General features: G+C 59.9%; 98 protein-coding genes (2 of these 98 only partly in view). 43 read left to right on the plus strand and 55 right to left on the minus strand.

Going from position 1 to position 115343, the window contains the following annotated elements; genetic code table 11:
• From ACA062_RS14515 to ACA062_RS14530, 4 genes are all read right to left on the minus strand, one after another.
• A protein-coding gene (locus tag ACA062_RS14515; protein WP_497457001.1) for a D-2-hydroxyacid dehydrogenase family protein crosses the window boundary here: on the minus strand, window positions 1-621 show its 5' portion. The gene continues 333 nt to the left of window position 1, outside the view; the window shows 621 of its 954 coding nt (coding positions 1-621); its start codon is at window positions 619-621; the stop codon falls past the left edge of the window.
• 13 nt (window positions 622-634) lie between these two features.
• Window positions 635-1660 (minus strand): alpha/beta fold hydrolase, encoded by a 1026-nt coding sequence (locus ACA062_RS14520; RefSeq protein WP_497457002.1) that lies wholly within the window; start codon window positions 1658-1660, stop codon window positions 635-637.
• Between the two features lie 85 nt (window positions 1661-1745).
• Window positions 1746-2180 carry a YqaA family protein gene (locus ACA062_RS14525; RefSeq protein ID WP_497457003.1) on the minus strand — a complete coding sequence of 145 codons (435 nt, stop codon included), beginning with the start codon at window positions 2178-2180 and terminating at the stop codon, window positions 1746-1748.
• A complete protein-coding gene (locus ACA062_RS14530; protein ID WP_497457004.1) occupies window positions 2180-2626 on the minus strand; it encodes a DUF411 domain-containing protein in 447 nt (148 codons plus the stop codon). The genes ACA062_RS14525 and ACA062_RS14530 overlap by 1 nt, the downstream gene beginning before the upstream one ends.
• Before the next feature lie 371 nt (window positions 2627-2997).
• On the opposite strand from ACA062_RS14530, the gene ACA062_RS14535 reads away from it, so the two are divergent.
• The 8 genes from ACA062_RS14535 to ACA062_RS14570 all read left to right on the plus strand — a co-directional run bounded on the left by ACA062_RS14535 (window position 2998) and on the right by ACA062_RS14570 (window position 14515).
• Window positions 2998-5397 (plus strand): type VI secretion system Vgr family protein, encoded by a 2400-nt coding sequence (locus tag ACA062_RS14535; protein ID WP_497457005.1) that lies wholly within the window; start codon window positions 2998-3000, stop codon window positions 5395-5397.
• The gene (gene tla1, locus ACA062_RS14540) at window positions 5394-6164 is read left to right on the plus strand and encodes a toxin Tle1 chaperone Tla1 (protein WP_497457006.1); all 771 of its coding nucleotides are present in this window, start codon (window positions 5394-5396) and stop codon (window positions 6162-6164) included. The genes ACA062_RS14535 and tla1 overlap by 4 nt, the downstream gene beginning before the upstream one ends.
• Before the next feature lie 26 nt (window positions 6165-6190).
• Window positions 6191-6718 carry a Tli1a family immunity protein gene (gene tli1a / locus ACA062_RS14545; protein ID WP_497457421.1) on the plus strand — a complete coding sequence of 176 codons (528 nt, stop codon included), beginning with the start codon at window positions 6191-6193 and terminating at the stop codon, window positions 6716-6718.
• On the plus strand, window positions 6706-9021 hold the full coding sequence (locus ACA062_RS14550; protein WP_497457007.1) for a T6SS phospholipase effector Tle1-like catalytic domain-containing protein: 2316 nt from the start codon (window positions 6706-6708) through the stop codon (window positions 9019-9021). Before tli1a (ACA062_RS14545) ends, ACA062_RS14550 begins: the two co-directional genes overlap by 13 nt.
• A 37-nt stretch (window positions 9022-9058) precedes the next feature.
• A complete protein-coding gene (tli1a, locus tag ACA062_RS14555; protein ID WP_497457008.1) occupies window positions 9059-9583 on the plus strand; it encodes a Tli1a family immunity protein in 525 nt (174 codons plus the stop codon).
• A 120-nt stretch (window positions 9584-9703) separates the two neighbouring features.
• Window positions 9704-10840 carry a KPHS_23130 family T6SS system protein gene (locus tag ACA062_RS14560; RefSeq protein ID WP_497457009.1) on the plus strand — a complete coding sequence of 379 codons (1137 nt, stop codon included), beginning with the start codon at window positions 9704-9706 and terminating at the stop codon, window positions 10838-10840.
• On the plus strand, window positions 10824-14162 hold the full coding sequence (locus ACA062_RS14565) for an ImcF-related family protein (RefSeq protein WP_497457010.1): 3339 nt from the start codon (window positions 10824-10826) through the stop codon (window positions 14160-14162). Before ACA062_RS14560 ends, ACA062_RS14565 begins: the two co-directional genes overlap by 17 nt.
• A 164-nt stretch (window positions 14163-14326) precedes the next feature.
• Complete coding sequence (locus ACA062_RS14570; RefSeq protein WP_064677543.1) at window positions 14327-14515, plus strand: hypothetical protein; 189 nt, start codon at window positions 14327-14329, stop codon at window positions 14513-14515.
• A 19-nt stretch (window positions 14516-14534) separates the two neighbouring features.
• Here the strand turns inward: ACA062_RS14570 and ACA062_RS14575 are convergent, their stop codons facing one another.
• Window positions 14535-14906, minus strand: coding sequence for a fe2+ zn2+ uptake regulation protein (locus ACA062_RS14575; protein ID WP_497457011.1), 372 nt, complete (start codon window positions 14904-14906; stop codon window positions 14535-14537).
• A 252-nt stretch (window positions 14907-15158) separates the two neighbouring features.
• Between ACA062_RS14575 and pvdQ the strand changes: the two genes are divergently transcribed.
• Entirely contained in the window at window positions 15159-17480 is a 2322-nt protein-coding gene (pvdQ, locus tag ACA062_RS14580; RefSeq protein WP_497457012.1) for a bifunctional acylase PvdQ, read from the plus strand.
• Between the two features lie 76 nt (window positions 17481-17556).
• On the opposite strand, the gene ACA062_RS14585 is transcribed toward pvdQ, so the two are convergent.
• Window positions 17557-18558 carry a FecR family protein gene (locus tag ACA062_RS14585; RefSeq protein WP_497457013.1) on the minus strand — a complete coding sequence of 334 codons (1002 nt, stop codon included), beginning with the start codon at window positions 18556-18558 and terminating at the stop codon, window positions 17557-17559.
• Window positions 18559-19211: 653 nt separating this feature from the next.
• On the opposite strand from ACA062_RS14585, the gene ACA062_RS14590 reads away from it, so the two are divergent.
• Window positions 19212-20252, plus strand: a complete 1041-nt coding sequence (locus ACA062_RS14590) for an Ldh family oxidoreductase (RefSeq protein WP_497457014.1) — start codon at window positions 19212-19214, stop codon at window positions 20250-20252.
• A gap of 147 nt (window positions 20253-20399) precedes the next feature.
• On the opposite strand, the gene ACA062_RS14595 is transcribed toward ACA062_RS14590, so the two are convergent.
• On the minus strand, window positions 20400-20717 hold the full coding sequence (locus ACA062_RS14595; RefSeq protein ID WP_064677549.1) for an ElaB/YgaM/YqjD family protein: 318 nt from the start codon (window positions 20715-20717) through the stop codon (window positions 20400-20402).
• Window positions 20718-20882: 165 nt separating this feature from the next.
• On the opposite strand from ACA062_RS14595, the gene ACA062_RS14600 reads away from it, so the two are divergent.
• Window positions 20883-21134, plus strand: coding sequence for a hypothetical protein (locus tag ACA062_RS14600; RefSeq protein ID WP_128869801.1), 252 nt, complete (start codon window positions 20883-20885; stop codon window positions 21132-21134).
• Window positions 21135-21313: 179 nt separating this feature from the next.
• On the opposite strand, the gene ACA062_RS14605 is transcribed toward ACA062_RS14600, so the two are convergent.
• The 4 genes from ACA062_RS14605 to ACA062_RS14620 form a co-directional block, all read right to left on the minus strand.
• On the minus strand, window positions 21314-21856 hold the full coding sequence (locus ACA062_RS14605; protein WP_497457015.1) for a GNAT family N-acetyltransferase: 543 nt from the start codon (window positions 21854-21856) through the stop codon (window positions 21314-21316).
• Between the two features lie 51 nt (window positions 21857-21907).
• Complete coding sequence (locus ACA062_RS14610; RefSeq protein WP_497457016.1) at window positions 21908-22381, minus strand: LEA/WHy family protein; 474 nt, start codon at window positions 22379-22381, stop codon at window positions 21908-21910.
• A 240-nt stretch (window positions 22382-22621) separates the two neighbouring features.
• A complete protein-coding gene (locus ACA062_RS14615) occupies window positions 22622-24070 on the minus strand; it encodes a nucleobase:cation symporter-2 family protein (protein ID WP_497457017.1) in 1449 nt (482 codons plus the stop codon).
• 209 nt (window positions 24071-24279) lie between these two features.
• Complete coding sequence (locus tag ACA062_RS14620) at window positions 24280-25173, minus strand: LysR family transcriptional regulator (protein ID WP_497457018.1); 894 nt, start codon at window positions 25171-25173, stop codon at window positions 24280-24282.
• Window positions 25174-25274: 101 nt separating this feature from the next.
• On the opposite strand from ACA062_RS14620, the gene ACA062_RS14625 reads away from it, so the two are divergent.
• Window positions 25275-26366, plus strand: a complete 1092-nt coding sequence (locus ACA062_RS14625) for a polyamine ABC transporter substrate-binding protein (RefSeq protein ID WP_497457019.1) — start codon at window positions 25275-25277, stop codon at window positions 26364-26366.
• A 13-nt stretch (window positions 26367-26379) separates the two neighbouring features.
• Complete coding sequence (speB, locus tag ACA062_RS14630; RefSeq protein WP_497457020.1) at window positions 26380-27339, plus strand: agmatinase; 960 nt, start codon at window positions 26380-26382, stop codon at window positions 27337-27339.
• Between the two features lie 183 nt (window positions 27340-27522).
• Here speB and ACA062_RS14635 read toward each other — a convergent pair whose 3' ends face one another.
• The gene (locus tag ACA062_RS14635) at window positions 27523-28575 is read right to left on the minus strand and encodes an aldo/keto reductase (RefSeq protein ID WP_497457021.1); all 1053 of its coding nucleotides are present in this window, start codon (window positions 28573-28575) and stop codon (window positions 27523-27525) included.
• 219 nt (window positions 28576-28794) lie between these two features.
• Here ACA062_RS14635 and zapE point away from each other — a divergent pair, with 219 nt between their 5' ends.
• Complete coding sequence (gene zapE / locus ACA062_RS14640) at window positions 28795-29913, plus strand: cell division protein ZapE (protein WP_497457022.1); 1119 nt, start codon at window positions 28795-28797, stop codon at window positions 29911-29913.
• Between the two features lie 16 nt (window positions 29914-29929).
• On the plus strand, window positions 29930-30511 hold the full coding sequence (locus ACA062_RS14645) for a DinB family protein (protein WP_497457023.1): 582 nt from the start codon (window positions 29930-29932) through the stop codon (window positions 30509-30511).
• Between the two features lie 310 nt (window positions 30512-30821).
• On the opposite strand, the gene ACA062_RS14650 is transcribed toward ACA062_RS14645, so the two are convergent.
• The 4 genes from ACA062_RS14650 to ACA062_RS14665 form a co-directional block, all read right to left on the minus strand.
• Window positions 30822-31025: a hypothetical protein gene (locus ACA062_RS14650; protein WP_497457024.1), complete on the minus strand. Its 204-nt coding sequence runs from the start codon at window positions 31023-31025 to the stop codon at window positions 30822-30824.
• 100 nt (window positions 31026-31125) lie between these two features.
• Window positions 31126-33363 carry a TonB-dependent siderophore receptor gene (locus ACA062_RS14655; RefSeq protein ID WP_497457025.1) on the minus strand — a complete coding sequence of 746 codons (2238 nt, stop codon included), beginning with the start codon at window positions 33361-33363 and terminating at the stop codon, window positions 31126-31128.
• 247 nt (window positions 33364-33610) lie between these two features.
• Window positions 33611-35356: a phosphoethanolamine transferase CptA gene (locus ACA062_RS14660; RefSeq protein ID WP_497457026.1), complete on the minus strand. Its 1746-nt coding sequence runs from the start codon at window positions 35354-35356 to the stop codon at window positions 33611-33613.
• A 203-nt stretch (window positions 35357-35559) separates the two neighbouring features.
• The gene (locus tag ACA062_RS14665; protein ID WP_128869788.1) at window positions 35560-35742 is read right to left on the minus strand and encodes a DUF6026 family protein; all 183 of its coding nucleotides are present in this window, start codon (window positions 35740-35742) and stop codon (window positions 35560-35562) included.
• 271 nt (window positions 35743-36013) lie between these two features.
• On the opposite strand from ACA062_RS14665, the gene gnd reads away from it, so the two are divergent.
• The 3 genes from gnd to ACA062_RS14680 are packed head-to-tail and all read left to right on the plus strand — an operon-like array spanning window position 36014 to window position 39332.
• Window positions 36014-36994: a phosphogluconate dehydrogenase (NAD(+)-dependent, decarboxylating) gene (gene gnd, locus ACA062_RS14670; RefSeq protein ID WP_497457027.1), complete on the plus strand. Its 981-nt coding sequence runs from the start codon at window positions 36014-36016 to the stop codon at window positions 36992-36994.
• Window positions 36991-38514 (plus strand): glucose-6-phosphate dehydrogenase, encoded by a 1524-nt coding sequence (gene zwf / locus ACA062_RS14675; protein WP_497457028.1) that lies wholly within the window; start codon window positions 36991-36993, stop codon window positions 38512-38514. Before gnd ends, zwf begins: the two co-directional genes overlap by 4 nt.
• Window positions 38511-39332, plus strand: coding sequence for an HAD family hydrolase (locus ACA062_RS14680; RefSeq protein WP_497457029.1), 822 nt, complete (start codon window positions 38511-38513; stop codon window positions 39330-39332). Before zwf ends, ACA062_RS14680 begins: the two co-directional genes overlap by 4 nt.
• A gap of 180 nt (window positions 39333-39512) precedes the next feature.
• Here the strand turns inward: ACA062_RS14680 and nhaB are convergent, their stop codons facing one another.
• The 3 genes from nhaB to ACA062_RS14695 all read right to left on the minus strand — a co-directional run bounded on the left by nhaB (window position 39513) and on the right by ACA062_RS14695 (window position 42927).
• On the minus strand, window positions 39513-41015 hold the full coding sequence (gene nhaB, locus ACA062_RS14685) for a sodium/proton antiporter NhaB (protein WP_497457030.1): 1503 nt from the start codon (window positions 41013-41015) through the stop codon (window positions 39513-39515).
• 78 nt (window positions 41016-41093) lie between these two features.
• Window positions 41094-42383, minus strand: coding sequence for an NHL repeat-containing protein (locus ACA062_RS14690; RefSeq protein WP_497457031.1), 1290 nt, complete (start codon window positions 42381-42383; stop codon window positions 41094-41096).
• Between the two features lie 277 nt (window positions 42384-42660).
• The gene (locus ACA062_RS14695; RefSeq protein WP_497457032.1) at window positions 42661-42927 is read right to left on the minus strand and encodes a hypothetical protein; all 267 of its coding nucleotides are present in this window, start codon (window positions 42925-42927) and stop codon (window positions 42661-42663) included.
• Window positions 42928-43268: 341 nt separating this feature from the next.
• Between ACA062_RS14695 and ACA062_RS14700 the strand changes: the two genes are divergently transcribed.
• Complete coding sequence (locus ACA062_RS14700) at window positions 43269-44594, plus strand: sigma-54 dependent transcriptional regulator (protein ID WP_497457033.1); 1326 nt, start codon at window positions 43269-43271, stop codon at window positions 44592-44594.
• 164 nt (window positions 44595-44758) lie between these two features.
• Here the strand turns inward: ACA062_RS14700 and fapF are convergent, their stop codons facing one another.
• From fapF to pnuC, 8 genes are all read right to left on the minus strand, one after another.
• Window positions 44759-46066 carry a fibril amyloid transporter FapF gene (fapF, locus tag ACA062_RS14705; RefSeq protein WP_497457034.1) on the minus strand — a complete coding sequence of 436 codons (1308 nt, stop codon included), beginning with the start codon at window positions 46064-46066 and terminating at the stop codon, window positions 44759-44761.
• Between the two features lie 45 nt (window positions 46067-46111).
• Window positions 46112-46855 (minus strand): fibril amyloid subunit FapE, encoded by a 744-nt coding sequence (gene fapE, locus ACA062_RS14710; protein ID WP_497457035.1) that lies wholly within the window; start codon window positions 46853-46855, stop codon window positions 46112-46114.
• 44 nt (window positions 46856-46899) lie between these two features.
• Window positions 46900-47580, minus strand: coding sequence for a fibril amyloid maturation endopeptidase FapD (gene fapD, locus ACA062_RS14715; protein WP_138966222.1), 681 nt, complete (start codon window positions 47578-47580; stop codon window positions 46900-46902).
• Window positions 47581-47643: 63 nt separating this feature from the next.
• Window positions 47644-48657 (minus strand): amyloid-like fimbrin subunit FapC, encoded by a 1014-nt coding sequence (gene fapC, locus ACA062_RS14720; protein WP_497457036.1) that lies wholly within the window; start codon window positions 48655-48657, stop codon window positions 47644-47646.
• A 61-nt stretch (window positions 48658-48718) separates the two neighbouring features.
• Window positions 48719-49297: a fibril amyloid subunit FapB gene (gene fapB, locus ACA062_RS14725; RefSeq protein ID WP_497457037.1), complete on the minus strand. Its 579-nt coding sequence runs from the start codon at window positions 49295-49297 to the stop codon at window positions 48719-48721.
• A gap of 1 nt (window position 49298) precedes the next feature.
• Window positions 49299-49745 (minus strand): functional amyloid chaperone FapA, encoded by a 447-nt coding sequence (gene fapA / locus ACA062_RS14730; RefSeq protein WP_497457038.1) that lies wholly within the window; start codon window positions 49743-49745, stop codon window positions 49299-49301.
• Between the two features lie 353 nt (window positions 49746-50098).
• Entirely contained in the window at window positions 50099-50623 is a 525-nt protein-coding gene (locus ACA062_RS14735) for an AAA family ATPase (protein ID WP_497457039.1), read from the minus strand.
• Entirely contained in the window at window positions 50620-51183 is a 564-nt protein-coding gene (gene pnuC, locus ACA062_RS14740; RefSeq protein ID WP_497457040.1) for a nicotinamide riboside transporter PnuC, read from the minus strand. The genes ACA062_RS14735 and pnuC overlap by 4 nt, the downstream gene beginning before the upstream one ends.
• A 1232-nt stretch (window positions 51184-52415) precedes the next feature.
• Here pnuC and ACA062_RS14745 point away from each other — a divergent pair.
• Window positions 52416-53246: an undecaprenyl-diphosphate phosphatase gene (locus tag ACA062_RS14745; RefSeq protein ID WP_497457041.1), complete on the plus strand. Its 831-nt coding sequence runs from the start codon at window positions 52416-52418 to the stop codon at window positions 53244-53246.
• Entirely contained in the window at window positions 53243-53671 is a 429-nt protein-coding gene (locus ACA062_RS14750) for a DUF1294 domain-containing protein (protein ID WP_497457042.1), read from the plus strand. Before ACA062_RS14745 ends, ACA062_RS14750 begins: the two co-directional genes overlap by 4 nt.
• Window positions 53672-53683: 12 nt before the next feature.
• Here ACA062_RS14750 and ACA062_RS14755 read toward each other — a convergent pair whose 3' ends face one another.
• Together ACA062_RS14755 and ACA062_RS14760 are read right to left on the minus strand one after the other, a co-directional pair.
• Entirely contained in the window at window positions 53684-54043 is a 360-nt protein-coding gene (locus tag ACA062_RS14755) for an MmcQ/YjbR family DNA-binding protein (protein WP_497457043.1), read from the minus strand.
• A complete protein-coding gene (locus tag ACA062_RS14760) occupies window positions 54040-54948 on the minus strand; it encodes a LysR substrate-binding domain-containing protein (RefSeq protein ID WP_128873519.1) in 909 nt (302 codons plus the stop codon). The genes ACA062_RS14755 and ACA062_RS14760 overlap by 4 nt, the downstream gene beginning before the upstream one ends.
• A 129-nt stretch (window positions 54949-55077) precedes the next feature.
• Between ACA062_RS14760 and ACA062_RS14765 the strand changes: the two genes are divergently transcribed.
• Together ACA062_RS14765 and ACA062_RS14770 are read left to right on the plus strand one after the other, a co-directional pair.
• On the plus strand, window positions 55078-55689 hold the full coding sequence (locus ACA062_RS14765) for an FMN-dependent NADH-azoreductase (RefSeq protein ID WP_497457044.1): 612 nt from the start codon (window positions 55078-55080) through the stop codon (window positions 55687-55689).
• A gap of 168 nt (window positions 55690-55857) precedes the next feature.
• Window positions 55858-56895, plus strand: a complete 1038-nt coding sequence (locus ACA062_RS14770; RefSeq protein ID WP_497457045.1) for an alpha/beta hydrolase family protein — start codon at window positions 55858-55860, stop codon at window positions 56893-56895.
• A 513-nt stretch (window positions 56896-57408) separates the two neighbouring features.
• Here ACA062_RS14770 and ACA062_RS14775 read toward each other — a convergent pair.
• Both ACA062_RS14775 and ACA062_RS14780 read right to left on the minus strand, forming a co-directional pair.
• Window positions 57409-58605: an MFS transporter gene (locus ACA062_RS14775; RefSeq protein WP_497457046.1), complete on the minus strand. Its 1197-nt coding sequence runs from the start codon at window positions 58603-58605 to the stop codon at window positions 57409-57411.
• A 294-nt stretch (window positions 58606-58899) separates the two neighbouring features.
• On the minus strand, window positions 58900-60489 hold the full coding sequence (locus tag ACA062_RS14780; RefSeq protein ID WP_497457047.1) for an ABC-F family ATPase: 1590 nt from the start codon (window positions 60487-60489) through the stop codon (window positions 58900-58902).
• Between the two features lie 481 nt (window positions 60490-60970).
• On the opposite strand from ACA062_RS14780, the gene lpxO reads away from it, so the two are divergent.
• Complete coding sequence (gene lpxO, locus ACA062_RS14785; RefSeq protein ID WP_497457048.1) at window positions 60971-61870, plus strand: lipid A hydroxylase LpxO; 900 nt, start codon at window positions 60971-60973, stop codon at window positions 61868-61870.
• A 160-nt stretch (window positions 61871-62030) separates the two neighbouring features.
• Here lpxO and ku read toward each other — a convergent pair whose 3' ends face one another.
• On the minus strand, window positions 62031-62903 hold the full coding sequence (ku, locus tag ACA062_RS14790; protein WP_497457049.1) for a non-homologous end joining protein Ku: 873 nt from the start codon (window positions 62901-62903) through the stop codon (window positions 62031-62033).
• A 203-nt stretch (window positions 62904-63106) separates the two neighbouring features.
• On the opposite strand from ku, the gene ACA062_RS14795 reads away from it, so the two are divergent.
• From ACA062_RS14795 to ACA062_RS14805, 3 genes are all read left to right on the plus strand, one after another.
• Window positions 63107-63460 carry a hypothetical protein gene (locus tag ACA062_RS14795; RefSeq protein ID WP_497457050.1) on the plus strand — a complete coding sequence of 118 codons (354 nt, stop codon included), beginning with the start codon at window positions 63107-63109 and terminating at the stop codon, window positions 63458-63460.
• Between the two features lie 50 nt (window positions 63461-63510).
• Window positions 63511-64662, plus strand: a complete 1152-nt coding sequence (locus ACA062_RS14800; RefSeq protein WP_497457051.1) for a PQQ-dependent sugar dehydrogenase — start codon at window positions 63511-63513, stop codon at window positions 64660-64662.
• A 419-nt stretch (window positions 64663-65081) separates the two neighbouring features.
• A complete protein-coding gene (locus ACA062_RS14805; protein ID WP_497457052.1) occupies window positions 65082-65351 on the plus strand; it encodes a DUF1652 domain-containing protein in 270 nt (89 codons plus the stop codon).
• A gap of 130 nt (window positions 65352-65481) precedes the next feature.
• Here the strand turns inward: ACA062_RS14805 and ACA062_RS14810 are convergent, their stop codons facing one another.
• The 11 genes from ACA062_RS14810 to ACA062_RS14860 all read right to left on the minus strand — a co-directional run bounded on the left by ACA062_RS14810 (window position 65482) and on the right by ACA062_RS14860 (window position 77991).
• Window positions 65482-65754 carry a DUF2790 domain-containing protein gene (locus ACA062_RS14810; RefSeq protein WP_497457053.1) on the minus strand — a complete coding sequence of 91 codons (273 nt, stop codon included), beginning with the start codon at window positions 65752-65754 and terminating at the stop codon, window positions 65482-65484.
• 258 nt (window positions 65755-66012) lie between these two features.
• Entirely contained in the window at window positions 66013-67509 is a 1497-nt protein-coding gene (xylB, locus tag ACA062_RS14815; RefSeq protein WP_497457054.1) for a xylulokinase, read from the minus strand.
• A 183-nt stretch (window positions 67510-67692) separates the two neighbouring features.
• A complete protein-coding gene (locus ACA062_RS14820; RefSeq protein ID WP_497457055.1) occupies window positions 67693-69165 on the minus strand; it encodes a mannitol dehydrogenase family protein in 1473 nt (490 codons plus the stop codon).
• A gap of 16 nt (window positions 69166-69181) precedes the next feature.
• Window positions 69182-70285, minus strand: a complete 1104-nt coding sequence (locus tag ACA062_RS14825; protein ID WP_497457056.1) for an ABC transporter ATP-binding protein — start codon at window positions 70283-70285, stop codon at window positions 69182-69184.
• 228 nt (window positions 70286-70513) lie between these two features.
• Window positions 70514-71344, minus strand: a complete 831-nt coding sequence (locus tag ACA062_RS14830; RefSeq protein ID WP_128873487.1) for a carbohydrate ABC transporter permease — start codon at window positions 71342-71344, stop codon at window positions 70514-70516.
• A gap of 10 nt (window positions 71345-71354) precedes the next feature.
• The gene (locus tag ACA062_RS14835; protein ID WP_497457422.1) at window positions 71355-72254 is read right to left on the minus strand and encodes a carbohydrate ABC transporter permease; all 900 of its coding nucleotides are present in this window, start codon (window positions 72252-72254) and stop codon (window positions 71355-71357) included.
• Window positions 72255-72508: 254 nt separating this feature from the next.
• Window positions 72509-73819: an ABC transporter substrate-binding protein gene (locus ACA062_RS14840; protein ID WP_497457057.1), complete on the minus strand. Its 1311-nt coding sequence runs from the start codon at window positions 73817-73819 to the stop codon at window positions 72509-72511.
• Window positions 73820-74139: 320 nt separating this feature from the next.
• The gene (locus ACA062_RS14845) at window positions 74140-75045 is read right to left on the minus strand and encodes a helix-turn-helix domain-containing protein (protein ID WP_497457058.1); all 906 of its coding nucleotides are present in this window, start codon (window positions 75043-75045) and stop codon (window positions 74140-74142) included.
• Window positions 75046-75110: 65 nt separating this feature from the next.
• On the minus strand, window positions 75111-76127 hold the full coding sequence (locus tag ACA062_RS14850; RefSeq protein WP_497457059.1) for a phosphatidylinositol-specific phospholipase C domain-containing protein: 1017 nt from the start codon (window positions 76125-76127) through the stop codon (window positions 75111-75113).
• Window positions 76128-76236: 109 nt separating this feature from the next.
• On the minus strand, window positions 76237-77532 hold the full coding sequence (locus ACA062_RS14855; protein WP_497457060.1) for a glycosyltransferase: 1296 nt from the start codon (window positions 77530-77532) through the stop codon (window positions 76237-76239).
• Window positions 77533-77625: 93 nt separating this feature from the next.
• Complete coding sequence (locus tag ACA062_RS14860) at window positions 77626-77991, minus strand: response regulator (RefSeq protein WP_497457061.1); 366 nt, start codon at window positions 77989-77991, stop codon at window positions 77626-77628.
• 260 nt (window positions 77992-78251) lie between these two features.
• Between ACA062_RS14860 and ACA062_RS14865 the strand changes: the two genes are divergently transcribed.
• The 5 genes from ACA062_RS14865 (at window position 78252) to ACA062_RS14885 (ending at window position 84796) form a co-directional block, all read left to right on the plus strand.
• A complete protein-coding gene (locus tag ACA062_RS14865; protein WP_497457062.1) occupies window positions 78252-81743 on the plus strand; it encodes a response regulator in 3492 nt (1163 codons plus the stop codon).
• A complete protein-coding gene (locus ACA062_RS14870; protein ID WP_497457063.1) occupies window positions 81743-82576 on the plus strand; it encodes a CheR family methyltransferase in 834 nt (277 codons plus the stop codon). The genes ACA062_RS14865 and ACA062_RS14870 overlap by 1 nt, the downstream gene beginning before the upstream one ends.
• Entirely contained in the window at window positions 82573-83166 is a 594-nt protein-coding gene (locus ACA062_RS14875) for a chemotaxis protein CheB (protein ID WP_497457064.1), read from the plus strand. Before ACA062_RS14870 ends, ACA062_RS14875 begins: the two co-directional genes overlap by 4 nt.
• Window positions 83160-84341 carry a hybrid sensor histidine kinase/response regulator gene (locus ACA062_RS14880; protein ID WP_497457065.1) on the plus strand — a complete coding sequence of 394 codons (1182 nt, stop codon included), beginning with the start codon at window positions 83160-83162 and terminating at the stop codon, window positions 84339-84341. Before ACA062_RS14875 ends, ACA062_RS14880 begins: the two co-directional genes overlap by 7 nt.
• A gap of 77 nt (window positions 84342-84418) precedes the next feature.
• Window positions 84419-84796 carry a response regulator gene (locus ACA062_RS14885; RefSeq protein WP_497457066.1) on the plus strand — a complete coding sequence of 126 codons (378 nt, stop codon included), beginning with the start codon at window positions 84419-84421 and terminating at the stop codon, window positions 84794-84796.
• Window positions 84797-84931: 135 nt separating this feature from the next.
• Here the strand turns inward: ACA062_RS14885 and ACA062_RS14890 are convergent, their stop codons facing one another.
• The 3 genes from ACA062_RS14890 to ACA062_RS14900 form a co-directional block, all read right to left on the minus strand.
• Window positions 84932-86602, minus strand: a complete 1671-nt coding sequence (locus ACA062_RS14890; RefSeq protein ID WP_497457067.1) for an ATP-binding protein — start codon at window positions 86600-86602, stop codon at window positions 84932-84934.
• Entirely contained in the window at window positions 86599-88101 is a 1503-nt protein-coding gene (locus ACA062_RS14895; protein WP_497457068.1) for an ATPase domain-containing protein, read from the minus strand. Before ACA062_RS14895 ends, ACA062_RS14890 begins: the two co-directional genes overlap by 4 nt.
• A gap of 328 nt (window positions 88102-88429) precedes the next feature.
• Window positions 88430-89485 carry a tetratricopeptide repeat protein gene (locus ACA062_RS14900; protein ID WP_497457069.1) on the minus strand — a complete coding sequence of 352 codons (1056 nt, stop codon included), beginning with the start codon at window positions 89483-89485 and terminating at the stop codon, window positions 88430-88432.
• Window positions 89486-89639: 154 nt separating this feature from the next.
• Here ACA062_RS14900 and ACA062_RS14905 point away from each other — a divergent pair, with 154 nt between their 5' ends.
• Genes ACA062_RS14905 through ACA062_RS14915 form a run of 3 tightly spaced genes read left to right on the plus strand, consistent with a single transcriptional unit; the run spans window position 89640 to window position 92920 of the window.
• Entirely contained in the window at window positions 89640-91775 is a 2136-nt protein-coding gene (locus ACA062_RS14905; protein WP_497457070.1) for an FUSC family protein, read from the plus strand.
• Window positions 91765-91965 (plus strand): DUF1656 domain-containing protein, encoded by a 201-nt coding sequence (locus ACA062_RS14910; protein WP_497457071.1) that lies wholly within the window; start codon window positions 91765-91767, stop codon window positions 91963-91965. Before ACA062_RS14905 ends, ACA062_RS14910 begins: the two co-directional genes overlap by 11 nt.
• 4 nt (window positions 91966-91969) lie before the next feature.
• Window positions 91970-92920 (plus strand): HlyD family secretion protein, encoded by a 951-nt coding sequence (locus ACA062_RS14915; protein WP_497457072.1) that lies wholly within the window; start codon window positions 91970-91972, stop codon window positions 92918-92920.
• Window positions 92921-93147: 227 nt separating this feature from the next.
• On the opposite strand, the gene ACA062_RS14920 is transcribed toward ACA062_RS14915, so the two are convergent.
• The 7 genes from ACA062_RS14920 to ACA062_RS14950 all read right to left on the minus strand — a co-directional run bounded on the left by ACA062_RS14920 (window position 93148) and on the right by ACA062_RS14950 (window position 101955).
• On the minus strand, window positions 93148-94569 hold the full coding sequence (locus ACA062_RS14920) for an efflux transporter outer membrane subunit (protein WP_497457073.1): 1422 nt from the start codon (window positions 94567-94569) through the stop codon (window positions 93148-93150).
• A complete protein-coding gene (locus ACA062_RS14925) occupies window positions 94566-97748 on the minus strand; it encodes an efflux RND transporter permease subunit (RefSeq protein ID WP_497457074.1) in 3183 nt (1060 codons plus the stop codon). Before ACA062_RS14925 ends, ACA062_RS14920 begins: the two co-directional genes overlap by 4 nt.
• A gap of 11 nt (window positions 97749-97759) precedes the next feature.
• Window positions 97760-99013: a multidrug efflux RND transporter periplasmic adaptor subunit MexE gene (gene mexE / locus ACA062_RS14930; protein ID WP_497457075.1), complete on the minus strand. Its 1254-nt coding sequence runs from the start codon at window positions 99011-99013 to the stop codon at window positions 97760-97762.
• A 532-nt stretch (window positions 99014-99545) separates the two neighbouring features.
• Window positions 99546-99989, minus strand: coding sequence for a type II toxin-antitoxin system YhaV family toxin (locus ACA062_RS14935; RefSeq protein ID WP_497457076.1), 444 nt, complete (start codon window positions 99987-99989; stop codon window positions 99546-99548).
• Window positions 99989-100306: a type II toxin-antitoxin system PrlF family antitoxin gene (locus tag ACA062_RS14940; RefSeq protein WP_497457077.1), complete on the minus strand. Its 318-nt coding sequence runs from the start codon at window positions 100304-100306 to the stop codon at window positions 99989-99991. Before ACA062_RS14940 ends, ACA062_RS14935 begins: the two co-directional genes overlap by 1 nt.
• 119 nt (window positions 100307-100425) lie before the next feature.
• A complete protein-coding gene (locus ACA062_RS14945) occupies window positions 100426-100638 on the minus strand; it encodes a DUF1059 domain-containing protein (protein ID WP_497457078.1) in 213 nt (70 codons plus the stop codon).
• Window positions 100639-101025: 387 nt separating this feature from the next.
• Window positions 101026-101955, minus strand: a complete 930-nt coding sequence (locus ACA062_RS14950; protein WP_497457079.1) for a LysR family transcriptional regulator — start codon at window positions 101953-101955, stop codon at window positions 101026-101028.
• A 255-nt stretch (window positions 101956-102210) separates the two neighbouring features.
• Between ACA062_RS14950 and ACA062_RS14955 the strand changes: the two genes are divergently transcribed.
• From ACA062_RS14955 to pgm, 4 genes are all read left to right on the plus strand, one after another.
• Window positions 102211-103233, plus strand: coding sequence for a zinc-dependent alcohol dehydrogenase family protein (locus ACA062_RS14955; RefSeq protein ID WP_497457080.1), 1023 nt, complete (start codon window positions 102211-102213; stop codon window positions 103231-103233).
• A gap of 568 nt (window positions 103234-103801) precedes the next feature.
• Window positions 103802-105256, plus strand: a complete 1455-nt coding sequence (locus tag ACA062_RS14960; protein ID WP_497457081.1) for a hypothetical protein — start codon at window positions 103802-103804, stop codon at window positions 105254-105256.
• Window positions 105253-106653: an aminotransferase-like domain-containing protein gene (locus tag ACA062_RS14965; protein ID WP_497457082.1), complete on the plus strand. Its 1401-nt coding sequence runs from the start codon at window positions 105253-105255 to the stop codon at window positions 106651-106653. Before ACA062_RS14960 ends, ACA062_RS14965 begins: the two co-directional genes overlap by 4 nt.
• Before the next feature lie 121 nt (window positions 106654-106774).
• The gene (gene pgm / locus ACA062_RS14970; protein ID WP_497457083.1) at window positions 106775-108421 is read left to right on the plus strand and encodes a phosphoglucomutase (alpha-D-glucose-1,6-bisphosphate-dependent); all 1647 of its coding nucleotides are present in this window, start codon (window positions 106775-106777) and stop codon (window positions 108419-108421) included.
• Between the two features lie 194 nt (window positions 108422-108615).
• On the opposite strand, the gene ACA062_RS14975 is transcribed toward pgm, so the two are convergent.
• The gene (locus tag ACA062_RS14975; RefSeq protein ID WP_497457084.1) at window positions 108616-109311 is read right to left on the minus strand and encodes a pirin family protein; all 696 of its coding nucleotides are present in this window, start codon (window positions 109309-109311) and stop codon (window positions 108616-108618) included.
• A 236-nt stretch (window positions 109312-109547) separates the two neighbouring features.
• Here ACA062_RS14975 and ACA062_RS14980 point away from each other — a divergent pair, with 236 nt between their 5' ends.
• The gene (locus ACA062_RS14980; protein WP_497457085.1) at window positions 109548-112022 is read left to right on the plus strand and encodes a UvrD-helicase domain-containing protein; all 2475 of its coding nucleotides are present in this window, start codon (window positions 109548-109550) and stop codon (window positions 112020-112022) included.
• A gap of 132 nt (window positions 112023-112154) precedes the next feature.
• Here the strand turns inward: ACA062_RS14980 and ACA062_RS14985 are convergent, their stop codons facing one another.
• Entirely contained in the window at window positions 112155-112430 is a 276-nt protein-coding gene (locus ACA062_RS14985; protein WP_497457086.1) for a DUF1652 domain-containing protein, read from the minus strand.
• A gap of 267 nt (window positions 112431-112697) precedes the next feature.
• Here ACA062_RS14985 and ACA062_RS14990 point away from each other — a divergent pair, with 267 nt between their 5' ends.
• The 3 genes in view from ACA062_RS14990 to ACA062_RS15000 are tightly spaced (at most 50 nt apart) and all read left to right on the plus strand, a layout consistent with a single transcriptional unit that may run on beyond the window.
• On the plus strand, window positions 112698-113513 hold the full coding sequence (locus ACA062_RS14990; RefSeq protein ID WP_497457087.1) for a helix-turn-helix domain-containing protein: 816 nt from the start codon (window positions 112698-112700) through the stop codon (window positions 113511-113513).
• Between the two features lie 50 nt (window positions 113514-113563).
• The gene (locus tag ACA062_RS14995) at window positions 113564-114970 is read left to right on the plus strand and encodes an NAD(P)/FAD-dependent oxidoreductase (RefSeq protein ID WP_497457088.1); all 1407 of its coding nucleotides are present in this window, start codon (window positions 113564-113566) and stop codon (window positions 114968-114970) included.
• 44 nt (window positions 114971-115014) lie between these two features.
• Window positions 115015-115343, plus strand: the 5' portion of a protein-coding gene (locus ACA062_RS15000; protein ID WP_497457089.1) for a cupin domain-containing protein. It continues 13 nt past the right edge of the window; 329 of the gene's 342 nt are visible here — the first part of the coding sequence; its start codon is at window positions 115015-115017; its stop codon lies beyond the right edge, outside the window.

Genomic DNA, 115343 nt, shown 5'->3' on the forward strand with positions numbered 1-115343 from the left:
CAGATGCACCGACAGTACATCGGCCTGTTCGAACAGTTCCTGTTTGCTGACATAGGTCACGCCGGCTTCGCCCGCGCGCTCGGCGGTCAGGTTTTCACTCCAGGCGATCACGCGCATGCCGAACACCTGGCCAAACTGGGCCACACGCTGGCCAATGCTGCCCAAGCCAAGAATCCCCAGGGTTTTGCCATGCAGATCGCCACCCAGACCTTGCTGCCATTTGCCTAAGCGCAGGGCATTGGCTTCAACCACCAGGTTACGGGTTGCGGCCATGATCAGCGCCCAGGTCAATTCCGGCGCGGCGTGTTTGTAGCTGTCGGTGCCGCAGACCTGAATACCCAGCGCGGCAGCGGCTTTAAGGTCCAGGGCGGCGTTGCGCATGCCGCCGGTGACCAGCAGTTTGAGTGTCGGCAACTGCCGCAACAGGCCTTCGTCGAACCGGGTGCGCTCGCGCATCACGCAGATCACTTCAAATTTACCCAGACGCTCTGCCAGGGTTGCGTTGTCGGCGGGGTAGTCATGGACAAAACTCACCTGGCCAAAGGCGTCCAGCGCCGACCAATCCACCACGTTACGGGCCACATCCTGCCAGTCATCGATTACCGCAATCTGTACCGCCATCAGCCTTACCTCATCAACGAACGGGGTTGGTTTTGTCCAGCCACGCCAGCAGCGCCTGGTGGAATTTCGCCGGTTCTTCCATCTGCGGCGCGTGGCCCATGCCTGGGAATTCGACCAGCGTCGACTGGGGAATCACTTTCGCCACCTGTTTGCCGAGTATTTCATAGTGACCGATTTTCGCCTTGACCTCGGGCGGCGCAAGGTCCTTGCCGATGGCCGTGGTGTCGGAAGTACCGATCAGCAGCAGCGTCGGCATCTTCAAGTCCTTGAACTCGTAGTACACCGGTTGGGTAAAGATCATGTCGTAGATCAACGCCGAATTCCATGCCACCTGAGTCTTGCCCGGCCCTTTGCTCAGGCCCGCGAGCATGTCCACCCAGCGATCGTACTCGGGCTTCCAGCGGCCGTCGTAATAGGTGCTGCGCTCGTAGTCGCGGATACCTTGGGCGGTGACCTTCAGTTCGCGCTCATACCATTGATCCACCGTGCGATAGGGCACACCAAGGGCTTTCCAGTCTTCCAGGCCGATGGGGTTGACCAGCGCCAGCTGTTCGACCTGATCGGGATACAGCAGTGCATAGCGGGTGGCGAGCATGCCGCCGGTGGAATGCCCGAGCAACGTGGCCTTCTGGATGCCGAGGGCCTTGAGCAGTTGCTGGGTGTTGGTGGCCAGTTGCTGGAAGCTGTATTGGTAGTTGTCCGGCTTGCTTGAAGTACAGAAACCGATCTGGTCCGGGGCGATGACCCGGTAGCCGGCGTCGCTCAGGGCCTTGATCGAGGTGTCCCAGGTCGCGCCGCAGAAATTCTTGCCGTGCAGCAACACGATGCTGCGCCCGTTGGCCTTGCCGTTGGCGGCGACGTCCATGTAACCCATTTGCAGGGATTTGCCCTGGGACTGAAAGTCGAAATGCTTGACGGTGTAGGGGTACTCGAAACCTTGCAGCTGCGGGCCATATTCCGGGCCTTCGGCGTGAGCGATGACCGGCAGTGCGGCGGTCAGCAGCAGGCTGGGCAGCCAGCGCGAACGAGTCTGGGACATGGGTGAACTCCATAGGAAATCCGCCGATGCTGGATCGGCTTGATTAGGGCGACATTAAGCACAGGCAATCGCGGCGAAAGATCGTTCAACCCATCCAGCCCAGAGTGGCGAGGGCCAGCACGCCATAGCGGGCGCCCTTGGCCAGGGTCACGATCAGCAGGAATCGTCCGAGCGGCTCGCGCATCACACCGGCCACCAGGGTCAGTGGATCACCGATGACCGGCACCCAACTTAGCAGCAAGGACCAGTGACCGTAGCGCTGATAATTGATTCGGGCTTTTTCCAGATGGCGAGGACTGACCGGAAACCAGCGCCGGTCGCGGAAGCGCTCGATGCCACGGCCCAGCCACCAGTTGACCAACGACCCCAGGACATTGCCCAGCGTGGCCACGGCCAGCAACAGCCACAGCCAATACCGGTCGCTCAGCAGCAACCCCACCAGCAGCGCTTCGGACTGCAGCGGCAGCAGGGTCGCGGCACCGAACGCGGCGAAAAACAGCCCGATATACGCACCGGACATCAATGGGCAGGGTAATCCGCCACCACCACGTCAGTGCCGTCCTTTTTCAGGCCGATCACCTGATAGGCATCGCTCATGCCGTCCATTTCCATGCCGGGCGAACCCATGGGCATGCCGGGGGCGGCGACACCCATCAGATCGTTGCGCTTGCTCAAGGCCAGTACCTGATCGGCGGGCACGTGGCCTTCGACGAATTTGCCGTTGATCAGGCCGGTGTGGCACGACGCCAGACGCGGCGGCACGCCATGCTGTTGCTTGAATTCGCTCATGTTGCTTTCGACGCGATCGTCGACCTTGAAGCCGTTGGCCTCCAGATGGCTGATCCACTTCTTGCAGCAGCCGCAGTTGGCGTCGCGGTGAACCTCGATCGGGATCAGGTCGGCGGCCTGGGCCAGGGAGGAAATGAACAGGGCGCTCAGGGCGGCCAGACGCAGATGGGTTCGCATGGGTAATCTCGTTTCAGGTAGCGGCCAGAAAAAATGCATTCTGACCGGTTTTCCCGCCAATTAGGTATGAGAGTGTTTCAAAAGATACCGCAGACGCTGTATTTCCTATTGGCGCTTTGAGTAAGAAGAAGTGGGGCGAGAGCTAGCTTCCTACTGATCGTTCACTGGCTTGCGTGTGGGAAGCGCACTCGAAAATGGAAGTGTTTCGTGTAGGAAAATTCGCTCCAGTTTAGATACCGACGTTTCCTACGAACTCGCCAGAAACGTCCTATTTCCAACTAATTCAACTTCACCAAAGCTTCCAACCCCCAGGACCAGGGTGGAAGCAAAGCCCTTCCTCTCGTCAACACTCAGACCAGGAAGGCCTGACCATGCCCAACCCCGTACGCATCTTCTTCGACCACAGCCGGCACAAGCTGCGCGTCCATAAATTCGACGCGAGCCTTGACGTCCTGGCCTTCCACGGCGAAGAACAGCTCAGCCAGCCATTCCACTACGTCGTCGAATTCACCTGCACCGAACAGGACATCGCCGCCGACCAACTGCTCAACCGCGAGGCCCAGTTCAGCCTGCACCCCGTGCCGCGCAAGCTCACCTTCCTGACCAAGGACCTCAAGGTCAAACCGCTGCGCACCTTCAACGGCGTGATCACCGCCTTCAAACGCCTGTCCGGCTCCGTCGACGAAGCCCGCTACGACATCACCCTGCAACCGCGCCTGGCATTGCTTGCCCGCGGCCAGCAGTTCCGCCTCTACCAACACCAGTCCGTACCGGAAATCGTCGAACAGATCCTGCGCAACCGCCACGACTTCCGCGGCGAGGACTTTTTCTTCAAGCTCACGCGCACCTACCCCAAACGCCTGCAAGTCATGCAATACGGCGAAAGCGACCTGGCCTTCATCGCCCGCCTGCTGGCCGAAGTTGGCATCTGGTACCGCTTCACCAGCGACGATCGCCTGAACATCGATGTCGTCGAATTCCATGACGACCAGCTGCATTACCAGTCCGGCATCGAGCTGCCGTACCACTCACCCGCCGGCCTGAGCAGCAGCGAGCAGGACGGCGTCTGGGCCTTGCAAACCCACCACCAGGTGGTGGAACGCCAGGTCAACATCCGCACCTACCAGCACCGTGACGCCCGCGCCCACCTGGACGGCGAGATCGACCACACCCGCGGCGCGACCACCACCTACGGCGAGGCCTACCACTACGCCGAACCCTACACCGCCCTCGGCGACCGCTATCAGTTCTACGAAGACCTGCCGCCGGAAACCGGCTACTTCTACGCCCGCCTGCAGCACGAACGCTACCTCAACGATCAGACCCGCCTCAGCGGCACCAGCAGCAGCGCCACCCTGGCCCCCGGCCAGAAGCTGATGATCTCCGGCGGCGCGCCCCAGGCCTTCGCCCCCGGTACGGTGATCACCCACCTGAGCACCCGCGCCGCCCGCGATGCCAGCTTCGAAGCCCAATTCCAGGCCATCCCCTATTCGGAAAGCGTGTGCTTCCGCCCGCCACTGCTGGTCAAACCACAGATCGCCGGCACCGTCCCGGCCCGGGTCAGCAGCCCGCAAAAACACGACCCCTACGCCGAAATCGACGTCGAAGGGCGCTACCGCGTGCAGTTCCTGTTCGACCGCGACACCTGGAAACCCGGCCAGGAAAGCATGTGGCTACGCCTGGCCCGGCCCTACGCCGGCGACACCCACGGCCTGCACCTGCCGCTGATTGCTGGCACCGAAGTGGCGGTGGCCTTCGAGCAGGGCGACCCGGACCGCCCCTACATCGCCCACGCATTGCACGACAGCCAGCACCCGGACCACGTGACCCTGCGTGCGCGTTATTACAAACGCAACGTGCTGCGTACGCCAGCCAATAACAAGTTGCGGATGGAGGACACAAGGGGCGAGGAGCACGTCAAGCTCAGTACCGAGCACAGTGGCAAGAGCCAGTTGAATCTGGGGCATTTGGTCGATGCCGAGCAGAAAAGACGTGGTGAAGGGTTTGAATTGCGCACCGATGGTTGGGGAGCGATTCGGGCAGGGAAGGGGTTGTTTATCAGTGCCAATGAACAAGCCAAGGCCTTGGGCGACGTGCTCGCCATGGACACAGCCACGGGCTTGGTCGAAGGTGCAAAACGGCAAATGGCCGACTGGCAAGAGATCGCCCAGGCCCATCACAGCCGTCAACCCGCCATCGAAGGTCTGCAGCAGTTTCACGCCGATGCGCAAGACCTCAAGGCTCCAGTCATTCTGCTCAGCGCCCCGAAAGGCATCGGAGCGGTGACACCGGCCAGCCTGTTGCTCAAAAGTGGCGACGCGCTCTACCTGCAAAGCAACGACGAAATCAACCTGGCCGCCGCCCAGCGCCTGTCTGCCCACGCCAATCAAGGTATCTCCCTGTTGGCGCAGCAGGAAGGCATGCGCCTGGTCTCCGGCAAGGGGCCACTGGACATCGAATCCCACGGCGATGTGCTGAACCTGATTGCCCAGCAGGACATCACCGTGCAGTCGGTGCAGGGCCATCTGCAACTGACCGCCAAGAACGGCATCACCCTGGGCTGTGGTGGGGCCTACATCCGTATCACCGCTCAAGGCGAGATACAGATCCATGGTCCGAACCTGGTCAGCATCAAGGGGCAGCACCGATTTAATCCACCTGCCGGTGAGGCGTTTCCTCTTCCCGAACTGCCCGGGTCAGTGTGCAAGGAATGCCTGAAAAAGGCTCAGGCCACCGCTCAGGGCTTCGTACTCAGGGAGGCACAACCATGACGGCTGTTCATCTCAATACCTGGCTCGACCTGCTGGAAACCTCGTGCGTTCAGGCTTCTACCACCTGCCTGGACATCATTGTTGATCAGGCAGGCAGCGACGCACCGTTGCTCTCCAGGGTCCTCAGTGTCGAGCCTGCGCTGCCCTGGTATTCGTTATTCACCGGACTGCCAGAGGCCGGTGCCGATGAACTGGCTCCGTTGCTGGTGCGTGTCGACCTGGCGCAGCCGCTGCAACGGCAATGGCTCATGGGCCTGATGCAGGCGCTCAGTGGTCGTTCGCAACTCCTGATGTTGACCTCCCTATGGCCTTTCCAGCATCTGGCCGAGCACCTGGGTCGGTGCCTGGAAGCGCGCAACGGTGGCTACCTGGGGCTGCTGCGTTACTACGATCCACGCGTGTTCCCGCTGTTGTTCAGTCATGTTCTAGAACCTGATCAACAGGAGATGTTGTTAGGCCCGGCCGTGTTCTGGAGTTGGCTTGATCGAGAGGGCGCGCCCAAGCGCATCTCGGGACGAGCCGAACGACCAGAGCGGTTCGACCGTTTCAGTCCTATCGAACTCAGCGATGCCCAACTGGACATCCTTTGCTGTGCCAGCGACGCCACTTCAGCCATGGAACATTTGAGCGAAGCATTCCCCTTGGAATGGGGTGTCGAACAACGTTTCCAGTTTTGCTACGCGGCCATGATCGACGCCACCGAAGCCGGGCTGTTGCTGGCACCTCAGCGTGAAGACTTCATCCACGACAGGTTGTGCAACCCATGAGTACGCAGACCTTGCCGGCATCGGAAATGAAGCTTGTGTCGAAAGCCTCAATCGTGAATGTTCCCATTGCCCTGTTCTTGGGGCTGGGGGTGTTGCTCAGTCAAAGCGTACAGGCCAGCACTATCGAAGGCATCAACCATACCCACTGGGCTATTAATCATTTCAGTGTTGATGGGCGTTCGGGTATCGACATCATCGGCCCGTATCAGGGCGGTGGTGGGGGTTGTTGCTATGTCGTGCCTTCGCGATGGCAATCGGGGATGACGGTGCGGGTCGATTGGGAGAGGGGAGCTGGGAGTTCAAAAGGTTATCCCGGGACGGGTGACTGGCCCAAATATTTAGCTTGGGAGAAAAAAATCGATGCACAAAAACGGCTACACAGCCGGGTAGTGCCAGTCCCCGACTACACCGGCGAGAAAGTCTGCGGCATCACCGTGCACTTCCTCCCCTGCGACGAGCTGAAGGTCAGCACCTCCTGCTACGCCTACGGCAGCCCCGAATACCCGATCAAAACCCCGCTGCAATTGCCGGAGCCCCAGTCATGTCCGAAGTAAAGCACGCCCCTGTTTGGTACCCACCGCAATTTCCGCTTCAGGGCCGCTTGCCCAACCGCGCCGCGCAGGTTCACCGGAACATCCAGCGCCAGTGCAATCAGGAGCGCGAATACCACGATGCCCTGTGCGTGACAGCGGGGCGCCGAGTGATACCGCCCTGCTGCAAGACCTTGCACATTAGCCTGTTTTTCGACGGCACCGGCAACAACCTCAATAACGACCTCTACCTGTCGAACCCCAGGCACCCGACCAATATCGCCCGATTGTTTCGCGCCAGCATTGGCGACGGCCATGCCGGCGGCACCGTTCACGGTACCAGTACAGCCCGGGGGCTGACCGATGCGGTGGGCACCGGAAACGGTCAGTACTTCAAGTACTACATGCCGGGTGTGGGTACCCCCTTTACCGAAGTGGGCGATCTGGATTACGGCGATGCTGGTTTGGCCTTCGCCCATTACGGCGAGGAGCGCATCAACTGGGGCCTGATGATGATCATCGACGCCCTGCGCCGTACCCTGAAGCTGCCACGGCTGGACAACTCAGCCTTACTGGCGGCGGTCAAGGCCATGGGCAGTTTGCCGGGGCTGGAGTGGGCGACGGCGTTCGCCAACCGCTACCGTGAATTTCACAAGCAGTTCGCCGACTTGGCCAAGCCCTTACGCATTGCCCTGACCCAGCCGCAGCCGGGCCAGGTCAAACTGCTGGGTATCAAGCTGTATGTGTATGGGTTCTCCCGGGGTGCAGCGGCGGCGCGGGCGTTTGTCAGCGCTTTGAACCAGCTGTTGACACGGTCGGAGTCGACGCCGAATCTGACGCTGCTCGACTTGAAGTTGCCCCTCAGCGTGGAATATCTGGGGCTGCTGGATACCGTGGCCTCGGTGGGCATTGCCGATATCATCCCGGGAGCGACCGGGCATATGAGCTGGGCCGATGGCAATCAGGAGTTGCCCGCTGGCAGTCTGGTCAAGCGGTGTTTGCATCTTGTGGCCAGTCACGAGCAGCGGCTGTGTTTTCCGTTGGATTCTATTCGTCGCGAGAAGGGCGGTTACCCGGCCAACAGTGTCGAAGTGATTTATCCGGGTGTGCATTCTGATCAGGGGGGTGGTTATCCGCCTGGGGATCAAGGGAAGGCGATCGGCGATAACGATCATTTGCTGCTGTCGCAGATCGCTCTAAATGATCTGTATGCAGATGCCTTCACTTATGGCGCACCGCTTAAGGTACCGGAGGATGCTTTACCAATAGAGTTGCGTCATGAACTATGGCGGGCGATGGCACCGGAAGTTGCTCGAGAGTTCACCACAGCGCCTACGCTGGTCAACCGCTTCAACGCCTGGCGGCAGGTGACCCTCGGCCTTGATCCAGCGCTCCGCCCGCTATCCATTGAGCAGGCCGAACTCTACCAACCACTACCCGCCACCGACAGCCTGGAACAAGCACTGCGCACACAGTTGGACTGGATCACCGCCTGGCGTATCGACCGTTATGGCTTTGCCAGCCTCATACAAAAGGAGTTCTACCTTCAGGCGAGTGATACTCAGGCTGACGAGTGCGAACGCAAGAAGGCCGAGGGCGTGCGCGACGCGGCGCAGAAAGCCGTCGAAGCACGGCGCAAAATGCAGCAGACCCGCGAAGGCTTCCTCCGTGAAGCAAAAACGCCGCTGGAACCCGGGATCAAAGACTTCGATGCGGATATGGCGCAAACCCAATTGCGCGAAGCCGCCGAGGAGTTCGCGGCAGCCTACCGTGGCCCAGGCCTACTGGACTCCATTGTGTTACGCGTGGCACTGCTGGCGCTCGTTCAGCACCCGTATCAAGCCACGGAAATGGCGCTCGCTGAGCGCCAACGCATGAAATCCGCGGGGCGAGCCAAGGTCAGCCAATTATTCCCGTTTCCGCGCGGCGTGTGGGGTAACCATCAGGACGAACACACCCGAGGGCCTGTGGATGAAAGCCTTAACGCCGCCAAGCCCGAAGGGCTGCTGCGTGATTTGTTCGACGACCAGGTACACGACTCCCGTGCCTGGTTTCTCTACAAATGGGGACGAGAGCCGGGCGGCAACTATTTCAGCGAACGTATGGTGTTCTTCGGTGACGCCGGCCGTAGGGATCTGGCGCTGTATGGGAAAGACGGTGCAGCCATGCTGGCGAGTACCACGACCCTGCCAGCGTCTGATCCTGCCCGTGCGTCGCAGCCGACGATCATGGGCGCCGAGCGACTGGCTGAAGCGCAACAAGCCATAGACGCGATCTGGGAAGCCTATGACGCCAAGGGTGGTGAGGTGAACGATGCGCTCGCCTGACTCTGCTCTTTGCCGCTCAACACCAACAACCGGCTCCATGTTCACGCTCCGCGCGCTGCTCGGCGTCCTCTGTGGACTCGCCACAATTTTACTCATGCACAACGCGCAGGCCAGTACGATAGAAGGCATCAATCACACCCACCGGGCCATCAACCATTTCAGTGTCAATGGTCGTTCAGCCTTAGACATCATCGGTCCGTATCAGGGTGGCGGCGGGGGCTGTTGTTACATCGCGCCCTCGCGCTGGCAACCGGGTATGACGGTGCGTGTTGACTGGGAAACCGGAGCGAGTGGCGTGAGTGATCTCGCCGATGAATACCCGGGGTTTGCCGACTGGCCCAAATACCTGAACTGGAAGGAGAAGGTAAATGCCCAGAAGCGCCAACACACCCAAGTAGTACCAATCCCCGACTACACCGGCCAGAAAGTCTGCGGCATCACCGTGCACTTCCTCCCCTGCGACGACATCCAGGTCAGCACCTCCTGCTACGCCTACGGCAGCACCGAATACCCGATCAAGACCCCGCTGCAATTGCCGGAGCCCCAGTCATGTCCAAAATAATCTGCGCCCAATGGCGAGAGGTCTGCGAATGAAAGCGGTGATTCGTCAGGGCGACACGCTACGCGAGCACGGGAGAGGCGCCAGCCTGATCAGCTCAATCCCCGATAAGTTGGTGATCTTATGAATACTGCTCCGAAATTTGATCCGTGTCCTCCAGTGCGAGAGCCCAATTATCCACGCTGGTTTCTTATCGGCGCAGTCCCGGTGCTGGGCAGTAGCCAGCTGATCCTGATGAGAAACGACAGTACTCTTGAAGAGTTTGCTGTAACTGTCGGCGTTACGGGAGTAGCGGTGCTTTGGCTCCTGGCGTTTCTGTTGCGCGTGTTGGTTTACTGTCTCAATTGGCACAGTGCCAACTACTACACCAAAAAAGCGCAGCAACTACAGCAAGACTGGTGGGCACACCATCGCCAGAAGGTCGCGCTGATCGATGCTGTGTTGGTGGGCGGCGCCTGCAGCAATCCCGAACAGCGACAACACCTGTTCAGTCCAGACCACCAACCTCCCACGCCAGGCAGCACGCCCGAGGGAGCGACGATCCGACTGCTCCAGGTGTTCGGTGATGAGGTCGCCGAGCGTGAACGGCAGCTGGCGAACTTGCTGGTTTTACAGTGGCAGGCACAGCAACCGGAACCGCTCGTAATGCAGCCGTTGGCTTGTTACTGGCAGGGCTCCCTGGCGACGTGGCAAGCCTTTGTCAAACAGATGACGAAGTGCTTTCCGGATGTTCGATTGCCCGAGGAGCCTGAACCCTGGCAAGGAATCCGTAGCCTGGATTCGATCATTGATCGATTGCAGGGAGCGCCCGTCGAGACCCGCATTCTCTGTGCCGGCTGCCAGTCCTCGCCGCCAGGACCGGAGAGTCTTCTTCCGGCGGGGGAGGCTGCGTTGCTGTGGCTGCTCGGCCCGGAAGGTGGCGTGCGGTTTTCCCGAGGCGAATGGTTCGACGCTGATACCGAACACCTCGTGACAGTAGCCGAACGCGCTCTGCAACAGGGCCAACTAACGGCTCCCCCTCAATGTTGCGTGTCGTTTTCCCAACCAGGTGTGCCAGGTCTGTCTGCCCATGGCTGGAACACCAGCCAATACCGTCAAGACGCCAACTTTGGCGCCCTGGGAAGTCTGGAGGCCATGGTCGTACAGACCCTGGCTGCCGCTTATGCCGATCAGCATCAGGTGCCTTGCGCCTGGTTGGCGAACGATCCTCATCACACCCTGGCCCTTGGAATAGTGGAACCCGATGACTCAATCCGTTGAAACACAGAAAAAAATCTCTCCTTTGAGCACAACGGTACTACTCGCTGTATTCCTGGCTGTGCTTGTCGCGGCGGGTGCCACGGTCTGGTGGTTGTGGGTGGAGTCTGGCTCAGTCAATCGCGCCGTGATCCAGGATTTATTGCTCAAGGGATCATTGTTATGGGCATTGTTGTTCATCGCGGCAGTATTGACCTGGCAGACGGTGCAGGACGGAATCGGCAAGCTGATGGGCGGTTCCCTGGTGCTGCCATCCCCAAGTTCCGTCGAGCCTGATACTCCGCAAACCCAGTCAGAGATACCCAAGAAGATGCGCGAGCGTCACGGTCCCCTCTGGCGCTACAAGGTCCGCCTGCTGCTGGTCGTCGGCGAGCCCGAACAGATCCACGCCATCGCCCCGCAACTTTCAGAAAAGAACTGGCTGGAAGGGCAAGACACGGTCCTGATCTGGGGCGGCAGCGTGCAAGGCAATGTGGAGGATGCGCCCTTTGCACAGTACCGCAGCCTGAACCGATGGCGGGGCCTGGACGGGGCGATCTGGGCCTTGAACAAAGAGCAGTCCAGCGACGCCGCCGCGATGGGCGCCGGCGTGCGCTACCTGCAAACCCTGGCCCGTCACCTGAAGTGGCAGTTGCCGTTGTACCTGTGGCAAGTCTGCGCCAGTGAGTGGCCGCAGCCCAAGCGCATGACCCAACCCGTCGGCTGCCTGCTGCCCGCACGCGCCACCGCCCTGGCCCTGGAAACCTGCCTGGACAACCTGATCCTGCCCTTGCGCCAATCAGGCTGGGCGCAAATACATGGCGACATGAAGCATGACTTCCTGCTGCGCCTGTCGCACGATCTGCAGGTCGAAGGCATTGCCCGCTGGCGCCAGGCGCTCGCGCCCTTGTTCGGTGAATTTGCCCGGGGCCTGCCGTTGCGCGGGCTGTGGTTCAGCCTGCCGTTGCCTGCACACGAGGGCCACGCGGCGCACCATTGGCCCATCGACCCGGCCTGGCAAGGCGTGCTCGAGGACAAGGCCGTGCACAGTCGCCGTTTGGGCGGGCACCCGATCCGCATCGGCTCGGCCTTGGTCATGGGCCTGGCGCTGGTGTGGGGCGCCGGCATGCTGCTGTCCTTCGCCACCCACCGCGTGCAGATCGCCCAGGTGCAAAGCGCGCTGGTATCCCTCGAACAAGCCGGGCAGGGCGACGCACAACTGCTGGCCCTGAACGACCTGATGCGCGAACTGGCACGCCTGGACTATCGCGCCGAACACGGCGCGCCCTGGTACCAGCGCTTCGGCCTGAACCAGAACCAGCACCTGCTGGCGGTGATACAGCCTATCTATGTCGAAGCCAACAACCGCCTGCTGCGCGACCCGGCCGCCGCCAACCTGCAGGCGAAACTCACCGCCCTGATCAAGCTGCCCCCGGGCAGCCCTGAACGCGCCCGACGGGCCCGGGAGGCCTACGACCACCTCAAGGCCTACCTGATGCTGGCGCACCCGGACAAAACCGACGCGACCTTCCTGACCAAGACGCTGATCGACGCCGAACCCGTGCGCGCCGGAATATCACCGGGTCTGTGGCAAGGCTTGTCATCGAGCCTGTGGCAGTTCTACGCCGAGCACCTGGCGGCGCACCCCGAATGGCGCATCAAGGCCGACCCGAAGCTGGTCGCCCAGGCCCGGCAAGTGCTGCTCGGCCAGTTGGGCCAGCGCAATGCCGAAACCAGCCTGTACCAGCAAGTACTCGACGCGGCCGCCAATCACACCCCGGACTTGAGCCTGGCGCAGATGGTTGGCGACACCGAGGCCGGCGGGCTGTTCAGCAGCAAGGCCAGCGTGCCCGGCGTGTTTACCCGCCAGGCCTGGGAAGGCCAGGTGCGCCAGGCCATCGATGCCATCGCCGAGGCGCGGCGCGAGGAAATCGACTGGGTGCTCAGCGACCACCCGGCCGAGCTCGATGCCGACCTGACCCCGGACGTGCTGCGGGCGCGCCTCACCGAACGTTACTTCGAGGACTACGCTCGCGCCTGGCTGGATTTTCTCAATCGCCTGCGCTGGCAGCCGGCCAATAGCCTGGGGGAGGTGATCGACCAGTTGACGCTGATGAGCGACGTGCGCCAGTCGCCGTTGATCGCGCTGATGAACACCCTGGCCTACCAGGGCCAGGCCGGCGTGCGCGGCCAAGCGTTGGCCGAGTCGCTGATGCAGTCCGCCCAAAAGCTGGTCGGCCAGGCCCCGGTGCCGGCGATCAACCAGCAGCTGCAGGGACCGAGTGGTCCGCTGGACGCCACCTTCGGCCCGTTGCTGACGCTGTTGGGCAAAACCGATCCCGAAAGCCAGCGCGGTGACGACAGCCTGAACCTGCAAGCGTTTCTCACCCGGGTGACCCGGGTACGCCTGACCTTGCAACAAGTCAGCACCGCGCCCGACCCGCAGGCCATGATCCAGACCCTGGCGCAGAGCGTGTTCCAGGGCAAGAACCTCGACCTCACTGACACCCAGGCCTATGGCAGCCTGCTCGCCGCCAGCCTCGGCGCGCAGTGGGGCGGGATCGGCCAGACCCTGTTCGTGCGGCCCCTGGACCAGGCCTGGCAACGGGTCCTGCAACCCTCGGCCGCGGGCCTCAACCGCCAGTGGCAGCGCGCAATCGTCAGCGACTGGCACAGCGCCTTTGCCGGCCGCTATCCCTTTGCGGCCACCGCCAGTGACGCGTCCTTGCCGATGCTGGGGCAGATGATCCGCGCCGACTCCGGGCGCATCGAACAGTTTCTGCAGCAGCAACTGGGCGGCGTATTGCGCAAGGAAGGCAGCCGCTGGGTGGTCGATCCGCGGCATAGCCAGGGCTTGCGTTTCGACCCGCAGTTCCTTACGGCGATCAACCAGCTCAGCCGCCTGGCCGACGTGCTTTACACCGACGGTGGCCTGGGGTTGGGGTTCGAACTGCGTGGCAAGCCGGTGCGCGACGTGGTGCAAACCACTTTCGTCCTCAATGGCAACAAACATGAATACTTCAACCAGAAGGAAAGCTGGCAGCGCTTCAGCTGGCCAGGCTACGGCGAACATCCCGGCACCAGCCTGACCTGGACCAGCGTGCAAGCCAGCGAACGGCTGTTTGGAGACTTCCAGGGCACCTGGGGCCTGATCCGCTTGCTGGAGCAAGCCCAAATCACCCCGCTGGACGACGGCGACAGCCGCTACCGCATCGTCATCAAGGCGCCCGATGGCCTGGGCCTGACCTGGCACCTGCGCACCGAGCTGGACGCGGGGCCGATGGCGCTGCTCAAGCTGCGCAGCTTCAAGTTGCCGTCGCAGATCTTCCTTAAGGAGGGAACGTAGCGGGTCAGCGTTGATAGCTACTCATCACCGCAAGAAGCTAAAACTCGTCATCGGCTGTAACATGAGACCCCGTGTGCAGCCCCCCACCCCTGAAAAACGGTAGGAGCCTGGCATGCATTCGGATATACATTTTTCAGCTTCAGACTCACATTCAGGAAAACGCAATGACCCAGTCGCAACGTTTGAAATACTCGATTCTGATCTCCCTGGTCGTGCTGGGCATCATGTTTGGCCTTTCTTATCTGCAGAACACCGGCGTCATCGACGAAAAGCTGTTCCAGTACATTGCCATTGGCGTAGCGGTGCTCGTGGTGGTGATCAATGGCGTGATGCGCCGCAAGGTCAAGCCCTGAGCGACGCTCATCGGCCGGGTTACTCGGGGTGGAGAACGGCGGCGGCCTGTGGATGCAGGCTGTAGCTCTTGTCCGGATTCAGGGTGATCACGCCTTCGCCGCACAGGCGCTTCAACACTTCCCGCACACTGAGAAACGACAACGGGATGTCCAGGTCCAGCAAGTGACTGTGCACGCCCCGCACCCCCAGGCTGCGGTCGCTTTCGGCGGCGGTGAGTAAGGCGTCGATGACCTTCAGACGAATGAGGCTGGTGCGCAGGCCAAAGCTCTTGAGCAGGCATCTGATCCGCTCGTTGCCGTGGCGCTCGGTCCGTTGATCGAAAACGCCGGAGCCCATGGAGGTGCTTTTTGGCGCCGTGCTACCGTCCGTTGGCAGTTGCGAGTTGTACATGCAAAAACTCCTTTTTTAGAGCCTGAACCGGAAAATGTGATGAGCGCTCTCATTCAATAAGACGCATGAGCCGGGCAAATCATGAAGGCTCAGATGTAGAAATTTTGTCGCCATCGCGTCAGCGCCACGTCAGACGCCGTAATGGCAGGGGTTAGAGCCCTAAATTTTTTTCCTTCGCTTCGTCCTTAGGGGGAGGCACATTGCGGGCAACGACGCAGGGTGTGACCTTCGTTTATACGATCAGGAGCGAGCGTGATTATTTCCAGGCAGTTAACCCGGTTGAGCCTTGCCGGTATGTTGGTGGGCTTGAGCCTTGCGGCAAACGCACGCAGCCAGCCGGAGCAGGCGACTGCCGATATCCGGCGCACCAGTTTCGGCGTGCCGCATATTCGCGCCGAGAATGAGCGCGGCCTCGGCTATGGCATTGGCTATGCCTACGCCCAGGACAACCTGTGCCTGCTGGCCAATGAGATCATCACGGTGAGCGGCGAACGCTCACGCTATTTCGGCCCGGACCAATTGACGGTCGAAGAGCGCGAAAACCGGGTCAGCGATGTGTTTTTCACCTGGTTGAACACCCCCCAGGCCGTCGATGCATTCTGGCAGGCGCAAACGCCGCAAATCCGCCAGCTCATGGACGGTTATGTGGCCGGCTACAACCGTGCACTGAGAGAGCGTCGGGCCCAGGGTTTGCCACAGCAATGCCAGGGTGACTGGGTGCGTGAAGTGACCGCGCAGGACCTGGTCAAGTTGACCCGTCGTCTGTTGGTCGAAGGCGGCGCAGGGCAGTTTGCCGAAGCCTTGGCCGGTGCCGCCCCACCCAGAGCCGTCGCTCGAACGACAGCCGCCCCGACCTCATTCCAGCTCGCCGATTCGCGCATGCAGCGCTTTGCCCTGGATCGTGGCAGCAATGCGGTAGCCGTCGGCAGCGAGCGTTCCTTCAATGGCCGCGGCATGTTGCTGGCCAATCCGCATTTCCCCTGGGTCGGCGGGATGCGCTTCTACCAGATGCACCTGACCATTCCCGGCAAGCTGGACGTCATGGGCGCCGCGTTGCCCGGGTTGCCGCTGATCAACATCGGTTTCAACCAGCACCTGGCCTGGACCCACACCGTGGACTCGTCGAAGCATTTCACCTTGTACCGCCTGCAACTCGACCCCAAGGATGCCACCCGCTACCTGCTCGACGGCCAGTCGTTGCCGATGAAGCAACAAACGGTGACCGTGGACGTGAAGCAGCCAGATGGCCAGACCCGGGCCGTGTCCCATGTGATCTACAGTTCACAATTCGGCCCGATCGTGCAGTGGCCGGGGAAGCTCGACTGGGACCATCGGTTCGCCTATAGCTTGCGCGATGCCAACCTGGATAACGATCGGGTGCTGCAGCAGTGGTACGCGATGAACCGTGCAACCAGCCTCAAGGCGTTGCAGGCGTCGGTGCATGAAATCCAGGGCATCCCCTGGGTCAACACCCTGGCGGCGGACGATCAGGGGCAGACGCTGTACATGAACCTGTCAGTGGTGCCGAACGTCAATGCCGACAAACTGGCCAAGTGCAGTGATCCTCGGGTCGGGTTGCAGATGATCGTGCTCGACGGTTCCAACAGCGCCTGCGCCTGGGACATCGATCCGCACGCTGCGCAAAAAGGCATCTATGCGGCAGCGCGGTTGCCGCAATTGTTGCGCAAGGACTTTGTGCAGCACTCCAACGATTCGGCCTGGATGGCCAACCCCGCACAACCGCTCACCGGCTTCTCGCCGCTGATCAGCCAGGACAGCCAGCCTTTGGGGCTGCGTTCACGCTTTGCCCTGGATCGCCTGGGTACCTTGAGCAAGGCCGGCCCGATTGCGGCGGTGGACCTGCAACGGATGGTCATGGACGACCAGGTGTATCAGGCCACCCAGGTGATGCCGGACCTGCTGCAATTCTGCGCGGCGGACCTGGGGGGCGATGCGCCGATGCTGACGCCGTTGTGCGCCAGCCTCAAGGCCTGGGACCGCAGTGCGAATCTCGACAGTGGCCTGGGTTGGGTGCATTTCCAGAACATCATGGAGGCGCTGCAGGACGCACCTGATGTCTGGCGTGTCGGGTTCGATCCGACAGATCCGCAGCATACGCCGCGTGGCCTGGCCGTGGATCGTCCGCCCGTGGCGAAGGCCGTCCGCGAGGCCATGCTGGCATCGGTGGAGCACGTCAATCAATCAGGTCTGAAGACTGACAGCCGTTGGGGTGATATCCAGGTGGTCAGCAGTGGCGGCCAGCAGACGCCGATTCACGGCGGGCCCGGTACCCTGGGGGTTTATAACGCCATCCAGAGCGTACCGAGAACCGACGGCAAGCGCGAAGTGGTCAGTGGCACCAGCTATTTGCAAGTGGTGACCTTCGATGACCAGGGGCCGCAGGCTCAGGGGCTGCTGGCGTTCTCGCTGTCCAGTGACCCGGCGTCGAAGTACTCCCGGGACCAGACCCTGGCCTTTTCGCAAAAACAGTTGAGTGTGCTGCCGTTCACCGAGCAGCAGATCACGGCCGATCCGCAGTATCAGGCCCTGACGATCCGCGAGCAGGATGAATAAGCCGGGAAGGTGGCCAGACAGTAAAACGGTTGGTGCTGGAGCGAAGAAAGAAGGCCGCACCCAGGGGCTGCGGCCTTCAGCTTTTCGGAGTTTGTTGCGGAATGGCGTTGAGGACCGGGTTGCCGTCCTTGTTGCGGGTCAGGTAGACCGGCAGCACCTTGGGCAGGGACGCCGCCAGGCTGTTGAGCTCCTTGATGTTGTAGATGCCGCCGAGGCGGATCGAGCCGGTACTGTGATCGGCCAGCATCAGCGGCTTGCCCAGGTATCGATTGATCAAGGGCAGGGCATCGGACAGCGCCAGATCATCAAGCACCAGTTTGCCGCTGCGCCAGGCCAATGAATTATCGTTAGCGTAGGTCTGGCTGATCTGCGGTGTGTAGTCGCCGTGTTTATAACGGGCCTGCATCGCCGGCCCGAGACGCAAGCCATCGCCCGGAAGATCATCATTGCTGCTCACCAGCACCGAACCTTCAATCAGGTTGACGCGCACCTGATCCTCATACATCCAGACGTTGAACTTGGTGCCGGTGACCCGAATCTTGCCGTCCGCGGACTTGACGATAAAAGGGTGAGTGGTGTCGTGGCTGACGCTGAAAAAAGCTTCACCCTTTTCCAGCGTGACCCGGCGATGGTCCTTGTAGTTGCTGAACGTCAGCTCACTGCCCAGGTTCAGTTCCACCTGGCTGCCGTCGCTCAGGGTGACCTGACGAACCGTATCGCCGGCCTCGAAGTGCTGGTAGGCATCGGGCAGCCAGCCGAGATTCCAGCCGCTATAGGCCGCCAGCGGCAACGCCAGGGCACACACGGCGGCGGCGATGCCGACCGTGCGCCAAGGCGTTGCCGGTTTGACCCGGGCCGCTGGTACCACGGCGTCGGGACGAGGCAAATCCCCTGCGACTTCCCAGATCTCCAGCATGGCCTCGTACTCGAACGCGTGAAGCGGATGAGCATCACGCCATTGCTCGAAAGCCAGGCGCTCTTGCGCGGTGCAGTCGATGGCGTGCAGACGCATGCACCAGTGCGCAGCGGCATCGGTGATGGCGTCATATTGGGCTTGCGAGAAAGGGCTGTCGGTCATTGACTCATCCTGATTTCCTGCATTCTAACCTTGAGCGAAGTCGGCGAGAACAACCGTCATGGCAATTACCCATCAATCAGGAATGTTTTTTACTTAAACACTCTGAAAAAACCGGCAGTTGCCATGCAGTATCCATAAAACCCGTGAAAAAATGATCAAAATCAGCGGTGAGTCAAGGCGAGGTTGTCGGTGTTACCGGCACCGGGTCGAGCTGCCGGCCCATTTCGCAGACGAGCCTCGCGATTGAATCCGCGTTACGCAAAACAGGGGGGTGTTTGCGCTTGTCGCCGTTCATCGCTCGCCAGCTTGATATGGCTGAGCCAGGTAAAGTCCTTGTCTGACAGGGAGTGGGTTTTTCCGAGTTCCTGGTGCAAACCCGGCTCATTGAGCACTTGCGGAAAAAACAATGAGGGAGGAGAAGTGGTCATGGAGGTCTCGAAAGGATCGCCACATCGGCGAATAATGAGTGAACCTCCAACCTAGGTGATACCCGCACGGGCAAGGTGGTAAATAGTTATCGCAATGTTCGGTGCCGGGTCGGTTACATTGAACTCAATCGAAAGATTGACAGCCGGCTCGGGTCGCGTTGTTTAATTGGTTCGCATATCCCTCGTACGCTGTTGCCCCCTCCAATAATTAGTCTGGAGCTTCAGATGTCTGCGCCACACGATCAAGTGTCTACTGCTGTCTCGCAAAACCTGTCCCTCGAAGCGCTGACGGGCTTGCTTGAGAAGATCTTCCTGCGTCACGGTACGTCGGCCGACGTCGCTCGCGTACTGGCGCTCAACTGCGCTGGCGCCGAGCGCGATGGCGCCCACAGCCATGGCGTGTTCCGCATGCCCGGTTATGTGTCGACACTGCAAAGCGGCTGGGTCAATGGCCAGGCCGTGCCGGTGGTCGAGGATGTGGCCTCGGGTTTTGTCCGGGTCGACGCTGGCAACGGGTTCGCCCAACCGGCCCTCGCGGCGGCACGTGGGTTGCTGGTGGAAAAGGCCCGCAGTGCCGGCATTGCGGTGCTGGCGATTCGTAATTCTCACCATTTCGCCGCCCTGTGGCCGGATGTCGAACCGTTCGCCTATGAGGGGCTGGTGGCGCTGAGCGTGGTCAACAGCATGACCTGCGTCGTGCCGCACGGTGCCGACCGTCCGCTGTTCGGGACCAACCCGATTGCCTTCGCCGCACCGCGGGCCGATGGCGAGCCGATTGTCTTCGACCTCGCCACCAGCGCCATTGCCCATGGCGACGTGCAGATTGCCGCCCGCAAGGGCGAACGGTTGCCCGCAGGCATGGGCGTGGACAGCCTAGGCCAGCCGACCCAGGACCCGAAAGCGATTCTGGAAGGGGGCGCTTTACTGCCGTTCGGCGGACACAAGGGGTCGGCCCTGTCGATGATGGTGGAGCTGTTGGCGGCGGCGTTGACCGGTGGCCATTTTTCCTTCGAGTTCGATTGGTCGAACCATCCGGGTGCCAGGACGCCCTGGACCGGCCAGTTATTGATCGTCATCGACCCGAGCAAGGCGGCTGGACAGAGCTTTGCCGAGCGCAGCCAGGAACTCGTGCGGCAGATGCACGGTGTGGGCCTCAAGCGTTTGCCGGGGGACCGACGCCACCAGCAGCGGGCCAAAACCGCTACCGATGGCATCCAGCTTGATGCTCAGACGTTGGCGGATCTGCGGGAATTGGCGGGGCTCTGAAACCTGCTCAGGCAGGAACGGCGAACTCTATCCCTGATGCCGGTCCCTGTAGGAGCGAGCTTGCTCGCGATGGACGTAAAGGATAACGCGTTTTTTCTGAATAAACGCGGCGCCCTTGAGACCATCGCGAGCAAGCTTGCTCCTACATTACCGCCGACCCAGCAGCAACCCGACCACCAGGCCGAAACCGGCGGAGATGGCCACGGTTTGCCACGGATGCCCACCGATGTAGGTCTCGGTGGCTTCGACCGCAGGCAGGGTCCGGTCACGAACGCTGGTCACCGAGTCCCGGGCCTGCTGGAGTTTCTGGGCAATCTGCCCACGAAGGGTATCCGCTTCCTCACCGACCAGTGAGGCACTGCTCTTGAGCAGTTTTTCCGACTCTTCGATCAGAGCCTGCAGTTCGCTGAAGGCTTGATCCTTGATTTGATCTTCGGCGACTTGTGCGGCGGTTTTCCGGGCCATTGAGGTACTCCTTGCAGGTGAATGGACAGTGAACAATGGAGTCTGCGACCGTGGGAAAAGTTGCAGCGAATTTGTGTGCCGACGTCGTCCTGATGAGAAATCTGGCGCAGGAAATTTCTTTCTACAGTGTAAGATGTCGCCTATTTTACGCCGCAGGTATTTCCCATGAGCTTCAATCTGGCCGACAGACCCCTCCCCGAGCGCGCTGCGCTTGAAGATGAGAAATCCCGTCTGTTCGAACTCTGGCAAAACAACCTGGGCAAAGCCAAAGGCGAGGCGGCGCGGTTGTTTGGCGAACGGGCCAAGCGCAAAGGCAAATGGGCCGAGTGGGTGCGTGCCGAACTCGACGGCATGTCGCCGCCGGAATTTGCGAACATGGTGCGCAGTGAAGTCAATCGGCTGATGGCTGCGAAATAGATGTCCATCTGACATTAACCCCCGTAGGAGCTGCCGATGGCTGCGATCTTTTGATCTTGATCTTCTCGGGATCGCTGAGAAGCAAGATCAAAAGATCGCAGCCTTCGGCAGCTCCTACAGTTGATGGGTGTCGCCCGCGAGCGTTGTGACCGACACATGCCCCTTGTGAGAGCGAAGGTTCAGCGCTGTTGAAGCCACTCTTCACGGGTGATTTCCCATAGTTCTCTCGGCAATCGCCCGCTGACGAAGTCCCTCTCGTCGGTGCCGATCAAGCGCATGCCCGTGCGCTGCGAGAGTTTGCGCGAGCCAATATTGAGCGCCGCTTTCGGAACACGCAGCACTGAACGAGCGAGCGTCTCGAACCAGTATTCGGTCACGGCGGCACTGGCTTCGCTCATCAAGCCCTGGCCTTGCCACTGCGGTGCAAGCCAGAAACCGCGGTTGTTGTCCTGCTCATTCATCAGGCTGATAGTGCCGATCAGTTGCTCGGGTGCCGACTTCAACCGGATCGACCAGTGCCATTCCTCGCCGCAGGCCATCGCTGGCAGGGCGTTATCCCGCAGATAAGACAGCGCCCCGTCGGCGGGATAGGGCCAGGGCACCAACGCGTTCAGATAGCGCACCACTTCCCAATGCGGGAACTGTTGCTGGATTGCCTCGGCATCGGCCAGTTCCAGCGCGCGCAGGATCAGGCGTTCGGTGTAGAGCGTGGGGATGTCCATGGGTGTTACCTCCTTGTCCATACGTACTGAACGTTATCGCCAGCGCCGAATTTACCGGGGTGTGACCGTCGGCCCCGGCAGGCTGAGCTTGCCACTGTCGACAAAACGCAGGGTACCAAACAAGCCGCCAGCCAGTTTGCCGCGCAGCACGTAAGGCACGTTGTTCAGCGTTTGCGTCTGGCTCAGGCCCAGTGTCTGGCGCAGCACCGAGAACGCCGAGACGCTGACCGGCACGGTCAGCACAGTGTCGGAAAAGCGCGCAATCGTGCCGGCCTGATCACTGACGCCCGAGGCCAGGGGCTGGCCGTTTACCTCCAGGTCCAAGGCCACGCCGTTGTAGTCGATCGCGGTTTCATTGGGGTTTTGCACGCGTATCTTCACGGCAAAACGCACTTCCATGTCCTGGCTCGGCAACGGCTCGAAACCGACCACGTTGATGTTCAGTGGATCGCGATTGGGCAGCAGGGCGCAGGCGCTCAGGGAGAGCAACAGCAATGAGAGGGATAAAGCGAGGAGTCTGCGCATGAAGGAACTCTCGACAGAAAAGGGGATCGAACCACTGATGGCTCGACCCTTGAGCAACTGTCCAGCGGTCCATGTGCGACACGTTCACTGTGAGGGGTTCGTCGCAGACTGTCACTTGTTGATGAGCGATGTGCCTTCGGCAAGCGCTGTCATCAAGCGCTTCGCGGGCCCGATTACCGCTAATCCTGAATCGAAACCCGCATCACCGGATCCTTGATAAACCCTGACCAATCCTTCCCTTCAGCCGTTCCGGCCGGTGGGGGCTTCAGGGATCGGTGGGTTCTCCATGACCTGCAGGATCGACGCCTCTGGATCGAAGTCATCTTCTTCCAGTTCGATGAACTCCTCGGGCAGAAAGATGTTGAGCACGATCGCACACAGCGCACCGACGGTAATCGGTGATTCGAAGATGTTGAGCAGCGCCTTCGGCAATTCCCGCAGCACTTGCGGCACGGCCGCCACACCCAGGCCCATGCCGATGGAAATCGCTACGATCAGCATGTTGCGCCGGTGCAGGCCGGCTTCGGCGAGGATCTTGATCCCGGCCACGGCGACGGTGCCGAACATCACCAATTCGGCACCGCCGAGCACGGGTTTGGGCATCAATTGCAGTACCGCGCCTATCATCGGGAACAGCCCCAGCACCACCAACAGGCCGGCAATGAAAAACGCCACGTAGCGGCTGGCGACGCCGGTGAGCTGAATCACCCCGTTGTTCTGGGCGAAGGTCACCATCGGCATGCTGTTGAACACCGCCGCCATGGCCGAATTGAGACCGTCGGCGAGCAAACCGGACTTGATCCGGCGGAGGTAGATCGGGCCTTTGACCGGCTGCCGGGAAATCATCGAATTGGCGGTCAGGTCACCGGCAGCTTCCAGCGGCGACACCAGGAAAATCACCGCCACCGGCACGAACGCCACCCAGTCGAAGGAGAAACCGTACTTGAACGGCACCGGTACGCTCATCAGCGGCACGTCGGGCAGGCTGGCAAAATTGACGTCACCCAGCAGCCAGGCCACGGCATAGCCGAGCGTCAAGCCGATGACAATCGCACCGAGGCGCAAAAATGGCACATCGATGCGGTTCAACACGACAATGGTCCCAAGGACCAATGCCGCCAGCCCCAGGTGGCTGGCCGCACCGAGATCTGCCGCACCGAAGCCGCCGGCGATGTCGGTCATCGCAACCTTGATCAGCGACAGGCCCATGAGGGTGATGATGGTCCCGGTCACCACCGGGGTGATGAGCATGCGCAGTTTGCCGATGAACTGGCTCAAGACAACTTCGATGAACGCCGCGAAAAAGCACACGCCAAAGATCGTCGAGAGGATTTCATCGGGGCCGCCACCTCGGGCCTTGACCATGAACCCGGCGCTGAGAATCACGCTGATGAATGAGAAGCTGGTGCCTTGCAGGCACAGCAGGCCGGAACCGACCGGCCCGAAGCGCCGCGCCTGGACGAAAGTGCCCAGGCCCGAGACGAACAGCGCCATGCTGATCAGGTATGGCACTTCGCTTTGCAGGCCCAGGGCACTGCCCATGATCAGGGTCGGGGTGATGATGCCGACGAAACTCGCCAGTACATGTTGCAGGGCGGCGAAGACCGTGGCGGTCAAGTGCGGGCGATCGTCGAGGCCGTAGATCAGGTCGTTGTGGCGCGAGGCAGGGGCTTTTTCAGAGGCGGTCATGGTGGTGTGCGTGCCAGAAGGCGGGCCGGGTCAAAAATGGAGGCGCAGGATGCCAGAAAGACCATTTAGTGGCGAGCGATGAGCCCGATGGCTGGCACAATCCCTGTGGGAGCGGGCTTGCTCGCGAAGAGGCCGGCACATCCAGCATTGATATCGACTGACACGACGCCTTCGCGAGCAAGCCCGCTCCCACAGGGTCGTCGCAGGATTCAAGCAAACGCTGCCAGCAAATCCTCCTCAAACGCCTTCTGCGCATCCCCCGGCACCTGCGCCCGATGCCGGGCCAGATGAAACGCCACCTCGAAACTCATATCGCCACGGCGCACGCCCCTGAGCAAACCCTTGTCCTCCCAGCTCCTGGCAAAGTGACTGGGCAGATACCCCACATGCTTGCCAGAGAGAATGAAGGCGAGGGTGCCTTCGACCTGCTCCGAGCGCGCCGAACACAGCTTGCCCTGGAACGGTTCGTCGCAGCGCAAGAAGCGGTAAGGGTGATCGACCCGGTCGCAGGCCTGGAGTGCCTGATCGTCCGGCGCGTCATCCGTGAACAACGGATGGCCGGGGGCGCAATACAAATGCTGGGTTTCGGTGAACAGTTCGCGGTAGTCAAACGCGCTTTGCACCTGTGAGAAATAGCCGATCGCCAGGTCCAGCCGCTGTTGCAGCAGCAAGCGCTCCATGTCCCCGGGCATGGCACTGATCAACTCGATGCGTACCGATTCGTCCCGCTCGCGAAAGCGCCGGATGGCTTCGGCCACCCGTTGCAGCACCGATTGATCGAGCGCCTCGGACAACCCCAGCCGTACTTCGCCGATCAATCGACCCGCCACGCCGTTGGACTGATGGCGGAATGCTTCGATGGATTCGAACAACCCTCTCGTCGCCGTCAGCAGTCGTTCACCCTTGGGCGTGATCTTGAATCCGCCCTTGCCGCGACTGCACAACCGATAGCCGAGCCGGGTTTCAAGCTTGGCCATTTGCTGGCTGATGCTCGACTGGCTCAGGCCCAGTTCACCCTGGGCCGCGCTGAAGCCACCGCATTCGACCACGCTGACGAACAGTCGCAGCAGGTGCAGATCAAGATCGTGCAGTTGGCCGAGCATCAAACATTACTCCAGGATAAAGTCAGGATAACAATCCTTATATTTTACCAATGTATCCGACGCTGCATCCTGCAACCACTTCTCCTGGTCAGGTGTTCGTCATGGCTCTTCCACTCAAGCTGTGTTTACCCGCGCTGTTCCTCGCCATGGCCGTCACGGTCCAGGCCGAGGAAAAGGTTGTCAATCTGTACAGTTGGGCCGATTACGTGGCGCCGCAAACGCTGCAGCGGTTCGAGCAGGAAACCGGCATCCACGTACGTTACGACACCTTCGATGCTTCCGAAGTCCTGGAAACCAAATTGCTCACCGGTGGCAGCGGGTATGACGTGGTGGTGCCGTCGTCGAGTGTGCTGGCCCGCGGGCTGGCGGCCGGTGCGCTGAAGGAAATTCCCCACGAGGGCCTCAAGGGCTACGCCAACCTCGACCCGGACTTGCTGGAAAAGCTCGCGGCCGTGGATCCTGGCAACCGTTATGGCGTGCCCTACACCTGGGGCACCCTGGGTTTGGGGATGAACGTCGAAGCCGTGACGCAGCGTTTGCCGAACGTGCCGCTCAATAGCCTGGACCTGCTGTTCAAGCCGCAATACGCCAGCAAGCTGAAAGACTGCGGCATTGCCATTCTCGATTCGCCCCAGGAAGTGGTCGGTCTGGCCCTGCATTACCTGGGGAAAAATCCCTACAGCACCGACAAGGCCGATCTGTCAGCCGCCGAGGCGTTGTTGCATCAGCTGCAGCCCAATGTGCTGTACGTCGCCACCGGTCGGCAGATCAGCGATCTGGCCAATGGCAGCGTCTGCCTGGCATTGACCTACAACGGTGACGCCAGCATGGCCGCCGACCAGGCGCGCAAGGCCAACAAACCGTTCGAGGTGGCGTACCGGATTCCGCGGGAGGGCACGCTGGTCTGGCAGGACAACCTGGCGATTCCCAAGGATGCGCCTCATCCCGAAGCCGCCCGCGCCTTTATCGAATTCATGTTGCGCCCGGAATCCGTCGCGGCGCTGACCAATACGCTGTTCTTTGCCACGGCCAACCAGGCGGCGACACCGCTGGTGGATGAGGCGGTGCGCAGCGATCCGGACATTTACCCACTGGCCGACGTGCGAGAACGGCTGTATGCCGACCGCAGCATGAGCCTCAAGGACATGCGCCAGCGCACTCGCTTGTGGACCACTTTCCGTAGCCGCCAATAATAAGGAGCCTTCAATGGACGTCCCTGTGCAGAACGATCAAGCCCTCACCCGTGACAGCCTTTACGGAACAGTCGCCGAAAGCACCTACGCCGGTATCACCAGTTTCATGCGCCGTCGCTACAGCCGCGACTTGCGCGGTGTCGACGTGGCGGTCAGCGGGGTGCCGTTCGACACGGCGACCAGCAACCGCCCTGGCGCGCGTTTCGGACCGCGGGGCATTCGGGCCGCGTCCACCGGGATTGCCTGGGAGCGCCACTGGCCGTGGACGTTCGATCCGTTCGACCATCTGGCGGTGGTCGACTACGGTGACTGCGACTTCGATTACGGCACGCCGCAGTCGATTCCGGAAAGCATCGAGGCGCACGCCGAGCACATCCTCAACGCCGGCAGCGCGATGCTGACGTTCGGCGGCGACCACTTCATCACCTATCCGTTACTCAAGGCCCATGCCCGCAAACATGGGGCGTTGTCGCTGATCCACTTCGATGCCCACAGCGATACCTGGCCGGACGAGGGCGGCAAGCGCGTCGATCACGGCACCATGTTCTGGCACGCGGCCAGGGAAGGTCTGGTCGATCCGTCGCGGTCGGTGCAGATCGGTTTGCGTACCACCAATGACGATCATCAGGGGTTCGAGGTGCTGGATGCGCGCTCTGTGCACCGACGCGGGGTTGATGCGATTGTCGAGGCGATTCGGGCGCGGGTCGGGGATAATCCGGTGTACCTGACGTTCGACATCGACTGCCTCGACCCGGCTTTTGCTCCGGGTACCGGGACGCCGGTGTGTGGCGGCTTGAGCACGGTGCAGGCGCTGGAAATCCTCGGCGGCCTGCGTGGAATCAATCTGGTGGGGATGGACGTGGTGGAAGTGGCGCCGGCCTACGACAGTGCGGACATCACATCATTGGCGGCGGCGACCCTGGCGATGGAGATGCTGTGCCTCTATGCGGCCAGACACAAGGTCGATCGGTAACACGCGGTCAAATGTGGGAGCGGGCTTGCTCCGGGCGGCGTTCCGACGAAAGCGGCCGTCCAGTCAACCATGATGTCGCCTGACACTCCGTCTTCGCGAGCAAGCCCGCTCCCACACTGGATTTCAGCGAATACAGAATCTGTGCATCACCCGGATCAAATGTGGGAGCAGGTTTGATGGGTGTCAAGCCACTGGGATAATTGGCAAGTCCAGGGTTTCAGCCCCGGTAAACCGCGTCATCGATCCGGCAATGGATTCATGGGGCACGCCCATTGCCACCTCGCTGACGCCGTCAAGCCGCGACACCTGCTCAACGCTCAAGCTCACCTCCAGCGCCCCCAACGTCGCATCCAGTTGCTCTCGGGTCCGCGAACCCAGAATTGGAATCAGCGCGGTGGTCGAACGCCGGGCCTTTTCCCGCAGCCAGGCAATGGCCACATGGGTCGGGCTGGCTTCCAGTTCCGCGGCGACGGCCAGCAAGGCGTCGAGCAGGGCGGTGTCCCGGGCGCTTTTCTCGGCGTGAACCAGCATGCCGAGTTTGGCCGCGCGGTTGTCACCATCGTTGCCGCGGTACTTGCCGGTAAGGAACCCGCCACCCAAGGGCGACCATAACGTCGCGGCCAGGCCGAGGGCTTCGGCCATGGGCAGTTGTTCCCGTTCGGCTGTGCGTTCGGCAAGGCTGTACTCGACCTGAATGGCGGCAATCGGCGCAAAGCCGCGAACCTCGGCCAGCAAGTCGGCCCGGGCGATGCGCCACGCCGGGAAGTTCGACAACCCGGCGTAATGAATCTTGCCGGCGCGCACCAGATCGTCGAAACCACGCAGGATCTCTTCCATAGGCGTTACGCCGTCGCTCATATGCGCCCAGAACAGATCGATGTGATCGGTTTTCAGCCGTGTCAGGCTTTCTTCCACGGCACGGATCATATTCTTGCGGTTGTTGCCGGTGTGGGAAATGCCCGCAGCCGGTGTAGTCCCCAAGGTGTATTTGGTAGCGATGACCAGACGATCGCGTTCCGCGGCGATGAACTCGCTGAGCATGGCTTCCGACTGCCCACCTTGGTAACCGTTGGCGGTGTCGATGAAATTGCCACCGGCTTGCATATAGCCGTCGAAAATACGCTTGGCTTCATCACGTTCGGCGCCGTGACCCCAGCCTGTGCCGAAGTTACCGGCGCCCAGCGCCAGTTCCGAAACCCGCAAGCCGGTTTTGCGGCCAAAAACTTTGTAATGCATGGGATGACTCCTGACAGGAAAGACACTGGGCCGGGTTTAGATGTCGTGTGACATTCAAATAATATTATGCTCATAATATAATCCGTCAAGGCACTTTTCCATTCAGGACAAAAGGGCCGACGACCGGAGGATGAAGCCAGGCATTTCTCTCCAGAGAGATCGGCACCCAGATCGCCCGGCTGGACATCTCCCTGCAGCGGACGTGGCATACTGCCGCGTATGAATTTCGACTCCCCCCTCAGCGCCTGGCAGTACGCCATCGAACACAAGGGCTTCGTCCAGGACGAAGCCCAGGAACATGCGGTCTGGGCCTTGCAGAAATGCTATGAAGCCCTGCATGAAGGGCGCACGCCCATCACCGGCGTTTACCTGTGGGGTCCGGTCGGACGCGGCAAGACCTGGTTGATGGACCAGTTCTACCAGAGCCTGCAGGTGCCGGCCCGGCGCCAGCACTTTCATCACTTCATGGGCTGGGTGCATCAGCGCTCGTTCCAGCTGACCGGCACCGCCGACCCGTTGAAGGCACTGGCCCGTGAACTGAGCCAGGACGTGCGGGTGTTGTGCTTCGATGAGCTGTTCGTCAATGACATCGGTGACGCGATCATTCTCGGGCGCTTGTTCCAGGTGATGTTCGAGCAGGGCGTGGTGGTGGTCTGCACCTCCAATCAGCCGCCGGACCAACTGTACGCGGATGGCTTCAACCGCGACCGGTTCATGCCTGCCATCGCGGCGATCAAGCAGCACATGCAGGTGATCGAGGTCAATGGCGGCGAAGATCATCGCCTGCACCCCGGCACCGGTTTGCAACGTTACTGGGTCGCAACGCCCGGGCAGCCCGGCGCCTTGGCGGACGTGTTCAAGGCCCTGACCGTCGGCCAGTCGGTATCCAGCGAGCCGATCAAGGTCGGCTACCGTTCTCTCGATGTGCTGCAGTCCAGTGAAACCGTGCTCTGGAGCCGTTACTCCGACCTCTGTGAGCAGCCCTTTGCCGCGATGGATTTCATGGCACTGTGCGACACCTTCAAGGCTATTCTGTTGAGTGAGGTACCCAACCTCAGCGCGCAGAAACGCGCCGGACGCATCGCCCGCGGTACCGAAGATGGCGTCGAGCGGGTGGTGGCGGGCGATCGCGAGTTGCCGCAGTTGTCGGTGAATGACGACGGTGTGCGGCGTTTCATTGCCCTGGTGGACGAGTGCTACGACCGTAAAGTGCCGCTGTACCTCGAAGCACAGGTGCCGATGGAATCGCTCTACACCGAGGGTTATCTGGAATTTCCGTTTCGCCGCACCCTCAGCCGTCTACAGGAAATGCAGTTGCAACGTTTCGCCGACGCCTGATATTCGGGAGGAGAAGATGAATCAGCCGCTGTCGCACCATTTGCTCACCATGGCCTATCAGAACGCCTGGGCCAATCATCGACTCGCCGGGGCCTGGGGCCAGTTGAATCCGCAGGAGCTGACGGCGCCCAGGGTCAGTTTCTTCCCCAGCCTGCGCGCGACGCTCAATCACATCCTGACCTGTGACTGGTTTTACGTGGATGCACTGGAGCGCGAATTGCGCGGCGATGATCCGCATCCCGATTGCGCCGTATTTTTCAAGCACGACGAGCCTTGCTCAACAGCCGCCGACCTCAAGCGCGAGCAAGCCCTGGTGGACCGACGCCTGATTGCCTACTGCGAGCAAATGCGCGACGCAGACCTCGGCAAGATCGTGACCATCGCCCGTGACACGCCACAACATGACAGCCGTTTGCGCCTGTTGTCGCATCTGTTCGAGCACCAGATTCATCATCGCGGGCAGGTTCATGCCATGCTCAGCGGCACCCCGGTCAAGCCGCCGCAACTGGACGAGTTTTTCTGTGCCGGTGAGTCGGGATTACGGGCGGCGGATTTTGCCGAGCTCGGGTGGACGGAAGCCTTGATCTGGGGGCATTGAAGTCAAAAGATCGCAGCCTGCGGCCGAACGCGTCCCCCATGGATGGGATGTACATCGCCCCTGTAGGAGCTGGCTTGTCGGATCGCCGCACCGCAGCGAAGGCGGCCTATCAGTCAACACCTCTAGTGAATGTGCCGCCGTCTTCGCCAGCAAGCCGGCTCCTACACGGGATCGCTGTCGTTCACCAATTGGGAGTTCGCTGAAGATCCCCTGTAGGAGCTGGCTTGCCAGCGAAAGCGGTCTGTCAGCCAACACCTCTGCCGAACGTGCCGCCGTTTTCGCCAGCAAGCCGGCTCCTACACGGGATCTGTCATTTCGGCTTGTAGGACTCGGTCACTTGCGCGGTTTGATCGTCCGGGACCCGGACCTCCGAGCCTTTGTTCTCCTGAACCTGCTGTTGACTGAGCCGTAGGCTGTCGAAGTAATACCGCATCCGTTCTGCCCCACCTTCGGCCAATGCGTTGGCCGAGACGAACGTCATCAGGCCGGCGATGATCAGGGGTGTACGTTTCATGGTGTGCCTCCCATCAGGAATGTCGGGTGCCTTTCGTCCGTGCTCCAAGGCGATGTCGAAGGTCCATTATCTGCCGATTCCGTTAATTGGGCGTTAAACGCTAGAGCTTCCAGTCCAGGCTCAGGGTGACTGTGCGCGGGTCGCCCCAGAACACGCCGTTGTAGAAGCCGACGTTGTCGTAATACTTTGTGTCGAACAGGTTATCGACGTTCAGGGACGCCGACAGGTGCCGATCGAATTCGTAGCGCGACATCAGTTTGACCACGGTGTAGGCCTGCTGGCGGATCTTCGCGCTTTCGGTGATGATCTCTCCAGCGGCGCCGCGCCCGACCGGGCGCCTGGAGTTGCCAAAGACGTCACTCTGCCAGTTCACCGCGCCTCCGACTGTCAGCGCCTGCCAATCACCCGGCAGGCGATAGGCCGTGGAAAGCCGCAACATATTCAATGGCTGGTTGGTCAAGGTCCGTTTCTTTTCGCCATTGACCGAATGGGTGTAGGTGTAGCCGGCCGTCATGTTCCATCCGACCATGACCTCGCCGGAGACCTCGGCTTCGAAGCCCTGGACCTTGTTGCCTTTACCGCCTGACTTGAAGAATTCCTCGCGGGTCACCGGGTCCGGCGGCACTGAGTCGTCGAGTTCCGCGACGTTGTCCTGTTTGCTCCAGAACAGCGCGGTAGCCAGGTTGAGGCGTTCTTCCAGCAGACTGCCCTTGAGCCCCAGCTCATAGTTGCTGCCCACCACCGGCTCGAGGTATTTGCGGTTGCTGTCGCGATTGGACTGCGGTTTGAAAATGTCGGTGTAGCTGACATACACGGTGTATTCCGGGGTGAGGTCGTAGAGCAGGCCGGCGTAGGGCGTCCACATGTCGCTGTGCTGTTGGCTGGTGTTTTCCGACCCGCTCAGTTGCAGATCACCATCGTAGCTGTTGCTCGTTTTCGAAGCTTTCCAGCTGCCATACCGACTGCCGAGTATGGCGTGCAGCTCACCGGTCAGACTCAAGCGAGTGGCGAGGTAACCGGCCTTCTGGCGGGTACTGTCTTTTGAACCTGTAAGGCTGGTGACGGTGTTGGGGAATTTGGCGATGTCGCCCATGTATTTCCAGTCGCGGACGTTTTCGTAATCGGAGGCTCTCGGGCCATCTACCGTATAGGGGTTTACTTCGCTTCGTTCGGCTTCTCCATAGCCGAGCATCATCTCGTGTTCGCGCCCGAACAGCATGTACGGCCCGGACACATTGAAGTCATAGGCCTTCATTTTCTGCGTGCCGATCATGTGGCTGACGTTAGCGATCATGCCGCTACGATCAGCTTCGGGGAAGCCGCCGCCGGCATAGTAGATCTTGCCGTCGGTATCGCTTTCACGATGGGTATAGGCGGCCTTAATGTGCCAGCCGGCGCCTAGTTGATGGTCCAGATTGGCGAATGCGGTCTTGTCCTCGATCGGCCAGGAACTCCAGGACGTCGCCATGTTGGTCGAGCGCCCGAGGTTGGCTTTGCCACCGTCGGCGTTCCAGTAAGGCACCGTGCCCCAGGACGTGCCCTGAACGTGTTTGTTCTGATAGTCGTAACCCACGGCCAGCACGGTGTCGTCGGTCAAATCGGCTTCGAGAATGCCGTAGCCGACTTCCCGTTGTTGCTGGTACTTGTCGCGGAACGAACCGGCGTCGCGATAGGCCAGCACGCTGCGCCCGCGTAGTCGGCCGTCGAACGCCAGCGGGCCGCCGACATCCAGGTAGCTGTAATAGTCGTCATAACTGCCGCCACTGGCACCGGTCTGGACTTGCCACTGCGCGGTCGGTCGTTTGCGCACCATGTTGATGGTGGCCGACGGGTCGCCGGCGCCCGTGGTCAGGCCGGTCGCACCGCGAACCACTTCAATGCGGTCGTAGATGATGGTGTCTGAATCGGACTTCATGTAGCTGAAGGTGTTGAGCATGCCATCGACCTGGAAATTGCTGATCGAGTAGCCGCGCGAGGAATAGCTGACCCGGTCCGAGTCGTTGTGCTGCACCACCACGCCGGTGGTCTGGCCCATGGCTTCGGACAGCGAGCCGAGCTTGAAGTCGTCCATTTGCTGACGAGTGACCACGGACACCGATTGCGGCGTTTCCTTGATCGACAGGTTCAGGCGGGTGGCCGTGCTCATGGCACCGGTGGTGTACGACTCGGTGTTTTCGGTGGTACTGGCCAACCCCAGGGCGGTCACTTGGGTGGCGCCCAGCTCGAGGGTGCTGCCGGGTGCTTGATCAGAACCGGTTTCAGCCAGCACATCGGGGCACAGGGCGACACTGCACAGGCCCAGGGTAAAGGTCATGGAACGGGTGATAGGCGCGAACATCGCAGCCGACTCCTTGTCTTCGAGGGAAAATTTCCGTTTGCTCAAAGACGAAGGGGAGGGCGCAGATTTAGCGATAAACGAGAATAATTATTATCTTGGCAGGATTTTGCGCAAGATAACCCCTGTGGGAGCGAGCTTGCTCGCGATAGCGGTGGATCAGGCGACATCAATGCTGACTGTGCCGCCGCCATCGCGAGCAAGCTCGCTCCCACAGGTTCCGTACCTTGAAGTGGATCCTTGAGCAGGTTTACTTCTGCACCACTTCCGGTGCAGTTGGTAACGCCTTGGGCTTGATCAGGCTGAAGTCGATCAGTGGCCGCTGTTGACGCTCATAAGGGTTGCCGATCATCAAGGGCCGGGGCTTGAAGCTGTCGCTGACCAGGCTCTTGCTGCGATCGAGTTCATCGAAGCTGAGCCCTGCGAGATCGGCCCAGGTATGAATCAGGTGCGAGCTGCTGTACGGCCGCCCCAGATCGCCGGCAAAGCTCCAGTCATGGGTTTCGCGCCATTTCGGCGAGGCCCAGGCCATGAACGGAATGGTGTACATCGGCGCCGTCGGCTTGCTTTCGTTGCGCCCCAGAGTGCCATGGCCAGGGGAATCGAATACATCTTCACCATGGTCGGAAAGGTACAGCAGGAACCCGTTCGGATCGGACTTGGCGTAGTCCTTGATCAGGCTCGAGACCACAAAGTCGTTGTACAGCACCGCATTGTCGTAGCTGTTATAGGTCGGCAATTGATCATCGCGCACGCCTGGCGGAACGCCCTGGCGGTCCTTGAACTTGTCGAAGGTCGATGGGTAACGGTATTGGTAGCTCATGTGCGTGCCGAGCAGATGCACGACGATCAGCTTGCGCGGCGCAGCGTCGGTCAGGGCCTTGTTGAACGGCTCGATCACATCGCCGTCGTACTGGGCGGCGTTCTGGTTGCGGTTGTTGTTCAGGTACACCTGCTCATCGGCCTGCTGGGAGAAGGTCGTCAACATGGTGTTGCGCTTGGTCATGGTCTGCTGGTTGGTGATCCAGAAGGTCTTGTAGCCCGCCTGTTTCATCATGCTCACCAGCGACGGGGTCGACAGGTACAGGTCCGGGTTGTCTTCGTCGGCGAAGGTCAGCACCTGTTGCAACGCTTCGATGGTGTAGGGGCGCGGGGTGATGACGTTATCGAAGACCGCCAGCTGATCCTTGAGCTTGTCCAGCTCCGGCGTGGTTTCCCGAGGGTAGCCGTACAGGCTCATGCGCTGACGGTTGGTGGATTCACCGATCACCAGCACCAGCGTTGACGGCTGATCGGCCGCCGAGTCCTTGAGGTTGTGCAGCGGCGGGATCTTGCTCGCGCTGGTGAGCATGTCCTGCATGCCGGCCAGGGTGTCGAGGTAGCGGTGATAGGCCACGGCCATCTGCCAGGGCACGGCAGGCTCGATGCGGGTCTCGAATTTCTCGAAACCGTCGGCAAAATTTCCGGTGCGCAGGGTCTGTTTGACCAGCGGGTAACCGATCACGGCCACCAGAATGGCGGTTGCAGCGACCAGTGCCTGCCCCCGGGGCAGGTACACCGGACGCAAACGCGTCCACAGGAACCAGGCGAACAGTGTGTGGGCGAGGAAGGCCGCCACCATCCACCAGGCGAAGTACTGGGTCATGTACTCGCCCACTTCAGAGATGTTCGACTCGAACATGATGAAGATGACGCTTTGGGAGAATTCCTGCTGGTAGATGAAGAAGTAGCCCAGGCTCGCCATGGAGCAGGCCCACAGCACCACGCCGATCAGCGCGGCCAATACCCGGGTCTGTTTAGGGAACAGCAGCATCGGCGCCAGCCAGATGGCGCTCATGATAAAGGCCTGGCGGAACCCGGTGAAACCGGAAGTGCCCGTCAGCTGGATCAGTAGCTGGGTAATACCGGAAAAATACCAGAAGAACAGAAACAGCCAGAGTAAACCTGCCCAATCGAAACCTTTCGCAGACGTGGTGCTGCGTTTAAACAAAGCCATTCATCGCTCCAACCTGAAATCACTGCCTTCGCCGAGACGTGAATATCACCGACGAACGGAGGGCGCGCGGATACCGAGCGGCCACAATGAGCCGGAGTATCAACAGACATGTGTGAAAAAATTGTGATTGCTGCACAGTCAGGGCGGCATGGCCGGGGCGTATTGGAAGCAGCAGAAGGCTGCTTCCGATTCAAGCGGAGGGATCAGGCGTGGGGAGCACGCTGTGTGACGGGCCAGGACTGAGCCTGAGCATCTTGTGTCAGCAGTCGCAGTTGCGCGACTTCCTGCCTCAACTGGTCGCGTTCGTCTTTCAACTGGCGCAATTCATCGCGACGGATCGTGACGTAAAGGGTTTGTGCTGGCCGTGCTGCTAGTAATGTGCCCATTGCTCACCTCGCAAATGGCTGATTCAACTGTAAATCCGCTCCGACGTCGGATGCTGACTTACTATCGGCGCCGATTTTGATTTCTTTTGCCCAAGAATGGAACTTTTTTATTTTTCATGGTCGCTGTGTCTTCGGCACGATTTCTGACGTTATCAGTCTGGATCGGGCACAATGCCCGGAAACTTCGTCCCGCCGCTCTGGACTAACCCACATTAGTCGCGTTGGGCTATAACCTTTGACACACTTTATTTGTAGTAGGGAGCATCAGCACATGCAACTCGGGATTATCGGACTGGGCCGCATGGGCGGCAATATTGCACGGCGCCTGATGCTCAACGGGCACACCACCGTTGTTCACGACCGCAATACCGCCTTCGTCGAAAACCTGAGCGAAGAGGGCGCCACCGGCGTTGCCGACCTGCCAGCCCTGGTTGCCGGCCTGGCCAAGCCACGGGCGGTCTGGGTCATGTTGCCGGCCGGCGCACCGACCGAAGACACCATCGACACCCTGAGCACGTTGCTCGAAGCCGGCGACACCATCATCGACGGCGGCAACACTTTTTATAAGGACGACATCCGCCGGGCGAAAACCCTGGCGGAAAAAGGCCTGCACTATATCGACGTCGGCACTTCGGGCGGCGTCTGGGGCCTGGAGCGTGGTTACTGCATGATGATCGGCGGCGATGCCGAGACCGTCAAACGTCTCGACCCGCTGTTCGAAAGCCTGGCACCGGGCCTGGGCGACATTCCGCGGACCAAGGACCGCAAGTCCGATGACGATCGCGCCGAACGGGGTTATATCCACGCCGGTCCGGCCGGTTCTGGCCATTTCGTGAAGATGATCCACAACGGCATCGAGTACGGCATGATGCAGGCCTTCGCCGAAGGCTTCGACATCCTCAAGACCAAAGCCAGCACCAACCTGCCGGAAGACCAGCGTTTTGACCTGAACGTCGCCGACATCGCCGAAGTCTGGCGGCGTGGCAGCGTGGTCTCGTCCTGGCTGCTCGACCTGACCGCCGACGCACTGGCCAGCGATCCGAAACTCGATGGGTATTCCGGCTCGGTGGCCGACAGCGGTGAAGGTCGCTGGACCATCGAAGCCGCCATGGAGCAATCGGTGCCCGTACCGGTGTTGTCGAACTCGCTGTTCTCCCGCTACCGTTCGCGCGGGCAAGGCACCTTTGGCGACAAGATTCTCTCGGCCCAGCGCTTCGGCTTCGGCGGCCATGTGGAGACTGCGAAGAAATGACCCGTCTGATCCGCAATAAATCCAAGGCAGAACCCGCACCACCGACCACGCTGTTCCTGTTCGGTGCCCATGGTGACCTGGTCAAGCGTCTGCTGATGCCGGCGCTGTACAACCTGAGTCGCGACGGTCTGCTTGGGGATGGACTGCGGATCATCGGCGTTGACCACAACGCCATCAGCGATGAGGCCTTCGCGAAAAAACTCGAAGACTTCATTCGCGCCGAAGTGACCTCCAAGGTCGGCAAAGGCGATCAAGCCCTTGATCCGGTCTTGTGGGCCAAACTGGCAAAAGGCATCAGCTACGTCCAGGGCGACTTTCTGGATGACAGCACTTATCAAGCGTTGGCGGCGAAAATTGCCGACAGCGGCACGGGCAACGCGGTGTTCTACCTGGCCACCGCGCCGCGTTTTTTCAGTGAAGTGGTGCGCCGTCTTGGCGCTGCCGGTTTGCTGCAAGAGACGCCTGAAGCCTTCAGAAGGGTGGTGATCGAAAAACCGTTCGGCTCCGATCTGCCGACCGCCGAAGCCTTGAACGCTTGCCTGCTCAAGGTGATGACGGAAAACCAGATCTACCGGATCGATCACTATCTGGGCAAGGAAACTGTACAGAACATTCTGATCAGCCGGTTCTCCAACAGCCTGTTCGAAGCGTTCTGGAACAATCATTACATCGACCACGTGCAGATCACCGCCGCGGAGACCGTCGGCGTGGAAACCCGTGGCAGTTTTTACGAGCACACCGGCGCCCTGCGGGACATGGTGCCCAATCACCTGTTCCAGTTATTGGCGATGGTGGCCATGGAGCCGCCGGCAGCCTTTGGTGCCGATGCGGTTCGCGGCGAGAAAGCCAAGGTGGTTGGAGCGATTCGCCCCTGGTCGGTCGAGGAGGCGCGGGCCAACTCGGTCCGCGGTCAATACGCGCCCGGTGCAATCGACGGCAAGCCGTTGCCGGGGTATCGCCAGGAAAACAACGTGGCGCCCGACAGCAATACCGAAACCTACGTGGCACTCAAGGTCATGATCGACAACTGGCGCTGGGTCGGCGTGCCGTTCTACCTGCGCACCGGCAAGCGCATGAGCGTGCGCGACACCGAGATCGTCATCTGTTTCAAGCCGGCGCCTTACGCGCAGTTCCGCGATACCGAGGTCGATGAGCTGCAGCCGACCTATCTGCGGATCCAGATCCAGCCGAACGAAGGCATGTGGTTCGACCTGCTGGCCAAACGGCCCGGCCCTGCTCTGAAGATGGCCAATATCGAACTGGGGTTTGCCTACAAGGACTTCTTCGAAATGCAGCCGTCCACCGGCTATGAGACCCTGATCTACGATTGCCTGACGGGCGATCAGACGCTGTTCCAGCGCGCCGACAACATCGAGAATGGCTGGCGCGCCGTGCAGCCGTTCCTCGACGCCTGGCAGCAGGACGCGAGCGTGCAGAACTACGCGGCCGGTGAAGACGGGCCGCAGGCCGCAGAAGACCTGCTGACCCGCGACGGTCGCGTCTGGCACGGCCTCGGATGAGCGAGCCGACGCAAGCCCCCATCCGTTTTCTGCTCAGTGACATGGACGGCACCTTGCTGCTGCCCGACCACAGTCTCAGCCGGCGCACGATCGAAGCGGTGCGTTCGTTGCGCGAGGCGGGCGTGCTGTTCAGCCTGGCCACCGGCCGTCCGCCCAAAGCCATGCTGCAGCAGATCGAAGCCCTGGGCGTCGATCTGCCGACGGCGGCGTTCAATGGCGGTACGATCGTCAACCCCGACGGCAGCATCCTGGTCGCGCATTACTTGCCGGCTACAGCCGCGCTGACCACCTTGACGCTGTTTGCCGATCTGCCGGAGATCGAAGTCTGGGTGTTCAGCGGCGGCGACTGGCTGGTGAAAGACCCGGCCGGGCCGATGGTGCCGCGCGAGCAGCATGGCCTGGGGTATCCGCCGGTGGTGGTGGAGAGTTTCGAGCCGTATCTGGAGCAGATCGATAAAATTGTCGCCGCCAGTAACAACACTGAGCTGTTGATCGAGCTGGAAGCGCAATTACTGCCCAAGGTTGAGGGGCAGGCTCAGGTCTCGCGTTCACAACCGGTGTACCTGGACGTGACCGCCATGCAAGCCAACAAGGGGGAGGCGCTGGCGACATTGGCCGAGTTTCTTGGTGTGCCGCTGGAGCAGACGGCAGCCCTGGGCGACGGCGGCAATGACCCGGCGATGTTTCATCGCGCCGGGCTGTCGATCGCCATGGGACAGGCGGAAGAGGCGGTGCAGCGCCAGGCGGATGTGGTCACGGGGACCAATACCGAAGACGGTGCGGCGCAAGCGATCGCACAGTACATTCTGAAACGCTGAGCCCCTGTAGGAGCTGGCTTGCCAGCGAAAGCGGTCTCCCAGCCAACATATCTATTGAATGTGCCGCCGCCTTCGCCAGCAAGCCGGCTCCTACACGGGATCGGCGTCGTTCACCGATTCCGTGTGCACAGAAGACCCCCTGTAGGAGCAGCCTGCGGCAGCTCTACAGGGACGGCGGTGTTACAGCCAGAAACTCACGGCGTACCACCCCAACACACCCATCACCACCGTATACGGCAACGCCATCCACACCATCCGCCCATACGACAGGCGAATCAACGGTGCAATCGCCGACGTCAGCAGAAACAGAAACGCCGCCTGGCCATTAGGCGTGGCCACGCTCGGCAGGTTGGTGCCCGTGTTGATCGCAATCGCCAATGTCTCGAAATGTTCGCGGCTCATGTGGCCGGAGAGGAAGGCCTGTTTCACTTCGGTGATGTAAATGGTCGCGACGAACACGTTGTCGCTGATGGCCGACAGCAAGCCGTTGGCAATGAACAGCATGCCCGGCTGTTGCTCCGCCGGCAGCGCCAGCACCCACTGGATCAGCGGCGTGAACAGTTGCTGATCGTGAATCACCGCCACCACCGCAAAGAACACCACCAGCAGCGCCGTGAACGGCATGGCATCCTTGAACGCGTTGCCGATACGGTGCTCGTCGGTGATGCCGGTGAACGAGGTGATCAGCACGATCACCATCAGCCCGATCAGGCCGACCTCGGCGATGTGAAACGCCAGCCCCGCGATCAGGATCAGCGCCGCCAGCCCCTGCACCATCAGGGCGGCCCGTTGGCGTGCGGTGCGTGCGGCGTTGTCTTCGGCGGCGTAGTTGGCCAGCACCGCACGCACGTTGTCCGGCAGGAGCGTGCCATAACCGAACCAGCGCAATTTCTCCAGCAACACGCAGGTCACCAGGCCCGCCACCAGTACCGGCAAGGAAACCGGGGCGATTTTCAGAAAAAACTCGGCGAAGTGCCACCCCATCTCATGGCCGATCAGCAGGTTCTGCGGCTCGCCGACCAAGGTGCAGACGCCGCCTAGCGCGGTACCCACGGCGCCGTGCATCAGCAGGCTGCGCAAAAAGGCGCGGAATTGATCGAGGTCAGCGTGGTGCAGTTTGGGCAAGTTCCGGTCGTTACTGATCGAGGTGTCCTGCCGCGGGTCATCGCCCGAGGCGACGCGGTGATACACCGAGTAAAACCCCACCGCCGCACTGATGATCACCGCCGTCACGGTCAGGGCGTCGAGAAACGCCGACAGAAATGCCGACAGGAAGCAGAACATCAGCGCGAGCATGGTTTTGGAGCGGACCCCGAGCAGCAGTCGCGAGAACAGGAACAACAACAGGTCTTTCATGAAGTAGATGCCGGCCACCATGAACATCAGCAGCAGGATCACCGGAAAGTTGTGCACCAGTTCGTCATAGAGTGCCTGGGGCGTGGTCATCTTCAACAGCAGGGCCTCAACCAGCAGCAGGCCACCGGGCATCAACGGATAACACTTGAGTGCCATGGCCAGGGTGAAGATGAATTCCAGTACCAGCAGCCAGCCCGCCGCCACCGGGCCGACCGTCCACAACACCAGGGCGTTGAGGATCAGGAAGCCGACAATGCTTGCCTTGTACCAGCGGGGGGAATGCCCGAGAAAATTGTGCGCGAACGCCTGGGCCATTGAACCGGACATTGGCTACTCCTTGTAAAAAGAAGCGCGCAAGTTGCCGTAAGTCCAAGGCAAGATCAAGTGTAGGAAAAATCCTTTGGGTTAACCCAGGTAACGTGCGACGACCGCCCGATAGTTGCCGTCCAGTGAAGAGCCCGCCACGACGATGCTTGCGTTCGCTTGCACGGCCAATGACGTGGCAATATCCAGGCTGCGACTCTGGCGGGTGCGCACCCAACCGGTACCATTGCCAAAGCGACAATCGAGCTGACCGTCGGGCATGTAGCGGGCCAGGATGAAGTCACCCTCGACGCCGCCCAGGGTTGCGCCTGCCGTCAGCACGCAGCCGTCCGGCAATGCCAGGGCGGCGCTCCACTGGCAGCCACTGTGGCCGATTTCCAGCAGTTGCGGATGGCCGCCGTTGCAATGGTTGTCGGGACGGCCGTTGCTGTGTACTTTCAGTGAAAGGCAGTGCATCGGGTCGCGGCTGCTGCCAAAACACTGCAAGTCGCCATTGTCGTGCTGGATGATCTGGCTGATCTGAACGCTACGCTCCTGTGCCTTGAAACTCATGAAGCCGTCCACGGCGAAACTATCGTCGAGCCGGCCATCGGTGTGATAGCGGGCCAACAGGCCTTCCTGGGGGAAGTTGATCGAGCCGCCCACCAGAATCCGGGCGTCTCGTTGGACCATCAGGCTGCTGATCCAGGTGTTCATCAGCAAATGCCTGACCATCACGAAGCCACGACCATTGAATGTGCCGTCGAGTGAACCGTCGGCATCGAGTCGTATCAGCATGCCGACATGATCGGCCAGTTCAAAGTGATGGTTGGCCAGCAGCAGGATGCGACCATCCTCCTGCACGCACACATCACAGGCTTCGGTGCCTGGCATGCCTGGGGGCAGCCAGCCGTCGCGCGCACCCATGGAAAGATTGCCCGGCAGACGCACCACGCAGCGACCATTGTCGCCAAAGCCTTGAGCCGGACGGCCTTGCTGATCAAACAGGGCGAGGGCAGGCAGTGTCCGGTGCGTATTCTCGTAATGCAGCCCGGCCAATAAAATGCGCCCATCGGCCAGGACATGGACTTTTCCACCCATCGCCTCGAAGCCGTGTTCGAACTGCCCGGTGACGCTGCCTTGATGGCCGAATACCAGATCGGCCGAGCCATCTTCCAACAGGCGAGCCAGGCCGAAGCGGCTACCGCCTGGCGTTCCGACCTTTGCCGCTACCAGCAATCTGCCCTGTGAATCGATTGCCACTCCGTTGGCCATGCTTGAGGTGCTGCCGGCGAAATACACTTGGGTCGTGCCGTTTCCGGCGAAGGATAAATCGAGTGCTCCGGCGTCGTTCAATGTGGGCGTCAAGCTGAAAGCGGTCTGGATTGCCATGCACGCAGCTCCTTGCGAGTCGTCCTGATCCAGAAGTTGGGTGGCGACTTTCATTAGGGAAATCATTCAAACCCTGAATGCCCCGATGCACAACAGTGATAACTAACAGGCGGAGGGTCGTTTTGTGCCAGAACAGTGTCTTTTCGAACCACTGGCAAGCCTGGCAATCAAACGGGTTCTTCGAAATAACCCAGCGTGAAGTGCAGATGGCCCTGCAACGCCAGCTGCCCATGATAGAGGAGGGTGCGGGTTACATGAAGTAACCCGCCCTTAATGCTTAGTGCGGCATTGACCAGGATTGCAGGGTGTAGCCTTCCTCGCTCAACTCGGCACGTGCCCGATTAAGCAGGCTTTCAAGTTGCGCGGGATCGGTATAGGCACTGCTTGGAATCTGCTGGCGACCGATGCGGGTGTTGGTACGGTCGATGACACTCAGGCTGAGTTCGCCATTACCGTCCTGTGGGGCCCAGGCCACGCATTGAAAGGGTTTGAATGCGCGGTCGGCGATCAAAAGAGCTTCGTTGATACGGAGCGGGGCGTTCATGGGATCGTCTCTCTGTATGCCCAATCAAGTGAAGTGCCGTCGGTTGGGCTTACCGTTCGGCTCGTTACTTGTACTGATGCCCGCAACCCGGGGGCGGGTCACATTCAATCCAACGTTATTTCAACTTTATTTCATTGGATCAAGGTTGGAGGAATTTTGAAAGCTGAGTGAAAGGTTGGAGTCGTTAGGTAACTAACAAAGCCGCTTCTTATAACTATTCACTTAACGGCCATATAGTCAAACGATACAAGGGACCGTCAAAATCTTGCTAATGTTACAGTCAAGATCGCCAAATGACTGTTTTTAATAATATTTCATATATTTGGCGCCAAGGAACAGTCATGAGCGAAGCGCCTGCCTTACGACGTCTATTAGTAGTGGACCCCTGCGATGACTGCCATCGGCTCTTGCCGGGTTTACGCTCTGTGGGATGGGATGTAGACAGCTGTACCCTGGAACACGCCGCTGACAAAACCTGCGATGTCGGCTTGCTGCGATTACAACCTTTTCACCTCGAACGACCGGACGCGGTCAAAGAACTTATCAGCCGCAGCGGCACCGAGTGGATCGCCGTACTCAACCAGGAAGTCCTGCGCCTGCAGAATGTCGGGGACTTCGTTTGCGAATGGTTTTTCGATTTCCATACCTTGCCGTTCGATGTGTCCCGGGTTCAAGTGACGCTGGGCCGGGCGTTCGGCATGGCGCGCCTGCGCGGCCAGGGCACGGTTCACATCGATCAGCCCGAGCATGAGCTGCTTGGTGACAGCAAGCCGATTCGTGAACTGCGCAAGCTGCTGAGCAAACTGGCACCCACCGAGTCGCCGGTATTGATTCGCGGTGAAAGCGGGACCGGTAAAGAGTTGGTCGCCCGCACGCTGCACCGCCAGTCCCAGCGCCACAGCAAACCCTTTGTCGCGATCAATTGCGGCGCGATTCCCGAACACCTGATCCAGTCCGAACTGTTTGGCCACGAGAAGGGTGCCTTTACGGGCGCCCATCAACGCAAGGTCGGGCGGATCGAAGCGGCCAACGGCGGGACGCTGTTTCTCGACGAAATCGGTGACCTGCCCCTGGAGCTGCAAGCCAACCTGCTGCGTTTCCTCCAGGAAAAACATATCGAGCGTGTCGGTGGCAGTCAGCCGATTCCAGTGGATGTGCGGGTATTGGCGGCGACCCACGTCGACCTTGAGGCCGCCATCGAGAAAAAACGCTTCCGCGAAGATTTGTACTACAGGCTGAACGTCCTGCAAGTCGTCACCGCACCCTTGCGCGAGCGTCACGGCGATCTGTCGATGCTGGCCAATCATTTTTCCCATTTCTACAGTCATGAAACCGGTCGCCGCCCTCGCAGTTTCAGTGAAGACGCGCTGATTGCCATGGGCAAGCATGACTGGCCGGGCAATGTCCGTGAGTTGGCCAACCGGGTTCGCCGCGGGCTGGTGCTGGCTGAAGGACGGCAGATCGAGGCGCGGGACCTGGGGCTGATCAGCCAGCATGCCATCGCCGCACCGATGGGCACCCTCGAAGACTACAAGACCCGCGCCGAGCGCCAGGCGTTGTGCGATGTATTGAACCGTCACAGTGACAATCTCAGCGTCGCGGCACGGGTATTGGGCGTGTCGCGGCCGACCTTTTACCGATTGCTGCACAAGCACCAGATCCGCTAGAAGCAGGATCAAAAGATCAAAAGATCAAAAGATCAAAAGATCAAAAGATCAAAGGATCAAAGGATCAAAGGATCAAAAGATCGCAGCCTGCGGCAGCTCCTACAGGATGAATGCAATCCAATGTAGGAGCTGCCGCAGGCTGCGATCTTTTGATCTACAACGGGTCAGAAGTAATACGGGAATTTCAGGCTGAAGGTAAAGTCCGGGGCATCGTCCGTCATGCCGATGGACAGGTTGGGGACGATGGTCAGGTTGTCGCTGGCCGCAATGGTCATGCCGACGTTGAAGTAACCGGCGTTGGCATCGCTGGAAACAACCGACTGCCAATCACCGCCATCTTCCCTGATCTTGCTTTTACGTTGCACCAGGTCAGACACCGAGAACGACATACTCATCTTTTCGTTCAACGCAAACGCAATACCGGCGCCGATCTGGAAGCTGTCGCCGATACGCACCTTGCCCGGGGTTTTCTGGTTGACGGTGGAACTGATGTCGTCAAAGGAATCCTCGAAGTTGTGGGTGTAGGAGAGGCTACCGAACAACACGGCCGGGTCGAAGGTCTTGACCAGCGAGATGCCAGGGGTGATCGACCAGACGCCGTTGCCGGTCGGCAGGGACTCTGGCACGAACAGATTGGTGTTGGCATTATCCTGAACCAGCTTGATCCCGAACGGTTCCTTGCCGGTCGGTGCCTTGACGCGCAAGGTGACCACTGCATCCGGAGTGTTGACCGACTCGTCGAGGAACTTGTAGGCAATACCGAAGTTGACGTCGCCAATGGTTGGATCGCGTTTGACGCTGCTTTCGGTGGTGACCCCTGCGGACCCCTCGTTACCGCCGCCTGACTGATAGGTCGATTCGCGGTAGATCACCGGCACGTTCAGGTCGAACTGCCAGCGGTTGTCGAAGTTGTAGCGGCCGGTGAGGTCAAGCGTCCAGGTGTCGGCCTTGATCCGGTCCAGGTTGATGTTGCCCAGAAAGATCGAGTCCAGTGCGAGGAAGCCATTGAGGATCAGTTGGCGCGTATCGTACCGGGAATAGGTCAACCCGGTTTCCAGGCTGAACTTGCCGCCGCCGAAGAACCCGCTGGCCTCGTCGTACAGGTTGGAAACACTCTGTGCCGGCTGCGAATCATCGGACAGCGATTGCCCGTAGGAACTGCCGCCGCCCCCGGCTGCGCCCCCTGACGCCGCCGCAGCACCGGTACCGGTCGCGACTTGTGAATTGCTTTTGAGGTCGGCTGGCGACTTGGCCAGACGCTTGGGTTGTGGTGTTGCCGGTTGATCTTCGACCTGACGGACCCGTTGCTCGAGGATCGCCAGTGCTTTTTGTTGTACTTCGTATCGTTGCTTCAGCTCCAGAAGCTCCTGTTTCAGAATCTCCACATCCGAGGCGGGTGCTGCTTGCAAGATCGCCGCGGGGAATAAAGTGCTCAAACATACAACTGCGCGCAGTGATACTGATCGATACATGAATAAGCCGTCCCTTAATGCCCAATGATCGAGACTCAGCGTAGTTCAATATCCCAGACTGCGTAGTGCGTTCAGTTGAGTCAGGTTGCAGTCCAGTGCACCTGCGCTCGGGCCATTATTGTTCAGCACTACATTAAGCTGAGTCAGGTTATTGACCACATTGCTGCTGCCCAGTAACCGCGTGTTCTGCAACAGGCCACCCTGGGCAACCTGCTGCAGGGACGTGCCCTGGTTGTTGTTGGCCTGAATGGCCATCTGGATGCCGCCGCCAGTGGCGGAAACAGCCACAGTGCCGGCCGCACTGCTACCGGTAATGGTTTGCCCGCTCATCAACACCTGGCCCAGGCTCGGGTTGTTGGCCGGGGCATGACTGGCCTCTTTGACGTCGATCGCGACATTGTTGTAGGCGGTGTTGCCATCGCCGGCGGCGCGCACGCTTTGGGTGATCCCTTGTGCGCTGTTCAAACCAGCGCCGCCAATGACGCTGCCGGTGCCTTGGCCGGGTGTACTGCCGTCACCGGACTGGCTAAAGGTTGAAACGTAGAATTCGGGTTTCAGGGTACCTGCCTGGATCTGCATCGAAGTGGCAGCCCCGATCAAATCACCACTGGCATTACGCCAAGTACTGCTCATGACCACACCGAAACTGATGATCCGTCCCGGCATGACGTAACGGCCACGCAGCTCGCCGAGCTCATGGTCGTTGATTTCGATCGGTTTGAATCCGTTGGCATGGCCTGAAGCACTCGCTGCCAGACAGGCAGCGGCCAGCCAGTATGAGGTTTTCATCTGCTGCTCCCGGAGCATCCCGCCCCAAAATCATCTTTGGGCGATTAAAAGAAGTCGCTCTGTATGAAACCAAAATCCATCAACTCGGCATCTTTGACCGGGTTGAAGTTATCCAGCTTGTTTTTGGCCGTCAGGGGTTCCGGTGGACTGCGTAGCACATTGGTCTTGTCGTAACCGGGACCTACGATAGCGAAGACAATGCCGTTCCAGCCTTTGACAAAGTCATCATGGGAGTAGCGTTTGTGACCGAGGACCGGGTCGCCGATATAGACCCATTCCTTGTCTGCCCGCTGCATCACCACGAAGTGCTTGTAGCCGCGAATTTCCATCAGTACCACCACCGGAATCGTCACTGCATCCAGCTTTTCAGTGGGGATCTTGTAGCCACGGGCGCGCATGCCGATGCTTTCTATGTAGCGCTTCATGTCCAGCATGGAAAAACCCTGGGTACGAACAAGGTCCTGGTCAGCATTGACCAGCATGCCTTTGATGATGTGCTCTTCATCGACGTCGAGCCAATAAGCCTGGCGCAGGACCGTCGCCAGTGCGGCGGCGCCGCAGCTGAAATCGGTTTTCTGTTCGACGATGTCGCTGAACTTGCGCTCACGCAAACTCTGTACCTCCTTGTAGACCAGCATACCGCCAGGCAGGGCGGCCACGGGCATCTGTGCGGCCTGAGTCAGGCCAGACAGGCAGAGCAGGGCGAAAAGGGCAGTCTTACGCATGATCGATACGCCTTTGCGGACTGTGGAAAAGCCCCGTTGCCGGGGCTTTTATTTCGATCGCGATTACAGGCAGACGTTGCAGCCGGCAGCGATGGACAGCGAGTTGCTTTGTTGGTTGCCTACACCCGATGCTACGTTGGCGCCGCCGTTGCCGGAGAAGCCGTTCATCGAGCCCGACATGGTGGCGGTGTTGGTCACAGGGGTTTTCCAGCCATCTGCGGTCAGTTTTTGTTCTGTGGTTACGCCAGCCAGGCCGAATACGCCGACAGCGACGAAATCAGACTTGGTGACATCGTCGTCATGACCGCCACGACCACCTTTGTTGCCATAACCATGGCCGCCACCGTGATGGTCATCCTCTTTGGACACGGCTTTGCCGGCTGCCACGAACGCACCCGCAGCGGCAAAGGTGCCTGTGAGCGTGTCTGTCTTGTACACCTGGGTGCCATAGTTGTTGACAACCAGCCCGGTGGAGCTTTGGTTGGCCGCTGCCGCCGCGGTTGCTACACGGCCGCCCGATACAGCGATGGCCAGGTTGTTTTTCTGTTGGTTGAAACTGCCGGAAGCCACGTTCATGCCGATGTTGCCGGAGCCGTTGTTGCCTGCGTTGTTGAGGGTCGAAGTATTGCCACTGGAGTAGTTGTTAGCATGGTTGCCAGTGTTGTATTGAGTCGCGGCTGAAACGGCGGTTGCGGAGCCGAAGATGAAGCTTTCGTCGGACGTGGCCAGTGCAGCGGCGTTGTCTTGCTGGTTACCGTCACCGGCTGCAACGTTGGCGCCCATGTTGCCGTTGGAACCATTGAGCGAGTTGTCGCCTTTAGCGTCGTTTTTGGTGCCTTGGTTCAGCCCGTTGTTGCCGGAGCTGTTCTGCACGTCCAGCACGGCTGCCTGGGCGCCGGAGCTAAGCGACAGAAGTGTGTCAAAGCTTGGGCCGCGATCGTGCCCGTTGTTGCCGTGGCCATTGCCGTGACCATTGCCATGACCGCGATCATCATCACGACCGCCTGCTTGTGCCGCGATTGCCATTACTGCTGCCAGTGCGAAAACCAGTGGTTTGAGAGCCATTGTAGGTTTCATGGTGTTTCTCCGTGCTTATTAGTTGGTTAAGTGTTTACTTTCTAATTGCACTGCGTTTGGGTCAGTCAGCGACCCGGATGCTCAGGGTGTTAGCCATGCGGTTCCCCACCCCGGCACTCTGGTTCACCTGAATCACTCCTCGGCTGCCGGTGAAGGCCTGGTCGCTGATAGCGACCTGGCGACTACCGATTGGAATGCCAGTTGCTCCCGAGTTTGGTTGCAACGCCACGTTCTGTTGAGAAAGGGCGCTATCGTCGACGCTTTGCGGTCCGGCACTGATGCTGATGCGCATTGCGTTGGCCATCTGGTTGTTGGCCCCGGCGCCCTGGTTGACGCCCAGTACACCGTTGCCATTGCTGAAAGAGGTGCCGCCGATGGTGGCCGTCGCGTTCATCGACGGATTGGCGGAGGTATTGATGTTCTGGTTGATGCGGGTGGTCGCGGCAGCTTCGGTGCCAATGGCGATCGCCCGTACGTTGGTCTGTTGCTGTTGGTCACCGGCGGCCTGGTTGACGTTGAAGTTGCCTGTGTACCGGGTGCCGGAGTCCTGGATTCTTGCGCTGTTCACCGTGCTGACGCTGGAGTCGGCCATGGCGCTGGTGCAGCCGAGCAGGGCGAGGAATATCAATGAGCGAGTCATGTCATTGGCCTCCAGCCAGTCTGCCCAGTGGGGCGAGGCCAGTACTCAAGGCACGGTTGATGGTTCCCGAGATCGCCCCACCACTGCCACCGCCGTGGCCTGCGGTCATGCCAGGCATGCCGTTGGGGTTGGTGATCACGTTGAGGCCTTGCATGCCTGAGCCATTCTGGGGAATGTTGTTGCTGATGGAGGAGCCGCTGGCGACGTTGGCGAAGTCGCCATCGCTGAGCTCGGCATTGCTGAGGCTGTGGGTGACTCGTTCAGAAGGATTGACGTTGACAGTCGTCGGATTGGGATCCTTGCCTCCGTTGCGGCCGATGTGCACCGGCTGAACGTCACGTTTAAGCACGATGACCCCATTGCCTTCAGCTTGAACATTGAAGCTGAGCATCGAGGTGGCGAATCCGACCAGCAGGAGGTGGGTTATTCCTTTGTTGAGAGTTCCCATGGCAACTATTCCTTCTTCTGCGAGCTGGACCTTGTCAGCGTTATGAAGGAGAGAGCGAAAGCTGTGCCGCTTTTTGATAGTCGTGGTAATTCAATAGCTTGCGAATTATGCCAACAGGGGGCGTGTTGGGCTTTGTTTCAAGTTTGAGACAGTGCAAAGTGCCTGTATCAGGCCAAAGCAGTTGCGATGCTCTAGATCAAGGGTTGACGGCGATGTGTTTCATTCTCCTTACAGCCGAGGTGTAAAGATTATGAAGCCGTTCAAATAGCCAGTTTGAGCTCGGAGGGGTGTTTCAAAAATGGACACTTCCCCCCCAAAACAGGGGAAAAACCGCGTCCGGAATCGCAAATCAATCAGGATTGGAGCAGGAGCTCAACGGCCTTCAGGGCCTGGTTGCGACGCGCTGCCCAATCGCCCTGCAGCACTTGAACCGGTTGTTGATGGCGCTCCAGCCAGGCGAGGGTCTGCTCGAAGAAGGCCCGGCGTTGTCTCAGTTCGGGTTGGCAACGCTGACCGTCATCCGTCCAGGCGACATCGTCGGGGGACAATAGCAGGTGCAAATCATATTGCCTGGTCAACAGCGCCTGTTCGACCCAGACCGGGCACTGGCCAAACAAGGTCTGGCTCCAGAGGATGTTGCTCAGCAAATGCGTGTCGAGCAGCAGCAACCGTGGCTGTCGGGCACGGGCCTCGTCCTCCCATTGCAGTTGTCCGCGGGCAATGGGCGTAATGTCGGCCAGGCAGGTGTCACGGGGGTTCTGCTCGATGAACCAGCGGACATATTCGTCCACCAGAACGCCGCCGAAATGCGCTTGCAGTTCGGCCGCGAGCCAGCTCTTGCCACTGGATTCGGGACCGGTGAGCACCAGGACTTTCATGTGCGCAATACCGGGTCCGCGCGCCATTCCCGCCAGCCTTGCACGGCTATCAGGGCAAACAGTGCGTAGAGGCCGGCGGTCAGGTACATCCCCTTGTAGACAAAAAGCCCGACGAAAATCACGTCCAGGGTGATCCACAGTGGCCAGCATTGCACGCGTTTCTGCGCCATCCAGACTTGCGCCACCAGGCTGAAACCGGTCAACGCCGCATCGAGCCAGGGTTGGGCGGCATCGGTCCAGTGCGCCATTGCCGCGCCAAGCAGCAGACTGCCGATCGCGCCGAGGGCAAGACTGACCGTTATCGATTGTCCATCTAGCTGACTGACTTGCCGCCCCTGACGGGTGTCGCCCGCACGCGTCCACTGCCACCAGCCATACAGCTGCAAGGCGGCATAGATCACTTGCAGCAGCATGTCCGAATACAGTTTCACTTCAAAAAAGATCCAGCTGTAGAGCAGCACCATGACCAGGCCGATCGGCCAGCACCAGGGGTTCTGTTTGACCGTCAACCAGACGGCAATGACACCGAGGGTGGCGGCAAACAGTTCAAGCCCGGACATGGAGGTTCCTTTGGGGAAGTCGAAGAGGGAGGCGATTGTAGCGGGTAGGCGCGGTTGGTGGGTTTGTTTGATTGTGTACATATTCGTTGCTGCGGTGGTTTCTTTGTTAGTGTACATATTCGTTGCTGTGGTGGTTTCTTTGTTGGTGTACATATCCGTTTCTGCGGTAATGGCTACTTAGGGTTTCGCCCTTACGGCGACTCACTTTTTTTTCAAACGCCAAAAAAAAGTAAGCAAAAAAAGGCTCGCCCCAAGCGTCCGGCCCCTCGCTAAGGCTCGGCGTTCCTTCGCTCCGGTATTCATCCGGGGACACTGCCCTCCGGTCTGCTTCGCGACGACCTACATGCAGCGTGTTCGACTGCGTCGAACGGCGCTGCGCGCCACTCCCCGGATGAACACCTCCACTCAGCCTCCCGAAGGGGCGGGTGGATCAAGATCAAGCGCTGCAGGCGAGCTAACGCTCGGCCTGATGAGTGGTGAGGAGCGTCGGTGCGCGCCGATCCATTGTAGGAGCTGGCTTGCCAGCGAAGGCGGCCTACCAGCCGACCTGATTCTGCGGATGTACTCAGACCCACTGTAGGAGCTGCCGAAGGCTGCGATCTTTTGATTTTGATTTTGATTTTGATCTTGATCTTGGCGGCCTGCCAGCCAACCAATCTCTCTCGGATATACGCTGCCCCCTGTAGGAGCTGCCGCAGGCTGCGATCTTTTGATCTTCAACATGATTGCGCGGTGCCTGATCCGCAGCAAAGATCAAAAGATCGCAGCCTGCGGCAGCTCCTACAGGGGACCGCGTGCGCTTGAAGGATAGGCCGGCCGGTAGGCTGCCTTGCCTTGCCTTGCCTTGCCTTGCCTTGCTTTGCTTTGCTTTTGCGGTGTGCGCCCCCTCGACAGGCCGAGTGGAGGTTCTGCGCAGTGGGCAACCCGAGCCACAGCGAGGCACCGAACGAAAGGGGCTACTTGGGGCTTTTCCAAGTGACTCGCCGTAAGGGCGAAACCCTAAGTCGCCGTTACCGCAGCAACGGATATGTACACCGCGGCAGCGTTTATCAGACTTGTCTGATAGGATTTCGGCCCCGCGCGGAAAAACCTGAGTCCAAGTTGATTTTTCACGGAATTTTTACGGTTTTGTGGGGGAATTACGCGCGCGGGACTTCATCTGCACTGGTCACAGTGGCGTTCTGAAAAATATTAACGGGGCATGCAGTGGCGCATCGCTTCTTGGGGGATTGATGGATCTTTGGACCGCCTTTCAGGCATTGATACTTGGCGTAGTAGAGGGACTGACGGAGTTTTTGCCCATTTCCAGTACCGGGCACCAGATCATCGTGGCCGACCTGCTCGACTTCGGGGGTGAGCGGGCCATGGCCTTCAACATCATCATCCAGCTCGGGGCGATCCTGGCGGTGGTGTGGGAGTTTCGCCGCAAGATTTTCGATGTGGTCGTCGGTCTGCCGACCCAGCCAGGCGCTCGACGTTTTACCGCGAACCTGCTGATCGCCTTTATGCCGGCCGTGGTATTGGGGGTGATTTTCGCCGACCTGATTCACCATTACCTGTTCAACCCGATCACCGTGGCCACGGCGTTGGTCGTGGGCGGTGTCGTCATGTTGTGGGCTGAACAGCGTCAGCATGAAGTGCATGCCCACACCGTCGACGAAATTACCTGGAAAGACGCCCTGAAAATTGGCTTTGCCCAGTGTCTGGCCATGATTCCGGGCACCTCGCGCTCCGGTTCGACGATCATTGGCGGTTTGCTGTTCGGCTTGTCCCGCAAGACCGCCACCGAGTTCTCGTTCTTCCTGGCCATGCCGACCATGGTCGGCGCGGCGGTGTATTCGGGCTACAAATACCGCGACCTGTTCGTGCCGGCTGATTTTCCGGTGTTCGCCATCGGCTTCGTCACTGCGTTCATCTTCGCGATGATTGCCGTGCGCGGCCTGCTCGTGTTCATCGGCAGTCACAGCTACGCGGCGTTCGCCTGGTATCGCATCGTGTTCGGCCTGGTCATCCTTGCCACCTGGCAGTTTGGTTGGGTTGACTGGACCGCCGTCAAGCCATGAATGACTCCAGCGCGCGCAACAACCCCGGACGCCGGTCCGGGGGCGAGATTCGCCATGCCCGGTTGAAACTGCTGGTGTTTGCGATCCTGTGCGCGCTGCCGCTGTCGGGTTCGATGACGATGTGGCTGGGGGGCATTTCGCGGGTGCCCCTGGCGGTTTATGGCATCGTCAGCGTGCTGGCGTTCCTGCTGTACTGGAGCGACAAGCGCAAGGCCCGGCTCGATCGCTGGCGCATACCGGAGAACGTGTTGCATGCGGTGGAACTCGCCGGCGGCTGGCCTGGCGCCTTGCTGGCCCAGCAGGTGTTTCGGCACAAGACGCGCAAGCTTTCGTTTCAGGTACTGTTCTGGGTGATCGTGCTGCTGCACCAGGTGTTCTGGATCGATCAGTTGTTCCTTGGCGCCCATCTTTTCGCACTGCTTTAAATTCGCGCAGCGTTAAAGTACCAGGCCGACCTGGGTGCGCCGAGGCAACTTGCGCACCACCAGTTGATGGGAACGTCGCAACAAATCTTGCAGCTCTTCGGCACCGAGCGGGTAGGGTGTTGCCATGATGATCCACTGCGCCCGCGCCAGATAAGGTGCCGGGTGAATGCCCGGACGGTCGCAATGACCGAGAAACAGATCCTTGTCGACCTTGAACGCCAGGGATGCGCCCCGCAGGTTCTGCAAGGCGAACATCTTGTTCCCGGCAATCGAAAACACCCGCACGCCACCCCACTTGTAGTCTTCCCGCGCGCCGGGCAGCGCCAGGCAGAACTGCGCGACATCCTCTTCGCTCATGCGTGCGGCCTTCATAGCAATCGTTCCCCACAGGCGTTGAATGATTCGATCAAATGGTCGATCCAGGCGCGCACCGCCGGCATCACCCCGCGCCGATGAGGGTAGACCGCTTGCAGCCAGCCGCCAGGCAATGACCAGTCAGGCAGCAACTGCACCAGTGAACCGTCTGCCAGCGCTTGCTCGCAATACATCATCGGCAACAGGGTAAACCCCTGGCCCGCCAGGGTGCAGGCCTTGCGCACGATGAAATCATCGATACCCAATCGCGCTTCGAGGGTCAAGTCAACGCTATTGCCCTGTTGATCGAGCATGCGGATGTGCACCATGCGATCGGCTTCCAGCGCGCCGAGCACTGGCAGTTTTTTCAGGTCTTCGGGGTGGTTGATCTCATGTCCGTGCAGGAAGGCGGGGCTGGCGACCATCGCCATTTGCGCCTGACGCAGGCGTCGGGTGACCAGCAACGGGTCTTCGTCGCCCAACTCCCGCACGCGCAGGGCGACGTCGACGCCCTCGGTCACCAGGTCGACCCGTCGATTGAGCAACATGACTTCCAGTTGAACCAGTGGAAACTTCGCCAGGAAATCGCTGATCACGGTCGGTAGAATTTCGTGAGCCAACCCCACCGGACAGGACACCCGCAAACGCCCGCGAGGTTCGCTGGACATGCTGGCCACTGCCTCATCGGCCATCTCGGCTTCCAGCAGCATTGCCTGACAGTGCCGCAGGTAACGCTCGCCCACGGCCGTCAGCTTGAGTTGGCGGGTGGTGCGTTGCAGCAGGCGAGCGCCCAGGCGTTCTTCCAGCTCGGCGATCCGTCGCGACAGGCGCGACTTGGGTATCCCGAGCAAACGCCCGGCTGCCGCGAAGCCACCGGCTTCAACCACCTTGGCAAAATAGTAGAGATCATTGAGGTCTTGCATACGGGTCACTCGATTGTTCTATCAGTGGGACGAACTATCGCATTGTTGCCATCTAATCAGCTATTGGTTTCGCCTGTAGGATTGTCTCCATCAGATCGCCATGAGCGGTCCTCACTTGGAGATCCCCACATGAAATTGCTGCATATCGATTCGAGCATTCTTGGCGACAACTCGGCTTCCCGTCAGCTGAGCAGCGAAGTCGTCAAGGCCTGGCAAACCGCCGAGCTGAGCGCCGTGGTGACTTACCGTGACCTGGCTGCCGACGCCATCAGCCATTTCTCCGCCGCCACCCTAGTGGCTGCCGGCACCACGGCTGAACTGCGCAATGCCGCGCAACAGCACGAAGCCGAGCTGAGCGCCCAGGCGCTGGCTGAATTTCTCGCCGCCGATGCCGTGGTGATCGCCGCCCCGATGTACAACTTCACCATCCCGACTCAGCTCAAGGCCTGGATCGACCGCATCGCCGTTGCCGGTCAGACCTTCCGCTACACCGAAGCCGGCCCTGAAGGCCTTTGCGGTAACAAGAAAGTCGTGATTGTCTCGACATCTGGCGGTCTGCACGCCGGTCAGGTCACTGGCGTTGCCCATGAAGAGTATTTGAAAGTCATGTTCGGCTTCCTCGGTATCACCGATATCGAGTTCGTCCGCGCCCACGGCCTGGCTTACGGTGATGAAGTGCGCACCAAGGCCATGAGCGATGCCCAAACGCACATCAGCGAGCAATTGTTCGTCGCCGCGTAAGGCTTGCGTAAAGACGTCAAACAGCTCGGGCAACAACCAAAAAACTCTGTATTCTGATCACGCAAGTGCCAGAGGCGGAGTTTTTTGTTTCTGGTTGTTGCTAGTTCTGGCCCGGGTTATGCAATCAAGGGTTATCGTCTCCGGTCAAGTAACAAGGTGGGGCATCCCATGGTGCGTCTTTGTGCAAGCTTGCTGATATGTCTGCTCGGCAGCCTGAATTCAGTGCACGCCGCACCTGCGCCGCATCCGCACTGGAGCGTCGGCTTTCATGAGATGAGCTTTCTCGATCCGCTGGACCTGCAGCCGATGCGCGCCATCGCCTTCTATCCTTCCAGCGACAAGGAACACACCAGCCTACTCGAGGGCTATGCCGTCGAAGCCGGCGAAGACACCCGCGTCGCCATGGGTCGTTTCCCGATGCTGATGCTGTCCCATGGCAACACCGGAACCCCCCTGGCCCTGCACGATCTCGCCACCTCACTGGCGCGCAAGGGGTTCGTCGTGGTGGCGGTGATCCATCCCGGCGACAACTCCAGGGACCACAGCCGCCTGGGTACCTTGAGCAATCTGTATGGCCGGCCGATCCAGATTTCCCAGGCAATCACTGCGACCCTGGGCGATCGCATGCTTGCGCCCTTCGTCAACGCCAACCAGGTCGGCGTGATCGGCTATTCGGCAGGTGGGGAAACCGCATTGATCCTCTCGGGTGCGACGCCTGACCTGGACCGCCTGCGCCGCTATTGCCAGGAGCGTCCGGATGATCGCGATGCCTGCAACACCCAAGGCGAATTGATCGTTGATCGTGATGACCTGCAGCCGGTGGCTGACCCACGGGTCCATGCCTTGTTGCTGATGGCGCCGCTGAGCCTGAAGTTCGGTCGCCATACCCTGGCCGACGTGCACGTGCCGGTACTGCTTTACAGCGGCGACGGCGACAAACTGGTGGCATTCGACAAGAACGCCGCAGCGCTGGCGCGTAAACTGCCGATCGCGCCGGACTTCAAATTACTGGCCGGGGCCGGGCACTTCGTGTTCATGGCGCCTTGTACCGAAGAACAACTGGCGGCGATGCCTGCCTTGTGCACTGACGCTGACGGCGTCGATCGCAAGGACATCCACCGCACCATGACCTCTGAAGCCAGCCGGTTCTTTTCCCATGCGCTGGGCAATTCAGGCAGGGCAGGGATGCAAACTGCCGATCAATAAAGGGTGATCGACAGTTTTTGTTATCGGTTACTTGTTAGCCAACGCAGTTTCAATGTTTGAACCCTACTGTACAGTCTGAGCGATCAGGCCTGTATCGGCTTGGTCGCTTTTATTCCAGTTGAGCGTTACACCGTGCAGTTTGAGTGGGTTGTCCGGTCGCTGAACGTTGTTACTCGCGGGTTCAACGCTGAAAGGGCAGCACGGACTACCAATGTCGCCCGGGCCACCGATGTCCCAACATACACCGTTATGGCAGATTTGTTGCTGAGCCGAGTTTTCCGCATGTGCAGTGGAGTAAAAGGTAAATGCCAGCGGGGCCAGTAGGATTAAAGGCAATATGCGCATTTTCAATGATCCTTGTTGTCGATTTCCGTAAGTGCAACGCAAGTCATTTTGTCGAAATCAGTCATTAAAACAAGGATGGCACTTTGCATTAATCGAGTAGAAATGTTGCATGTTGCTGGTATTTGAAGTTGCTTCGTTATTTTGTAACTTGCCTGTTCCCGCGGGCTTTTAACTTGTTGCACGTGCGGCTCGTCGGGACAGCAGCAACGTCAGGCCAAGTCCGCTCACCGACAACAGCGCTGCGCTGAAGAAAATCCATGAGTACCCCAGGTTCAAGGCGATTGCGCCCATCAACGGCCCGGCAATCGCCAGCGCCAGATCGAAAAACACCGCGTAGGCACTCAACCCCGCGCCGCGACTGGAATTGGGTACCTGCTTGATCGCCTCCACACCCAAGGCCGGGTAGACCAGCGACAAGCCGAAGCCGGTCAGACCTGCGCCGATCAACGCATAAGTGGTCGAGGGCGCAAGCCACAGCAGCCCCAGGCCCAAGGTTTCAACACTCATGCAGGCAATGGCTGAGGCGAATCCGCCGAAGCGGCTGATGCTGGAGATGAACAACAGCCGCGCCAGAATGAAACAGACGCCGAACACCGTCAGGCAGTAGGCCGCGCCAGTCCAGCCGCGGCTGACGTAATACAAGGTGATAAAAGTAGTCAGGGTACCGTAGCCGATGGAGGCCAGGCTCAGGCTCGCGCCAAACGGCGCAATGCGCCCGAACACCGCCCAGAATGGCAGGCGCTCGCCGCGAATCACCGGCACCGAGGGTTTGTTGCGGATCAGCTGCAATGCCGCCAGCGCCAGCAGTGACAGGACAATCCCCAGGCTTTCAAAGCCGTACTCGGCGACCATCACCACCCCAAGCGGTGCGCCAATGGCGATGGCGCCGTAGGACGCAATCCCGTTCCAGGAAATCGAGCGCGCGGTATGTTCGGCACCGACCTGGCCCATGCACCAACTGATGGTGCCGACGCCAATCAAGCCTTGGGCGATCCCCAACAGCAGGCGGCCGGCGATCAGGATCAACAGACTCAACAACGGAAAGCTTTGCAGCAAAGTCGACAACAGCGTCAGCACACCGCTCAGCACGATCCCCGACAAGCCGTACACAATCGCCCGCTTGGTGCCGATACTGTCCGACATGCGCCCGGCCATGGGGCGGCTGAGCAGAGTGGCCAGGTACTGGCAGCCGATGGTCAGCCCCGCGATGATCGCGCTGAAACCCAGCTGTTCGTGGACGTACCCCGGTATCACCGCAATCGGCAGGCCGATGCACAGGAACGCAATGAAGGTATAGAGGACGATAGAGACGATCTGCAGGGTGATCGCCATGGAGCTTTGCGGGGGCACTTGCTGCACAGACATGAGGGCTCGTTCGCGGGCGGCGGTAGGAGAATTGCATCATGGCTTGGGTGGGGAATAAAAGGAAGCAGGCTAACTATATTCGTTGCACTTGAGGGCCTCTTCGCGGGCAAGCCTCGCTCCTACAGGATTTGTATCGTTCACCCATTACTCGAACGCCGCAAAACCCTGTAGGAGCGAGGCTTGCCCGCGAAGGTGTCAGCACCAAAACATTCCTCAGCCCTGAAATGCAAAAAGCCCCGTCACATGGACAGGGCTTTTACTCGCAGCTTGCAGCTTGAAACTAATTTGCTGCTCTTAAAACACGACGCCTTGACTACGCAGGTAGTCATCATAAGTGCCGCTGAAGTCGATCACGCCGCTGGCGCTCAACTCGATGATGCGGGTGGCCAGGGACGATACGAACTCACGGTCGTGGCTGACGAAGATCAGCGTGCCCGGGTAGTTCTCCAGCGCCAGGTTCAGCGCCTCGATCGATTCCATGTCCAAGTGGTTGGTCGGTTCGTCCATGATCAGAACGTTCGGCTTTTGCAGGATCAACTTGCCGAACAGCATGCGGCCTTGCTCACCACCGGAGATGACCTTGACCGACTTGAGGATCTCGTCGTTGGAGAACAGCATCCGGCCGAGGGTGCCGCGAACGATTTGCTCGCCGCCCTGGGTCCATTGGCCCATCCAGTCGAACAGGTTGCAGTCTTCTTCGAAGTCGTGTGCGTGGTCCTGGGCGTAGTAGCCCAGTTCCGCGGCGTCGGTCCATTTCACGGTGCCGGCATCCGGGGTCAGTTCGTTGACCAGGGTACGCAGCAGGGTGGTTTTACCGATACCGTTCGGACCAATGATCGCCACGCGCTCGCCGGCTTCAACAACGAAGCTGAAGTCCTTGAACAGCGGCTTGCCGTCGAAGCCTTTGGCCATGCGCTCGACGATGACCGCCTGACGGTGCAGCTTCTTGGTCTGTTCGAAACGGATGAACGGGCTCACACGGCTCGAAGGCTTGACCTCGGCCAGTTGGATCTTGTCGATCGCCTTGGCGCGGGAGGTCGCTTGCTTGGCTTTCGAGGCGTTGGCCGAGAAGCGGCTGACGAACGATTGCAGTTCCGAGATCTGTGCTTTCTTCTTGGCGTTGTCCGACAGCAGTTGCTCGCGGGACTGGGTCGCCACGGTCATGTACTCGTCGTAGTTGCCCGGGAACAGGCGCAGCTCGCCGTAATCCAGGTCAGCCATGTGCGTGCACACGCTGTTCAGGAAGTGACGGTCGTGAGAGATGATGATCATCAGGCTGGAGCGCTGGGTCAGGATATTTTCCAGCCAGCGGATGGTGTTGATGTCCAGGTGGTTGGTCGGTTCGTCGAGCAACAGCACTTCCGGATCGGAGAACAGCGCCTGCGCCAGCAACACGCGCAATTTCCAGCCCGGGGACACTTCGCTCATCGGGCCGAAATGCTGCTCGATGCCGATACCCAGGCCCAGCAACAGTTCACCGGCACGGGATTCGGCGGTGTAGCCGTCCATTTCGGCGAACTCGGTTTCCAGCTCCGCCACGGCCATGCCGTCTTCTTCGGTCATTTCCGGCAGCGAGTAGATGCGGTCGCGCTCGGCCTTGACCTTCCACAGCTCTTCGTGACCCATGATCACGGTATCGATCACGGTGAATTCTTCGTAGGCGAACTGGTCCTGGCGCAATTTACCCAGACGCACGTTCGGCTCCAGCATGACCTGGCCACCCGATGGCTCGAGGTCGCCACCGAGGATTTTCATGAAGGTCGATTTGCCGCAACCGTTGGCGCCGATCAGGCCATAACGGTTGCCCGCGCCGAATTTCACCGAAACGTTTTCAAATAGCGGCTTGGCGCCGAACTGCATCGTGATGTTAGCTGTAGAGATCAAAGGTTTTTCCTGCGAAGCTTAAAGAGTAGCAAGGGTTGCGGCAGTACCGATTCAGTACCCGTTTCCGGTCTCCGAACCACGGCAAATTCATCCCGGTCAGAAGCGGAAGGTCCATCTGGCAATAAGTGGACAGCAGCATAAGGAGCGCTTGGCCCGAGTCGAACTGCGCTGAGGCGGGGTTCATTCCCGTCATCAACCAAGGGGGGCGCATAATGTTTGGCGGCGATTGTACTGGTCTGGCTCTTTAAACGATAGGGCGTTGAGGCCGTACGACCGCTTTGACGCCACCAGCGGACAGATTTTCACCCCTGAATGCTAACAGCTTGTTACAAGAGGAGGCTAAAATGCCATCGTTGATCCTGAGGCCGACAGTCGGCAGGCGCTCAGGGACGCGCCACCGGCACCGCCGTTTCGATATCAGACGCTGCACAAGGCCCTCCAGGGGACGCAGTTTGTTCACTTCTGACGTGTGACGATTTTCGTGAAGCTCATCATTGCTGTTATTTATGTTGTATCGATCGCGTACGTTCATCTGCGCGGACGCGTGCGCCACAAATTGGGCCGCCAGCTAAGTGATCACTCGACATTTCTGGCACCGGTCAATTGCTTCCTCTACCTGTTCTCGAAAATCCCCAACAGGCCTTATCTTGACACTGCCGATTTTCCTGACTTGAGTCCGCTGCAGACCCATTGGCAAGACATTCGCGCCGAAGGCCAGAACCTGCTCAAGAACGGTGAGATCAAACGCTCGAACCAGTATGACGATGTCGGATTCAACTCGTTCTTCAAGACGGGCTGGAAGCGCTTTTATCTGAAATGGTACGGCGATAGCCACCCTTCGGCCATGAAACTCTGCCCGCGCACCACTGAACTGGTGCAGAGCATCGGCTCGATCAAGGCCGCGATGTTTGCCGAGCTGCCACAGGGATCCAGACTGGTCCGTCACCGCGATCCGTATGCCGGTTCCTATCGGTATCACCTGGGCCTGGACACGCCGAACGATGCCGGTTGCTACATCAACGTCGATGGCGAGAACTACCACTGGCGCGACGGTGAAGCGGTGATGTTCGACGAGACCTTCATTCATTACGCCGAAAACACTACCCAGCAAAATCGCATCATTCTGTTCTGCGACATTGAACGGCCAATGAAGTATCGCTGGGCGGCGGCGTTCAATGGCTGGTTCAGCCGCCATGTGATGGCGGCGGCGGGGGCGCCGAACGCTGTGGGCGACAAAACCGGTGCTATCAACCGCCTGTTCGGCAGAATCTACAAGCTTCGCCTGCGGGGCAAGGCGCTCAAGAAGCGCAATCGCAAGCTTTACTACCTGGAGAAGTGGGCGCTTTTGGGTGGGTTGCTGGCGGTATTTGTGCTGATCTGAATTCAGTGTTGTTACAAATGGCCTCATCGCGGGCAAGCCCGCTCCCACAGGGTTCAGTGTCAGCTCACAATTGACAGCAAACACTGAATCTGTGGGAGCGGGCTTGCCCGCGATGAGGCCGGCACTTACACCGCAAAACTCACGGATGCCCTGTGATCGATCAACCACTGGAGCGCTTTGAAGTTTTTTTCGCCGGCGCCGGCTTGTCGCTCGATTTGGCTTTCGCTGCAGGTTTAGCAGCGGCCTTGCCACCCAGGCTGCGTTTAAGCAGCTCCGTCAAATCGATAACATCCGCAGTCTTGCGCTCTTCTTCGCCAGTCGCCGATTCCACGTCCTCGATCTTGCCTTCATGGGCCTTTTTCTCCACCAGCGCCATGATCTTGTCTTCGAAGCTGTCGCGGTAGTCCTCAGGGCTCCACTCGGCACTCATGTCTTCAACCAGCCGCTTGGCCATGTCCAGCTCACCCTTGACCAGCTTCGCATCGGTGACTTCGCTGCCCAGTTCGAGCGTATCCAGGCTGCGCACTTCGGCCGGCCAGCGCAGCATTACCAGGACCATGGCCGACTCCAGCGGCATCAGCGCCGCCAGGTGCTGGCGAGTATGCAAGACCACGTGGGCGAGGGCGACCTTGTTGGTTTTGCTGAGGGTTTCGCGCAGCAGCGCGTAGACCTTGCCGCCGCGTTTATCGGGTGCAAGGTAGTAGGGTGTGTCGATGTTTTGCAGGGGAATCTGTTCACTGTCGACAAAGGAAAAAATGTCGATGGTTTGCGTGGACAGCGGGTGCGCCGACTTGATCTCCTCCTCACTGAGCACCACGTAGCGACCCTTTTCGTACTGCACACCTTTAACGATGTGCTCTTTGGTGACTTCCTTGCCGGTGACCTTGTTGACGCGCTTGTAGCCGACCGGCTCCATGCTCCGGCTGTCGAGCCAGTCGAAATCCACCCCTTGGGAAGACGTCGCCGAGACCAGCGCGACAGGGATATGCACCAGCCCGAAACTGATTGCGCCTTTCCAGATTGCCCGTGCCATCGTCGTCTTCTCCCAAGTGATGATCAGGTGACCCGTGGCCTGGAGCAAAAGTTTCAGCCGCTTTGGGCCGCGTTTCGAGGGCGGATCAGCGGTACGGTCAAAGGGTGTTACATCTTGTCGGGGAGGTTTTGATTAACAAATGCGAACCCCGGGCGTAGCGTGCTATCGAAGACTTTATCCACGCTTACGTCGAGAGGCTCCCGATGAACCGATTAATGCTTGGCATCACCGCGTTGGCATTGAGTGGCGTGCTGAGCAATCCGGCCCAGGCCGGCCCGGCGCCATCCTCACCCTTGTTGTTGGCGCAAAGCCCGACGGGCAATTCAAGCAATCCTTACAACAGCCCGATTCGTCGGGCCAACCCCAACAGCATGCAGGGCACCCAACCCGGCGCTCCAGGCATTCGCGGGCCAAACACCGTGCCGGTTCCGCGACCACCGACCCTGGACAACGGCGGGATTGGCAACCGCTATCCCCAGGACCGACCCGCTGCGCCCAGCCAACCGATATTCATACCTAATCCGCCTCATCGAGACACAGGCACCAGCAACCGTTGAACGGCAAGACGCAAGTCTGCCAAGCATTCTGACGACAAAAGGAATCGTGCATGTTGCGTAAAACCCTCCTGGCCACACTCTGTGCCAGCACCTTGATCACTGCGACCGCACCGGCCTATGCCGCGCCCGTTCAAGAACTGAAAAGTGAACAGGGCACCCTCGAAGTGACCCCGATCGTCGAGGGCCTGGAGCACCCGTGGGCCCTGGCGTTCCTGCCCGATCGCCAGGGAATGCTGGTGACCGAACGCCCCGGCAACCTGCGAGTGGTCAGCGCTGACGGCAAGCTCTCGGCCCCGCTCGACGGCGTGCCGACAGTCTGGGCCAAGGGGCAGGGCGGTTTGCTGGATGTGGCGTTGTCGCCCGACTTCAAGCAAGACCGCACGGTCTATCTGTCTTATGCCGAAGGGGGCGGCAAGGGCGACAAGGCCGGGACGGCGGTCGGCCGCGGACAATTGTCGCAAGACCTGAAGTCAATCAGGAACTTCAAGGTGATCTTCCGCCAGGAGCCGAAACTGTCGGTCGGCAACCACTTTGGCTCGCGCCTGGTGTTCGACCGCGACGGCTATCTGTTCATCACCCTCGGTGAGAACAACGACCGGCCGACGGCCCAGGACCTCGACAAGCTGCAGGGCAAGGTCGTGCGGATCTACCCCGACGGCAAGGTACCGGACGACAACCCCTTTGTCGGGCAGACCGGCGTGCGCCCGGAGATCTGGTCCTATGGCCAGCGCAATCCACAAGGCGCGGCACTCAACCCCTGGACCGGGGTCCTCTGGGAAAACGAGCACGGCCCCCGGGGCGGTGACGAGATCAACATCATCGAGCGTGGCAAGAACTACGGCTGGCCAATGGCAACCCACGGCATCAACTATTCCGGCCAGCCGATTCCGGAAGCCAAGGGCAAGACCGCCGAAGGCACCGTCGCGCCACACCATGTCTGGGAAAAATCCCCTGGCCTGAGCGGCATGGCGTTCTACGATGCCGATCGCTTCAAGGCCTGGCAACACAATGTGTTTATCGGCGCGCTGGTCAGTCAGGAGCTGATTCGCTTGCAGTTCGACGGCGACAGGGTGGTTCACGAAGAACGGTTGATGGGTGAGCTGAACAAACGCATTCGTGATGTGCGGCAGGGACCGGACGGCTATTTGTATGTGTTGACCGATGAGGCTGACGGGGTTCTGTACAAGGTCGGCCTGAAGTAAAGCGATGTCCTCCGATAATATTCAGCCCGACGGTAGTGATACAGATCAAAGAACCCGTGATGCGGTCTTGCGTGTGGGTGGCGTCGGCGGATACTGAATCAGCGTCGTTACAATTTTACCGTCGTGGATCATGCAAATTGCAGGGCCGAAATCGGCTTTCGTTGCATTTTGCATGAAAAAGCCAGCAGACAATGTCCTTATGTCATTGAAATAACCGATGAGCTGCACGGCGAAACTCGCGGCATGTTTTATGCTGTAGCTGGCCTTGAGCTGACCGGCATTTCATTTGAGTCAGCGGCTACACCGGAAAACGGTCAGATGAGGACTTGATAAAAACCTGCAAGAAACATGAGCGGGGAATTTAGTACTGATCGACGTGGATGTTTGATTGGCATTCTCACATTAAGGAGAGGTTCGTAATGTTTCTTTCTGCCTTGGAACTTCGAAACATCATTGAAAGCAGTTTTCTTCCGAAACGTTGTCAATGTACGTTGTCGCCGGACCTGTCGATGACTGTAAAAGTCTATTCCGATCGTGAAACCGATCACCTCGATCTGATGGTAACCGGCATAAATGCCAAACATCTCAATGGCTGCAAGGAAATCAACAACCTGATTGCCGAATTGCGTGTGGACATGCAAAACAGGGCCGATGTCCAGACTCTGCATCCAGACAGGAAAGCGCTTTAACCCACGGTTTCAAGGCTCGCGCCGGGTCTGGAGAAAAGCCAGGCCCGGCGCCAGCTCTATCATCAGCATGCAATATGCCCGCACCGGCATGGCGATCGAGCCATTCGCCGATGCACTCCGTACTGCCTGCTCAGCTTTGCATGCTGCAAGCGTCGGACAGTTTTCGATAAGTGATTTGTGCCGTTTTGCCTGACGTGTCGATGTACTTCATTTCAGCTGTAATGACTTCGCAATACAGGGTCGAGGGCTCGGTCAGCGAAATGACCTTGGCCACGTGCAATGGCATCCCGTAGTGATACGCAGGGACTTGGACTTGGGTCGAGGACGTTTCGTCGGCCAGAGCAAGACCGGCAAAGGCGGTGCAGGCGAGGGCGGCTGTCGACAACAATGTGCGCGTGTTCATGAACGATCTCCAGTGCAGGCGAAAGGTCAGCTCGACGTAGGGTCGAACCTGCCGCACTGGGCGTCAGAGAGATCTGAGGGCGTGCGGTCCAGTAAAGCTTTGGACCGCAGCGTTAAGAGATGGTTAAGCCGGCTGAATGCCACCTGTCGGCAGTTTCCTTTAATTGACCGGCAAACGCTGTTAAATGGGCCACCTTGGCGAGCAGGCTCGCTCCACAGTTGATGTTTCGACTGATGTGTTGAACCGCGATCCGACGCCTTAAAGGATTGCGAGATACTGTTGATAGCGTTCGTAGGCCTGCTGACAGGCTGCCACATTGTCTGCAATCGGCAGGGTTTCACTAGCCGGATCGAGCTTTACGCAGCGCTCGCACAAGTCCGCCAGGCTGTGTTCATGGCCGTTTGCCCAGGACTTGCACCACGCCGCCTGAATCGCTGCGCCGAGCGCCGCGGCTTCGCTTTGCCCGGTGCAGATCACTGGGGTGTTCATGATGTCCGCGACCAGCTGCCGCCACACCGCGCTTTTCGAACCGCCGCCGATCAGGCAGATGCTGTGGCTTTGCAGGCCATTGCGGCGCAACAGGTCCAGCCCATAACGCAAACCGAAGGTCGTGCCCTCAACCACGGCGCGACACAGGTTGGCCTGCGTCAGGTTGGTCATGGTCAGCCCCAGCAGGCTGCCCGTGGCATGGGGCAGGGCAGGCACCCGTTCACCATTGAGAAACGGCAGCATGCATACGCCTTCGGCACCGATCGGCGCTTGCGCGACGAGTTCGTTGAAACGCGGGATATCCAGCTCGAACAACGCGCGAATCACCCCGGTGGCATTGGTCAGGTTCATGGTGCAGATCAGCGGCAGCCAGCCACCGCTGGATGAACAGAAGGTCGCGACCGAGGCGTCCGGACTGACATTCGGCTGGTCGGCATAGGCGTAGACCGTTCCCGAGGAGCCGAGGCTCATGGTGATTGCGCCGGGCTTGATGTTGCCGGTACCGATGGCGCCCATCATGTTGTCGCCACCGCCGCTGGACACCAAGGCCTGCGGGTTGATGCCCAGGTGTTCGGCGATGCCCGGCAGGAGGGTGCCAACGGCCTGGTGGGCGTCGATCAGCTCCGGCAACGCGGCTTGCAGGCGGCCGGTGGGGTCGATGTCGCGCAGCAGCTGCAAGTCCCACTGGCGGGTGCGAACGTTGAAATAGCCGGTGCCCGAAGCATCGCCATACTCGCTGCAACTGCGGCCGGTGAGCCAGAAGTTGAGGTAGTCGTGGGGCAGCAGGATGCGGGCGATGCGGGAATACGTTTGCGGGTGCTGTTCTTTGGTCCAGAGCAGCTTGGACACGGTATAGCCCGGCGCGATGACGACGCCGAGGCGTTCCAGCGAACCGCTTTCGCCGCCCAGATGGGCCAGCAGGCGGTCGTTCTGCGGGCTGGATTCGGTGTCGCACCAGAGCTTGGCCGGGCGCAGTACCTGGCCCTGGTCGTCGAGCAGGACCAGGCCGTGTTGCTGGCCGGAGACGCCGATGCCGAGGATGTTCTGGCCGTCGACATTGGCCGCGATCAGCGCTTGGCGAGTGGCCGAAGTGAATGCTTCCAGCCATTGCGACGTGTCCTGCTCGCGACGGCCATTGGCGCCACTGATCAGGCTGTGGGGAGCAGCACCCTGGCCGAGGACCTCGCCGCTGATTGCGTCAAGGATAAGGGCCTTGGTGCCTTGGGTGCCGCAGTCGATGCCGAGGAAAAGTTGTTGGTTTGCCATGGAGGATCCTTGGTGTGTCAGGTCGATCTCTGTGCACATTCAACATTGATGTTGTTTGTCAGTCAGCCATCGCGGGCAAGCCCGCTCCCACAGGGATGTATGTTGTTCACAAATCTGTCTTTCACTCCGAACACTGTGGGAGCGGGCTTGCCCGCGATGGCGACAGAAATTTCACCGCAGAGCTTAAGCGAGTACTCGCTCGAGGGTCTTGGTTACCCCAACATCCCGCAAGCTGTTGCAGCACCATTCGAACGCCGCCACAAATTCGGGCGAATTGGGAATCTGCGTACCAAAGATCTCCTCGACCTCCAACAACCGCTGGGTGATCAACACATCATCGGCCACCAATGCCTGACAAAACGCCGCGCGCGGATCCGGAATCGAGTACGTATCGCCATGCTCATTCACCCCCTTCAAGTACAACGCCCAGGCTGCCACCACCAACGCCGCACGCTTCGTCTCGCGGCCATCGGCAATCAAGCGATTGATAGTCGGCACGGTGAACTTGGGAAACTTCGACGAACCGTCCGAGCACACCCGCTCCAGCTGATCGGCAATCGCCTGATTGGAGAAGCGTGCAACCAGGGTGTTCTTGTAGTCGGTCAAGTCGATCCCCGGCACGGGCGACAACTGTGGCGTTACGTCCAGATCCATGTAAGCGCGCATGTACCGGACAAACAGCGGGTCGTTCATGGTCTCGTGAACGAAGCGGTACCCCTTCAGGAATCCCAGATACGTCAGGGCCAGGTGGCTGCCGTTGAGCAGCTTGATCTTCATGTCTTCGTAAGGCGTGACGTCGTCGGTAAACTGCACGCCGACCTGTTCCCAGGCCGGGCGCCCATTGACGAACTTGTCTTCCAGTACCCATTGCGCAAAGGGCTCACAGACCACCGGCCAGGCATCATCGACGGCGTGCTTGTCGGCCAGTTGCAGGCGATGTTCAGCGCTGGTCATCGGCGTGATGCGGTCGACCATGGCGTTGGGAAAACTGACGTTGCTGTCGATCCAGTCGCGCAGTTCGGCATCGCGCAGGGCAGCAAACGCCAGGAGCGCCTTGCGGGTGACCGCGCCGTTGTGGGGCAGGTTATCGCAGGACATCAAGGTGAATGCAGGCGTGCCGGCGGCGCGGCGTTTGACCAAGGCGGCGCAGAGAAAACCGAACACGGTTTGCGGTGCGTCGGGATGCGCCAGGTCATGTTGGATCTGCGGCAAATGGGCCATGAATTCGCCGTTGCTGTCGTCGATGCAGTAGCCGCCTTCAGTGATGGTCAGCGAGACAATGCGAATCTCGGGGCTCGCCAGTTTGTCGATCAGCGCCTGGGCCCCGTCTTCGGCCAGCAGCATGTCGCGGATTGCGCCGATCACCCTGACTTCGGTGTCGTCGGTGTCGCCCAGCTCAAGCAGGGTGAACAGGTAATCCTGCTCCTTCAGGTCATCCCGGGCGCGACGGTCTTCGGCGCGCAGGCCGACGCCGCAAATGGCCCAGTCCAGATCCTTGCCGGTGTTCATCAAGGCGTCGGTGTAATACGCCTGATGCGCGCGGTGGAAACCACCGACGCCGATGTGCGCGATGCCCTGGCGGGTGTCGCTCAGGGTGTAGGCGGGCAGGACCACTTCGGGGGCGAGGTGGTGCAGATTCTGGTTATTCAGTTTCATCACAGGCTCTCTGAATTCAGGCGGCAACGCGCAACGGACGGGTCAGCGCCACGCCGTCGGCATCGAATAAATGGCAGTGCTCGGCATCCAGGTGCAGGCTCAGGGTTTCGCCGTAACGGCTGGCCAGATCACCGCGCACACGCATGGTCAAGGCTTCGCCGGACGCAGTCACGACGTGGCAGAAGGTGTCGCTGCCCAGGCGCTCGCTGACGTCGGCGGTGACCTGCAAGCTGCAGTCGCCGGTGTGTGCCAGCTCCAGGTGTTCCGGGCGGATGCCCAGGGTCACGGCGCCGCCGACGCTCAGGTTGGCGCCGCTCAACGGCAAAGTGATGCGGGTGCCGGCGTCCAGCAGCACTTCGCAGCTCTGACGCTCGACGCGGGTGACCTTGCCCTTGAGGAAACCCATCTTGGGCGTGCCGAGGAAGCCAGCGACGAACAGGTTGGCCGGTTGGTGATAGAGCTCCAGCGGCGAGCCGACCTGTTCGACCTTGCCGCCATTGAGCACCACCACCTTGTCGGCCAGGGTCATGGCTTCGACCTGGTCGTGGGTCACGTAGATCATGGTCGCTTGCAGTTCCTTGTGCAGCCGCGACAGTTCCAGGCGCATCTGCACCCGCAGGGCGGCGTCGAGGTTGGACAGCGGTTCGTCGAAGAGGAAGATTTTCGGGTTGCGCACGATCGCCCGGCCGATGGCCACGCGCTGGCGCTGGCCGCCGGAGAGTTGCTTGGGCTTGCGCTCCAGCATCGGCCCGAGTTCGAGGATGCGCGCGGCGTCGTTGACCTTTTTCTCGACGTCGGCTTTGGGCACGCCAGCGAGGTCGAGGGCAAACGACATGTTTTTGCGCACGCTCATGTGCGGGTACAGGGCGTAGGTCTGGAACACCATCGCCAGGTCGCGCTTGGCGGGGCTGACTTCGGTGATGTCGCGGCCATCGAGTTCAATGGTGCCGCCACTGACTTCTTCCAGGCCGGCGATCAGCCGCAGCAGGGTGGACTTGCCGCAGCCCGAGGGGCCGACGAAGACCACGAATTCCTTGTCGCGCACTTCCAGGTCGATGCCCTTGATGATAGAGAAGCCTTCGAAGCCTTTTTGCAGGTTTTTGATTTTCAGGTTGGCCATGGTGGTGGGCCTCCGTTTGTTGTTATTCAAATTGTGCCGGGCGGGCTTCTTGTAGGAGCGAGCTTGCTCGCGAAAAACCCCCAAGCGCCGCGTTCTTCCAGGCAGCACGCGTCATCGTTCACGTCCATCGCGAGCAAGCTCGCTCCCACAGGGGGCGCGTTCTTCCAGGCACCATGCGTTATCGTTTACGTCCATCGCGAGCAAGCTCGCTCCCACAGGGGGCGATCTTCATTTCACCGCGCCAAACGACAGGCCGCGGACCAGTTGTTTCTGGCTGATCCAGCCGAAGATCAGGATCGGCGCGCAGGCCAGGGTCGAGACCGCCGACAACTTGGCCCAGAACAGCCCTTCGGGGCTGGAGTACGAGGCGATCAGCGCGGTCAGCGGTGCGGCCTGGGACGAGGTCAGGTTCAGCGACCAGAAGGCTTCGTTCCAGCACAGGATCAGCGACAGCAGCACCGTGGAGGCCAGGCCGCCCTTGGCGATCGGCAGCAGCACCCGCACCATCTCCTGCCACAGGGTGGCGCCGTCCAGGCGTGCGGCTTCGAGGATGTCCTTGGGGATGTCCTTGAAATAGGTGTAAATCATCCAGACCACGATCGGCAGGTTGATCAGGGTGTAGATCACGATCAGCGCGATGCGCGTGTCGAGCAGGCCAAAGCTCTTGGCCAGCAGGTAGATCGGCATCAGCACGCCCACCGGCGGCAGCATCTTGGTCGAGAGCATCCACAGCAGCGTGCCCTTGGTGCGCTGGGTTTCGTAGAACGCCATGGAGTAGGCGGCCGGCACCGCGATCAGCAGGCACAGGGCGGTGGCGCTGAACGAAATCACCACCGAGTTCCAGGCGAAGCTGAAATAATCGCTGCGCTCGTTGATGTGCAGGTAGTTCTCAAGCGTGGGCGTGAAGATGAACTGCGGCGGCGTGGCGAAGGCGTCGATTTCGCTCTTGAAACTGGTCAGCACCATCCAGAAGATCGGGAAGAAAATCAGGATCGCGATGGCCCAGGCCAGGGTGCCCAGCAGCAGGCTTTGCAGACGACGGGATTGTTGAAGGGTCATGGCAATGGCCTCAGGCTTTGTCGGTCAGGTTTTTGCCGATCATCCGCACCAGGACGATGGCCGCGATGTTGGCGATCAGCACCGCGATCAGGCCGCCGGCGGAGGCCATGCCGACGTCGAACTGCACCAGCGCCTGGTTGTAGATCAGGTAGGCGAGGTTGGTCGAGGCGTAGCCGGGGCCGCCGTTGGTGGTGGTGAAGATTTCGGCGAACACCGAGAGCAGGAAGATGGTTTCGATCATCACCACCACCGCGATCGGGCGAGCCAGGTGCGGCAGGGTCAGGTGCCAGAAAATCGCGATCGGACCGGCCCCATCGAGGCGCGCGGCTTCCTTCTGCTCTTGGTCAAGGGACTGCATGGCGGTCATCAGGATCAGGATCGCAAAGGGCAACCATTGCCAGGACACAATGATGATGATCGACAGCAGCGGGTAATGCGCCAGCCAGTCCACCGGCTGCGCGCCGAACAGTTTCCAGATGTAGGCGAGAATCCCCGACACCGGGTGGAAGATCAGGTTCTTCCAGATCAGCGCTCCGACGGTGGGCATGATGAAGAACGGCGAGATCAGCAGTACCCGCACGATGCCGCGGCCGAGAAACTCACTGGCCTCCAGCAACGCACTGATCAACACGCCGAACACTACGCTGATCAGCAGCACGCTGCCCACCAGCAACAGTGTGTTGGTGGCGCCGGGCATGAACCCCGAATCGCTGAGGAAGTAGCTGAAGTTTTCCAGGCCGACGAACTGGTTTTCACCGGGGTAGAGCAGGTTGTAGCGGATCAGCGAAAAATACACGGTCATGCCCAGCGGCACGATCATCCACAGCAGCAACAGCGCCACCGAAGGGCTGACCAGGAACCAGCCGGGATTGGCCAACCGGCTTTTACGCAGCGGTTGGGGGATATCCATGTGAGCTTTGGCAGTTGAAATAGTCATGGCAATAGCACCGATAAGGAACAGACAAAATGAAGATCAACTGTGGGAGCGAGCTTGCTCGCGAAAGCGGTATTTCAGTCTCTGAAGATGCATCGGATGTACCTGCCTCTTCGCGAGCAAGCTCGCTCCCACATGGATTGCGCTTAACCTGTGGGAGCATGGCTTGCCTGCGATGGAGTCAACCCGGTACCCAGACAAACAGGACAGTTGCACCCACCGCACCCTTATTATTTGGGATAACCGGCGCGCTTCATTTCACGTTCGGTGGTTGACTGGGCGGCGGTCAGGGCCTGGTCGACCGTGGTCTGGCCGATCAGCGCCGCGGAGAACAATTTGCCGACCTGGGTGCCCACCGCCTGGAATTCAGGAATGGTCACCAACTGAATGCCAATGTACGGCACCGGTTTGGCGCTCGGCTTGCTCGGGTCCGCCGCTTTCAGCGATTCCAGCGTTACCCTGGCGAATGGCGCAGCCTGCAGATAGGCCTCGCTGTAGGTCGAGGCCCGGGTGCCTGGCGGCACGTTGGCGATGCCGTCTTTTTCCGCGACCAACGCCCCGTACTCCTTGGAAGTGGCCCAGGCGCTGAAGGTTTTCGCTGCGTCCTTGGCCTTGGAACTGGTCGGAATCGCCAGCGCCCAGGAGTACAACCAGGCCGAGCCCTTGTCGGTGGTTTCGTGCGGTGCGTAGGTGAAGCCGACCTGTTCGCTGACCTTGCTCTGGGTCTTGTCGGTGACGAAGGAGCCGGCCACGCTGGCGTCGACCCAGATCGCGCACTTGCCGCTGTTGAACAGCGCCAGGTTTTCGTTGAAACCGTTACTCGAAGCACCCGGCGGGCCGGATTTTTTCATGGTGTCGACGTAGAAATTCAGTGCGTTCTTCCATTCCGGACCGGTGAATTCCGGCTTCCACTGCTCATCGAACCAGCGTGCACCATAAGCATTGGCGACGGTGCTGATGAGCGCCATGTTCTCGCCCCAGCCGGCCTTGCCGCGCAGGCAGATGCCGTACTGTTCCTTATCCTTGTTGGTGAGCTTGCTGGCGAATTCACCGATCTGGGTCCAGGTCGGGCGTTCTGGCATGGTCAACCCGGCGTCCTTGAACAAGTCGGTGCGGTAATAGGTGATGGAGCTTTCGGCGTAGAACGGCAAGGCATAAAGCGAGCCCTTGACCGAAAGGCCTTCGCGCACCGAAGGGAATACATCGTCGAGGGCGTAGCTGGCCGGCAAGTCCTTCATCGGCTCCAGCCACCCCTTGGCGCCCCAGAGGGCCGCTTCGTACATGCCGATGGTCAGCACGTCAAACTGGCCACCCTGGGTGGCGATGTCGGTGGTCAGGCGCTGGCGCAGGACGTTTTCTTCCAGCACCACCCAGTTGAGTTTGATGTCCGGATGCTCGGCCTCGAAGGTTTTCGAGAGCTTTTGCATGCGGATCATGTCGCTGTTGTTGACGGTGGCGATGGTCAGGGTCTGGGCGCCGAGGCTGACGCTGCTGAGGGTCATGCAGGTGAGGGCTAGCAGAGCTTTTACAGAGGGTTGCATCGTGCACTCCTTTTCTGCACCCGGCGGGTTGCAGAAGGACAGTTATTGTTTTTGTGTCTTCCGAAGGGAGGAAGAATGTGCACTGATTACAGCCTTCAATTGATGGCGTGACAAATCATCCGTCGCACTTGGATTGATACTATTTTGCACTGAGGTTTGGAGGGAGAGCTGCGGGGAACGGCGTTGTTGCCGTCAGTCGGTATTGATTGCGTACAGGTTTTAGGGCCCCAGAATCAAAAGATCGCAGCCTGCGGCAGCTCCTACATTGGAATGCGATCCCCTGTAGGAGCTGCCGCAGGCTGCGATCTTTTGATCTTTCTTTACCCGAGATTCTGCTCAGTCAATCGCTGCACGGCCAACTTGCGATAGTGCGACGGCGTCATGCCTTTGAGCTGCTGAAATCGCCGATTGAAATTGGAAATATTGTTGAAGCCCGACTCGAAACACACATCGGTCACCGGTTTGTCACCGTCGGCCAATAGCTCGCAGGATTTGCTGATGCGCAGGCGATTGACGAATTCGATGAAGCAACGCCCGGTGGCTTGTTTGAACACCCGGCTGAAGTAGGTCGGCTTCATGCCCAGGTGCTCCGCCACTTCCTCCAGCGGCAGATCCCGGGCGTAGTGGGCGAAGATGTAATCCACTGCTCGGTTGGTGCGATCGATGTTGTGTTCGTCGGCCAACTGCGGCGTCGTCGCGCCGGAGAGCGTTTGGTAATCGTCGCAGGAGGCCAGCAGTTCCAGCAGAATGAAAAAGTGCCCGAGCCGGGTCACGCCCTTCGTATCGGCGATACGCTGCATCAGGCCCATCGCCTGGCGGATGGTGCGTTTGCAGCGGAATTCGATGCCGTACTGCGCACGCTCCAGCAGCGGCGCCAGGGTCTTGAGCTCGGCAAACACCAGATGGCCGCTGTCGAACAATTCGTCGGTAAAATTCACCAGCATGTCGCGCTTTGGCACCACTTCGTCTTCGGCGACCTGGCTGATCCAGTTGTGGGGCAGGTTGGGGCCGGTGAGGAACAGGGATTCGGGATAGAAGTTGCCGATGTAATCGCCGATGAACACCTTGCCGGAACTGGCGACGATCAGGTGCAGTTCGTATTCCTTGTGGAAATGCCAACGCACCAGCGGGCAGGGGAAGCCGTGCTGGCGATAGATGATGGACAACCCATTGTGGTCGTCCATCAGTTCGTAGGAAGGGTCGGTAACTCTGGCTGCTCGGGTCATGTCAGGGTGCTTTTATTGTTCTCGCACGCTGATCATGCCTCGTTTCGGACGGTGAATACCACCCACTAGCTCTTCGGGTCGTCCCCGTATTTATTTGCCACCAAGAAGCTCCCCGGTTCGTTTTGGTCCTGTTTTGCCACCTGGTAATCTCCCAACGATTCGTTCCGCTCTTCTTTTGCCGCGACCAAATAGCTCGCCGAGAGCGATTGCGTTTCATACAAGGCGTCGCCATAAGCGGCCTTCATGCTCGTGGCGATCCAGCAGTAACGGACGATATCGGATTCTTCAAAAAAATCGGTGCTGATAATGCTGCAACGTGTAACCCGGTCCCGGCTTGGATGGAACCAGTCGTTGATGTGGTTTTTGATGTCCTGAGGACCACTCAGGAAACCATAAGTGGTCGCCGATAACGTCCATAAGAAACTGCCGATGGGGGCATTTGCAAGCGTGGTGGAAATGAAGCGGTTCAGAGCGTCGGTGTCAGTCAGATCTTTGCGGCTCCACTTTCGGGTCACCCGCGACCAGAAATAATTTTTGTCAAATTCAGACACTGACGGCGCGGCGAGCACCAGCCTTCGCTGATTGCTGGCCTGTTTGAGCTCTCCCACGGTTTTCGTGGCGTCAGAAGGCGGGATGATCCGCTGTCCAAGTCGCTCCACCAACAAGTCATTCAGTTTTTTGTAGGCGAAAAAATTGTGATCGACGCCCAACTCGTAGAAGTCGAAAATAATGAATTCGTCCGGGTTCTGGTCGAGAAAAGCCGACACCGCATCAATCAATTCATACAGTACGCGATGAGACTGATAGCCATTGTGATGAAAGTAGAAGATCGATTGGTCATGGCCTTCGGTATAGCCAAGACGTATATCAAATGCCCGCGCTCCGTTTGACAGTTGCCAGGCAAATGAGTCGTTTTGACAGGTGGTCCAGTTACCGACGATGACGTCGTAATTGGGCGCCTTTTTGTCCATTCCCGAGTTGTGAGTGCCGGGCCAGACGATATCGGTCAGCTTTAATGTGTCGATGTCGAGAATGTTGCTCATCCATGTTTTTTTATTCAGATTCCCTTCTGTATTCGTCATTGTCGATCCCTTACGTGACTTCGCCCATCCGTGGGGAGAAGTTGATTGATGGAAATCCAATCATAAAGGGCCGCCCGGGCAATGCCAATTGCGGAAACATGTACACAAATTAAGTGTTCTGACGGTTTTTCGCTTCAATCCATTGCGACATGTATTGAGTGCTCTTGTGCTGATGATGGCGCAGCATGCTACCGGTGAAGTTATCCCTTCTGATCGACGAGAGATGCTGGCGGCATTCGTTGATTCGGGCGATCAACGCAGGGCCATGATGGGTGTGCTGGTAACGACTGGCCAGCAGTTGCAACCCTTGCGCCTGTGCATTCAACCAGCGGGTCTTGTCTTTATAAAGTTGCACGGCGTTATCGGCGAACGCCTGGGCCGTCCGGGTCACCGCCCCTGGCCAGGGTTCCTCGCCGTGCATGGCTTCTGCGCCGATCGGCGTGGTGACATTCGGCGTACCGCAGAGCATGGCGTCAACGAGCTTGCCTTTGATGCCTGCCCCGAATCGCAACGGCGCCAGGCACACTCGCGCCGCCGACATGACCTGCAAGGCATCTTCTGCCCAGTTCATCACATGAAACCCCTGGGCGGCATTGTGCAGCGCAGTGGCTTTGGGCGGAGTGTAAGCCCCATAAATGTGTAACTGGGCGCTGGGCAACTGTTGGCGAATCAACGGCCAGAGGGTGGTTTTCATCCAGAGCACCGCGTCCCAGTTCGGCGCATGGCGAAAGTTGCCAATGCTGAGAAAGTGCGCTCGTTCCTCAAAGGGCGGTGGCGGGGCGATCGGCACATCGACCATCAGCGGGCACCAGTGCAGTAAGTTGCGCGGCACTTTGAATTGTTCGACCAACAACTCGATTTCCACTTCGGAGATCATCAGATTCAAGTCACAACGATAAATCGCGGCGATCTCCCGTTTGGCCAGGTCGGTCTCGGCCATGAATTCAAACTCTTCACGCAGTGCCGGGGCGAACAGCTCACTGAAATCATCGGCGTCGTCACTGGCCTTCAGGCGCTCCTTGAGGCGTAGATGCCGGGCATCGCGCAGGCTTTGCAGGTCGGACGTCTCAAGCACGCGCAAGGCATCGGGGCAGTGTTTTTCAACGCGCCAGCCAAATTGCTCTTCCATCATGAACCGGTCGAACAGCACCACATCCGGGGCCAGTTGGCTGATGAATGTGTCGAAACTGCTGTTGTTCAATTCGATCGGCATTTCACGAATGCCCAGCGCCGTCAGGTCTGCCCGGTGTTCGCCAGTGCCGGCCGGACTGCTGAAGGTGATGTCCCAGCCTTGCTCCAGGAACGTCTCGAGAATTTGCATCATATGCCCGCCAGCCGCCGAAGAGCGGGGCTCGGGCCAGACGTAACCAATGACCAGGACGCTGGTTGCGCGGGACTGACTCATGAATGGACATTCCTTGAAACGGGGGCATGGGACGAAATCGGGGTGCGATTAAACCACAGGCAATGGCAAACCCCGTTGCCCCTTCAGTGCAGATCAGGCGTTGTTGAGAATTCCTTTGACCTTGTCACGCAGTTGGTCGATGGAGAACGGCTTGCCAATCACATGCATCCCTGCAGGTACCTCGATGCTTTCGGCATATCCACTGGCGAACAGGATCGGCAGTTCCGGATGCAGCATCCGCGCCTGCGTGGCCAGTTCACGGCCATCCATCACCGGCAGGCCAACGTCGGTCATCATCAAGTCGATGTGCTGATCTTCGTCGTTGAGAAACTCCAGTGCCTGTTCGCTGCCATCGGCCTCGAGCACCTCGAACTCCAGTTCCTCCAGCACATCGACGATCAGCATGCGGACGATGGCATCGTCTTCGACGACAAGGATGATGGATGCATTGGAGGACATAGTAGGGGTTCTCAAAGGTTGAAAAGACGGTTGCCGGTCGATTGAAATTGCCGGGCTCTGCATGAGTAAGTGGCGGATCCCGACAAGTTCCCGGCGCGGTTAAAAAAAGGATAGCTACCCAAAGCCTGCAAGGATAACCGCTCCTTTGCGCTGGAGCAGCTGATTGTAGGATTTTGCTGGAAAACCTGTCAGAAAGTTGGATCACTGTGGCGGTTTTGGGGCAAACTCCGTGGTTTTCAACAGATCGACAAGGCTTCCCCATGACCTCCGCGTCTTCGGTTGACGAGCAACGATTTCGTAAACTCCTGAGCCGCAACGTAAGTCTGCCGTTAGGTGTCGGCGCACTCAGTGCCGTGTTCTTCGTTTCGCTGATCGCTTATCTGCTGTCGGTGATCCAGTGGGTCGAGCACACCGACCGGGTGATCAATAACGCCAATGAATCGATAAAACTGACCGTCGATCTGGAGACCGGGATGCGCGGCTTCCTGCTCACCGGCGACGAGCAATTCCTCCAGCCCTACGAAACGGCGAAGCCACGTATCACGGTCGCCCTCAGGACCTTGCTCGAACTGACTGCGGATAACCCGGTGCAGACCGACCGCCTGCAACGGCTGCAGGCTTTGCAGGATGAATGGGCCGCTTACGCTAAAACAACGATCGATTTGCAGCGCTCCCGCGGTGACTATCGAGAAGCGGTCAAGGCCGGGCAGGGCAAACGCCTGACCGACGAGATCCGCAAGCAATTCGAAGACGTGATCGACATGGAGCAGCAGTTGCGCACCGCGCGCAACGAGGACGTGCGCCGCACCACCCTCTGGAGCATCACTCTTTACCTGTTGTTCATCGCCGGTATCAGCGCAATGCTGGCCTACATCGGGCGCCGGGACTTACTCAACCTTTCGCAAAACTACAGTGCCAACCTCGCCGCGCAACAGGCCAGCGCCCGTCGCCTGGAACAGCAGGCCTGGCTGCGCAATGGCCAGACCGAACTGGCTGAGCAAGTGCTGGGGCAGCTGTCACTCAATGTGCTCGGGCGTAACATTCTGCAGTTTTGCGCGCAGTACCTCGGTACGGTGGTAGCCGCTATTTATGTCCGTGAAGAGCACGGCGGTCTCAAGCGCGTTGCGTCTTATGGTTTCTCCCGGGAACAGGAAGCGCTTGAACAACAGATCCACAGTGGCGAAGGCATTGTCGGCCAAGTGGCGCAACAGGCTCGCTTGATCCGCCTCGACCACGTACCGAGTGACTACTTCAAGGTCAGCTCCGGCCTGGGCGAAGGCTTGCCCCATAGCGTACTGGTGGTGCCGACCAGTGACGATGACCGGATCAACGGTGTGATCGAACTGGGTTTCCTGCGGCCGCTCAACGACCGCGATGTCGAACTGCTTGAACTGATTGCCGGTAACATCGGCACCTCGATCGAAGCCGCGCGCTATCGTCAACGTCTGCAGGAAGTGCTGGCAGAGACCCAGCAGCTCAACGAAGAGCTGCAGGTTCAGCAGGAAGAACTCAAGACCGCCAACGAAGAGCTGGAAGAACAGTCGCGGATTCTCAAGGAGTCCCAGGCGCACCTGGAAACCCAGCAGGTCGAGCTTGAACAGACCAATGAACAACTCGCCGACCAGGCGCAGATCCTGGCCGATCAGCGCGACGCCATGGACCAGAAAAACACTGAACTCAATCAGGCGCAGATCCAGCTCGAAGAACGCGCCGAAGAGTTGCAGCGTTCGAGCAAGTACAAGTCCGAATTCCTCGCCAACATGTCCCATGAGTTGCGCACGCCGCTGAACAGTTCGTTGATCCTGGCCAAGTTGCTGGCGGAAAACCCCCAGGAAAACCTCAGCGCCGAGCAAGTCAAATTCGCCGAGTCGATCTACTCCGCCGGCAACGACTTGCTCAACCTGATCAACGATATTCTCGACATCTCCAAGGTCGAGGCCGGCAAGCTCGAGGTGCGCCCGGAGAACACCAGCGTCGCGCGTTTGGTGGAGGGCTTGCGCGGGATGTTCCGGCCGCTGGCTGCAGACAAGAGACTGGACCTGCAGGTGCAATTGCAGCCGGGCGCGCCGATGATGATCTATACCGACCGCCAGCGCCTGGAGCAGGTCATCAAGAACCTGCTCTCCAACGCGGTGAAATTCACCGAAAAAGGCTCGGTCAGCCTGACAGTCGCCCACCAGCCTGGCGACGGTATCGCCTTTATCGTGAGCGACTCCGGGATCGGCATTGCCGCGGACCAGCAGGACAGTATTTTCGAAGCCTTCCGCCAGGCCGATGGCACCACCAACCGCCGCTACGGTGGTACTGGCCTGGGCCTGTCGATTTCCCGCGACCTGGCGGCGTTGCTCGGCGGCTCCATCAGCGTCACCAGCGAGCCAGGGCAGGGCAGTGTGTTTACCCTGGTCTTGCCCCGGCAATACGTTGAACCGGGCGGTGGACCGGTCGAGCCGATGAAAGCCTCACCGGTGGCCATGCCCCCGAGAGTCACGCCCGCCGCGCCGGTTCCGTTGATTGCCGCCGTCGATATCCCGCGTTTCGACGACGATCGTTCAAAGGCGCCCTTCGCCACACGTTGTATCCTGGTGGTGGAGGATGAGCCCAACTTTGCGCACATCCTCTACGATCTGGCCCATGAGCTGGGTTATCAGTGCCTGGTGGCCCATGGGGCCGACGAAGGCTACGACCTGGCCAGGGAGTTCATCCCGGACGCCATCCTGCTGGACATGCGTCTGCCGGATCATTCCGGATTGACCGTCTTACAACGACTGAAGGAACACGCGCAAACCCGGCACATTCCGGTGCATGTCATTTCTGTGGAAGATCGCGTCGAAGCAGCCATGCACATGGGCGCCATCGGGTATGCGGTCAAGCCGACCACCCGCGAAGAACTCAAGGACGTGTTTGCCCGCCTCGAAGCCAAGCTGACCCAGAAGGTCAAACGTGTGCTGCTGGTTGAAGACGACGACGTGCAACGCGACAGCATTGCCCGGCTGATCGGCGACGATGACATCGAAATCACGGCCGTCGGCCTGGCGCAGGAGGCGCTGGAACTGCTGCGCACCACGGTTTTCGACTGCATGATCATCGACTTGAAGCTGCCGGACATGCTCGGCAACGAGCTGCTCAAGCGCATGTCCACCGAGGATATCTGCTCGTTCCCGCCGGTGATTGTCTACACCGGACGCAACCTGACCCGGGACGAGGAAGCCGAACTGCGCAAGTATTCGCGCTCGATCATCATCAAGGGTGCTCGCTCGCCCGAGCGTCTGCTGGATGAGGTCACACTCTTTCTGCACAAAGTCGAATCCGGGTTGTCCCATGAACGGCAGAGGATGCTCAAGACCGCGCGCAGCCGCGACAAAGTCTTCGAGGGCCGCAAAGTACTGCTGGTGGACGACGATGTACGCAACATCTTCGCCCTGACCAGTGCGCTGGAACACAAGGGTGCGGTCGTGGTCATTGGCCGCAACGGCCGTGAGGCGATTGAACGCTTGAATGAAATCGAGGACATCGATCTGGTGTTGATGGACGTGATGATGCCGGAGATGGATGGTTTCGAAGCCACCAGCCTGATCCGCAAGGACCCGCGCTGGCGCAAGCTGCCGATCATTGCGGTGACGGCCAAGGCCATGAAGGATGATCAGGAGCGCTGCCTTGCAGCCGGCTCCAACGATTACCTGGCCAAGCCCATTGACCTGGATCGCCTGTTCTCGTTGATTCGCGTGTGGTTACCGAAGATGGAACGCATTTAGTGGAACGTATTTATTCAGGGGAGCGAAACAGCGAAATCGAATTGCGCTTGTTGATCGAGGCGATTTACCTCAAATACAGCTACGACTTTCGCGATTACTCCGGCGCGTCAATCAAGCGTCGCGTCCACCACGCGTTGAGCCAGTTCGAGTGCGCCACTATTTCGGCGTTGCAAGAGAAGGTGCTCCACGATCCGACCGCGTTCATGCAGTTGCTGCAATTGCTGACGATTCCGGTCAGTGAGATGTTTCGCGACCCCTCGCACTTCCTCGCCATCCGCCAGGAAGTGGTGCCGTTGCTCAAGACCTATCCTTCGATCAAGATCTGGATCGCCGGTTGCAGTACCGGCGAAGAAGTCTATTCGATGGCGATACTGCTGCGCGAAGAAGGCTTGCTCGATCGCACCATTATCTACGCCACCGACATCAACCCGCGTTCGCTGGACAAAGCCAAGCAAGGGATTTTCTCCATGGAGAATGTCCGCGCCTACACTCATAACTACCAGCAGGCAGGTGGCCAGCAGTCGTTTGCCGACTACTACACGGCGGCCTATGGCTACGCCATTTTCGACAAGACGCTGTGTGACAACGTGACCTTCGCCGACCACAGCCTGGCGACCGACAGTGTCTTTTCAGAAACTCAATTAATTTCATGTCGTAACGTATTGATTTACTTTAATAAAAAACTTCAGGATCGCGCTTTCGGCTTGTTCCACGACTCCCTTTGCCATCGAGGATTTCTGGTGCTGGGCAGCAAGGAAACCCCGGACTTCTCGGCATACGGCAGCCAGTTCGAACCCCTGATCAAACAAGAACGGATCTACCGCAAATCATGAACAGCGCAAAGGAATTGCCGCGTATGGAAGCTATTGTGATCGGCGCCTCGGCGGGCGGCGTGGAGGCGTTGTTCACGCTCCTCGGCCCGCTGCGCAAAGGCTTCGTCCTGCCGATCATTGTGGTGCTGCACCTGCCTGAAGCAGGTCGCAGCCAACTCGCCGAAGTCTTCGCGCGAAGGGTGTCCCTGCCGGTGCTGGAAGCCCGCGACAAGACGCGGGTCGAAGCCGGCACCCTGTATTTCGCCGGGCCTGGGTATCACTTGTCGGTCGAGCAGGACCGCAGCTTTTCCCTGAGCCTGGAAGACCGCGTGCATTATTCGCGGCCCGCCATCGATTACCTGTTCGAGTCGGCTGCCGATGCGTATGGCCCGGCGCTGGCCGCGGTATTGCTGACCGGCGCCAACCGCGACGGCGCGCGCGGCCTGGCCCAGGTCAAGCATCGTGGCGGCCTGACCATCGTGCAGGATCCCGCCGAAGCCCAGGTCGCGACCATGCCCCTGGCCGCGCTGGATATCGTTGCGCCAGACCACATCCTCCCCCTAAGCGGCATCGGCCGTCTGCTTGTCGAGCTGGAACGAATAGCATGCTAAGTAACATTCAAGCCAAACTGCTGATCGTCGACGATCTGCCGGAAAACCTGTTGGCGCTCGAAGCGTTGATCAAGCGTGAAGACCGTATCGTCTACAAAGCCTTGTCCGCTGACGAAGCCTTGTCCCTGCTGCTGCAACACGAATTTGCCATGGCCATTCTCGACGTGCAGATGCCCGGCATGAACGGTTTCGAACTGGCCGAGCTGATGCGTGGCACGGAAAAGACCCGAAACATTCCTATCGTGTTTGTCAGCGCTGCCGGCCGCGAGTTGAATTATGCATTCAAGGGCTACGAAAGCGGTGCGGTGGACTTCCTCTACAAGCCGCTGGATATCCACGCGGTCAAGAGCAAGGTCAATGTGTTCGTCGATCTGTTCCGCCAGAGCAAGGCGATGAAACAACAGGTCGAAGCGCTGGAGCAAAGCCGGCGCGAACAGGAAGCACTGCTTCAACAGTTGCAGAGCACCCAGCTCGAACTGGAGCAGGCGGTGCGCATGCGCGATGATTTCATGTCGATCGTCGCTCATGAAGTCCGCACGCCGCTCAATGGCCTGATTCTCGAAACCCAGCTGCGCAAGATGCACTTGGCCCGAGATAACGCCGCGGCGTTCACCCTGGAAAAAATGAACGCGATGGTCGATCGCGACGAACGGCAGATCAAAAGCCTGATCCGGCTGATCGAAGACATGCTTGATGTGTCGCGAATTCGCACCGGCAAACTGTCGATCCGGCCGACGCGCTTCGACTTGTCGGTGCTGGTTGGAGATTTGTTACATAACTTTGCTCCGCAGATCGAAGCCGCCGAGTCCTCCGTCACCCTGCAGGCCGGGGAGCCGGTAGTGGGCAACTGGGATGAGTTTCGCATTGAACAGGTCATTTCCAATTTGTTGACCAACGCTTTACGGTACGGCGCCAAGAGTCCGATCACCGTGAAGGTGTACAGTGAGAGCGGCCAGGCGCTGGTGGAGGTGCAGGATCTGGGAATCGGCATCGGTGAAGAAAACCAGAAGCGCATTTTCCAGCAGTTCGAGCGGGTTTCGGCCAAGCACGCCGTCGCCGGGTTGGGCCTGGGGTTGTTTATTTCAGAACAGATTGTGACCGCCCATGGCGGTTCCATTACCGTCGAGAGCCGGATTGGCGAAGGCGCCTTGTTTCGCGTTTGTCTGCCGCTGTAGGAAAACAGCCAGTTAAACGCAACCTCTGATCGACCCCACGGTCGTATCAGCAGCTATTGACCGAACAAAGGCTTCCCATGAGTGAAGATGCACAAGACGTCGTACTGATCGTCGAAGATGACCCCTCGATATTGATGGTGCTCTCGGCCTATCTGTCGGGTGAGGGCTACCGGGTATTGCAGGCCGAAAACGGCGAGCAGGCCTTCGAAATCCTGGCGAGCAAGCCGCATCTGGACATGATGATCACAGACTTCCGCCTGCCTGGCGGGATCTCGGGCGTACAGATCGCCGAACCCGCCGTGAAACTGCGACCGGAGCTGAAGGTGATTTTCATCAGCGGCTATCCGCAGGAAATCCGCGAGACCGACAGCCCGATCACCCGCAAGGCGCCGATCCTGGCCAAGCCGTTCGACCTGGATCTGTTGCAGGAGCTGATGCAGCAGATGCTTTCCTGAGACCCCGCGGTCCAGCGGTCCCAATGGTCGCAGGGATCGCCCGGGTCGCCGGGGTCCCCCTACAAAAGCCCAAAAGCCCATCGCCCCATCGGTCATCGGCCCATCGGCGTATGGCACGTCGGCATTATCGACCATTCAAATCCGGATCATCTCCCGTACCTTCGCCGTCAACAGGTCGAAGGTAAACGGCTTGGTGATCATCTGCATGCCCGGGTCAAGGAATCCGCCACGTACCGCGGCGTGTTCGGCGTAGCCGGTGATGAACAGCACCTTGAGTTCAGGCCGGTATTGCCGGCCGATTTCTGCCAGCTGCCGGCCATTCATGCCGGGTAGGCCGACATCGCTGATCATCAGATCGATCCGTTGCGCCGAATCCAGAATCGGTACCGCACTGTCGGCATCACCGGCCTCGACAAAGGCATAACCCAGGTCGCTTAACACGGTACTGACCAACACCCGCACCGCCGGGTCGTCTTCGACGATCAACACCGTTTCGCCGTGTTGCGCGAACGGAGCATGCTGGACGTCTACCAGAACGTCCCGGGGCAGGACACCGCCGAACCGCGGCAGGAACAAACTCACCGTGGTGCCATTGCCCACTTCGCTCTGAATGGCGACGTGGCCGCCCGATTGTTTGCTGAAACCATAAATCATCGACAACCCGAGGCCTGTGCCCTGGCCGATCGGCTTGGTGGTAAAGAACGGATCGAAGGCCCGGTTGATGGTGCTTTGCGGCATGCCACACCCGGTGTCGGTGACGCTCAGCATCACATAGTCGCCCGGGTCGAGGTTGCTGTGGGCCTGGGTGAAGCCTTGGTCCAGATGGCGATTGCTGGTCTTCACGACCAGTTGGCCGCCAGCGGGCATGGCGTCGCGCGCATTGATCACCAGGTTGAGCAGGGCGCTTTCCAGTTGATTGGGGTCGGCCTCGGCTACCCACAGCTGCTCACTCAGTTGCATGTCCAGATGAATGCTTTCGTTGATACTGCGTTGCAGCAACTCCCCCATGGACACCACCAGGGTGTTCATCTGCACCGGTTTTGAATCCAGCGACTGGCGTCGGGAGAAGGCCAGCAGGCGGTGGGTCAGGCCGGCCGCGCGGTTGGCCGAGGTCACTCCCAGGTCGATCAGGCTGTCCAGGTCTTCGGTACGGCCACGGGCCAGGCGCCGGCGCAGCAACTCCAGGCTGCCGATGATGCCGGTCAGCATGTTGTTGAAGTCATGGGCGATGCCGCCAGTGAGTTGGCCGACCGCTTCCATTTTCTGTGACTGGCGCAGGGCTTCTTCGTTGTGGCGCAGCTGTGCGGTGCGTTCCTCGACCTGCTGTTCAAGCGTTTCGAGGGTGTTCTGCAACCGCAGCTCGCTTTGACTCAGATCGATCAGCCGATCCCTGGCTTCGTACTGTCGTCGTCGCCCGCGCAACGCGGTGGTCACCAGGCTGATCAGGGTCACGGGATGAAAAGGTCGCTCAAGAAAGGTGACATTGCCCAGTTGCGGACCGAATCGCGACGCGGGGTTCTGTTCCGGACCGCCATGATAGGTCAGCAACACAATCGGCAAGTCCGACCAGGCCGGCTGTTGCTCGATCAGGCCGAACAGCGGTTCAAGATCACTGCCCAGCAACGCCTCGGACGATATCAGCAGCAAGCCTGCGCCTCGCGTCAACTCGCTGCAAAGGCCCACCAGATCGCGAGTGATGACGCCGTCGTAACCCGCTTCATTGAGCATCATCAGTGCAATCTGGCTGTCACGTCCCAGCGGCGCGAGAATGATCGCGCGCTCGGACATTGCTTCCAGGGCCGTCACGGGCTCTCTTCCCCGAGCAACGGATTGCTCGCGCCCATATACGTGGGCACACCGCGCAGTACGCCCTGGAACGCGTCCAGCGGTTCGCCGATCGTCATGCCCTGGCCGCTGATGCGGTATTCACGAATGGTCGATTCATGGCTGCCGGTGCGTTTCTTGATGATCGAAATCGCCCGGCGAACCTTGCCCACCGCTTCGAAGTAACGCAGCAGGATCACCGTATCGGCCAGGTAGGTAATGTCCACGGGGGCCTGCATGTCGCCGACCAGTCCGTGCTGGGCGACGGTCATGAAGGTCGCGGCGCCCCGGCGATTGAGGTACAGCAGCAACTCGTGCATGTGCAGCACCAGGGCGTTTTCTTCAGGCATTGCCGCTTGATAGCCATTGATGCTGTCGATCACCACGGTCTTGATATCACGCTGGTCGACGCAACGGCGGACCCGGTGGGAAAACTCGCCGGGGGACAATTCGGCTGCATCCACTTGTTCGATCAGCAGGTTGCCGGTGTCTTGCAGGGCTTGCAAATCGATGCCCATGTTTTTCATGCGTTCGAACAGCAACCCCAGTTCTTCATCAAAAATGAACAACGCGGCTTTCTCGCCCCGGGCCACGGCCGCCGCGGCGAAGATCATCGAGATCAGCGATTTGCCGGTACCGGCCGGGCCGAGGATCAAGGTGCTGGACCCGGTCTCGATGCCGCCGCCGAGCAGGGCATCCATTTCCTTGATACCGCTGGTCAATTGCTGACGGGTGTACACGCCGCGATGTTCGGCGGCCACCAGCCGCGGAAACACGTGGACGCCATCGCCCATGATGGTGAAGTCGTGGAAGCCGCCACGGTACTTCTGACCGCGATACTTGACCACCCGGATCCGCCGGCGCTCGGCGCCATAGTTGGGGGTCAGTTCTTCCAGGCGAATCACGCCGTGGGCGACACTGTGCACGGTCTTGTCGAGGGACTCGGTGGTCAGGTCGTCGAGCAGCACCACCGTGGCGTCATAGCGCACGAAGTAGTGTTTGATCGCGAGGATCTGGCGCCGGTAGCGCAGGGAGCTTTGGGCCAGCAGGCGGATCTCGGACAGGCTGTCGAGTACCACGCGAGTCGGCTTGACCCGCTGGACCACTTCGAAAATCTGCTTGGTGGCTTCGCCCAGTTCCAGGTCCGAGGAGTACAGTAAGCTTTGCTGATGCTCGGCATTGAGCAGGCTTTCCGGTGGTGTCAGCTCGAAGATGTGGATGTTTTCATCCAGCTCCCAGCCATGGGACAACGCACCCTGGCGCAGTTCGCGCTCGGTTTCCGACAAGGTGATGTACAACGAGCGCTCGCCGGCTCGCGCGCCGGCCAACAGAAAATGCAGGGCGACGGTGGTTTTACCTGTGCCGGGTTCACCTTCGAGCAAAAACACATGGCCGCGGGACAATCCGCCAGCCAGGATGTCATCCAGACCTTCAATGCCGGTGGCGGCTTTTGCACTGAACAACTCGTTAGACGTAGACAAAAAATGCCCTCTCAAGATCAGGGAAAACGAGACAGCAGGCCTGAAAAGCCTGAATGGACTGCCTGATCACTTGACCTTTGGCCGCGAAGAGCGTTCAACACTTTTTGCTGGGCGTGGATCCAGACCGCGTGTACCACCCCGGTTCCCTGTAGGAGCCGGCTTGCCGGCGAAGGCGGCGTGTCAGTCGACATCGAAGCCGGATGTCAGTCCGCCTTCGCTGGCAAGCCAGCTCCTACATTGGATCTTTGCCGGTCACAGGATTTGTGTACGCCCCGATTCCCTGTAGGAGCCGCCCCGCGAAGCGAGGCTGCGATCTTTTGATCTTTTTTTAAAGCCCCTGCTGCAACGTCGGGTCGTCGGGATTGAGCTGTTCCAGTTGCGCCAACAGAATCTGCACGTTCTGCAGTTGTCCGCTTTCTTTCCAATAATTGATCAACAACACCCGGGCCCTGCGATCGGCCGGGTGGCGCTGGACGATTTCCTGCAGCTGTTTCTGCGCCGCTTCCAGCTCCAGTTCGCCGTGCAGCGTGGTCGCCAGGTCATAGCGATAATCCTTGTTGTCCGGCTCCAGCTCCACCGCCTTGGACAGGCCGAGCAGCGCGAACTCACTTTGACCGTGATGCAGCAGCCAGAGCCCCAGGGCATGTTGCAGGTAGGCCGAATCGGGTTGAGCCTTCAACTGTTTGGCCAATAGCAGCCGGGCGGCTTCGCTCTGGCCTTGCTTGTCCAGCACTTCAATTTGCATCACCAGCGCGGGCAGGTTGCCGGGCGCAAGACGCAAGGTGTTCTCCAACGCCTGTTGCGCTTGTTGCAATTGGGCATTGTGCAGGTGCAGCCGAGCCAGTTGGTAGTGGTTGTCGGCGCTTTCGGGCTGACTTTTCAGGTCCTGCTCCCAGGCGTCGATGGCTTGCTCCAGCGGCCCGAAATACAACCCGAGATCGTCTGGGGAAAGCCCCAGCAAGGCGTTCACCGAGGCATAACGCACGCGCTGATCGCCGTCGTCGAGCAGCGGGCCCAGCAGCAGGCTGCGCTGGCCGTTGGGCACCAGGGCGCTGATGCTGTTGATCGCCGCAATGCGCACGTCCGGCGATTCATGCTGCAAGTCCGCAGTCGCCAGTTTCAGCGCTACGGAGCTGGGGTAGTTGGGCAGTTCGGCATACAGCCAGATACGTCGTTTCGGTGAAAGATCCGGGCGTGCCAATTGCTGGTAGAGCACCCGCGCCGCACCTGGTTGACCCGCGCGCGCCTGGTTGAGCGCTTCGGTGTAGCCGCGCTTGATCGCAGCCGGCACCACGGGGGTGGTGCTGCGCAGGAAAAACCAGGCAAGGCCGATGGCGAACAGGACGCAGAGGCTGATGATCAGGTAGCGGCGGGACTGGGGCATGCAGGAATCCGGGAGCTGGCAAGCTGTTGCAGAGCCGCCAGCTTCGGTCAGGAGGGGCCGTGAGTCAAATCCTGACGCCAACATCCTGACTGAAATCTGTCGAGGCAACACAGCAATGACTACGCTTGCTGGAGATGACCCAACGGGCATTCCCATGCAACCGCTGCTTTTATACTTCAAGGCGATGCTCAACCCCGGGCGCGGGGTGCTGTTGTTCGCCTTGCGGACGATCGCCGCCGGGCTGTTGACCCTGTATCTGGCCTTCCTGTTCGACCTCGACCAGCCCAAGTGGTCGATCATGGCCGTGGTCATCGTCAGCCAGCCATTGGGTGGCATGGCCCTGGCCCGCAGTTTCGGCCAAGTCATCGGCACCACGCTCGGAGCGGTCGTGGCGGTGTTGATCATGGGGATCTTTCCCCAGGCGCCGTTGCCTTTCATCCTCACCCTGGCCCTGTGGCTGGCGCTGTGTACCGCTGGCGGCACCTTGTATCGCTACACCAGTTCCCAGGCGTTTGTGTTGAGTGGCTACACGGCGGTGATCGTGGCGCTGCTGGCGGTGCCTGATCAGGATGGCACCTTCATGCTGGCCGTGACCCGTGTGACCGAAACACTGTTGGCGGTGGCTTGCGTGTGCGTGGTCAGCTTGCTCACGGCACGACCGGAAGCCGTGGCCCGGGATTATTTCGCCCGGATCGATCAAGTGATCAAACTGCTCGCGACCCATGCGGCCGCCGTCATTCGCACCGAAGAAAGCGAGGCCGACTTCCGCCAGCGGCAGATGACGCTGTTAGGTGAGATCAGTGCCCTTGAGGGGGTACGGCGGCATTTGTACTTCGATGCGCCACGTCTGCGCAGCGCCAATGGTCTGGTGCAGTTGCTCGGCAATCAATTGGTGCTGCTGACGTCACGGCTGATGGCCTTGCGTCACCAGCGGGAGCTGTTGATCGAACGCTGGAAAGGGGCACTGCCCGTCGACTCACAGCGTTTGCTGGCCGAAGAACTGGTGTTCCTGGATGAAGTCGCCCGGCAGGGGCGCTCGTTATCGACCGAGGCCCGCCACTCTTTCGCAGCGCTGCAAAAACGCTTCGATGAACTGGCCTACCGGTCTGAACGACTGACCGAGACGATGCCGGCCACGTTGCGCTCCCTGGCGTGGTCGCTGCGTTGGGAACAGGCACGAATGTTAGAGCAGCTGAGTCAGATTCTGGACCTGAGCGACGCGATTCAGGAGGGGCGTGAAGCCAGTTGCGTGTTCCGCGGCCAGGACAATCCGTTGCATCTGGATTTCACCCTGGCGGCGATGAACGCGACGCGGGCATTTTGCGCGCTGGTGGTGGCCGGTCTGATCTGGATCGAGACCGCCTGGGACGGGGCGAGGGGCGGGATGATTGTGGTCGGGGTGCTGTGTTCCTTGATGGCGACTTTTGCGCGGCCGCTGCTGGCCGCCCAGAGTTTTGCCAGGGGGCTGGCCCTGGCGCTGGTGGTATCGGCGCTCTATCAGTTCATGTTGGTGCCCATGATCAGTGACTTCGAGCTGCTGGCCTTGCTGTTGGCGCCGTTGTTGTATGCCGTCGCGGTGGGGTTGGCCAGCCCGGCAACCACCGGCACGGGCATTGGTCTTGGACTGTTGACGTTTCTGTTGCTGGGGCCGCAAAACACAGGGACAGGCCAGAACACCGCGATCCTGTGGTTCGAATTTGCCGGTGCCTATGTCTACGCCGTCACGCTGGCGTTGAGTGTCTACGTCCTGATCTTTCCATTCAGGCCCGATGTGCGGATGCGCCGGCTGTTCACCGAGAACCGCGAGCAGGTCTACGCTTTGCTGAAGACGCCGGCCACCGATGAGCAGCAATTTACCTTTGAAAGTCGCATGGTCGATCGCCTGACCATGATGCTGGGCCTGTTGCCGGCTACCCATGACAAACAGTCCGGCGCGCTGTTCGAGGTCAGCCTCGGGTGCATGGCACTGGGTGTTGCCTTGAACCAGCTCAGGCAACAGGGGCGAAGCAACACGTTGCTGAGTACCGACCAACAAAACCGTTTGCTGGACGCCGTCCGTGAAACAGGAAAATGGGTCGCCGGACGCCCCGGAATCGACCTTGAACAGTTGCTGGAAAACTTGCGGGTCCTGGGCGATGAAATGGACGACCTGCATACAGACGTGCATGAGCACTTGTGGTCGGTATTCAGGATGCGCGTGGCGCTGTTGATCGTGGTGTCGTTTCTGCAGCGATACCACGACTGTTTTCAACCCGCAGACGTGGAAGGAGTACCCGCCCTTGCCCATTGATCTGGAAGTAGGTGGCGTCTACTTGCCACCGATCGCCCAGGCCTTGCTGCTGGCCTTGCCGGTTTTCCTGCTGCTGGACTGGACCTTGCGCCGCCTGGGCGTGCTGCGTTTCGTCTGGCATGAGGCCTTGTTCGAAGGCGCGTTGTACGCCTGCGTGTGCGCGACGCTGATTCTGCTGATGGGAGCCTGATGCATTGAAGAAGATTATGCCCCGACTGGTGACGGCGGCGGTGGTAGTGCTGGCCTTTGTGCTCGGCTGGTTTGCCTGGGAGCATTACACCCGCGCGCCCTGGACCCGGGATGCGCGGGTGCGGGCCGATGTGGTGACGTTATCGGCAGACGTCTCGGGTCGCATTGTCAGCCTCGCTGTGCACGACAATCAACATGTGCAGAAGGGTCAGTTGTTGCTGGAGATCGACCCGGCGCGCTACGTCCTGGCGGTGGAGCACGCCAGGCGCTCGGTGGAAGTGGCGAAAGCGGCGCTGGGTCAATCCGAAGCGACGATAGTCTCCAGCGGCGCAATGCTCAGGCAGCGGCAGAGCGAAGAGCGCCGGCGTCGCACCCTCAAGGACCGCGCCGCCATCTCTGGCGAGGAGTGGGAGAAATCCAGCACGGACGTGGCCGTGGCGCAGGCCGAGTTGCTGCGCAACCAGGCCATCCTGGGTCTGGCCCAGGCCAACGTGCAACTGGCCATCGCGGCATTGACCCAGGCTGAACTGGATTTGCAGCGCACCCGGGTCGAAGCGCCTGTCACCGGGTACGTCACCAACCTGCTGACCCGCCAGGGAGACTATGCCACCGCCGGCGGGGCACTGTTGGCGCTGGTGGACAGCGACTCGTTTTATGTCAGCGGCTACTTTGAAGAAACCAAGTTGCCGCGGATCGAAGAGGGCGACCGGGTCCGGATCGAATTGATGAGCGGGGAAACCTTCGGCGGCACGGTGAAAAGCATTGCCTTCGCCATCGCCGACAGGGAAAACCTGCCCGGCGGCCGCCTGCTGGCCAACATCAATCCCAGCTACACCTGGGTCAAACTGGCGCAGCGGGTGCCGGTGCGAATACAGATCGATGCCGACTATGCGGGCAAAAACCGCCTTCGTGCCGGGACCACGGCTACCGTCACCGTCCAGGAAAACCAACAATAATGCGGCCACCCACGCCCCCTGTAGGAGCTGGCTTGCCAGCGAAGGCGCCCTCAAGGTCAATGCAAAACTTCGAGGTTGATGCAAGATTCAAGGGACCCTTCGCTGGCAAGCCAGCTCCTACAAGGGGGGGGTGGGCAAATTTCAGGCAAAAAAAACCCCGCGACCGAATGAGGCGCGGGGCAAAGAATCTGGTTGGTTGCGGCCAACCAAAGGAGCTCGTTGATAGGTTACTGGCTGGCGACCGTCTCGGGTTGCCAGCCACCGCCCAGTGCCTTGTAGATCGCGACAATGCCGCGATACAAATCGACTTCGGCCTGGGCCTGGGTATCTTCCGCGGCCAGGCGCTCACGCTGGGCATCGAGCAGGACGAGGAAGTCCGCCGTGCCTTCGCGGTAGCGGATTTGTGCCAGATCGGCCGCGGCGCGGCTTGATTCACTCTGGCGAATCAGCGAAATCAGGCGTTGCTGGCGTTTGCCGTAGTCGCTGAAGGCGTTTTCCGATTCTTCCAGGGCCAGCAGCACTTGCTGTTCGTAGGTGGCCAGGGCGCCTTCGGCGTCGGCATCGGCGCCGCGCAATCGGGCGCGCACGCTGCCCAGGTCGAACGCAGCCCAGGTGATGCTCGGGCCCAGCGCCCAGGCGTTGGCCGCCGAGGAACCGATCTGCGAACCACGCCCGGCGGTGAAACCGAGGAAGCCACTGAGGCTGACCCGCGGGAACAAGTCAGCCTTGGCCACGCCGATACGCGCCGTGGCGGAGGCCAGTTTGCGTTCGGCACTGAGAATGTCCGGACGACGTTGCAGCAACTCACCCGGATCACCGATCGGCAACGCCTTGGCGATGGCGGGCAAGTCCTTCGGACTCAGGTCGACGGTCAGTTTGTCCGGACGTTCACCCAGCAGGGTGGCGATGCGGTTTTTCTGCCGAACCTGCTCAGCCTGCAATTGCGGCACGCTGGCTTCGACGGACGCCAGACGTGCATCGGCGCGTTCCACATCGAGCTGATCGCCGACGCCGGCATCACGCAGGCTTTCGGTGATCTTGCGCGATTCCTGCTGGTTGTTCAGGTTGGCCAGCGCGATCTTTTCCCGCAGTTGCGCACCACGCAGTTGACCGTAGGCGTCCACCAGTTCGGCAATCATGGTGACTTGCAGTTGGTACAGATCGGCTTCGATCGCCTGCTGTTCGGCGTCGGCGGATTCCAGGTTGCGCTGGATACGGCCGAACAGGTCGATCTCCCACGCCATGTCCAGGCCCAGGTCGTAGCGCTCGCTGTTGACCCGTTTGGTGGTCTGGCCAGGAATCTGCCCCTTGCCCAGATCACTGCTGGCCCGGCTGGTGATGGTCGGCATGGCGTCATTGCTGACGTCATCGCGAATCGCCCGTGCCGCTTTCCAGCGCGCGAAGGCTACGCGCAAATCGCGGTTGCCTTTCAGGGACTCTGTCACCAACTGGTTCAGCGTCGGGTCTTCAAACTGTTGCCACCAGATGCCTTCGAAACGTGCGCGGTCGAAATTCTTCTGACCGGCGGCGCCATCGGTGGCCGTGGTGATGTTGGCCGGCTCGGTGGCTGGGGTCTTGTAGTCCGGGCCGACGGCGCAGGCACTCAGGGCCAGCACCAGCAGGCTCGGCAGGAAGGCTTTCAGGCTCATTGTTGCGCCTCCAGTTTCAGGGTCTTGGCCGCTTTGCGCTTCTCGCCACGCTCGACAAAGTTGCGAATCAACACGTAGAACACTGGCGTCAACAACAGACCGAAGAACGTCACCCCAAGCATCCCGGAGAACACCGCCACACCCATGGCGTGACGCATTTCGGCACCGGCACCGCTGGAGAACACCAGAGGCACAACCCCCATGATGAACGCGAAGGAGGTCATCAGGATCGGCCGCAGACGCAGGCGGCACGCTTCGAGCACCGCCGCCAGCGGGCTCATGCCTTCGTCCTGCTGTTTATCCTTGGCGAACTCGACGATCAGGATCGCGTTCTTGCAGGCAAGCCCCACCAGTACGATCAAGCCGATCTGGGTGAAAATGTTGTTGTCGCCTCCCGACGCAATCACCCCGGTGATGGCTGACAGCAGGGTCATAGGGACAATCAGGATCACCGCCAGTGGCAGGCTCCAGCTTTCGTACTGTGCCGCGAGCACCAGGAACGCCAGCAATACGCAGAGCGGGAACACGAACAGCGCGGTGTTGCCGGACAGAATCTGCTGGTAGGTCAGGTCGGTCCACTCGTAGGTCATGCCGTTCGGCAGTTCTTCCTTGAGCAGTTTTTCGATGGCTTTTTCGGCCTGGCCGGAGCTGTAGCCGGGGGCTGCCGCACCGTTGATTTCAGCGGTGATGAAGCCGTTGTAGTGCATCACGCGGTCCGGGCCCGAGGTGTCGCTGACCTTGATGAAGGTCGCCAGCGGGATCATCTCGCCTTTGTTGTTACGCACTTTCAGCTGACCGATCTGGTCCGGTTCGAGACGGAACTGCTGTTCAGCCTGAACGTTGACCTGGTAGGTGCGACCGAAGCGGTTGAAGTCGTTGGCATACAGCGAACCCAGATAGATCTGCAGGGTGTCGAAGATGTCGCTGACGGCCACGCCGTGGGTCTTGGCTTTTTCGCGGTCGATGGCGGCATCGACTTGCGGCACGTTCACCGTGTAGCTGGTGAACAGGGCGGCCAGTTCCGGCACGTTGTGGCTTTTGTTGATGATGTTCATGGTTTCTTTGTACAGCTCGTCATAACCCAGGTTGCCCCGGTCTTCGATCTGCAGACGGAAACCACCAATGGTGCCCAGGCCTTGTACCGGCGGCGGCGGGAAGATCGCCATGTAGGCTTCCTGAATCCCGGCGAACTGGCCGTTCAACGCCCCGGCAATCGCACCGGCGGACATGCTCGGGTCTTTACGCTCGTCGAACGGTTTCAGGGTGACGAAGACGATGCCGGCGTTAGGACTGTTGGTGAAGCCGTTGATCGACAGGCCAGGGAAGGCCACCGCACTTTCCACACCAGGCTGTTTCAAGGCCAGGTCGGACATGCGTTTGATCACGTCTTCGGTACGGTCCAGGCTCGAGGCGTCCGGCAGTTGCGCGAAGGCCACCAGGTATTGCTTGTCCTGGCCGGGGACGAAACCGGTCGGGGTGTTGGAGAAACCGAAGAACGTCAGCACCATCAGGCCTGCGTACACCAGCAGGGCGATGCCGCTGCTGCGGATGACCCGGCCGACCGTGCCGACATAACTGTGGCTGGCCTTGTCAAAGAAGCGGTTGAACGGACGGAACAGCCAGCCACCGAAGATCTTGTCGAGGACCTTGGAGAAACGGTCTTTCGGCGCGTCATGGCTCTTGAGCAATACCGCAGCCAAGGCTGGCGACAGGGTCAGCGAGTTGAACGCGGAGATCACGGTCGAAATCGCAATGGTCAGGGCGAACTGCTTATAGAACTGGCCAGTGAGACCCGAAATGAACGCTGCCGGGATAAACACCGCACACAGCACCAGCGCCGTCGCGATGATCGGCCCAGTCACTTCACGCATGGCACGCTTGGTCGCTTCGACCGGTGTCAGTCCGAGTCCGATGTTTCGCTCGACGTTCTCCACCACCACGATCGCATCGTCCACCACGATCCCGATGGCCAATACCAATCCGAACAGTGACAAGGCGTTCAGCGAGAAGCCGAATAAATGCATCACCGCAAACGTACCGATCAGCGATACCGGCACCGCCACCAACGGAATGATCGAGGCGCGCCAGGTCTGCAGGAACAGAATCACCACCAACACCACGAGGATCAGTGCTTCGAACAGGGTGTGAACCACCGCCTCGATCGAACCGCGCACGAAGATCGTCGGGTCATAGACGATGCTGAAGTCCATGCCTTCCGGGAAGCTCTTCTTCAGCTCCGCCATCTTGTCGCGTACTTCGTTGGAAATTTCGATCGCGTTGGAGCCCGGGCGCTGGAAGATCGGGATCGCCACCGCCGGCTGGTTGTTCAGCAAAGAGCGCAGGGCGTACTGGCTGGAGCCCAGCTCAACGCGAGCGATGTCCTTCAGACGCGTGATTTCACCGTTGTCGCCAGAGCGAATGATGATGTTCTCGAACTCTTCTTCGGACACCAGACGGCCCTGGGTGTTGACCGACAGCTGGAACGCCGTGGCATTCGGTGCAGGCGGGGCGCCCAACGCACCGGCCGCCACTTGACGGTTCTGCTCGCGAATCGCGGTCACCACATCGGTGGCGGTCAGATTGCGCGAAGCGGTCTTGTTCGGATCCAGCCACACCCGCAGCGAGTAGTCGCCCATGCCGAACAGCTGCACGTCACCGACTCCGCCCAGGCGCGCCAGCTCGTCCTTGATGTTGAGCAAGGCATAGTTGGACAGGTAGAGCATGTCGTAGCGTTTGTCCGGCGAGGTCAAGTGCACCACCATGGTCAGGTCGGGCGATGCCTTGTCGACGGTGATACCGATGCGCGTCACTTCCTCGGGAAGCTTGGGCTCGGTCCGGGTCACGCGGTTTTGCACCTGCACCTGAGCGTTGTCCAGGTCAGTGCCCAGGGCGAAGGTGATGGTCAGGGTGATCTTGCCGTCAGCGGTTGACTGCGAGGACATGTACAGCATGTTCTCGACGCCGGTGATGGCTTGCTCCAGGGGAGCGGCCACGGTTTCACCGATGACTTTAGGGTTGGCACCCGGGAAGTTGGCGCGGACCACAACGGTCGGTGGCACCACTTCCGGGTATTCGCTGATCGGCAACTGGAACAATGAGATGGCGCCGGCGATCAGGATCAGCAGCGACAGCACCGCTGCGAAGATCGGCCGTGAAATGAAGAATTGGGAAAAATTCATCGTAGAGTCCCTTAACCGCGTGGTGTCGCAGCAGCCACTTTCACAACCGCACCCGACGCAACCCTGGCAGGTGCGACTTGGGGCAGGTTGCTGGCTTCCAGCGCTTGTCGTTGTTGAGCCAGAGCAGCGAGGGTTTCCTGGCTGGCCATCGGGATCACTTCTGGCGTGACCGGCGAACCAGGACGTACACGTTGCAGGCCCTTGACGATGACGGTGTCATCCTTGTTCAGGCCGTTGCGCACGATGCGCAGGCCTTCGATCTTCGGACCCAGCTCGACCGAGCGATACACCGTCTTGTTGTCGGCATCCATCACCAGCACAAACTTCTTGCCCAGGTCGGTGCCGACCGCTTCGTCGTTGATCAGCACGGCGGAGTAGGTGCCGCTGCCGACCAGTTTCAACCGTGCGTAGAGGCCCGGAGTGTAGGTGCCGTCCGTGTTATCGAACACGGCGCGGCCGCGGATGGTGCCGGTCTTCGGGTTGACCTGGTTGTCGACGAAGTTCATCACGCCCTGGTGCGGGTTGCCGTCTTCGTTGGACAGGCCGAGGTAAACCGGGGTGGTGGCGCCACGTTTTCCCTGGCGGGCGAGGGCGGTGTACTTGAGGAACACGCGCTCGTCGGCGTCGAAGTAGGCGTAGACCTTGTCGGTGGACACAACACTGGTCAGCGCCGTGGTATCGGCGGTCACCAGGTTGCCCGCGGTGATTTCCGCACGGCTGACACGGCCACTGATCGGTGCGGTGACGCGGGTGAAGCTCAGGTTCAATTTTGCCAGATCAAGTTGCGCCTGGAGGGCGCCGACGGCGGCGCGGGCTTCCTGGGCAGCACTGGTTCGCGAATCGGCCAACTCGGCAGAAATCGCGTTGCTGGTACGCAGACGTTCACCGCGCTGGGCTTCGTTTTCGCTGCGGGTCGCGTTGGCGCGGGATTGGGCAACCAGGGCTTCGAGTCGGCGGACTTCAGCCTGGAACGGACGCGGGTCGATCTGGAACAGCAGGTCGCCTTTCTTGACCAATGCGCCTTCGGTGAACGCCACTTCATCGATCTGGCCGGATACCCGGGGACGGATCTCCACGGTTTCCGGGGCTTCGAGACGCCCGGTGAATTCGTCCCACTCGTTGACCGGTTGTTCCAGTACCTTGGCCACACTGACCTTGGCTGCGGGCAGCGTGGCGGCCGTGTCCGGAGCCTTGCCGCAGGCGCTCATCCCCAACATGGCCAACAGGGCCAAGGGGAAGCGCAAATGTTTGAGTGATTGTTCCATGGATGCATCCGCCAATGTATTGAGAATGGACGGATGATGCTCGGCGGGGTTGTATCTCACGAATCGAATGAAGCAAAGGTAACTATCATTCGGAATGATATAAGCGTGAAGCGAGCCCTCTAGTCTGCGGCTTTCGTTAGGGGGCTATCAATAGCATTGATGACAATTCAGTGTTGCGGGGAATGCAAAGGACGGGCTTGAAACCGAGTCGCGGCCATCGCGGGCAAGCCCGCACCCACAGGGATTTCATTCACACCACAAACCCCTCCCACTGGGATTTCATTAACACCACCAATCCCTGTGGGAGCGAGCTTGCTCGCGAAGAGGCCATCAGCCCCGCCCACAAATCCGGATCAGGCCAAGCTGTCCGGATCCCCGAAAAACATTTTGACTTGGCTCTAGAACGGTAGGTTTAGGCAGAAAAAAATGAAATTTGCCCCAGTTATGCCCCCAAGTGAGCCCGATGAGCGGGTAGTGCTGTCTTGGTGGTTTGTGCGCAAGAACGATCAAGAATCAGGGGTTCTGGACTCGCTCAGTCGCTTCGCGTGGCTGTGATCAATGCATCCCAGTCATCGGGAGGGTTGCCCCGGCCCAACATCTTCTCGAACACGGCATAAGGAACGGATTTGCTGCCTGCCGACCTCAAGGTGTGTTCGTCGTTGACCCATGCATAGACGATAACCCTAGACTTCGAGTCGTAGCGAAAGAACAGCCGAAACCGCCTACCGATCTTTGCCCGCCGCCAATGGCGATAAGCTGTTCCAAGCGTATTGCCTTGGCGGAACTCATCCCGTGCAGGATCGCTGGGCACGCCATCCATGATCAGATGACTCAAGGCCCGGAACAACTTGACGTTGGCATTGCTTTCAAAGCCTTGCGGGTCGTTCTGTTCAGCCCGGGCGACAGCCTCTTGCAGTTTGCGTAGCTGTACGATCACACCTTCATGGAACAACAGTGTCCAGCCATGTCGCTGCATCAAAGCGCGACCTCACCGTCAATCTCTTCATCCAGATTCACACTGTGGCCCGCGTTGGCGAGCATGGTCTGCGCCAGATCTTCTGGCAGTGCGGTGATGTTTCGTCCGCTTCGAATGTCGGCCTCCAGCAAGATCAGGAATGCGCCGATGGCAGGGTCTTCGTGGACAGTGTCCACACGACTGACCACCACTTCACCCGCGCGCACATCAAATGCGATCTTGCTTCCGGTATCCAGGCCCAGTAGCTGCCGAACGGATTTGGGAAGCGTTACCTGCCCCTTCGAGGTCAGCGTGGCGATTTCATGAATGGCAGGCATCAGGGTTCTCCCGAAAAAGGAAACCAGATTGTAAGGAATATTCCTTACTTGGTCAATCTGGGTTATCTGCTGATCAAGTACACCTTTGATCCGGGATTGTGCACGGCGTTGCCTGAATACTACGCGTGCCGCGGTGCTTCAACAGGCGGGGTGCCGTCGTGAAACATCGTCTTCAGTTGAGCACGCAGTTCCGGTGAGTCGGTGTGCTTGTGAACACTGACTGCATGTTGTGCGGCGGCCTCGAGCAGTTCGCTTTCAGAGTCTGCGGACAGTGCGACTGAGCAGTGGGAATCGCTCGGAAACTCGCGGCAGTCGATGTATTTACGCGCCATGATAGGTTCCTCCCTACGACGAAGGCAGGCCGTGGCCTGCGTGAACGATCGCTCGCAGCGTCACCCCATGCATCAGACAAAATTGCGTGTCACATCGAGTGTGCCGACATTTGAAGTATAGGCTCACCCGATGTCAGGGTCGTTGTGCCAGGCATGGAAAACGGTCGTGCGCAAACTGGGAACAGATCACTCATGGTCACGGTGCTGAAGCTTCAGGGGTGCCACCCGTAATATCCGGCGATCGCCGCCAGGACGAACCCGAGTTGCGCCCCACGGTTAGCCCACTTCTTCCAGTCGATGCCCGCGAGGGCTTTTCTGAAGTTCATCGCGCTTCCTCCAAGGTGTCTGGAGGGCCTGAGCCCCGAGTTTTTACAGGGTTCTCAGGTCTTACGGCCCCGGCTGCTCGAGGCTATCCGGATCCCCAAAGAACATCTGAATCCGCGACCTCAACCACCGCTCCCCCGGATCATTGTCCTGGGACCCGCGCCACGCCATGTGCAGTTCAAAACTGCGCACCGGCAATGGCGGGTCTTCAGCCCGTACACCACCCGCCGCCGTCAGCGCTTCAGCCGTGTAATCGGGCACGGTCGCGACAATATCGGTGCCGCTGAGCAGTGTGCTCAGGCCGTTGAACTGCGGTACCGCGAGCACCACATGGCGTTTGCGCCCGAGCTTTTCCAGTTCTTCATCGATAAAGCCGCTCAAGTCACCGGCGAACGACACCAGCGCGTGGGGTCGCGCGCAGAAATCATCCAGGCTCAATGGCCCCGGCACGGTGTCGGCGCGCAGCAGCTTGGGCATGCTGCGGCGCAGCACTTTGCGCTTGGCGTTTGCCGGCAGGTCCGCGGTGTAGCTGACGCCGATGGAAATCTCGCCCGAGGCCAGCAGGCTCGGCATCAGGATGTAGTTGGCCCGCCGCACCACCAGCACAATCCCCGGCGATTCGGCGCGCAGGCGCTTGAGCAGCATCGGCAGCAGGGCGAATTCGACATCGTCCGACAGGCCGATACGGAATACCGCGGTGCTGGTCGCCGGGTCGAATTCCGCCGCACGGCTGACGGCGGTGGAAATCGAATCCAGGGCCGGAGAGAGCAGGGCGAAGATCTCCACCGCCCGTGCGGACGGCTCCATGCTGCGCCCGGTGCGCACGAACAACGGATCGTCGAACAGCCCCCGCAGGCGCGAGAGCGCCGCACTGATGGCCGGCTGGCCGAGGAACAACTTCTCCGCAGCGCGGGTCACACTGCGTTCGTGCATCAATGTTTCGAATACGATCAACAGGTTCAGGTCGACACGACGCAGGTCATTACGATTCATCTGGAGTCCTGGCAGAGTCAAGGCTTGACGAGAGCGGCCATTTAAGAACAATGGCCGGCATGAATCTTACGGGGAAAGGCTGCTACTCTGCACCGAATAATTCAGTTTCGCTGGAACGACGACGATAACCGTTGATCCTGTCGGTGCTGCGGAATCAATGACAGGCATGTCGACTATTAATAGCCACTGATGGTCTTGGGTACAAAGCCCAGATAGAGTTCAGGGCATTAGAGGTTTCTTTTGACGAGGTTTGCGATGTCACGCACGATCCGTTTTCACAAGTTTGGTCCGGCCGAGGTGCTCAAATGCGAAGAGCATGCGGCCGCTCTGCCTGCGCCGGGCGAAGTGCAAGTGCGCGTCGAGGCAATTGGCATCAGTTGGTACGACATACTCTGGCGCCAGAACCTGGCGTCGTCCCATGCTCGCCTGCCTTCAGGGCTTGGCCATGAAATGGCCGGCGTGGTCACGGCGCTCGGCGAGGGTGTCGATGACCTGGAAATCGGTGACAAGGTCGCCAGCTTTCCGGCCGAGAGCCCCAACGACTATCCGGTCTACGGCGAACAGATCGTTCTGCCGCGCTCGGCGCTGACCCGTTACCCGGACGTCCTCAGTCCGATCGAAGCCAGTGTGCATTACACGCCGCTGTTGATCGCCTATTTCGCCTACACCGATCTGGCACGGGTCAAGCCCGGGCAATTTGCCCTGGTCACCGACGCCAGTCACTGCGCCGGACCTTCGTTCGTCCAGTTGGGCAAAGCCTTGGGGGTGCGGGTGATTGCCGCGACCAAGACGGCGGATGAACGCGAATACCTGCTGTCCCTCGGTGCCGAGAAAGTCATCGTCACCGAAGAACAGGATCTGTTGATGCAAATCAACAAGATCACCGATAACCGTGGCGTGGACGTGGTGTTCGACGGACTCGGCGGCCCACAGATGTCATTGCTTGGCGATGTGCTTGCACCTCGCGGCAGCCTGGTGCTCTACGGCCTGCAAGGTGGTAACCAGACGCCGTTCCCGGCCTGCGCAGCGTTCCAGAAGAACATTCAATTCTTCGTGCACTGTATCGGCAATTTCACCGGCAAGCCGGAGTTGGGCATCATTCAGGATCAGGTTGCGCTGCAACGGGCCTTGCGCGATATCAACCAGTTGACCGCTGACCGTGTGCTGCTGCCGCTCAAGACGCGGGTCTTCCCGTTTACCGAGTTTGTCGAAGCACACCGCTACATGGACGAATGCCCTTGTCGCGAACGGGTCGCCCTCCAGGTCGAGCCTGCGTAACCCCCCCCCGAAGAGTCCGTGCCCGCACGGACTCTTCGTTGCTGCTTCCCGCCCTCACACATGAGACCTCCCATCGCCCTGTCGGTGGGTCAGTTCAGCAACTGAACTGGTTTTTGCTCTCAATCTGTATCTTCTAATCAGCTTATAAGCCCTGATAATTGAATGATTACTTTCATCTCAAGGAATGAGTCATGGCCGGTTCTCAGGCTGATACTTTTCAATACGCCTCATTGATGTATGTTCGAGCAATAGCGGCTCGTAAAGCAGTTGCCAAAAAAGCATGGGTAACTTCCTTCTTTATTTCTTGTACTAAATGTCTGTGGGACGCTGTCGGACATTTCCTAGGACGTCCAGCGTTGCCGCACGGCACCGTATCTACCGGGCTTCGCGGTAGTCAGTCCTTGGTCAAGGCTCGGGCAGTCGTCACTCACTCCAAATAATTGCCAAAAATTTAAGTGTTAGCATTTTGCAATAAAGCCCGGCTCTTCAAGCACGGGCTGGCGATCCATTGCGCGGTGCCTATGTTTGTTTGTGCACTGTCGAACTTACGCGTACCAGGTAAATGAAGATGACCAATATCCATGATCAAGCGATGACCTATGTCTATCAACAAGTGCTGCAACGATTGCTGAGTTACTTCTCGCGCGCCGAACGCACCGCATTGCAGCTGATGATTCAGCGGCTGGTGGTGGCTGCGGGGGGGATGGAGCGTATCGGCGATTACAAGGTGCTGGCGATCCAGTCCGGATCACGTGACAGTTGCTACACCTTGGCGCTGCTGCGTGCTGCACAACTGAGTATCGCCGGCCGCGCGCCCGCGACGTTCCAGCTGCGTGTCGCCACCCTGCGCCTGAACGGCGACAGCGCCACGGCCCTGGAAAACATCCACCGCAGCCACAGTGCATTGTTCCTCTATGACGATTCACGGGTCGAAGTCCTGATGGTCGATAACCGGGAGGTCCTGCCGTTCAATCACCTGGCGCCGATCTCCGAAGCCGGGCGGGAATTCCATCGGCTTAACCTGCTGATGGTCGGCCATCGTCGAAGCTCGAACGGGCCGCTTGATCTGTGGGACGACGGGTACCTGGCCACCGGCGAGTTCTACGGGCAAATCGCCCGCTGGGACCGCGGTGTCGATGCACTGGTCAGCAGCGACAGCCCTCGCCAGCAAAAGCGTTTTATCGAGGGGTTGAGGCGTGCGGCGGCGAAGGCCGGGCTCGGCACCTCGAATCACCACGAACCCGGCTACGAAGGGCTGTTCACGCTGCTCGATGAACTGGGCAGCGACAGCTATCGCGGGTTGTATCCCGAGGACGACCGGGCTGCATGGCGTCCCGCCGAGCATTTTGAAGCCTGCCGTCGCACGACCTATATCGACATTCACGACCTCTTGGTCAGCAATCTGGAAGAGCGCTGGCCGCTGCTGACCGAGTTTCTCGGATTTCAACCGGACGAGTTGTCGGCTCAGCTGCGTGACAACGATTACGTCAGCCTGTCTATCTGCGCGCACCTGCAGGGGTTGCAAGCGTATTTTGTGCATGCTCGCAGCTACGAGTCGGGCGTCGCCGACTACCTGCAATGGGCCTTGGTGATGATGCGCCGCAAGCAACTTCCCCAGCGATTGGGCGAGCAGGCGGTGGCGGCGTTTGGCAACCCGGCGACCTCGGCCGAGCAGCGCGCACGGGCAGCGGCCGAGGCACAGAAAAATCTTGGTTTGAGCGAGGCGCAACTGGTGTGTCTGCTGTTCGCACCTTTTAGCGATAACGGCGCAGCCCTTGAGCGCTTTCTGCGTCAGTGCCACCCCGGCATGCTCGTGGCGTTGCCTGACTTGCACCGGGCCATGCAGGGTAATCCGGTGCCGGAGCAAATCGCGCAATGGATGGTCGACGTCAGCGGGCTGCCTGTCAGTCTGATCGGCACGCTTTATCGCCTGGGCTCGATACCTGACCCGGCGGTGTCCATGCAGGCCACCCTGTATGACGATAACTGCGCCGTGGGGGGCGAATGGTCGGCGGGACAGTGAAAGGTCCAAGAGAAACCGACTTCGCCTATCAGGCGGTATACCGTTACCTGACCAACCTGATCGAGGCGCCGGCCAGCGACACACGAGTGCGCCTGCCATCCTTGCGCCAGTTGGCGGACCGTCTGAGTGTGTCGATCTCGACGATTCAGTACGCTTACTCGCTGCTGGAGAAGGAAGGGCGGGTGTATTCGGTCGCGAAGTCCGGTTATTACGCGTTGCCCGTGTCCTGCGTCATCGTGCCCGGCAGTGGTCATGACCTGCTCGAAACGGTCTATGTCAATGCCAGACGTCCCGGCATGCTGGTCTTGAGCGCCGATGAGCCGGCGTTGTTGCAGCCCCTGGACCGGCCGTTGCTGCTGCTGGAGAGGGAATTGCTGCGCCAGTATCCGCGCCAGCCGCAATCGTCTTCGCAGCCGTGCGGGGAACCGGAACTGCGTGCGGCGCTGGCGGCGCGCTATACCTCGTCGCCACTGCGCTGCTGGCACGCCGATGACGTGTATATCGGCGCAGACCTGCGTGGCGTGCTGGAAATATTGATTGCGGTGCTGTGCCTCAAGGACGCCACCGTGGTCGTCGAGTCGCCATGCGACTGGGTGATTCTGCGCCTGCTGCAGGCCGCGGAGGTGGACGTGATCGAGCTGCCGCTGCAAGCCTGCGGCGGTCTGGACGTCGAGCGGCTCAAGGTGTTGCTGGAGACCAGGCCGGTGCGTCTGGTGATGCTTTCATCCGCAATGAACATGCCGCGCGGCAGCCTGGCGCCCGACGACAACCGACACGACATCGCGCAGCTGCTGGCGCAGCATGGGAGTTGGGTCCTGGAAAACGACTGCTACGGTGAGCTCGGATTCGAACCGGACGGCTTGCGGTTTCGCGATCTGCTGGACCCTGACCGACTGATCGTGTTTTCCACGTTCGAAAAGATCATCGGCCCCGAGGCACCCTACGGCTACCTGCTGTCGCGGCATCTGAGGGTTGAACTGCAGCGCCAGTTTTTACTGCGCTCGTTTCGCCTGTCGCCGATTCGTCAGAAAGCCATCGCCCGCTTGTACGTCAATGGCCGTATCGACCACCATCTCCAGGTATTGCGGCGGTTGCTCAAGGATCGCAAAGTGCAGATGACCCAGCTGCTGCAGGAGCGTCTGGGCGATGCCTTGCAGTTCGTCGATCCCCAGGGTGGCGCGACGATCTGGGCCCGCTCGCTGCGCCAGGTCGATGTGCATCGAGTGTTTCAGCGACTGCTCAAGCACCAGGTGGTGATCGCGCCGGGAGAACTGTTCAGTCTGCAGGGGTTGCACTCGCAACATCTGCGCCTGAGCCATACGTTCGGCGGCGACCATGATCTCGCCGCGGTATTGGGTCTGCTGGGGGATGCGTTGCGCCTGGAATCGATCGACTGATCTGTTTGGCGAAGCCGGCGCGTTTTATAGCGTCGCTTGCGGGATCGTTAATATCGCGCTGCGGTCAAACTGCCAGTAAACTGCGCCAATTCCTGACCCACTCTATTCCCGAGGTTTTGCAATGACACTCAGTCCTTTTGCGGGCAAACCGGCACCGGCAGAACTGTTGGTCGACATCCCGCGACTGGTAACGGCCTATTATACCGGCCAGCCTGATGCCGCCATCTCCACCCAGCGCGTAGCCTTCGGCACGTCCGGGCACCGAGGCAGCTCGTTCGACTTGAGTTTCAACGAATGGCACGTGCTGGCGATCAGCCAGGCGATTTGCCTGTACCGCGAAGCCCAGGGCATTGATGGCCCGCTGTTTGTCGGTATCGACACCCACGCGCTGTCCACCCCGGCCGGGGCCAGCGCCCTCGAGGTGCTGGCTGCCAACGGCGTGACGGTGATGATCGCCGAAGGTGACGAATACACCCCTACGCCGGCCATTTCCCATGCCATCCTCTGCTACAACCGCGGGCGCACGTCGGGCCTGGCGGACGGCATCGTGATCACGCCGTCCCACAACCCGCCGCAAAGCGGTGGCTATAAATACAACCCCACCAACGGTGGCCCGGCCGATACCCACATCACCAAGTGGATCGAAGCCAAGGCCAACGAACTGCTCGGCAACAAGCTGGCCGGCGTCAAGCGCATCAGCTACGAGCAGGCGCTGAAGGCGGGCACCACCCATCGTCACGATTACCTCAACACCTATGTTGCCGACCTGGTCAACGTGATCGACTTCGATGCCATTCGCGATGCCGGGTTGCATCTGGGCGTCGATCCGCTGGGCGGAGCAGGGGTGCGCTACTGGTCGGCGATTGCCGAGCATTACCGTCTGGACCTGGAAGTGGTCAATAAAGAGGTGGATTCCACGTTCCGCTTCATGACCGTCGACTGGGACGGGCAGATCCGCATGGACCCATCGTCGCCTTATGCGATGCAAGGTCTGATCGGCCTGAAAGAACGCTTCGACGTGGCATTTGCCTGTGATCCGGATCACGATCGCCATGGCATCGTGACCCCGTCCGGGGGCCTGCTGGCGCCGAACAATTACCTGGCGGTGACCATCGATTACCTGTTCCAGAACCGACCGCTATGGCGCGCCGATGCAGCCGTGGGTAAAACCGTGGTCAGCAGCGGCTTGATCGATCGCGTCGCCAAGCGCCTGGGTCGGCGGCTGTACGAAGTACCGGTCGGCTTCAAGTGGTTCGCCGAGGGGTTGTTCGACGGCTCTCTGGGCTTTGGTGGCGAAGAAAGCGCCGGCGCTTCGTTCCTGCGCAAGGATGGCAGCGTCTGGTGCACCGACAAGGACGGCTTGATCCCGGCCTTGCTGGCAGCGGAAATGACCGCCCGCACCGGTCGCGACCCAAGCCAGGCCTATCGCGCCCTGACCGATGAACTGGGCGAACCGTTCTCGGTGCGGGTCGACGCCAAGGCCAATCCGGAGCAGAAAGCCTTGCTTAGCAAATTGTCGCCGGATCAGGTGACCTCGACCCAACTGGCGGGCGAAGCCATCCAGAGCATTCTCAGCCATGCGCCGGGTAACGACCAGGCCATCGGTGGCTTGAAAGTCATGACCGAGAATGGCTGGTTCGCGGCGCGGCCGTCGGGTACGGAAGATATCTACAAGATCTACGCCGAGAGCTTTGTCAGTGACGAGCACCTCAAGCAGTTGGTTGCCGAGGCTCAAACCCTGGTGGATGGCGCAATTTCTGTGAAATAAGTGAGGGCCTCATCGCGGGCAAGCCCGCTCCCACAGTGATCCCCAGTGAACACAGATTCTGTGTCGAACATGATCCCCTGTAGGAGCTGGCTTGCCAGCGAAGGCGTCGGTACCGTCACCACCATAAATTCCGCTAGATAAAAAAAGGGGTGACCCCACACGGTCGTCCTTTTTTTTACCCTGCATTCACACAATCAAGCCAAATCCACCAGCACGATTTCACTGTCCTCGATCGCCGTCACCCGCAACACCTGCTCATCGACCACCGCCACCCCGTCTCGAGCTTGTGCACGCAAGCCATTGACTTCAATGACCCCGGTCGCCGGTACCAGGTAGGCGCGACGGCCGTTGTCCAGGCGATACTCGGCGGATTCGCCGGCCTTCAGGTTAGCGGCCACCAGTCGAGCATCGGCACGGATCCGCAGGCTCTGATCGTCGCCGGACTTGCCGCTGGCCAGGGTCACGAAACCTTCGCGCTGGCCCTTGGGGAAAGGCTTGGCGCCCCACGACGGTGCCAGGCCAGATTCATTGGGGATGATCCAGATCTGGAAGATCCGGGTCGCGGTGGCTTCCAGGTTGTACTCGCTGTGGGCGATTCCGGTACCGGCGCTCATGACCTGAACGTCGCCCGCTTCGGTACGACCCTTGTTGCCCAGATTGTCTTCGTGAGTAATTGCGCCTTCACGGACATAGGTGATGATTTCCATGTCCCGGTGCGGGTGTTTCGGGAAACCGGTACCCGCGGTAATCACATCGTCGTTCCATACCCGCAGGTTGCCCCAGTTCATGCGTTTCGGATCGTGGTACTCGGCGAACGAAAAGTGGTGGTGGGCATCCAACCAGCCGTGGTTGGCGCCGCCCAGGGAGTTGAAGGGTCTGAGTTCAAGCATGATCGTCTCCGCAAAGGATGGTTGATGACGAGCATCATCTGCCAGCTACCGATCGATAAAAAGCGTAAAAAATGCCTGAATACAATCGAATTAGTTGATGATTTAGCGGCTCGACCCGTTCTCACCCAACCTTCACTTCAGCGCATAAGCCAATGACCTGTAAGCATTTCACTAGAACTCATTGGCAAATGCAGACACCATAGACCTAACAGCCTCACACCCTGGAGTCAGTCCGCGTGCCGCAACACACCCCCGATCTTCCTCCCGAACTTCGTCCACTGGCCGAGATGCCATGGCTCAAGCGTCTGGCCGCCCGGTTCTTTGGCCATGGCCTGACGCGCCTGCGGGCGCAACATCGCGCGTCCTGGCTGCACGGCCAGGCTGACGGCTTTCGCAGCGGGCATAGCGCCGGCGTCGATTACGGCTTTAAGGAAGGCAAGCTTGAAGGACTTGAGGAGGGCCGGCAGGTATTGCTGATCCGCGATTCACGCTCCACCGAGCATCGGCCGCCCAGTGTCGACGCCAATCTGTTCGACGACTGGCGCCTGCCACTGAATGCCGAGTTGAAGAAGCGCATGAAAGCTGACGTTGCCCGATTGCTGGCGCCGCACGCCCAGCCCAGCGCCGCTCAGTGGAAGATGATCTTCAGCGACACCCCCTCGACCTCGGTGATTGCGGGGGCGGGTGCGGGCAAGTCGACCACGCTGGTGTTGCGGATTTTGCTGCTGAGCCACTATCTGGGCTTCGAGTTGAGCTCGATGACGGTGGTGACCTTTACCCGTGAGTCGCGCAAGGACTTCATCGGCAAGCTGGTCGAACTGTTTGCGCTTTGGGGGCGGGCGCTCAGTCTCAAGGAGGCGCGGGATCTGGTGCGCACGTTCCACTCGCGCATCCTGCCAATGGTTCGCAGCCTGCCGGGCTTCGAGCGGCTGCAAGCCTTTGAAAACCTCAGCAGCCGTGCACAAACCGGCGACGAGGAAGTCGACAGCAATCCGTTCGACCTGCGCATCAATGATGCCCAGCGCCAGCAGCTCAACGCCTGCTATCACAGCCTGCACACCCGGGATGAGCGTTTTCGTGAACTGATCAAGCCTTTGTCGCGTCACGCCTTGCAACTCAAGGAGCTGGAGCGTGATCACCCGGACGTACAAAAACGCATGGCCGTGACCGAACTGGCGGCCAAGCGTGATGAAGAGCTGTGCGATGTCATCGAGGATCTGTGGTTTCGCGCTGGTGCCTGGCCGATCAAGGGCATCGAGCCCAATCGCCAGACGTTCGATATCAACGGCGCCACCTTCCATTGCCACGGCTATATTCCAAGTCTGGACGCCTGGGTGGTGCTGGGTTTCGATCCCCGGGAAAACCCGCAGGTCAGCCGTCCGAACGCCAAGCTTTCCGTGCGCGCGGAATGGGCAGTAAAGCGCACTCTGTTTCAAGCTTTCTGCCGTAAGCCTCTAATATGGCTGGATAGTTATGAGTCATCAAGGCGTGTGCTGGCCTCTCTTGCAGGCGATGCCAGCGCCGGTCCCGGCTTCGATTACAAGGTCAAGGGCGAGCTTGCTTCGGCACCGCTGCTGGATTGTTTCGTGGCGGCGGCGGGGTTTATCGAGAATCTCGGGCTGGATGTTCCGGGCGCCGTAGGGCAGATGAGTTTTGCCAAGGATGACCCGGACCGGTTTTTCTTCGAGGCCTTGAGCCTGTACTGGCGAGCGCTGGAAGACCATCTGCTGGACCAGAAACCGCCGGTGATGACTTACAACCGGATGTTCGCCTTGTTCAGCGAGCATTCGCCGGAGAATCTGAAACTGCTGAGCGATGAGCTGCTGCGGCCGATGTCGCATCTGATGATCGATGAATTCCAGGACGTTTCGCCGCAGATCGTCTCCTGGATTCGCGCCAGCCTGGCCGAGATCCGCGGTCGTGGGCCAGCCATGCATGTGGGACGTGGTGCGCAACATTCGTCGTTGCTCTGTGTCGGCGATGACTGGCAGTCCATCTATGGCTGGCGCGGCAGTTCGCCGACCTATTTCATGGAATTCAGCAAGGAATTCCCGTCACCGGGCACGACCAGGGTCATGCTCAGCGAAAACTACCGCAGTCACCAGCACATCATCGATGCCGCCGAACATATCGTGCGCGCCGCACCAGCGATCGCGGGCAAGAAGGCCAAGGCCAGTGGCGAACCGAAGGCGTTGCTGCCGGTCAATGTGCTCGATCGGGATGATCCAGGCATGGCCACACGCTTGATCGAGCACTATAAAAAGGGCGATACAATCTTGATGCTTTATCGAAAAAGTAGCGATAAGGCATTGATAGAGCAGCATATTCATCCTGTAGTTAATGTAGATTCTAGCTTGCCCCATGACGCGCGGCGGCTGAAACAATTGACCTACCACAGTGCCAAGGGGCTTCAGGCGGACGCGGTGTTTCTGCTGGGGGATTGTCAGCACCTGACCCGTTCACCCTACAAGAACCAGGTCTACCGCATGGCGGGTCTGGGCAAGGCGGGCGACAGCGAAGCGTATGACAATGCGCAGAAAGACGAGATCCTGCGCCTGGCTTATGTCGGCATCACTCGGGCGGTGAGTCACTGCTACTGGTATGTCGACGGTCAGGACACCCAGGCGGCCAACATGCCCAAGGCCTCCGACCGGATCGGCAAGGGCAAGGCATTCTTCGTCGATCACCGCCAAGGCAAGACATCGGCGTGAACCCCTGTAGGAGCGAGCTTGCTCGCGAAGGACGTTAACGATAACGCGTGCTGCCTGGATGAACGCGCGGCCCTCGGGTTTTTCGCGAGCAAGCTCGCTCCTACAGTGGGCTTGTTGTGGGTTATTCAGCCTTCAGGCATAACTCCTGAGGGCCATCGGCGGAATGAAAGCCTCAAGCTCATCCTCCACCGCTTCGATTATCCGCTCTACATCCGCCGCAGTCATGACCGTCGCGCAGGGGATACCGGCGATGGCGATCATGGTCTCGCCACTGGCACGGTCAAACAGACGGGCAATCATACTGCCCGGCGCATCCATGCTCGCCTCGAAACCCATGGGATGAAAATGCCAGCGCATCAGCTGGCAGGCGTTTGGAAAGGTGACTTTGTTATTTAACCCTTTATTCATGTGTAGCCCGCCTTCTTCATCGAGCGCTTCCGTTAGCTCATGTTAGGAGGGAAGAGCCTTCATTGGCTCAACCGGTGACTGCCATTAAAAGTAGCATCTGCATGTGAAAATAATGTGGATTTTTCAGGCTGTTTAGCGATTGGTTCAGTTTTTTTTGACGCAAGTCATACTTGGCTGTTTTTTTTTTTGGGCAGGGTCGGCATGGTGTAGCCATTGTAGCCGGGGCGGAATTTCGGCAAGCTCGGTTTTTTTTTCGTCGAGTCCCTTATGCACGCCGATGATGATGGGCCGTTGCAAACCCAGGCGACGGGCGAGACGGTGATGCGTTACCACCTGCGCTGGAAACACCGGGATCTGGACGGTGTCATGGCGCTGTTTCACCCCGATGTCCAATACAACGACTTTTTCCAGAACCGGGTGATGGGCCTCGACGAATTGCATGAGTACGTGCGCGGCAGCATGCCACGGGATCCGGATGAAGCCCTGGAGCACTCCGACCGTATTCGCCTGGATGGCAACACCGCGTTTATTCAATACCGCATCACCCTGCGCGGCGGCGAAGGCCTGGTGTCGTTCCGGGCCAGCGAGGCGATCACCGTACGTGACGGGCTGATCTGGCGGGTCAACGAATACGCCTCCCTGGTGCATGAGCAGCCCGCCAGCAACACCGCCGGCAGCCAGCGTCCGGCTGTCAGTCGACTCGGTCTGTCGCCACGGCAGCTGAGTTTCATGGCGCAAGACCTGCAACAGTATTTCCAGAAGCGCCAGCCCTATCTGGATCCCGAACTCGACCTGCAGCGGGTGGCCGGGGAGTGCGGGTACAGCCGCAACCAGATGTCCTATCTACTGAATCAGGTGCTTGGCCAGAGCTTCTACCAATACGTAAACCAGGCGCGACTGCAACATCTGCTCGCGGCGCTGGAGGGTGCCATGCCGCCATTGCGCATCGACGAACTGGCCTTTGCCGCCGGCTTCAATTCACTGTCGGCGTTCTACAAATGTTTCCGCCAGCACACCGGCCTCTCGCCCAAGGCCTACGCCAGACAAATTTCTTTGCGTGCACGCGCGCAAGACAGCCTCTAGGTCCACGCACTAGGATCGACGCCATCGAAGTTTGAGTGGCGGAGTCTGGCATGTCGGCGTGGCGCACTATCAGTTTGTGGATGGATCTACTCGACGAGCCCTTGTTGGCGCGACCGGCGCTGGACCGGGATCTGGACGTCGACGTGGCGATCATTGGCGCGGGGTACACTGGCCTCTGGACCGCGTATTACCTCAAACGCCAGGCGCCTGGGCTGAACATTGCCATCGTCGAAGCGCAGACCGCCGGTTTTGGCGCCTCGGGACGCAATGGCGGTTGGTTGATGGGGAACCTGTTGGGCGAGGATCGCTTGCTCGCCCACTTGGCGCCCGAGCAGCGCCGGACTTCTGTCGATCTGTTGCACGGTATTCCGGATGCGGTCGCGACTGTCATCGAACGTGAAGGCATCGACTGCGATTACCGCAAGGGCGGAGCCTTGTATTGCGCCGCCCGTTATCCGGAGCAGGAAACCAGCCTGCGTCATTACCTGGACGCGCTTTACCGCCAGGGCCTGACCGAAAGCGATTATCGCTGGCTCAACCCCGAGCAGCTGGCGCAACAGATCCGGATCGCCAAGCCTTATGGCGGGATCTACGCGCCGCACGTCGCAACTATTCACCCGGCCAAACTGGTGCGAGGGCTGGCCCGGACGGTCGAGCGCATGGGCGTGGCAATCTACGAGAACAGCCCGGTCACGCACTGGCAGTCGGGTAGCCTGCGCACGGCGAAAGCCGGGGTGCGCTGCCAGTGGATCGTGCCGGCGGTGGAAGGCTACGCGGTCACGCTGCCGCCGTTGGGGCGCTATCAACTGCCGGTGCAAAGCTTGATCGTCGCCACTGAACCGCTGTCCGCCGCGACCTGGGATGAAATCGGCCTCAGTCACGGCCAGGCCTTCAGCGAAAGCAGCCGCCAGGTCACCTATGGCCAGCGCACGGCGGACAACCGCCTGGTGTTCGGTGCGCGTGGCGGTTATCAGTTCGCCGGCAAGCTGCGCCACGACTTTGACCTGACCCGCAGCGAGGTCGAGTTACGGCGCTATCTGTTCGGCGAACTCTTCCCTCAACTCAAGAGCGTGCAAATCACCCACGCCTGGGGCGGCAACCTGGGTATGTCCCGGCGTTTCCAGCCGCACATGCTCTGTGACCAAGCCAGCGGCATTGCCTTGTCCGGTGGTTATGGCGGCGAGGGGGTGGGCGCCAGCAACCTCGGCGGGCGCACGCTGGCCGACCTGATTCTGCAGCGCGATAGCGAGCTGGTGCGCCAGCCGTGGGTCATCCCCGAAGGCGGTCTCGAGGCGCTCAAGGCCTGGGAGCCGGAACCCTGCCGCTGGCTCGGCTACAACGCGATCATCCGCAGCTTCGTCCACGAAGACCAGACCCTGGCCAACCCGGCTACCGCGCCATGGCGGCGCAAGCTCGCCAGCGGCGTGGCGGGGTTCATGGAAGGTTTCATGCATTAAACGGCGCGCTCTTCATTTATCAGGCTTTATCGACAGGTACTCCCATGGGCATTACACAATTCAAGAACACCGCAACCCTGCAGCTGGAAGAATCGAACCCGGTCGCCGTGCCACTGGGCGCACCGGTGGCGGTGGCCTCGACCACCAGTGTCGAACGCGACGACGGCGTCGAAACCGGCGTCTGGGAGTGCACCCCGGGACGCTGGCGACGGCAGATCGTTGTCCAGGAATTCTGTCACTTCATCCAGGGACGCTGCACCTTCACCCCGGATGATGGAGAAACCCTCTACATAGAAGCCGGCGATGCACTGATGTTGCCTGCCAACAGCCTCGGTGTCTGGGACATCCAGGAAACCGTGCGCAAGACCTACGT

Source organism: Pseudomonas sp. LBUM1679 (assembly GCF_059695565.1).

Coding starts and splice junctions, on each gene's coding strand:
- ACA062_RS14585 (WP_497457013.1), bottom strand. CDS start 18,558: ATGACCGACAGCCCTTTCTCGCAAGCCCAATATGACGCCATCACCGAT.
- ACA062_RS14835 (WP_497457422.1), bottom strand. CDS start 72,254: ATGGATATCCCCCAACCGCTGCGTAAAAGCCGGTTGGCCAATCCCGGC.
- ACA062_RS14680 (WP_497457029.1), top strand. CDS start 38,511: ATGAGCGAGCCGACGCAAGCCCCCATCCGTTTTCTGCTCAGTGACATG.
- ACA062_RS14775 (WP_497457046.1), bottom strand. CDS start 58,605: ATGTCTGTGCAGCAAGTGCCCCCGCAAAGCTCCATGGCGATCACCCTG.
- zapE (WP_497457022.1), top strand. CDS start 28,795: ATGAATTTCGACTCCCCCCTCAGCGCCTGGCAGTACGCCATCGAACAC.
- ACA062_RS14550 (WP_497457007.1), top strand. CDS start 6,706: ATGTCCGAAGTAAAGCACGCCCCTGTTTGGTACCCACCGCAATTTCCG.
- ACA062_RS14525 (WP_497457003.1), bottom strand. CDS start 2,180: ATGTCCGGTGCGTATATCGGGCTGTTTTTCGCCGCGTTCGGTGCCGCG.
- ACA062_RS14565 (WP_497457010.1), top strand. CDS start 10,824: ATGACTCAATCCGTTGAAACACAGAAAAAAATCTCTCCTTTGAGCACA.
- ACA062_RS14935 (WP_497457076.1), bottom strand. CDS start 99,989: ATGCAGCGACATGGCTGGACACTGTTGTTCCATGAAGGTGTGATCGTA.
- fapB (WP_497457037.1), bottom strand. CDS start 49,297: ATGACTCGCTCATTGATATTCCTCGCCCTGCTCGGCTGCACCAGCGCC.
- ACA062_RS14825 (WP_497457056.1), bottom strand. CDS start 70,285: ATGGCCAACCTGAAAATCAAAAACCTGCAAAAAGGCTTCGAAGGCTTC.
- pnuC (WP_497457040.1), bottom strand. CDS start 51,183: ATGTCCGGGCTTGAACTGTTTGCCGCCACCCTCGGTGTCATTGCCGTC.
- ACA062_RS14875 (WP_497457064.1), top strand. CDS start 82,573: ATGAACAGCGCAAAGGAATTGCCGCGTATGGAAGCTATTGTGATCGGC.
- fapD (WP_138966222.1), bottom strand. CDS start 47,580: ATGCGTAAGACTGCCCTTTTCGCCCTGCTCTGCCTGTCTGGCCTGACT.
- ACA062_RS14650 (WP_497457024.1), bottom strand. CDS start 31,025: ATGAAACGTACACCCCTGATCATCGCCGGCCTGATGACGTTCGTCTCG.
- ACA062_RS14610 (WP_497457016.1), bottom strand. CDS start 22,381: ATGCGCAGACTCCTCGCTTTATCCCTCTCATTGCTGTTGCTCTCCCTG.
- ACA062_RS14605 (WP_497457015.1), bottom strand. CDS start 21,856: ATGGACATCCCCACGCTCTACACCGAACGCCTGATCCTGCGCGCGCTG.
- tla1 (WP_497457006.1), top strand. CDS start 5,394: ATGACGGCTGTTCATCTCAATACCTGGCTCGACCTGCTGGAAACCTCG.
- ACA062_RS14830 (WP_128873487.1), bottom strand. CDS start 71,344: ATGACCCTTCAACAATCCCGTCGTCTGCAAAGCCTGCTGCTGGGCACC.
- pgm (WP_497457083.1), top strand. CDS start 106,775: ATGACACTCAGTCCTTTTGCGGGCAAACCGGCACCGGCAGAACTGTTG.
- xylB (WP_497457054.1), bottom strand. CDS start 67,509: ATGGCAAACCAACAACTTTTCCTCGGCATCGACTGCGGCACCCAAGGC.
- ACA062_RS14770 (WP_497457045.1), top strand. CDS start 55,858: ATGGTGCGTCTTTGTGCAAGCTTGCTGATATGTCTGCTCGGCAGCCTG.
- ACA062_RS14765 (WP_497457044.1), top strand. CDS start 55,078: ATGAAATTGCTGCATATCGATTCGAGCATTCTTGGCGACAACTCGGCT.
- ACA062_RS14845 (WP_497457058.1), bottom strand. CDS start 75,045: ATGACCCGAGCAGCCAGAGTTACCGACCCTTCCTACGAACTGATGGAC.
- ACA062_RS14700 (WP_497457033.1), top strand. CDS start 43,269: ATGAGCGAAGCGCCTGCCTTACGACGTCTATTAGTAGTGGACCCCTGC.
- ACA062_RS14590 (WP_497457014.1), top strand. CDS start 19,212: ATGTCTGCGCCACACGATCAAGTGTCTACTGCTGTCTCGCAAAACCTG.
- ACA062_RS14520 (WP_497457002.1), bottom strand. CDS start 1,660: ATGTCCCAGACTCGTTCGCGCTGGCTGCCCAGCCTGCTGCTGACCGCC.
- ACA062_RS14955 (WP_497457080.1), top strand. CDS start 102,211: ATGTCACGCACGATCCGTTTTCACAAGTTTGGTCCGGCCGAGGTGCTC.
- ACA062_RS14735 (WP_497457039.1), bottom strand. CDS start 50,623: ATGAAAGTCCTGGTGCTCACCGGTCCCGAATCCAGTGGCAAGAGCTGG.
- tli1a (WP_497457421.1), top strand. CDS start 6,191: ATGAAGCTTGTGTCGAAAGCCTCAATCGTGAATGTTCCCATTGCCCTG.
- ACA062_RS14660 (WP_497457026.1), bottom strand. CDS start 35,356: ATGGCTTTGTTTAAACGCAGCACCACGTCTGCGAAAGGTTTCGATTGG.
- ACA062_RS14805 (WP_497457052.1), top strand. CDS start 65,082: ATGTTTCTTTCTGCCTTGGAACTTCGAAACATCATTGAAAGCAGTTTT.
- ACA062_RS14985 (WP_497457086.1), bottom strand. CDS start 112,430: ATGAATAAAGGGTTAAATAACAAAGTCACCTTTCCAAACGCCTGCCAG.
- ACA062_RS14810 (WP_497457053.1), bottom strand. CDS start 65,754: ATGAACACGCGCACATTGTTGTCGACAGCCGCCCTCGCCTGCACCGCC.
- ACA062_RS14690 (WP_497457031.1), bottom strand. CDS start 42,383: ATGGCAATCCAGACCGCTTTCAGCTTGACGCCCACATTGAACGACGCC.
- ACA062_RS14820 (WP_497457055.1), bottom strand. CDS start 69,165: ATGAAACTGAATAACCAGAATCTGCACCACCTCGCCCCCGAAGTGGTC.
- ACA062_RS14905 (WP_497457070.1), top strand. CDS start 89,640: ATGCAACCGCTGCTTTTATACTTCAAGGCGATGCTCAACCCCGGGCGC.
- ACA062_RS14840 (WP_497457057.1), bottom strand. CDS start 73,819: ATGCAACCCTCTGTAAAAGCTCTGCTAGCCCTCACCTGCATGACCCTC.
- ACA062_RS14575 (WP_497457011.1), bottom strand. CDS start 14,906: ATGTACAACTCGCAACTGCCAACGGACGGTAGCACGGCGCCAAAAAGC.
- ACA062_RS14620 (WP_497457018.1), bottom strand. CDS start 25,173: ATGCTCGGCCAACTGCACGATCTTGATCTGCACCTGCTGCGACTGTTC.
- zwf (WP_497457028.1), top strand. CDS start 36,991: ATGACCCGTCTGATCCGCAATAAATCCAAGGCAGAACCCGCACCACCG.
- ACA062_RS14975 (WP_497457084.1), bottom strand. CDS start 109,311: ATGCTTGAACTCAGACCCTTCAACTCCCTGGGCGGCGCCAACCACGGC.
- ACA062_RS14860 (WP_497457061.1), bottom strand. CDS start 77,991: ATGTCCTCCAATGCATCCATCATCCTTGTCGTCGAAGACGATGCCATC.
- ACA062_RS14900 (WP_497457069.1), bottom strand. CDS start 89,485: ATGCCCCAGTCCCGCCGCTACCTGATCATCAGCCTCTGCGTCCTGTTC.
- ACA062_RS14990 (WP_497457087.1), top strand. CDS start 112,698: ATGCACGCCGATGATGATGGGCCGTTGCAAACCCAGGCGACGGGCGAG.
- gnd (WP_497457027.1), top strand. CDS start 36,014: ATGCAACTCGGGATTATCGGACTGGGCCGCATGGGCGGCAATATTGCA.
- ACA062_RS14635 (WP_497457021.1), bottom strand. CDS start 28,575: ATGCATTACAAAGTTTTTGGCCGCAAAACCGGCTTGCGGGTTTCGGAA.
- ACA062_RS14750 (WP_497457042.1), top strand. CDS start 53,243: ATGAATGACTCCAGCGCGCGCAACAACCCCGGACGCCGGTCCGGGGGC.
- ACA062_RS14865 (WP_497457062.1), top strand. CDS start 78,252: ATGACCTCCGCGTCTTCGGTTGACGAGCAACGATTTCGTAAACTCCTG.
- fapC (WP_497457036.1), bottom strand. CDS start 48,657: ATGAAACCTACAATGGCTCTCAAACCACTGGTTTTCGCACTGGCAGCA.
- fapA (WP_497457038.1), bottom strand. CDS start 49,745: ATGGGAACTCTCAACAAAGGAATAACCCACCTCCTGCTGGTCGGATTC.
- ACA062_RS14885 (WP_497457066.1), top strand. CDS start 84,419: ATGAGTGAAGATGCACAAGACGTCGTACTGATCGTCGAAGATGACCCC.
- ACA062_RS14995 (WP_497457088.1), top strand. CDS start 113,564: ATGTCGGCGTGGCGCACTATCAGTTTGTGGATGGATCTACTCGACGAG.
- ACA062_RS14570 (WP_064677543.1), top strand. CDS start 14,327: ATGACCCAGTCGCAACGTTTGAAATACTCGATTCTGATCTCCCTGGTC.
- ACA062_RS14595 (WP_064677549.1), bottom strand. CDS start 20,717: ATGGCCCGGAAAACCGCCGCACAAGTCGCCGAAGATCAAATCAAGGAT.
- ACA062_RS14745 (WP_497457041.1), top strand. CDS start 52,416: ATGGATCTTTGGACCGCCTTTCAGGCATTGATACTTGGCGTAGTAGAG.
- ACA062_RS14695 (WP_497457032.1), bottom strand. CDS start 42,927: ATGAACGCCCCGCTCCGTATCAACGAAGCTCTTTTGATCGCCGACCGC.
- mexE (WP_497457075.1), bottom strand. CDS start 99,013: ATGGAACAATCACTCAAACATTTGCGCTTCCCCTTGGCCCTGTTGGCC.
- ACA062_RS14880 (WP_497457065.1), top strand. CDS start 83,160: ATGCTAAGTAACATTCAAGCCAAACTGCTGATCGTCGACGATCTGCCG.
- ACA062_RS14855 (WP_497457060.1), bottom strand. CDS start 77,532: ATGAGTCAGTCCCGCGCAACCAGCGTCCTGGTCATTGGTTACGTCTGG.
- ku (WP_497457049.1), bottom strand. CDS start 62,903: ATGGCACGGGCAATCTGGAAAGGCGCAATCAGTTTCGGGCTGGTGCAT.
- fapE (WP_497457035.1), bottom strand. CDS start 46,855: ATGAAAACCTCATACTGGCTGGCCGCTGCCTGTCTGGCAGCGAGTGCT.
- ACA062_RS14945 (WP_497457078.1), bottom strand. CDS start 100,638: ATGGCGCGTAAATACATCGACTGCCGCGAGTTTCCGAGCGATTCCCAC.
- tli1a (WP_497457008.1), top strand. CDS start 9,059: ATGTTCACGCTCCGCGCGCTGCTCGGCGTCCTCTGTGGACTCGCCACA.
- nhaB (WP_497457030.1), bottom strand. CDS start 41,015: ATGTCCGGTTCAATGGCCCAGGCGTTCGCGCACAATTTTCTCGGGCAT.
- ACA062_RS14615 (WP_497457017.1), bottom strand. CDS start 24,070: ATGACCGCCTCTGAAAAAGCCCCTGCCTCGCGCCACAACGACCTGATC.
- ACA062_RS14920 (WP_497457073.1), bottom strand. CDS start 94,569: ATGAGCCTGAAAGCCTTCCTGCCGAGCCTGCTGGTGCTGGCCCTGAGT.
- ACA062_RS14665 (WP_128869788.1), bottom strand. CDS start 35,742: ATGGGCACATTACTAGCAGCACGGCCAGCACAAACCCTTTACGTCACG.
- ACA062_RS14535 (WP_497457005.1), top strand. CDS start 2,998: ATGCCCAACCCCGTACGCATCTTCTTCGACCACAGCCGGCACAAGCTG.
- fapF (WP_497457034.1), bottom strand. CDS start 46,066: ATGTATCGATCAGTATCACTGCGCGCAGTTGTATGTTTGAGCACTTTA.
- ACA062_RS14925 (WP_497457074.1), bottom strand. CDS start 97,748: ATGAATTTTTCCCAATTCTTCATTTCACGGCCGATCTTCGCAGCGGTG.
- ACA062_RS14795 (WP_497457050.1), top strand. CDS start 63,107: ATGAACCGATTAATGCTTGGCATCACCGCGTTGGCATTGAGTGGCGTG.
- ACA062_RS14940 (WP_497457077.1), bottom strand. CDS start 100,306: ATGCCTGCCATTCATGAAATCGCCACGCTGACCTCGAAGGGGCAGGTA.
- ACA062_RS14755 (WP_497457043.1), bottom strand. CDS start 54,043: ATGAAGGCCGCACGCATGAGCGAAGAGGATGTCGCGCAGTTCTGCCTG.
- speB (WP_497457020.1), top strand. CDS start 26,380: ATGGACGTCCCTGTGCAGAACGATCAAGCCCTCACCCGTGACAGCCTT.
- ACA062_RS14960 (WP_497457081.1), top strand. CDS start 103,802: ATGACCAATATCCATGATCAAGCGATGACCTATGTCTATCAACAAGTG.
- ACA062_RS14760 (WP_128873519.1), bottom strand. CDS start 54,948: ATGCAAGACCTCAATGATCTCTACTATTTTGCCAAGGTGGTTGAAGCC.
- ACA062_RS14645 (WP_497457023.1), top strand. CDS start 29,930: ATGAATCAGCCGCTGTCGCACCATTTGCTCACCATGGCCTATCAGAAC.
- ACA062_RS14625 (WP_497457019.1), top strand. CDS start 25,275: ATGGCTCTTCCACTCAAGCTGTGTTTACCCGCGCTGTTCCTCGCCATG.
- ACA062_RS14850 (WP_497457059.1), bottom strand. CDS start 76,127: ATGACGAATACAGAAGGGAATCTGAATAAAAAAACATGGATGAGCAAC.
- ACA062_RS14800 (WP_497457051.1), top strand. CDS start 63,511: ATGTTGCGTAAAACCCTCCTGGCCACACTCTGTGCCAGCACCTTGATC.
- ACA062_RS14600 (WP_128869801.1), top strand. CDS start 20,883: ATGAGCTTCAATCTGGCCGACAGACCCCTCCCCGAGCGCGCTGCGCTT.
- ACA062_RS14560 (WP_497457009.1), top strand. CDS start 9,704: ATGAATACTGCTCCGAAATTTGATCCGTGTCCTCCAGTGCGAGAGCCC.
- ACA062_RS14530 (WP_497457004.1), bottom strand. CDS start 2,626: ATGCGAACCCATCTGCGTCTGGCCGCCCTGAGCGCCCTGTTCATTTCC.
- ACA062_RS14655 (WP_497457025.1), bottom strand. CDS start 33,363: ATGTTCGCGCCTATCACCCGTTCCATGACCTTTACCCTGGGCCTGTGC.
- ACA062_RS14950 (WP_497457079.1), bottom strand. CDS start 101,955: ATGAATCGTAATGACCTGCGTCGTGTCGACCTGAACCTGTTGATCGTA.